Origin of the sequence: Duganella sp. (genome assembly GCF_039595735.1) — a bacterium.
GTDB lineage: Bacteria > Pseudomonadota > Gammaproteobacteria > Burkholderiales > Burkholderiaceae_D > Rugamonas.
On the sequence record NZ_JBCNLB010000001.1, the window covers coordinates 448,869 to 560,363 of the forward strand.

General features: G+C 66.4%; 106 protein-coding genes (2 of these 106 running past the window's edge). 64 read left to right on the plus strand and 42 right to left on the minus strand.

What is annotated here, in order from left to right; translation table 11 throughout:
• The 3 genes from hutI to ABDW57_RS02135 form a co-directional block, all read left to right on the plus strand.
• Positions 1–860: the 3' portion of an imidazolonepropionase gene (hutI, locus tag ABDW57_RS02125; RefSeq protein ID WP_343728557.1), read on the plus strand. The gene continues 349 nt to the left of window position 1, outside the view; the window shows 860 of its 1,209 coding nt (coding positions 350–1,209); the start codon falls outside the window, past its left edge; its stop codon occupies positions 858–860.
• Positions 861–927: 67 nt separating this feature from the next.
• Positions 928–3,588 carry a zinc-dependent metalloprotease gene (locus ABDW57_RS02130; RefSeq protein WP_343728558.1) on the plus strand — a complete coding sequence of 887 codons (2,661 nt, stop codon included), beginning with the start codon at positions 928–930 and terminating at the stop codon, positions 3,586–3,588.
• Positions 3,589–3,626: 38 nt separating this feature from the next.
• Entirely contained in the window at positions 3,627–5,225 is a 1,599-nt protein-coding gene (locus tag ABDW57_RS02135; RefSeq protein WP_343729102.1) for a glycine betaine ABC transporter substrate-binding protein, read from the plus strand.
• Positions 5,226–5,346: 121 nt separating this feature from the next.
• Here ABDW57_RS02135 and ABDW57_RS02140 read toward each other — a convergent pair whose 3' ends face one another.
• Both ABDW57_RS02140 and ABDW57_RS02145 read right to left on the minus strand, forming a co-directional pair.
• Entirely contained in the window at positions 5,347–5,838 is a 492-nt protein-coding gene (locus ABDW57_RS02140) for a GNAT family N-acetyltransferase (protein WP_176645652.1), read from the minus strand.
• Positions 5,838–6,746, minus strand: a complete 909-nt coding sequence (locus ABDW57_RS02145; protein ID WP_343728559.1) for an EamA family transporter — start codon at positions 6,744–6,746, stop codon at positions 5,838–5,840. The genes ABDW57_RS02140 and ABDW57_RS02145 overlap by 1 nt, the downstream gene beginning before the upstream one ends.
• Positions 6,747–6,908: 162 nt before the next feature.
• Here ABDW57_RS02145 and ABDW57_RS02150 point away from each other — a divergent pair, with 162 nt between their 5' ends.
• Entirely contained in the window at positions 6,909–7,046 is a 138-nt protein-coding gene (locus tag ABDW57_RS02150) for a hypothetical protein (protein WP_343728560.1), read from the plus strand.
• Here ABDW57_RS02150 and ABDW57_RS02155 read toward each other — a convergent pair.
• Complete coding sequence (locus ABDW57_RS02155; RefSeq protein ID WP_343728561.1) at positions 7,043–7,480, minus strand: Mpo1-like protein; 438 nt, start codon at positions 7,478–7,480, stop codon at positions 7,043–7,045. The two genes, ABDW57_RS02150 and ABDW57_RS02155, sit on opposite strands and share 4 nt — an antisense overlap.
• A gap of 56 nt (positions 7,481–7,536) precedes the next feature.
• Between ABDW57_RS02155 and ABDW57_RS02160 the strand changes: the two genes are divergently transcribed.
• Positions 7,537–8,034, plus strand: a complete 498-nt coding sequence (locus ABDW57_RS02160) for a DNA-deoxyinosine glycosylase (RefSeq protein WP_343728562.1) — start codon at positions 7,537–7,539, stop codon at positions 8,032–8,034.
• Positions 8,035–8,053: 19 nt separating this feature from the next.
• On the opposite strand, the gene ABDW57_RS02165 is transcribed toward ABDW57_RS02160, so the two are convergent.
• The 7 genes from ABDW57_RS02165 to ABDW57_RS02195 form a co-directional block, all read right to left on the minus strand.
• Positions 8,054–8,344 carry a type II toxin-antitoxin system RelE/ParE family toxin gene (locus ABDW57_RS02165; RefSeq protein ID WP_343728563.1) on the minus strand — a complete coding sequence of 97 codons (291 nt, stop codon included), beginning with the start codon at positions 8,342–8,344 and terminating at the stop codon, positions 8,054–8,056.
• The gene (locus ABDW57_RS02170; RefSeq protein ID WP_343728564.1) at positions 8,332–8,616 is read right to left on the minus strand and encodes a CopG family transcriptional regulator; all 285 of its coding nucleotides are present in this window, start codon (positions 8,614–8,616) and stop codon (positions 8,332–8,334) included. Before ABDW57_RS02170 ends, ABDW57_RS02165 begins: the two co-directional genes overlap by 13 nt.
• Positions 8,617–8,749: 133 nt before the next feature.
• Positions 8,750–9,430, minus strand: a complete 681-nt coding sequence (locus ABDW57_RS02175) for a GNAT family N-acetyltransferase (protein WP_343728565.1) — start codon at positions 9,428–9,430, stop codon at positions 8,750–8,752.
• 2 nt (positions 9,431–9,432) lie between these two features.
• Positions 9,433–12,036, minus strand: a complete 2,604-nt coding sequence (locus ABDW57_RS02180) for a quinoprotein amine dehydrogenase (protein WP_343728566.1) — start codon at positions 12,034–12,036, stop codon at positions 9,433–9,435.
• 114 nt (positions 12,037–12,150) lie between these two features.
• Positions 12,151–13,335, minus strand: coding sequence for a tetratricopeptide repeat protein (locus tag ABDW57_RS02185; RefSeq protein WP_343728567.1), 1,185 nt, complete (start codon positions 13,333–13,335; stop codon positions 12,151–12,153).
• An 87-nt stretch (positions 13,336–13,422) separates the two neighbouring features.
• Positions 13,423–14,610 (minus strand): hypothetical protein, encoded by a 1,188-nt coding sequence (locus ABDW57_RS02190; protein WP_343728568.1) that lies wholly within the window; start codon positions 14,608–14,610, stop codon positions 13,423–13,425.
• Positions 14,611–14,624: 14 nt separating this feature from the next.
• On the minus strand, positions 14,625–15,491 hold the full coding sequence (locus ABDW57_RS02195; protein WP_343728569.1) for an HDOD domain-containing protein: 867 nt from the start codon (positions 15,489–15,491) through the stop codon (positions 14,625–14,627).
• 184 nt (positions 15,492–15,675) lie between these two features.
• On the opposite strand from ABDW57_RS02195, the gene ABDW57_RS02200 reads away from it, so the two are divergent.
• Positions 15,676–16,257 (plus strand): DNA-3-methyladenine glycosylase, encoded by a 582-nt coding sequence (locus tag ABDW57_RS02200; protein WP_343728570.1) that lies wholly within the window; start codon positions 15,676–15,678, stop codon positions 16,255–16,257.
• On the opposite strand, the gene ABDW57_RS02205 is transcribed toward ABDW57_RS02200, so the two are convergent.
• Positions 16,153–17,808, minus strand: coding sequence for a methyl-accepting chemotaxis protein (locus tag ABDW57_RS02205; protein ID WP_343728571.1), 1,656 nt, complete (start codon positions 17,806–17,808; stop codon positions 16,153–16,155). The genes ABDW57_RS02200 and ABDW57_RS02205 overlap by 105 nt on opposite strands.
• A 12-nt stretch (positions 17,809–17,820) precedes the next feature.
• Positions 17,821–18,267 carry a cache domain-containing protein gene (locus ABDW57_RS02210; RefSeq protein WP_343728572.1) on the minus strand — a complete coding sequence of 149 codons (447 nt, stop codon included), beginning with the start codon at positions 18,265–18,267 and terminating at the stop codon, positions 17,821–17,823.
• A gap of 171 nt (positions 18,268–18,438) precedes the next feature.
• On the opposite strand from ABDW57_RS02210, the gene ABDW57_RS02215 reads away from it, so the two are divergent.
• From ABDW57_RS02215 to ABDW57_RS02230, 4 genes are read left to right on the plus strand one after another with little or no spacing between them, the layout of a single operon-like run.
• Complete coding sequence (locus ABDW57_RS02215) at positions 18,439–19,860, plus strand: lysine 2,3-aminomutase (RefSeq protein ID WP_343728573.1); 1,422 nt, start codon at positions 18,439–18,441, stop codon at positions 19,858–19,860.
• A 9-nt stretch (positions 19,861–19,869) separates the two neighbouring features.
• Entirely contained in the window at positions 19,870–21,291 is a 1,422-nt protein-coding gene (locus tag ABDW57_RS02220) for an MFS transporter (RefSeq protein WP_343728574.1), read from the plus strand.
• 7 nt (positions 21,292–21,298) lie between these two features.
• Positions 21,299–22,180: a 2OG-Fe(II) oxygenase gene (locus ABDW57_RS02225; RefSeq protein ID WP_343728575.1), complete on the plus strand. Its 882-nt coding sequence runs from the start codon at positions 21,299–21,301 to the stop codon at positions 22,178–22,180.
• Positions 22,181–22,211: 31 nt separating this feature from the next.
• Positions 22,212–23,066 carry a fumarylacetoacetate hydrolase family protein gene (locus tag ABDW57_RS02230; protein ID WP_343728576.1) on the plus strand — a complete coding sequence of 285 codons (855 nt, stop codon included), beginning with the start codon at positions 22,212–22,214 and terminating at the stop codon, positions 23,064–23,066.
• Here the strand turns inward: ABDW57_RS02230 and ABDW57_RS02235 are convergent.
• Complete coding sequence (locus ABDW57_RS02235) at positions 23,041–24,408, minus strand: aspartate aminotransferase family protein (RefSeq protein ID WP_343728577.1); 1,368 nt, start codon at positions 24,406–24,408, stop codon at positions 23,041–23,043. The two genes, ABDW57_RS02230 and ABDW57_RS02235, sit on opposite strands and share 26 nt — an antisense overlap.
• A 106-nt stretch (positions 24,409–24,514) precedes the next feature.
• On the opposite strand from ABDW57_RS02235, the gene ABDW57_RS02240 reads away from it, so the two are divergent.
• Together ABDW57_RS02240 and ABDW57_RS02245 are read left to right on the plus strand one after the other, a co-directional pair.
• A complete protein-coding gene (locus ABDW57_RS02240) occupies positions 24,515–25,075 on the plus strand; it encodes a carboxymuconolactone decarboxylase family protein (protein WP_343728578.1) in 561 nt (186 codons plus the stop codon).
• 87 nt (positions 25,076–25,162) lie between these two features.
• Positions 25,163–25,357, plus strand: coding sequence for a hypothetical protein (locus ABDW57_RS02245; protein WP_343728579.1), 195 nt, complete (start codon positions 25,163–25,165; stop codon positions 25,355–25,357).
• On the opposite strand, the gene ABDW57_RS02250 is transcribed toward ABDW57_RS02245, so the two are convergent.
• The 4 genes from ABDW57_RS02250 to yjgA form a co-directional block, all read right to left on the minus strand.
• Positions 25,354–25,845 carry an FxDxF family PEP-CTERM protein gene (locus tag ABDW57_RS02250; RefSeq protein WP_343728580.1) on the minus strand — a complete coding sequence of 164 codons (492 nt, stop codon included), beginning with the start codon at positions 25,843–25,845 and terminating at the stop codon, positions 25,354–25,356. The two genes, ABDW57_RS02245 and ABDW57_RS02250, sit on opposite strands and share 4 nt — an antisense overlap.
• A gap of 124 nt (positions 25,846–25,969) precedes the next feature.
• On the minus strand, positions 25,970–26,635 hold the full coding sequence (locus ABDW57_RS02255; protein WP_343728581.1) for an alpha/beta hydrolase: 666 nt from the start codon (positions 26,633–26,635) through the stop codon (positions 25,970–25,972).
• Positions 26,632–27,270, minus strand: coding sequence for a molybdopterin adenylyltransferase (mog, locus tag ABDW57_RS02260; protein ID WP_343728582.1), 639 nt, complete (start codon positions 27,268–27,270; stop codon positions 26,632–26,634). Before mog ends, ABDW57_RS02255 begins: the two co-directional genes overlap by 4 nt.
• Positions 27,260–27,865, minus strand: coding sequence for a ribosome biogenesis factor YjgA (gene yjgA, locus ABDW57_RS02265; RefSeq protein WP_343728583.1), 606 nt, complete (start codon positions 27,863–27,865; stop codon positions 27,260–27,262). Before yjgA ends, mog begins: the two co-directional genes overlap by 11 nt.
• Before the next feature lie 94 nt (positions 27,866–27,959).
• Here yjgA and pmbA point away from each other — a divergent pair, with 94 nt between their 5' ends.
• Positions 27,960–29,312 carry a metalloprotease PmbA gene (pmbA, locus tag ABDW57_RS02270; RefSeq protein ID WP_343728584.1) on the plus strand — a complete coding sequence of 451 codons (1,353 nt, stop codon included), beginning with the start codon at positions 27,960–27,962 and terminating at the stop codon, positions 29,310–29,312.
• Here pmbA and ABDW57_RS02275 read toward each other — a convergent pair.
• The 3 genes from ABDW57_RS02275 to ABDW57_RS02285 all read right to left on the minus strand — a co-directional run bounded on the left by ABDW57_RS02275 (position 29,309) and on the right by ABDW57_RS02285 (position 32,254).
• Positions 29,309–29,749 carry a hypothetical protein gene (locus tag ABDW57_RS02275; RefSeq protein WP_343728585.1) on the minus strand — a complete coding sequence of 147 codons (441 nt, stop codon included), beginning with the start codon at positions 29,747–29,749 and terminating at the stop codon, positions 29,309–29,311. The two genes, pmbA and ABDW57_RS02275, sit on opposite strands and share 4 nt — an antisense overlap.
• 174 nt (positions 29,750–29,923) lie before the next feature.
• Positions 29,924–31,030: an alpha/beta hydrolase gene (locus ABDW57_RS02280; RefSeq protein WP_343728586.1), complete on the minus strand. Its 1,107-nt coding sequence runs from the start codon at positions 31,028–31,030 to the stop codon at positions 29,924–29,926.
• Between the two features lie 93 nt (positions 31,031–31,123).
• A complete protein-coding gene (locus ABDW57_RS02285) occupies positions 31,124–32,254 on the minus strand; it encodes a M14-type cytosolic carboxypeptidase (RefSeq protein WP_343728587.1) in 1,131 nt (376 codons plus the stop codon).
• A 174-nt stretch (positions 32,255–32,428) separates the two neighbouring features.
• On the opposite strand from ABDW57_RS02285, the gene ABDW57_RS02290 reads away from it, so the two are divergent.
• Both ABDW57_RS02290 and ABDW57_RS02295 read left to right on the plus strand, forming a co-directional pair.
• Positions 32,429–32,680 carry a DUF4160 domain-containing protein gene (locus ABDW57_RS02290; RefSeq protein ID WP_343728588.1) on the plus strand — a complete coding sequence of 84 codons (252 nt, stop codon included), beginning with the start codon at positions 32,429–32,431 and terminating at the stop codon, positions 32,678–32,680.
• Entirely contained in the window at positions 32,640–32,894 is a 255-nt protein-coding gene (locus ABDW57_RS02295; RefSeq protein WP_343728589.1) for a DUF2442 domain-containing protein, read from the plus strand. Before ABDW57_RS02290 ends, ABDW57_RS02295 begins: the two co-directional genes overlap by 41 nt.
• Here ABDW57_RS02295 and paaX read toward each other — a convergent pair.
• The gene (paaX, locus tag ABDW57_RS02300; RefSeq protein ID WP_343728590.1) at positions 32,891–33,802 is read right to left on the minus strand and encodes a phenylacetic acid degradation operon negative regulatory protein PaaX; all 912 of its coding nucleotides are present in this window, start codon (positions 33,800–33,802) and stop codon (positions 32,891–32,893) included. The genes ABDW57_RS02295 and paaX overlap by 4 nt on opposite strands.
• A 155-nt stretch (positions 33,803–33,957) precedes the next feature.
• Between paaX and paaA the strand changes: the two genes are divergently transcribed.
• The 12 genes from paaA to ABDW57_RS02360 all read left to right on the plus strand — a co-directional run bounded on the left by paaA (position 33,958) and on the right by ABDW57_RS02360 (position 45,426).
• Positions 33,958–34,941, plus strand: coding sequence for a 1,2-phenylacetyl-CoA epoxidase subunit PaaA (gene paaA, locus ABDW57_RS02305; protein ID WP_343728591.1), 984 nt, complete (start codon positions 33,958–33,960; stop codon positions 34,939–34,941).
• Between the two features lie 70 nt (positions 34,942–35,011).
• Complete coding sequence (gene paaB / locus ABDW57_RS02310; RefSeq protein WP_343728592.1) at positions 35,012–35,296, plus strand: 1,2-phenylacetyl-CoA epoxidase subunit PaaB; 285 nt, start codon at positions 35,012–35,014, stop codon at positions 35,294–35,296.
• An 8-nt stretch (positions 35,297–35,304) separates the two neighbouring features.
• Positions 35,305–36,057: a 1,2-phenylacetyl-CoA epoxidase subunit PaaC gene (gene paaC, locus ABDW57_RS02315; protein ID WP_343728593.1), complete on the plus strand. Its 753-nt coding sequence runs from the start codon at positions 35,305–35,307 to the stop codon at positions 36,055–36,057.
• Positions 36,058–36,070: 13 nt separating this feature from the next.
• Positions 36,071–36,715, plus strand: a complete 645-nt coding sequence (gene paaD, locus ABDW57_RS02320; protein ID WP_343728594.1) for a 1,2-phenylacetyl-CoA epoxidase subunit PaaD — start codon at positions 36,071–36,073, stop codon at positions 36,713–36,715.
• A 7-nt stretch (positions 36,716–36,722) separates the two neighbouring features.
• Positions 36,723–37,799: a 1,2-phenylacetyl-CoA epoxidase subunit PaaE gene (paaE, locus tag ABDW57_RS02325; RefSeq protein ID WP_343728595.1), complete on the plus strand. Its 1,077-nt coding sequence runs from the start codon at positions 36,723–36,725 to the stop codon at positions 37,797–37,799.
• A 13-nt stretch (positions 37,800–37,812) separates the two neighbouring features.
• Positions 37,813–38,613 (plus strand): 2-(1,2-epoxy-1,2-dihydrophenyl)acetyl-CoA isomerase PaaG, encoded by an 801-nt coding sequence (paaG, locus tag ABDW57_RS02330; protein ID WP_343728596.1) that lies wholly within the window; start codon positions 37,813–37,815, stop codon positions 38,611–38,613.
• Position 38,614: 1 nt separating this feature from the next.
• Entirely contained in the window at positions 38,615–40,246 is a 1,632-nt protein-coding gene (locus ABDW57_RS02335; protein ID WP_343728597.1) for a 3-hydroxyacyl-CoA dehydrogenase, read from the plus strand.
• A gap of 169 nt (positions 40,247–40,415) precedes the next feature.
• The gene (gene paaI / locus ABDW57_RS02340; RefSeq protein WP_343729103.1) at positions 40,416–40,850 is read left to right on the plus strand and encodes a hydroxyphenylacetyl-CoA thioesterase PaaI; all 435 of its coding nucleotides are present in this window, start codon (positions 40,416–40,418) and stop codon (positions 40,848–40,850) included.
• A gap of 11 nt (positions 40,851–40,861) precedes the next feature.
• Positions 40,862–42,184 (plus strand): phenylacetate--CoA ligase PaaK, encoded by a 1,323-nt coding sequence (gene paaK / locus ABDW57_RS02345; protein WP_343728598.1) that lies wholly within the window; start codon positions 40,862–40,864, stop codon positions 42,182–42,184.
• 1 nt (position 42,185) lies between these two features.
• Entirely contained in the window at positions 42,186–42,797 is a 612-nt protein-coding gene (locus ABDW57_RS02350) for a phenylacetic acid degradation protein PaaY (RefSeq protein ID WP_343728599.1), read from the plus strand.
• 146 nt (positions 42,798–42,943) lie between these two features.
• Entirely contained in the window at positions 42,944–44,998 is a 2,055-nt protein-coding gene (gene paaZ / locus ABDW57_RS02355; RefSeq protein ID WP_343728600.1) for a phenylacetic acid degradation bifunctional protein PaaZ, read from the plus strand.
• The gene (locus tag ABDW57_RS02360) at positions 44,995–45,426 is read left to right on the plus strand and encodes a hypothetical protein (protein WP_343728601.1); all 432 of its coding nucleotides are present in this window, start codon (positions 44,995–44,997) and stop codon (positions 45,424–45,426) included. The genes paaZ and ABDW57_RS02360 overlap by 4 nt, the downstream gene beginning before the upstream one ends.
• Before the next feature lies 1 nt (position 45,427).
• Here ABDW57_RS02360 and ABDW57_RS02365 read toward each other — a convergent pair whose 3' ends face one another.
• Complete coding sequence (locus ABDW57_RS02365; protein WP_343728602.1) at positions 45,428–45,814, minus strand: VOC family protein; 387 nt, start codon at positions 45,812–45,814, stop codon at positions 45,428–45,430.
• 19 nt (positions 45,815–45,833) lie between these two features.
• Positions 45,834–47,057, minus strand: coding sequence for a Xaa-Pro peptidase family protein (locus tag ABDW57_RS02370; RefSeq protein WP_343729104.1), 1,224 nt, complete (start codon positions 47,055–47,057; stop codon positions 45,834–45,836).
• 131 nt (positions 47,058–47,188) lie between these two features.
• Between ABDW57_RS02370 and ABDW57_RS02375 the strand changes: the two genes are divergently transcribed.
• Positions 47,189–48,790, plus strand: a complete 1,602-nt coding sequence (locus tag ABDW57_RS02375; protein ID WP_343728603.1) for an S-layer protein — start codon at positions 47,189–47,191, stop codon at positions 48,788–48,790.
• Here the strand turns inward: ABDW57_RS02375 and ABDW57_RS02380 are convergent, their stop codons facing one another.
• The 4 genes from ABDW57_RS02380 to ABDW57_RS02395 all read right to left on the minus strand — a co-directional run bounded on the left by ABDW57_RS02380 (position 48,791) and on the right by ABDW57_RS02395 (position 55,458).
• A complete protein-coding gene (locus tag ABDW57_RS02380) occupies positions 48,791–51,115 on the minus strand; it encodes a M4 family metallopeptidase (protein WP_343728604.1) in 2,325 nt (774 codons plus the stop codon).
• A gap of 111 nt (positions 51,116–51,226) precedes the next feature.
• On the minus strand, positions 51,227–52,621 hold the full coding sequence (gene argH, locus ABDW57_RS02385; RefSeq protein ID WP_343728605.1) for an argininosuccinate lyase: 1,395 nt from the start codon (positions 52,619–52,621) through the stop codon (positions 51,227–51,229).
• A 309-nt stretch (positions 52,622–52,930) separates the two neighbouring features.
• Positions 52,931–54,328, minus strand: a complete 1,398-nt coding sequence (locus tag ABDW57_RS02390; protein ID WP_343728606.1) for a YfcC family protein — start codon at positions 54,326–54,328, stop codon at positions 52,931–52,933.
• Positions 54,325–55,458 (minus strand): succinylglutamate desuccinylase/aspartoacylase family protein, encoded by a 1,134-nt coding sequence (locus ABDW57_RS02395; protein ID WP_343728607.1) that lies wholly within the window; start codon positions 55,456–55,458, stop codon positions 54,325–54,327. Before ABDW57_RS02395 ends, ABDW57_RS02390 begins: the two co-directional genes overlap by 4 nt.
• A gap of 150 nt (positions 55,459–55,608) precedes the next feature.
• On the opposite strand from ABDW57_RS02395, the gene ABDW57_RS02400 reads away from it, so the two are divergent.
• The 12 genes from ABDW57_RS02400 to ABDW57_RS02455 all read left to right on the plus strand — a co-directional run bounded on the left by ABDW57_RS02400 (position 55,609) and on the right by ABDW57_RS02455 (position 68,265).
• Positions 55,609–58,347: a TonB-dependent receptor gene (locus ABDW57_RS02400; protein ID WP_343728608.1), complete on the plus strand. Its 2,739-nt coding sequence runs from the start codon at positions 55,609–55,611 to the stop codon at positions 58,345–58,347.
• A 90-nt stretch (positions 58,348–58,437) separates the two neighbouring features.
• Positions 58,438–59,769: a cyanophycinase gene (locus tag ABDW57_RS02405; RefSeq protein WP_343728609.1), complete on the plus strand. Its 1,332-nt coding sequence runs from the start codon at positions 58,438–58,440 to the stop codon at positions 59,767–59,769.
• A gap of 71 nt (positions 59,770–59,840) precedes the next feature.
• Complete coding sequence (locus ABDW57_RS02410; RefSeq protein ID WP_343728610.1) at positions 59,841–61,097, plus strand: cyanophycinase; 1,257 nt, start codon at positions 59,841–59,843, stop codon at positions 61,095–61,097.
• 112 nt (positions 61,098–61,209) lie between these two features.
• On the plus strand, positions 61,210–61,644 hold the full coding sequence (locus ABDW57_RS02415) for a DoxX family protein (protein WP_343728611.1): 435 nt from the start codon (positions 61,210–61,212) through the stop codon (positions 61,642–61,644).
• A 56-nt stretch (positions 61,645–61,700) separates the two neighbouring features.
• On the plus strand, positions 61,701–61,985 hold the full coding sequence (locus ABDW57_RS02420; RefSeq protein WP_343728612.1) for a DUF2282 domain-containing protein: 285 nt from the start codon (positions 61,701–61,703) through the stop codon (positions 61,983–61,985).
• Positions 61,985–62,878, plus strand: coding sequence for an alpha/beta hydrolase (locus ABDW57_RS02425; protein ID WP_343728613.1), 894 nt, complete (start codon positions 61,985–61,987; stop codon positions 62,876–62,878). The genes ABDW57_RS02420 and ABDW57_RS02425 overlap by 1 nt, the downstream gene beginning before the upstream one ends.
• A gap of 18 nt (positions 62,879–62,896) precedes the next feature.
• Positions 62,897–63,181: a hypothetical protein gene (locus ABDW57_RS02430; RefSeq protein ID WP_343728614.1), complete on the plus strand. Its 285-nt coding sequence runs from the start codon at positions 62,897–62,899 to the stop codon at positions 63,179–63,181.
• 58 nt (positions 63,182–63,239) lie between these two features.
• On the plus strand, positions 63,240–64,097 hold the full coding sequence (locus ABDW57_RS02435) for a DUF692 domain-containing protein (protein WP_343728615.1): 858 nt from the start codon (positions 63,240–63,242) through the stop codon (positions 64,095–64,097).
• A complete protein-coding gene (locus ABDW57_RS02440; protein WP_343728616.1) occupies positions 64,094–64,888 on the plus strand; it encodes a DNA-binding domain-containing protein in 795 nt (264 codons plus the stop codon). Before ABDW57_RS02435 ends, ABDW57_RS02440 begins: the two co-directional genes overlap by 4 nt.
• Positions 64,881–66,011 carry an alpha/beta hydrolase gene (locus ABDW57_RS02445; protein WP_343728617.1) on the plus strand — a complete coding sequence of 377 codons (1,131 nt, stop codon included), beginning with the start codon at positions 64,881–64,883 and terminating at the stop codon, positions 66,009–66,011. The genes ABDW57_RS02440 and ABDW57_RS02445 overlap by 8 nt, the downstream gene beginning before the upstream one ends.
• A 306-nt stretch (positions 66,012–66,317) precedes the next feature.
• Positions 66,318–67,715 (plus strand): IgA Peptidase M64, encoded by a 1,398-nt coding sequence (locus ABDW57_RS02450; protein WP_343728618.1) that lies wholly within the window; start codon positions 66,318–66,320, stop codon positions 67,713–67,715.
• A 79-nt stretch (positions 67,716–67,794) separates the two neighbouring features.
• The gene (locus tag ABDW57_RS02455) at positions 67,795–68,265 is read left to right on the plus strand and encodes a hypothetical protein (RefSeq protein ID WP_343728619.1); all 471 of its coding nucleotides are present in this window, start codon (positions 67,795–67,797) and stop codon (positions 68,263–68,265) included.
• A 100-nt stretch (positions 68,266–68,365) separates the two neighbouring features.
• On the opposite strand, the gene parC is transcribed toward ABDW57_RS02455, so the two are convergent.
• Both parC and ABDW57_RS02465 read right to left on the minus strand, forming a co-directional pair.
• Positions 68,366–70,675 carry a DNA topoisomerase IV subunit A gene (gene parC / locus ABDW57_RS02460; protein WP_343729105.1) on the minus strand — a complete coding sequence of 770 codons (2,310 nt, stop codon included), beginning with the start codon at positions 70,673–70,675 and terminating at the stop codon, positions 68,366–68,368.
• Positions 70,676–71,055: 380 nt separating this feature from the next.
• Positions 71,056–73,053: a DNA topoisomerase IV subunit B gene (locus ABDW57_RS02465; RefSeq protein WP_343728620.1), complete on the minus strand. Its 1,998-nt coding sequence runs from the start codon at positions 73,051–73,053 to the stop codon at positions 71,056–71,058.
• 210 nt (positions 73,054–73,263) lie between these two features.
• Here ABDW57_RS02465 and ABDW57_RS02470 point away from each other — a divergent pair, with 210 nt between their 5' ends.
• Both ABDW57_RS02470 and ABDW57_RS02475 read left to right on the plus strand, forming a co-directional pair.
• Positions 73,264–73,779, plus strand: coding sequence for a hypothetical protein (locus ABDW57_RS02470; RefSeq protein WP_343728621.1), 516 nt, complete (start codon positions 73,264–73,266; stop codon positions 73,777–73,779).
• A 10-nt stretch (positions 73,780–73,789) separates the two neighbouring features.
• Positions 73,790–74,527 (plus strand): TorF family putative porin, encoded by a 738-nt coding sequence (locus tag ABDW57_RS02475; RefSeq protein WP_343728622.1) that lies wholly within the window; start codon positions 73,790–73,792, stop codon positions 74,525–74,527.
• On the opposite strand, the gene ABDW57_RS02480 is transcribed toward ABDW57_RS02475, so the two are convergent.
• The 3 genes from ABDW57_RS02480 to dapA all read right to left on the minus strand — a co-directional run bounded on the left by ABDW57_RS02480 (position 74,524) and on the right by dapA (position 76,903).
• Entirely contained in the window at positions 74,524–75,168 is a 645-nt protein-coding gene (locus ABDW57_RS02480) for a hypothetical protein (protein ID WP_343728623.1), read from the minus strand. The two genes, ABDW57_RS02475 and ABDW57_RS02480, sit on opposite strands and share 4 nt — an antisense overlap.
• A gap of 227 nt (positions 75,169–75,395) precedes the next feature.
• Entirely contained in the window at positions 75,396–75,959 is a 564-nt protein-coding gene (locus ABDW57_RS02485; RefSeq protein WP_343728624.1) for a hypothetical protein, read from the minus strand.
• Positions 75,956–76,903, minus strand: a complete 948-nt coding sequence (gene dapA / locus ABDW57_RS02490; protein WP_343728625.1) for a 4-hydroxy-tetrahydrodipicolinate synthase — start codon at positions 76,901–76,903, stop codon at positions 75,956–75,958. Before dapA ends, ABDW57_RS02485 begins: the two co-directional genes overlap by 4 nt.
• Positions 76,904–77,096: 193 nt before the next feature.
• On the opposite strand from dapA, the gene ABDW57_RS02495 reads away from it, so the two are divergent.
• The 7 genes from ABDW57_RS02495 to kdpE are packed head-to-tail and all read left to right on the plus strand — an operon-like array spanning position 77,097 to position 85,668.
• Positions 77,097–77,189 carry a potassium ABC transporter ATPase gene (locus ABDW57_RS02495; RefSeq protein WP_211923326.1) on the plus strand — a complete coding sequence of 31 codons (93 nt, stop codon included), beginning with the start codon at positions 77,097–77,099 and terminating at the stop codon, positions 77,187–77,189.
• Entirely contained in the window at positions 77,186–77,275 is a 90-nt protein-coding gene (gene kdpF, locus ABDW57_RS02500) for a K(+)-transporting ATPase subunit F (protein ID WP_343728626.1), read from the plus strand. Before ABDW57_RS02495 ends, kdpF begins: the two co-directional genes overlap by 4 nt.
• 1 nt (position 77,276) lies before the next feature.
• Positions 77,277–79,088: a potassium-transporting ATPase subunit KdpA gene (kdpA, locus tag ABDW57_RS02505; RefSeq protein ID WP_343728627.1), complete on the plus strand. Its 1,812-nt coding sequence runs from the start codon at positions 77,277–77,279 to the stop codon at positions 79,086–79,088.
• A 9-nt stretch (positions 79,089–79,097) separates the two neighbouring features.
• A complete protein-coding gene (gene kdpB, locus ABDW57_RS02510) occupies positions 79,098–81,281 on the plus strand; it encodes a potassium-transporting ATPase subunit KdpB (protein ID WP_343728628.1) in 2,184 nt (727 codons plus the stop codon).
• A gap of 47 nt (positions 81,282–81,328) precedes the next feature.
• Complete coding sequence (kdpC, locus tag ABDW57_RS02515) at positions 81,329–81,910, plus strand: potassium-transporting ATPase subunit KdpC (protein ID WP_343728629.1); 582 nt, start codon at positions 81,329–81,331, stop codon at positions 81,908–81,910.
• Between the two features lie 15 nt (positions 81,911–81,925).
• Positions 81,926–84,964, plus strand: a complete 3,039-nt coding sequence (locus ABDW57_RS02520) for a DUF4118 domain-containing protein (protein ID WP_343728630.1) — start codon at positions 81,926–81,928, stop codon at positions 84,962–84,964.
• 5 nt (positions 84,965–84,969) lie between these two features.
• The gene (gene kdpE, locus ABDW57_RS02525) at positions 84,970–85,668 is read left to right on the plus strand and encodes a two-component system response regulator KdpE (RefSeq protein WP_343728631.1); all 699 of its coding nucleotides are present in this window, start codon (positions 84,970–84,972) and stop codon (positions 85,666–85,668) included.
• Between the two features lie 26 nt (positions 85,669–85,694).
• On the opposite strand, the gene ABDW57_RS02530 is transcribed toward kdpE, so the two are convergent.
• From ABDW57_RS02530 to ABDW57_RS02540, 3 genes are read right to left on the minus strand one after another with little or no spacing between them, the layout of a single operon-like run.
• A complete protein-coding gene (locus tag ABDW57_RS02530; protein WP_343728632.1) occupies positions 85,695–86,864 on the minus strand; it encodes a hypothetical protein in 1,170 nt (389 codons plus the stop codon).
• Position 86,865: 1 nt separating this feature from the next.
• Positions 86,866–87,459 (minus strand): GNAT family protein, encoded by a 594-nt coding sequence (locus ABDW57_RS02535; RefSeq protein ID WP_343728633.1) that lies wholly within the window; start codon positions 87,457–87,459, stop codon positions 86,866–86,868.
• Positions 87,456–88,304, minus strand: coding sequence for a MoxR family ATPase (locus ABDW57_RS02540; protein ID WP_343728634.1), 849 nt, complete (start codon positions 88,302–88,304; stop codon positions 87,456–87,458). Before ABDW57_RS02540 ends, ABDW57_RS02535 begins: the two co-directional genes overlap by 4 nt.
• 192 nt (positions 88,305–88,496) lie before the next feature.
• On the opposite strand from ABDW57_RS02540, the gene ABDW57_RS02545 reads away from it, so the two are divergent.
• Together ABDW57_RS02545 and ABDW57_RS02550 are read left to right on the plus strand one after the other, a co-directional pair.
• A complete protein-coding gene (locus ABDW57_RS02545) occupies positions 88,497–88,835 on the plus strand; it encodes a cytochrome c (RefSeq protein WP_343728635.1) in 339 nt (112 codons plus the stop codon).
• Positions 88,836–88,846: 11 nt separating this feature from the next.
• Positions 88,847–89,191 (plus strand): cytochrome c, encoded by a 345-nt coding sequence (locus ABDW57_RS02550; RefSeq protein WP_343728636.1) that lies wholly within the window; start codon positions 88,847–88,849, stop codon positions 89,189–89,191.
• A 72-nt stretch (positions 89,192–89,263) separates the two neighbouring features.
• Here the strand turns inward: ABDW57_RS02550 and ABDW57_RS02555 are convergent, their stop codons facing one another.
• Positions 89,264–89,689: a DUF1841 family protein gene (locus ABDW57_RS02555; protein ID WP_343728637.1), complete on the minus strand. Its 426-nt coding sequence runs from the start codon at positions 89,687–89,689 to the stop codon at positions 89,264–89,266.
• An 81-nt stretch (positions 89,690–89,770) separates the two neighbouring features.
• On the opposite strand from ABDW57_RS02555, the gene ABDW57_RS02560 reads away from it, so the two are divergent.
• The gene (locus ABDW57_RS02560; protein ID WP_343728638.1) at positions 89,771–90,352 is read left to right on the plus strand and encodes a malonic semialdehyde reductase; all 582 of its coding nucleotides are present in this window, start codon (positions 89,771–89,773) and stop codon (positions 90,350–90,352) included.
• A gap of 40 nt (positions 90,353–90,392) precedes the next feature.
• On the opposite strand, the gene ABDW57_RS02565 is transcribed toward ABDW57_RS02560, so the two are convergent.
• Complete coding sequence (locus ABDW57_RS02565) at positions 90,393–91,019, minus strand: RNA pyrophosphohydrolase (protein WP_343728639.1); 627 nt, start codon at positions 91,017–91,019, stop codon at positions 90,393–90,395.
• Between the two features lie 202 nt (positions 91,020–91,221).
• Between ABDW57_RS02565 and ABDW57_RS02570 the strand changes: the two genes are divergently transcribed.
• Both ABDW57_RS02570 and ABDW57_RS02575 read left to right on the plus strand, forming a co-directional pair.
• Positions 91,222–92,958 (plus strand): proline--tRNA ligase, encoded by a 1,737-nt coding sequence (locus ABDW57_RS02570; RefSeq protein ID WP_343728640.1) that lies wholly within the window; start codon positions 91,222–91,224, stop codon positions 92,956–92,958.
• Complete coding sequence (locus ABDW57_RS02575; RefSeq protein ID WP_343728641.1) at positions 92,958–93,551, plus strand: lytic transglycosylase domain-containing protein; 594 nt, start codon at positions 92,958–92,960, stop codon at positions 93,549–93,551. The genes ABDW57_RS02570 and ABDW57_RS02575 overlap by 1 nt, the downstream gene beginning before the upstream one ends.
• 133 nt (positions 93,552–93,684) lie before the next feature.
• Here the strand turns inward: ABDW57_RS02575 and ABDW57_RS02580 are convergent, their stop codons facing one another.
• The 3 genes from ABDW57_RS02580 to ABDW57_RS02590 form a co-directional block, all read right to left on the minus strand.
• A complete protein-coding gene (locus tag ABDW57_RS02580) occupies positions 93,685–94,056 on the minus strand; it encodes an SWIB/MDM2 domain-containing protein (protein ID WP_176644995.1) in 372 nt (123 codons plus the stop codon).
• A gap of 180 nt (positions 94,057–94,236) precedes the next feature.
• On the minus strand, positions 94,237–95,604 hold the full coding sequence (gene ffh / locus ABDW57_RS02585; protein ID WP_343728642.1) for a signal recognition particle protein: 1,368 nt from the start codon (positions 95,602–95,604) through the stop codon (positions 94,237–94,239).
• A gap of 133 nt (positions 95,605–95,737) precedes the next feature.
• Positions 95,738–97,837, minus strand: a complete 2,100-nt coding sequence (locus ABDW57_RS02590; RefSeq protein WP_343728643.1) for a hypothetical protein — start codon at positions 97,835–97,837, stop codon at positions 95,738–95,740.
• 427 nt (positions 97,838–98,264) lie between these two features.
• Here ABDW57_RS02590 and ABDW57_RS02595 point away from each other — a divergent pair, with 427 nt between their 5' ends.
• From ABDW57_RS02595 to ABDW57_RS02640, 10 genes are all read left to right on the plus strand, one after another.
• On the plus strand, positions 98,265–99,233 hold the full coding sequence (locus ABDW57_RS02595; protein ID WP_343728644.1) for an ABC transporter substrate-binding protein: 969 nt from the start codon (positions 98,265–98,267) through the stop codon (positions 99,231–99,233).
• Positions 99,233–100,054: an ABC transporter permease gene (locus ABDW57_RS02600; RefSeq protein WP_343728645.1), complete on the plus strand. Its 822-nt coding sequence runs from the start codon at positions 99,233–99,235 to the stop codon at positions 100,052–100,054. The genes ABDW57_RS02595 and ABDW57_RS02600 overlap by 1 nt, the downstream gene beginning before the upstream one ends.
• A complete protein-coding gene (locus tag ABDW57_RS02605; RefSeq protein WP_343728646.1) occupies positions 100,054–100,845 on the plus strand; it encodes an ABC transporter ATP-binding protein in 792 nt (263 codons plus the stop codon). Before ABDW57_RS02600 ends, ABDW57_RS02605 begins: the two co-directional genes overlap by 1 nt.
• 21 nt (positions 100,846–100,866) lie before the next feature.
• The gene (gene ccsA, locus ABDW57_RS02610) at positions 100,867–101,670 is read left to right on the plus strand and encodes a cytochrome c biogenesis protein CcsA (protein ID WP_343728647.1); all 804 of its coding nucleotides are present in this window, start codon (positions 100,867–100,869) and stop codon (positions 101,668–101,670) included.
• Positions 101,667–101,963: a PP0621 family protein gene (locus ABDW57_RS02615; RefSeq protein WP_343728648.1), complete on the plus strand. Its 297-nt coding sequence runs from the start codon at positions 101,667–101,669 to the stop codon at positions 101,961–101,963. Before ccsA ends, ABDW57_RS02615 begins: the two co-directional genes overlap by 4 nt.
• A gap of 12 nt (positions 101,964–101,975) precedes the next feature.
• Entirely contained in the window at positions 101,976–103,661 is a 1,686-nt protein-coding gene (locus ABDW57_RS02620) for an ATP-binding protein (protein WP_343728649.1), read from the plus strand.
• A complete protein-coding gene (locus tag ABDW57_RS02625; protein ID WP_343728650.1) occupies positions 103,661–105,076 on the plus strand; it encodes a sigma-54 dependent transcriptional regulator in 1,416 nt (471 codons plus the stop codon). Before ABDW57_RS02620 ends, ABDW57_RS02625 begins: the two co-directional genes overlap by 1 nt.
• Entirely contained in the window at positions 105,073–105,690 is a 618-nt protein-coding gene (ampD, locus tag ABDW57_RS02630) for a 1,6-anhydro-N-acetylmuramyl-L-alanine amidase AmpD (RefSeq protein WP_343728651.1), read from the plus strand. The genes ABDW57_RS02625 and ampD overlap by 4 nt, the downstream gene beginning before the upstream one ends.
• Before the next feature lie 172 nt (positions 105,691–105,862).
• Positions 105,863–108,778: a ribonucleoside-diphosphate reductase subunit alpha gene (locus ABDW57_RS02635; protein ID WP_343728652.1), complete on the plus strand. Its 2,916-nt coding sequence runs from the start codon at positions 105,863–105,865 to the stop codon at positions 108,776–108,778.
• A 109-nt stretch (positions 108,779–108,887) separates the two neighbouring features.
• Complete coding sequence (locus ABDW57_RS02640; RefSeq protein ID WP_343728653.1) at positions 108,888–110,000, plus strand: ribonucleotide-diphosphate reductase subunit beta; 1,113 nt, start codon at positions 108,888–108,890, stop codon at positions 109,998–110,000.
• A gap of 56 nt (positions 110,001–110,056) precedes the next feature.
• Here ABDW57_RS02640 and ABDW57_RS02645 read toward each other — a convergent pair whose 3' ends face one another.
• Positions 110,057–111,283, minus strand: a complete 1,227-nt coding sequence (locus tag ABDW57_RS02645; protein ID WP_343728654.1) for a type II toxin-antitoxin system HipA family toxin — start codon at positions 111,281–111,283, stop codon at positions 110,057–110,059.
• A protein-coding gene (locus tag ABDW57_RS02650; protein WP_343728655.1) for a helix-turn-helix domain-containing protein crosses the window boundary here: on the minus strand, positions 111,280–111,495 show its 3' portion. It continues 96 nt past the right edge of the window; the window shows 216 of its 312 coding nt (coding positions 97–312); its start codon lies off the right edge, out of view; its stop codon occupies positions 111,280–111,282. The genes ABDW57_RS02645 and ABDW57_RS02650 overlap by 4 nt, the downstream gene beginning before the upstream one ends.

Below are 111,495 nucleotides of genomic sequence, written 5' to 3' on the forward strand. Positions count from 1 at the left end.
GCCTGCCGCGCGTTTTATCGTTGCTGGCGGAAGGCGTGACCACCATTGAAATCAAATCCGGCTACGGGCTGACGCTGGAATCGGAAGCCGCCATGCTGCGGGCGGCGCGCCGCATCGGACGCGAGCTGCCGGTACGCGTGGCGGCCACCTTCCTTGGCGCGCATGCGCTGCCGCCGGAATTCGCCGGCCGCGCGGACGACTACGTCGATGAGGTCTGCAAGATGATCGCACCGCTGGCCGCCGAAGGGCTGGTGGATGCGGTGGATGCGTTCTGCGAACGCATCGGTTTTTCGCATGAACAGACGGAACGCGTGTTCAAGGCGGCGCAGGCGGCTGGCCTGCCGGTCAAGCTGCACGCGGAACAGCTTTCCGATCAGCGCGGCGCGGCACTGACGGCGCGCTACAAGGGCTTGTCGGCAGATCATCTGGAGCATCTGAGCGCGGACGGTATCGCGGCGATGGCCGCTGCCGGCACGGTGGCGGTGCTGCTGCCCGGTGCTTACTACTTCCTGCGCGATACCACGCCGCCGCCGGTGGCCGCGCTGCGCGCAGCCGGCGTAAAGATGGCAGTGGCCACCGACTGCAATCCGGGCACCTCGCCGCTGACGTCCCTGCTGCTGGCGATGAATATGGCCTGCACCCTTTGGCGACTGACGCCGCAGGAAGCGCTGGCCGGCTGCACGCTGCATGCGGCCCGTGCGCTCGGCCTGCACGACGAAATCGGCAGCCTGGAGGTGGGCAAGCGCGCCGATTTCGCGCTGTGGCGCATCGCGCGGCCGGCCGACCTGTCTTACGCCATCGGCCTGAATCCGTGCCGTGGCGTCGTCAACGCAGGCAAATTGCGCTCCCCGGCCATGTAAAAATCCGCTCCTTGTGTTGTGCTTTCGGTTACATTATCCGGATGCCACACAACGAAGCAGGATATCCATGTTTGTCTTGAACTCCGTGCGCGCCGCCGTGCTGGCGGCGCTGAGCGCCCACGTCCTGGCGCAAGAACCGGTGCCGACGCCGCCCGTCCCGCATGCGCCGGAGGCGCCGGCCGCTGCGCCAACGACGCCGCAGCCGGCTGCGGCCAGCCCCACGCCAGTCGCCGCCGCACCAGTTGCGGCGCCGCGGCCTTTTGTCGACATCGTGCGCGGCGCCTCGCATTTGCCCGGTTTTCTAAGTCTGTACCAGAAAGAGGAAAAGGTCTGGATCGAGCTGCGTCCCGACCAGTTCGACCGTCCGCTGTTTATGTCAGTGAATATGCCGAACGGGATCGGCGAGCGCGGGATCTACGGCAGTCAGATGGGCCTGAGCCAGGTGGTGGTGTTCCACCGCGTGGGGAACATCGTGCAAATCATCGCCAAGAATACGGACTTCGGCGCCAAGGGCGGCACGCCGCAGGCGCTGGCGGTGCAGCAGGCGTTCTCGGACAGCCTGCTGGCGATTGCACCGGTGGCCAGCAGCCCGCATCCGCAGTCGAAGTCGAAGTCGATTCTGGTGGAAGCTAACGTGCTGCTGTTTGGCGATATTCCGTCTATGACCACGCGGCTGGAAGCAGCGTTCCGCATGACGTATGCCATGGATGCGCGCAACAGCAGCTTCCTTACCATCCGCTCGGATGAGAACATGACCGGTTTCCAGGTTAATGCCCATTACTTCACGCCGCGCATTCCTGCGCCGCCAGCGGTGATGCCACCCATCCCGGCGGCGATACCGAATCCGCCATCGACGCTGCCGGACCCGCGCAGCATGTTCCTCGGCTTTTACTACAGCTTCATGCCGCTGCCGGCGCAGGCCATGCACGGCCGCCGCGCGGATGACCGTATCGGCCATTTCGTCAGCACCAGCCAGGATTATTCGGACGACGTGACGCCGACGACGGCGGTGCATCTGGTGGAGCGCTGGCGTCTTGAGAAGCAGGACCCGGCCGCTGAATTGTCGGAGCCGAAGCAGCCCATCGTCTACTGGATCGACGCCAATGTGCCGGAGAAGTATCGCGAGTCGGTGCGGCAGGGCGTACTGGCCTGGAACGCGGCGTTTGAGCGCATCGGCTTCAAGGATGCGATCGTGGTCAGGCAGCAGACGGCTGCCGATAAATTCGACACCATGGATGCGCGTCACGCGTCGATCCGCTGGTTTGTCGGCAGCGATGTGGGCTTTGCCATCGGCCCTAGCCAGGTCGATCCGCGCAGCGGCGAGATTCTGGATGCCGACATCGGCATGTCGGACGTGTTTGCGCGCGGCGCGCGGCGCATGGTGGGCGAGGACAGCATGCCGCTGCCGCCGCCGCCATCGTCCGAGGCGCGCTGCGATTATATGCAGGAGTCGGCGCAGGAGATGGGCTTTGCCATGGATGTGCTGGAGGCACGCGGCCTGCTCGATATGAGCGGGCCGGAGGCGGATGCGGTGGCGCAGGCTTATGTGAAGTCGGTCATCATGCATGAAGTGGGGCACACGCTGGGCCTGCGCCACAATTTCCGCGCATCGACCATCTATTCGCTGCAGCAGTTGCAGGACCCGGAGTTCACCAGAAAGAACAGCCTGACCGGTTCGGTAATGGATTACACGCCGTTCAATCTGTCGCTGAAAGGCGAGAAGCAGGGCGAGTATGTGGCGTCCGCGCTGGGGCCTTACGATTACTGGGCGATCGAGTATGCCTACAAGCCGATCGAGCCGGCGCAGGAGAAAGAGGAATTGGCAAAGATCGCCTCGCGTTCAAATGAGCCGCAACTGGCGTTCGGCACCGATCAGGATGCGAACGGCTTCAATCTCGATCCGGACGTGAATGTGTATGACCTGGGCAGCGATCCGCTGGCGTACTTCCAGCGCCGCCTGACGATTTCGCGCGAGCTGTGGGACCGGGTGCAGAACCGCACGCTCAAGCCGGGCGAAAGCTACGAGGTGCTGCGCCGCAGTTTCGATTACGGCTTCCAGCAGTTTGTGCGCACGTTGCCGGTGGTGGTGAAGTATGTGGGCGGTGTGACGTATCTGCGCGACCATGCGGGCACGGGGCGGGCGACGTTTACGCCGGTGCCTTTGCCGCGTCAGCGGGCGGCGCTGCGCATGCTGACCGACAGCTTGTTCAAGGCGGACAGCTTCCAGTTTTCGCCGGCGACGATCAGCCGTCTGGGGCCGGACCATTTCGCCTCGCGCGGGCGGCCGGATGTGTCGGTGGGCGGGCGCGTGCTGTCGTTGCAGGCGGCAGCGCTGGATCAGTTGATGTCGGATGGCGTGGCGATCCGCTTGCTGGACTCGCAGGAAAAGCTGGAGGACCGCAAGCAGGCTTTGAGTCTGGCCGAGCTGTATTCGACAGTGCAGAACGCGGTGTGGAGCGAGCTTAAGTCGGGCAAGGATATCAACGGCATGCGGCGCAATCTGCAGCGCGAGCATCTGAAGCGGCTGGTGGCGGCGCTGTTGCGCGTGTCGGTGAATACGCCGGCCGACGTGCGCAGTCTGCAGCGTGAGAATGCCCTGGAATTGCAGCGCGAGCTGCGCAATGCGATGGCGAAGCCGATCAGCCGCGAGGCCAGGGCGCATCTGTCGGAGACGGCCGAGACGCTGGGGCAGGCGCTGAAGGCGTCGATGCTGCGGGCGGGTGCTTGATGATGGCAGTGCGACGATGGCTGGCCGGCGTGCTGCTGATGTGCGCCGGCGCGGCGGTAGCGGCCGATACACTGCATATCGGGTCAAAGCGGTTTCCGGAATCTTACATACTGGGCGAGATGCTGGCGCAGGTGGCGGCGCCGCATGCGCAGGTCGAGCATCTGCAGGGGCTGGGCAATACGGCGATCGTGCTGGCTGCTTTGCAGGCGGGACGGATCGATGTCTATCCGGAGTATCTCGGCACGATTGATCTGGAGATCCTGAAGCATAAGCAGCCGTCCTCGATGGCGCAGATGCGCAAGGAGCTGGCGGCCATGGGGCTGGGGGTGGCGGTGCCGCTCGGCTTCAACAATACTTATGCGCTGGCGATGCGCGGCGGGCCGGATGCGCCGCACAAGTTGAGCGAGCTGGCTTCGCGCGGGCAGTTGCGCTTTGGCTTGTCGCACGAGTTTATCGGGCGCGCGGATGGCTGGCAGGGGCTGGCGGCGCGCTATGGCCTGACGCAGCGGCCGCAAGGGCTGGATCATGGTCTGGCCTATGAGGCGTTGAAGTCGCGGCAGGTGGATGTCATTGATATCTATTCGACCGAGGCGCGCATCGGGCCATATGGCTTGCGGGTGCTGGAGGATGATCGCGGCTACTTCCCGCGCTACGATGCGGTGCTGTTGTACCGGCTGGAGGCGGCGCAGCGTTTTCCAGCGGCGTGGAAGGCCATCAGCCAGCTGGAAGGGCGCATCAGCGAGGCGGATATGATTGCGATGAATGCCGCCGCGGAAATCGACGGCAAGAGCTTCGCGCGCGTGGCCAGCGACTGGCTGGCGGCGCATCCTGTGCATTCAGAGCCGGCCACGGCCGCTGCCGGCGCGCCGCTGACCGGGGCCGCAGTCGGTGCCGCGCTGCCCGGCCCGGCGCCGGCTGCCGGGGCACCGCAGTCCGCGACCGGGGCCGCGTCACCGCCGCTTGCCGCCGGCGGCGCGGGCGCTGCTGCGGGACGTGGGCTGATGGCGAAAGTCTTCGACGAAAATCTGTGGCGTCTGACGCAGCAGCATCTGACGCTGGTCCTGCTGGCGGTGGGTTTTGCCTGCGTGATCGGCGTCCCGCTTGGCATTCTGGCCGCCGCCCTGCCGCGCTTGCGGCAACTGGTGCTGGGCCTGACCGGGATGCTGCAGACCGTGCCGTCGCTGGCGCTGCTGGCGCTGTTGATCCCGTTGCTGGGCAGCATCGGCACCGCGCCGGCGCTGGTGGCGCTGGTGGTGTACGCATTGCTGCCCATCGTGCGCAACACCTGCACCGGCCTGCTGCAAGTGCGCAAGGGCCTGAAGCTGGCGGCGCAAGCCCTCGGCCTGCGGCCGCTGCAACGGTTGCTGCATATTGATCTGCCGCTGGCGCTGCCGGTGATACTGGCCGGCGTGAAAACCGCCGCCGTGATGAGCGTGGGCACCGCCACCATCGCCGCCTTCATCGGCGCCGGCGGCTACGGCGAGCGCATCACCATCGGTCTGGCCCTCAACGATAACGACATGCTGCTTGCCGGTGCTATCCCTGCGGCAATCCTGGCATTGCTGACACAGGGCCTGTTCGAACTGCTGGAGCGTACAGTCGCTAACAGGTATCACCTTTATGTAAAGTCGCCGTAATGATTTGTAAGGTCTGCGGCGCGGACCGGCGCGGAGGGATATAGTGAACCCGTTGATTCAATCTCCCTCCCACTGACAACGGGTTCTGCCCATCCGGCACTTGCTGCCGGATGGGATTTTTTTATGCCTGCGACGACAGCTGCGCCAGCGCCTCGCCGGTGACGCGGCAGATGCGCCAGTCCGGCATCACCGTCGCGCCCATGCCTTCGTAGAATTTGATGGCGTTGGCGTTCCAGTCCAGCACCGACCACTCGAAGCGGCCGCAATCGCGCTCCACCGCCAGCTGCGCCAGCGCCACCAGCATCTGCTTGCCGTAGCCCTTGCCGCGATGCGCCTGCTGCACGTACAGGTCTTCCAGGTACAAGCCTTTCTTGCACAAGAAGGTGGAGAAGTTGTGGAAGAACAGGGCAAAGGTGACCACCTCGCCGCCGGTTTCTCCGACCAGCGCCTCGCATACCGGCTTGTCGCAGAACAGGCTGTCGTGCAGGGCGGCTTCGTTGGCGACCACCATGTGCTCCAGCTTTTCAAACACGGCCAGCTCGAAAATCATGCCAAAGATGGCGGGGATGTCGGCCGGCGTGGCCGGGCGGATGGTCAGTTCGGAAGTACTCATCAGGTTTTTGCAGTAGTAGAAGAATTCGGTTTCAACACCCAGGCCACGCTGGACAGGCATAACGCCATGCCCAGCCATTCCAGCGCACCGGGACGGTAGTGCTCCAGCTGGATCGACAGCAGCACGGAAATCACCGGCGTCACCACGCCAATGTACACCGCTTTGTCGGAACCGATGCGGTGAATCAGGGTGAAGTAGGCGGCAAACGCGATCACCGAGCCCAGCAGCGACAGGTAGAGCAGGCCGCCCAGGTATTTGACGGTGGACGGCATGACGAACGATTGGCCGCTGAGCACCACCCACAGCGCCACCAGCAGGCTGCCCCACAACATGGACCAGGCCATGGTCAGCAGCACGTTGTCGGATTGCTCGCGCACCTTGATCACCAGCACGTTGCCGACCGAGCTGGCGATGGTGGCGCACAGCGCCAGCACCAGGCCCAGCAGGAAGTGGCCGTTGCCGCCGGTCGATATCTCATTCCAGGCGTCATGGATGGAGTGATAGAACAGCAAGGTCACGCCGGTGATGGCGACGCCGCCAGCGGCCCAGGTGCGGGTGCTGAGCGCGGTGCCGAAGGTGAGGCGGTTCAGGATCGGGTTCCAGAACACCATTAGCGCAAACAACACGGCCACCAGCCCGGACACCAGGTATTGCTCGGAAGTGTAGGTGCAGATGTAGCTGGCGGCAAAAGTGGCGCTGCCTTGCAGGATCAGCCAGCGTTGCGCGCGCCACGGCAGCAGCAGTCTGTGGCCGCGGACGGCGCACCAGGCAAACAGCACGGCCGAGGCCAGCGCGAAGCGGTACACCACCGACACGGCCGGCGGCACTTCACCAAGTTGCAGGGTTATGGCAAAAAACGTCGAGCCCCAGATCAGGCAGGCGATGATGAATAGCAATGGAGAAGACATCAAACCAGTATAGCTGGCCGCGCCGTATCTTGCCTAGCAGCCAGTTTTTGTTGCGACGCAACAGATTGATGTTTAAGTTGTAACGGAAGTGTAAATTCAGCGGTGCTGGCCGAAAGACCAAGTATAGTGAAATCACACATCTTTTTATTTCGGGAGAGCGCCATGAATACCGCGCTGCAAATCAAAGTCGTCACGCTGTTGGGCTATGTGGCCCTGAGCACCGCGCTGGTGCTGCTGCTGGCCGACAATGAGATGCAGGGCGCGGCGCAGGCGCTGTTCGCCCATTCCTGGTTCCGTTAATAGGCCCAGTGCAGGCGGCGGTACAGGAAGCCCAGCACGAACAGCGGCCCGATCAGCAGGAAGCGCAGGTCGTCAAAGAAGGACGGTTTCTTGCCTTCGATCTTGTGGCCGATGAACTGGCCGATCCAGGCCAGCACGAAAATCGCGATCGACAGCGGCAGCACCGTGGCCGGCGGCAGCGCGGCCAGGATGGACAGCATCACGGCTGCCATCAGCAGCATTCCCAGCGCAAACGGTTTGGACAGCTTGAAGTAGTACCACATCGCGCCCGCCGTGAACGCCAGCGCCACCAGCGGGTGCAGCGCCCACAGCATGCCCAGCAAGGTGAACACGATGACCGGCACGCAGACGAAGTGGATCACTTCGTTGGTGGGATTGAGATGGCTTTCGCTGTACTTGGCCAGCAGGGTGTCGATGGTGCGGGTTTCCGGCATGGTGGTCTCCTGGGTGTTCTTGTTGTGGTCTGATTCTACACCTGTAGAATACGCCCATGACTGAGGATTTGCGCAAGCGTTGTTTCGACCCGGTGGTGGATGAATACACCCGGTTACTGGTGCTGGGCAGTTTGCCCGGTGAGAAATCGCTGGCCATTCAGCAATATTATGGCAATCCCCAGAACAAGTTCTGGGAGCTGGTCGGGGCCGTCCTCAATATTGACCTGAGATCGCTGAACTACGACACACGCCTTGCTGCGCTGCTGGCGCATGGCATTGGTCTTTGGGACGTAGTAGCCGAAGCACACCGTCCTGGCAGTTTGGACAGCCGCATCCGGGACCGTAACGACAACGATCTGCTCACATTACTTGCCAGCCTGCCTCATCTGACGACAATCGCTTTTAATGGTGGGACTGCGGCCCGGCTAGGTCTGAAGGTGCTGGGCCAATATGCGGCGCGTTATCGTGTGGTTCAATTGCCATCAAGCAGTCCAGCCTATACTGTTCCCTACGCCGAAAAAGCACGGCGATGGCAGGAGCTATGCGGTTATTGACGGGCGGTTCCGGTATTGCTTAACCATGAAACCCTGCTTCCCGCTGGTGTCGGATAGCGAGCACCAGAATCGCGTCGTATTGCGTTTCGTAAGTGTAGAGGGCGACATAGCCCGTTCGTCCTTGGGAAATCACAAGTTCACGTAGACCGGACTCGACTTGTCGTCCAATCAATGGATGACGGGCGAGCATGGTGACAGCTTCATCGATAAGGTCCAGCGCTTCCAACTGATTCAAACCGTTTGCTGAAAGAAAGTCGCTGATCCGTTCAAGGTCGGAAAGCGCTTGATTTGAATAGCTTATTCTCGCCATGGTTTGGTTACTGGCTTGACTGTCTGCTTATTGGCAATCCGCTGCCGCAGATAGGCGCGAGCGTCGTTCGCCTCGTAGCCTTGTCCGCTTTGCAGCATCTCTGCGCGCGCGCTCTGTGCTTGCGCGACGAATTGTGAGCGCAGTTCAACGTCATCAGCAGCCTGTCGGATCGCATCGACCATGAAAGCATGGGTGCTGATCCCTAATTCCTGAGCAGCAGAAGCTGCCCGCTGCTTGAGTTCATCAGGCAATTTGAGCGAAGTGGTCGACATGGTAGATAGAAGTACGTGAAGGTGCTACTAGGGTAACACCTTTTCGGCCGTGGCTTCAAGCGGCACACGGGCGATGTCCATCTCAAATGGTACGCTTGCGCGGATCAGGCTTTGGGCTTGAGTTCTGCGTGTGCTAGTCCTTCACCACGACCCGCACCGTGGATTCCAGGTAGTCCTTGAAGCCCATGGCCAGGTAGAGCTGGTGGGCCGGATTGTTGCGCATGACGTGCAGGAAGGAGCGCTCGCTGCGGGCGGCGTGGCGCAGCAGCAGTTTGCCGATCAGCTTGCGCGCCAGTCCGCGGCCCTGATGGGCGGGATGAACGCAGACGCCGCTGATTTCGCACAGCCCCGGCGCGCGCAGGCGTTCGCCGGCCATGGCCACCAGCTGGCCCTGTTCAACATAGCCGAAATAGTCGCCCAGCTCGATGGTGCGGATGCCGAATGGTCCCGGTTTGCACAGGCTGGCCAGGGTCAGCGCCTGCGCTGCGTGCGCGGCGGCCAGCGGCACGGCGTCCGGCGCCGGATCGGCCGCTGGCAGGGCGCCATCCCATACCATGCGGAACATGGTGCTTTCCGCGTCGATGCGCCAGCCGGCCGGCGCGGCGCCAGTCCAGCTGTCGCAGTAGAAGTGCTCACCGCTGGCGCACCACGGCGCCAGCGCGTCAAAGTCGGCCTGGGCCGGATCGGCAAAGGCGATGATGGGCGAGAAGCCCTGGGTGTAGCGGCGCGCCCGTTCGGTGCCGTCCGACCACTGGCGGTGGGCGCCGTTCAGCGCCTGCCAGAAGATGTGGTCGAGCACGGGATCGCGCTGCATGCTCACGGACCGATCGGCAGGAAGGTGACCACGTTGTCGTCGGTGATGGCGACCACCATCCAGCCATCGCCCGACAACGCCATCTGGCGCGGCAGCAGCTGGCGGCCGGTGGTGCTCAGCTTGTACTGCTGCAGGATCTTGGCGCCGGTGCTGTCGTACATATAGATGTCGTTGTTGCTGGACTTGGCCGTGCCGCCGCAGAAGATGCGGCCGTCCAGGGCCACTTCGATGTTGTTGGGGGCGGCGTCGCCGATGGTCATGTAGCCAAGAATGCCGAGGTCGCTGGCGTTCATGATGACGCAGGACTTGGGCGTGGCAGCGGCGCTGTAGACGCGGGTGGCATCGGCGCTGACCCACAGGTCGGCGCCTTGCGTACCCGGGCTGGCGTGGCTGGCCGGCGCCAGCTTGGCGGCAAACAGGGTGCCGTTGTTGAGGGCGGCGTAATCGACGCTGGCGCTGGTGTGCTGGATGGTGGCGTTGCCTTCGTCCTGTTGCACCACGCGCTTGCCGTCGCGGCTGGCCGAGAGGGTGCCGCCGCTCAGCGGCAAGGTGCCGATGCGGGTAAAGCTGGAGGTCAGGAACAGCTGGCCGTCGCCCAGCAGCAGCATTTCCACGCCATTCGGACGGATCACTTTCAGGCGTGTGGCAGCCGTGCCCGGCGCCGACAGCACCAGTTGCTTGCTGATGGCGCGCGCGCTCAGGCTGACGGCGGTCAGGCGCGCGTTGTCGACGTCGACCACGTACAGGGTGTCGCCGTTGGGCGTGACCGCCATGTCGCCCAGGTGGGCCGAGAAGCCGGTGATGCTGGTTTCCTTGGCGCCGGTGTAGACGTTGTAGACGTCGATCACGGCGCCGCCATTATGCACGTAGGCGTAAGGACGGGCCGGGTCGGTCACCACGTTGGCGTACGGCAGGGCGGCCTTGACGGCGGCCGAAGGCGCGGCCGCGCCTTTCCACAGCGCCACGCGGATCACTTCCGGCGCCACCGCGTCCGGATCGGACGGGGTGATGGTGATGGTGGCGGTGCTGAGGGTGTCGTTCAGCATCTGGGTCGGGTCGGCGGTCAGGATCAGCTTGTCGGCGCTGACGCCCACCACCAGCCACGAGGCGTCGCTGCTGGCGCTCATGCCGGCGAAGCTGTTGTAGTTGTCGCTGACGGTAATGGTGCGGGTCAGGCGGCTCCAGCCCGGCATGCTGACAAAGGCCACGGCGGTCTCGGCCGGCAGCAGCTTGTGGATGTCCTTGTTGAGCGACAGCAGCACCGAAGCCGGCACCGTGTCGCCGTTGACGCTGGCCACGGCGGTCAGCAGGGTGGGCGTGACACCGGCCAGCGCATTGGCCGGCTTGGCCTTGAAGGTGACGCTGGCGCCGGCCGCGTTGACGCTGCCGCCGGTGGTGGTGACGGTAGCCCAGTTCGGCATGCCGTTGAGCTGCCACGGCCAGTTGATGGTGCCGGTGTTCAGGCTCAGCTTGAGATCCTGGCCGGTACTGAAGTCGCGCCCGTAGGTGCCGCCCAGCGTGACGGTGGTGGCCGAAGCAGCCAGCGTGGCCTTGTTCAGGTTGAGCGTGACGGGTAGCGTGCGCACCGGCAAGCCCTGCGGCGTGATGGTGATGCTGGCGTTATAGCTGCCGCTGGCCAGCTTGCCCACGGTCGGGTCGACCGTCAGCACGGTGGAAGCCGGGGTGGCGCCGGCGGTGGGCGAGACGCCCAGCCAGCCGGCGCTGCTGCTGGCGCTCCAGCTGGTGGTGATCTTATTGTCGGTATCGAGGCTGACGATCTGGCTGGGGATGGCCGCGCCATTGATGGCGGTGAAGGTCACGCTATTGCTGCCCAGCACCAGCCCGGGCGGCAGCACGGTGAGCGCCACCGGCAGCACTACGCTCTGGTTGTCGTTGGAGGTGATGGTCAGGTTGGTGGTGTAGCTGCCCTGCGCCAGGCCGGTGGCGTCGTAGCTGACCGACAGGCTGCTGTCGCCGGTGCCGCTGGCGGCGCTCAGCTTGAGCCAGGCGGCGCCGCCGTTGCTGGCGGTCCAGCTGCGGCCCACCGCGCCGATTGCCACGGTGACGGCGGCCGGCGCCGGCGCGCCGCTCTGGGCGGTGGCGCTCAGCGGCATGGCCGGCACGGCGCTGAAGGTGGTGCTGCCGGCCGGCAGCACGGTGAGATCATACGGCAGCGCCACCGGCGAGCCGGGGAACTGGCTGGCGCAGCCGCTGTCGCGGCACAGGCGCACGCTGAAACTGCCCTTGTAGTTGCCGGCCGCCAGGGTGGGCGAGGACAGCAGCACGGCATGGTACTGGCTGTCGCTGTCGCGTACCACGCTGGACGTTGGCAGCAGCACGCCGTTGCTGTCGGTTACGCTGGCAAACACGGTGGCGCCGCTGAAGTCGGCCGGACGGGTGACGGCCGCCATCACGTTGACGGTCAGCGAGGTGCCGGCAATCACGCTGGCGCTGACGCTGGCCGGGGTGAAGCTCAGGGCCGGGCTGGCGTTGGGGGTGGTGGTGCCGCCGCCGCCGCCACCGCCGCCGCCGCCGCCGCCGCAGCCGGCGAGCAATGCAGCAACGAGGAAGGGAACGGCGGCGTAGGCGGGCCAGGGTCGGAGCATGACGGAATCCTTGTGGTATGCAGCTACAGGAGTGCAGCTTAATTTACTTGCAATTGTTGCGCGACCGCAACTAAGTGTCAAGTTCAAGCCGAGCCAGCATACCACCGCCATGTTTCACTTTGCGCGCAACTGGGCCTCGTGCGCGCGGATGCGGTCCAGTTTGGCCGCGTACAGGTCGTGGTCGCCGCGCGTGGTGCTGTTTTTCATGGCTTGCGCCATGTGCAGGTCGGCCGCGCGCAGGTTGCCCAGCTGGTAGTTGGCCACCGCCAGCCAGAAGTGGAATTCGTGGTAGTCCGGAACCCGCTCCAGCTCCTGTTCAAACAGCTTGCGGGCGCGCGCGTAGTCGCCCAGCTTCATGGCTTCCTGCCCCTGGTGGAAGAAGTGGAAGGGCGGATAGGGTTCCAGCCGGGCCAGCCGGGCGCGCAGCACGGCCGCCTCGTCCAGCTTGTTGACGCTTTCCAGCGTTTGCGCCAGGTTGGCCAGGAAGATGGTGTTGTCGGGCGACTGCGAGTGGGCATAGCGCAGCGCCAGTTCGGCGGCTTCCTGGTTGCCGTGGTGCTGGTAGATCACCCCCAGGGTGTTGTAGGCGTTGAGGAATTGCGGGTCGACCTCGGCGGCCTTGCGCGCGGCCCAGTAGGCATCGTCGATCTGGCCGGCGGCCAGCAGTTCGGCGGCGCGGTTGTTGAGGTACATGGCGATGATGGTGTCCTCGCTCAGCGGCCGTGCCTCCTCGCGCGCCTTGGCCGGCACCGGGATGAAGTCCACCGTCAGCGCGTTGGCGGTGTCCATGCTGAAGGTGGCGTAGGGGTTGCGTTCGGCGCGCGGCCGGCCCAGCGACAGGTTGACGTGGTTGCTGGCGAAGTACAGGTTGCCGGCGCGGCTCCAGACTTCATCGACCTGGACTTGCTGGAATTGCACCGGCAGGTTGAGCTCGCGCGCCAGGGCGGCGGTCATGATCGCCAGCGACAGGCAGTTGCCGGCGCGCGCCTCGAAGGTTTGCGCGGCGTTGCGGGTGATGGCGGAGTCGTATTCCAGCTGCAGCTTGTCACGCCGGTAGAGCGCGTCAAACAGCTGGCGCCGCACGTCCTTGCCCGCGCCCTGGTTGCCCAGCTCGTTATGGACGTAGTCGCGCATGGCCGGGCTGAGGGCAAACACGCGGCTGGTGTCCACCGGCGTGCCGGGCGGCTGGAATAGCTGGTCGTGGAATAGTTGCTGCTGGGGCGCTTGGTACGCCACCGGCTGGCTGGCGCAGCCGCTGAGGATGGCGGCGGCGCACAGGATCAGGGCCCATGCTTTCATGACTGTCTCCCTTCGCCGCGGAATCTCCGTTCCGCGTATCGGAAAGTATCCTCGGCTCCAGGGCGACTGTCAAACAGGAAATCGCTTTCAGTCCAGCGGGTCGGCCGAGACGGAAATATCGTTCAGGCCCAGGCTGGACAGGGCGTCGGCCAGGTCGTCCAGCGCCAGGCCGAGGTCGGCCGCCGGGTCGTGCGGTCTGGCGGCGCTGGCCAGCGTGGCGCCGCCCAGCGACAGCCGCACCTGCAGCAGCGGCTCGTCCTCGTCCTCGGAGGGCGCGATCACGGCCTGTACCTGGGCCGGATCATGGCCGGCCAGTGCCTGGTTCAGTGCGGACAGCAGCTGCAGCATGGCGTATTCCGACTGGCCCTGGGCGCGGGCGCCGAAGAACAGGTCCTGGTAGAGGAAATTCAGGGTCAGGGCGGGATCGGCGCCGCGCGCGCGGCCGAGGCAGCGCGCCACCAGCGGTGCGTATTGCCCGGTCCACTTCTGGTAGGCCTCGGCGCGCCGGGCGAAGTAGGCATCGGCGGCTTTTTCGCCGGCCGGGACCTGGTAGAAGGCGTCGTCGGCGCGCTTGAGGGCAAAGCCGAGCAGGAAGCGCAGCTCGACTGCGCTGTCGTCGGCGCCGAAGGCGGTGGGCGACCAGCCATGTTTGAGGCTGCGCTCCAGCGCCGGCGCGGCGGCGATTTTTTTTTCGGTCAGCGAGTGCGCAGCTTCGCGCACCATGGCGTGCAGCTGGCCGTAGCTGATGCGCTCGATCTCGGCGGCGTCGTAGGCGTGGCTGACCAGCACCACCCTGGCCTGCGGGCTTTCCAGGCCGGCCGCGGTGAAGCTGGCCAGCAAGGCGGCGTAGGCGTCGCCGTCCTGGAAATCGTGGGCCGGGTCAAGGCCGCCCTGGCTGTGCACGAACACGGGAATGGCAAAGGCATCGATTTCCAGTTCGGGCGCGTCGTCGCGGCGCAGCAGCAGGTTGGCGGCGCCTTCCTCGATGGCGCTGCGCAGGTAGCGGTAGCCGTCCAGCGATTCGTCGCGCGCCAGCTCGATGGCGCCGTACAGCACTTCATCCTTGCCCTGGGCCAGCAGGCGGCGCAGCAGGCGCTGGAAGTCGACATGTTTTTGCGCCAGCTCGGCGCGGGTGGCGGCGGCCACGATGTCGGCGCCGGCCGATTCATCGGCCAGGTCAAGCGCCAGGGCGCACAGCTCGGTGGTGTGTTGTTCGTCTTTGGCTTCGGGGGAATTGGCGGATTTGCGCGGGACGGGGCGCTTGTTTTTCGGCATGGTCTTGCGGGTTCTTATCGTTCGGTGTGGAAGGTTTCGTTCAGCTCTTCAAGCAGGTCTTCGGTTTCATCCTCGGTCAGGCCGAGGTGGCGGCAGGCGCTGTCGCCGCCTTTTTCCCATTCATGGGAAGTGCTGCGCCCGTGCAGGCGCTGGATGCCTTTTTCCGCCAGCAGCGACAGCGCCACCAGCGAGCGGATGGCGTCGTCGGTGGACGGGTCTTCCAGCACGCGGTAGTCGTGGTGCAGCAGGATGGCCCACGAGACGTCCGGCGACAAGCCCCAGTTGCGCGCCAGCAGGCAGCCGATGGCGGCGTGGTTGGTGCTGTAGCGGGCGTCCTCGATGGCGGTGAACACGCCGTGCGGGTCATTGCAGGCCTGGTCGTAGGTGGCGGCGTAGTCGCTGAAGCGGTTCATCAGCAGCGGCACGCCGATGTCGCAGAACAGACCGAAGGTGTGGGCGATGTCGGGCGGGGCGATGCGCAGCTTGCGCGAAGTAAACACCAGCGCCTGGGCACGGCGCGCCGACACTTCCCAGAAGGCGCTGAGGTCGCTCTCCCTGCCTTCGATGGCCTGGCGCGCCAGCAGCCCGGTCAGCAGGGCCGCGCACTGGTTGATGCCGAGGAAGTTGATGGCTTGCTCGACCGACTTGGCCTTGCGCGCGGCGCCGAAAAACGGCGAGTTGGCCAGCTTGAGCAGGGCGCCCGACATGCCGACATCGTTGCCGATGATGCGGGCGATCTGGCGCGGCGACGGATCTTCCCTGGCCAGCTCGCGCTGCAGGTCGACGAGCAGGCTGGGCCGGGGCGGAATCCGGATGGAGCGCATCAGCGCGTCTTCCACCGCGTTTTCTGTTGGCATAGCAGGGGCAGCAACTGTCGTCATGGTGTTATTCAGGGGTAAAGGCAATCGTACCCTCGATTATCGCCGCAAGCGGCGGCCTGTTGCGCGAATTTGTGGCGATTTTCTGTGCGCCACGCCATATTTTGTCCTTTATTGCCGCGATTCGATGTCCATTTTGCACGACTTTTGTAATCGTGCCGTCCAGATTGGCATTTAGAATAGACGCATGATTACCAAACTGGCAGGCATCAATTTCAGCGCCCCCTCGCACGAGGTGGCGCGGCAGCTGATCGGCGTCACGCTGCTGGTCGGCGGCGTCGGCGGGCGCATCGTCGAGACCGAGGCGTACGACCGCAGCGAGCCGGCGTCGCATTGCTATATCGGCCAGACGCCGCGCAATTTTTCCATGTTCGGGCCGCCGGGGCGCAGCTATGTGTACCGCTCGCACGGCTTGCACTGGTGTCTGAATTTCGTCTGTCGCGAGGAGGGCCACGGCGCCGGGGTGCTGATCCGGGCGCTGGAGCCGACCCATGGGCTGGAACTGATGCGCGCACGGCGCGGGCTGGACGATGCGCGCCTGCTGTGTTCGGGGCCGGGCCGGCTGTGCCAGGCGCTCGGCGTGACGCGCGATTTCAACAACCTGCCGCTGGCGGCGCCGCCGTTCCAGCTGATCGCGCGTGAGCGCGGGCGCGAGCTGGCGGTGCTAGCCGGCATGCGCATCGGCATCTCGAAGGCGGTGGAGCTGCCGTGGCGTTTCGTCGAGGCCGGTTCGCGCTTTCTCAGCAAGCCCCACCGCGGCGTCGACTGAGGGTTCCAGCTTGAACACCGAGACCGCCTGCGACAGCTGCCCGGCCTGGGCCTGCAGGCTGGCGGCGGCCGCGGCGGCCTGCTCGACCAGCGCGGCGTTCTGCTGCGTCACATCATCCATCTGCCCCACCGCCTGATTGACTTCGGCGATGCCCTGCGCCTGCTCGGCGCTGGCGCTGCTGATGCCGGCGATGATGTCGTTCACCTGCTGCACGGCGGCGACGATGCCGGTCATGCGCTCGCCGGCCTGCTGCACGGTGGCGCTGCCGCTGTCGATGGTGGCCACCGAGGCGGCGATCAGGGTCTTGATTTCGCGGGCGGCGGCGGCCGAGCGCTGCGCCAGGGTGCGCACTTCGGCCGCCACCACGGCAAAGCCGCGCCCCTGTTCGCCGGCGCGCGCCGCTTCGACGGCGGCGTTCAGCGCCAGGATGTTGGTCTGGAACGAGATGCCGTCGATGACGGCGATGATGTCGACGATCTGGCGCGAGCTGGCGCGGATCGAGGCCATGGTGTGCACCGCGTCTTCCATGGCGGCGCCGCCATGCTGCGCCAGTTCGCTGGCGCCGGCGGCCAGCTGGCAGGCCTGGCGCGCGCTGGCGGCGTTGGCCTGCACGGCCTGGGTCAGGCTGTTCATGGCGCTGGCGGTTTGCTCCAGCGAGCTGGCCTGCACTTCGGTGCGGGTGGAGAGGTCGAGATTGCCGCTGGCGATTTCGCGCGCGGCCAGGTCGATCGCGTGCACCGCGCCAAGGATGGTGGTGAGGGTGCGGGTGAGGTTGGCCATGGTCTGGTCCAGCATGCGCGCGGTGTCGGCGATTTCGTCGCGGCCGTGGTTGCCGCCGCTGGCGGCCAGGCGGCCGGCGGCCAGCGCCACCACCACGTCGGCAATTGCGCGGATGTCGCGCAGCATGGCGCCGCGCACCGCCATGGTGACGCCGAGCGACAGCCCGATCGACAGCAGCACCATGACCGTCATGCTGGTGTTGAGGGTGCGGAAGTCGGCCTTGGCCTGGGCGTGGGCTTGTTCGCTCAGCCGCTGTTCCAGCGCGGACAGCTGCGCCAGCTGCCCGTTCAGCAGCAGGAACTGCTTTTCCGCGATGGCCATGGCGTTGGTGGCGATGCTCTGGTCCATCTGCGCCATGTCCATGGTTTGCAGCACGGCCTTGCGGTAGGCGGCCAGCGCCTGCAGCGATAGCGCGATGATCTGGCGTTCGGCGGCGCCGTCGGCGGCTGCGGCGTCCAGCTGGTGCAGCTGGTCGGCGATGGCGGCATGGCGCGTCCGGATGTCGCGTGACAGGGCGTCCAGGCGGTTCTGGGCGAAGCTGCCGTTGACCCAGGCCAGCAACTGGTAGATGTGGGCGTGGGCGTAGCGCGCCTCGCCGCTGACGTCGGCGGCGGCCTTGAGGCGGGCGGCGCGCACCTGCACCAGATTTTCCATGGAGGCGTTCTGGCGCACCATGCCGAGGTAGGCCGCGCCGGCGGTGGCGATCAGCAGCAGCAGCACCAGCAGCGGCGCCAGCAGCAATTTGGGACCGATACGCAGTTGGTTCAGCATGGCGCGCTCCGGCTATTTTTTGTAGATGCCCGCTTCCAGCACGACGTCGCCCACGCGCAGGATGTAGGTGGTCTTGGGTTCGATCTTGCCGGTGGTGGGGTTTTTGTACTGGTAGTCGACCCAGCCGTGGCCTTTGCGCGCGGCCAGTTCAATGATCTCGCGCCGGTATTTCTTGCCGTTGGCGTCCGGGATGTCGGTCAGGTCCTTGCCGACGATGGAAGGGTTGACCGGGTGCGCCAGCACGATGCCGGTCTTGAGGTCGCGGATGTCGACGTACAGCGAGCCTTGCAGGTATTCCGGGTCTTTGGCGGCGATCCTTTTGATGAAGGCGTCCTGGCCGTTGGCCTTGATGAAGGCGGCGCCTTTTTCGGCCATGGCGATGGCGTCTTTTTCGGTGGGTTCGCTGGCGCTGGCCGGCAGGGCGGCCAGCAGCAGTGCAGCGGCGATCAGGGATTTCATGAGCGGCTCCTGGGAGAGTGGATGGCGCTATGAACTGTACGTGGCTGCCGGGCGCGCGAATTGCGCTGGCGCAAGCCGTGCAACATTTCCGTAGGTCAGTTGATGCGTGGCAATTTGGGCGGCGGCGTGCGGCCTAGCATGGAGCTTTCTGACCCACTCAAGGAACCCGTGATGGATACGCCCAAATTCAAGCCGTTTATACGACAGACCATTGCGCATGCGCGCCAATGGGAGTGGATACCGCCGGATTTGCAGGAGGCGGTGCAGGTGGTGTCGCATGTGCTGCCGTTTCGCACCAATGCCTATGTGCTCGATCATCTGATCGACTGGAACAATATCCCGGACGATCCGATTTACCGTCTGACCTTTCCGCACCGGGACATGCTGGCGCCGGACGATTATGCGCGGCTGAAGCAGCTGGTGCTGGGCAAGGCCGACCAGCCGGCGCTGGTGGAGCTGGTGCGGCGCATCCGCCTGCGCATGAATCCCCATCCGGCCGGGCAGATGACGCACAATGTGCCGCGCGTGAATGATGCGCCGCTGAAGGGCCTGCAGCACAAGTACAAGGAGACGGTGTTGTTCTTCCCCAGCGCCGGCCAGACCTGCCACGCGTATTGCACCTTCTGCTTCCGCTGGCCGCAGTTTGTCGGCATGGACGAGATGAAGTTCGATGCCAAAGAGTCGCACGAGCTGGCGTCGTATCTGCGCCTGCATCCGGAGGTGACGGATGTGCTGATTACCGGCGGCGATCCGCTGATCATGAATACGCGTTCGCTGGAGGCGTATATCGCGCCGCTGCTGGCGCCGGAGCTGGCGCATATCCAGAATATCCGCATCGGCACCAAGTCGGTGGCGTACTGGCCGCAGCGTTTTGTGACGGACCGCGATGCCGATGATCTGCTGCGCTTGTTCGAGCGCGTGGTGAAGGCGGGGAAGAATATGGCCATCATGGGCCACTACAACCACGCGGTGGAGCTGCGCCAGGAGATGGCGCAGCAGGCGGTCAAGCGCATCGTCGGCACCGGCGCGACCCTGCGCATGCAGGGGCCGCTGATCCGGCATATCAACGAGGACCCGGCATCGTGGGCGGAGCTGTGGCAGACCGGGGTGCGGCTGGGGGCGATTCCGTACTATATGTTTGTCGAGCGCGACACCGGGCCGCGCGAGTATTTCCAGCTGCCGCTGGCGCGGGCGCATGCGATTTTCCAGGCTGCGTATCAGATGGTGTCCGGCTTGTCGCGCACGGTGCGCGGGCCGTCGATGAGCGCTTTCCCGGGCAAGGTGGTGATCGACGGGATCGCCACGGTGGGCGGGGAGAAGGTGTTTGCGCTGCAGTTCCTGCAGGCGCGCAATGCGGATTGGGTGCGCAAGCCGTTTTATGCGAAGTTCGATCCGCAGGCGACCTGGATGGATGAGCTGAAGCCGGCGTTTGGCAAGGACAAGTTTTTCTTCGAGGAGGAGGGCGGGGCGCGCAGCGAGTTCGGCGCCGCGCCGCCCGGGCTGCGCAAGGTGATTCCGCTGCTGGCGGCGCGTCAGGAGGGCTGCGCCGCGGCGCCCGCGGCGCCGGGCTGCGATTCGCACAGTGCGGCGTAGGCGGCCATCATGCGCGATCGCGCCGCGCCGACGCCGTGCCTGCGGCCCAGCGCGCCTGCCGCCCGCGCCGACAGGCTGCCCGATGCCGCGGCGGCGGCGGACCAGGACGGCGGGACGGCCGGCGGCATGGGCGGCGCGGCGCCGCCGGCGGCCGCGGGCATCGTTCCGGCGGCGCTGGCTGGCCCGGCGCCGCTTTCGGGGCGGGCGATGTTTGTGCTGGTGTTTTTGCCGTTCGCGCTCGGGCATTTTTTATCGAGCCTGATGCGGACGGTGAATGCGACGCTGGCGCCGCAGCTGGTGGCGGCGCTGGCGCTGACGCCGGGCCAACTGGGGCTGCTGACCAGCGCGTTTTTCCTCGCTTTCGCGCTGGCGCAGCTGCCGGTGGGGATCGCGCTCGATCACTGGGGGCCGGCCAAGGTGCAGTTGCCGATGCTGCTGCTGGCCGGTGTCGGCGCGCTGGCGTTTGCCGGCGGCGACAGCTTCGCCCAGCTGCTGGTGGCGCGCGCGCTGATCGGGCTGGGACTGGGCGGCTGTTTCATGTCGGCGGTGAAGGCGATCTCCACCTGGATCGCGCCGGCGCGGCTGCCGTCGGTGCAGGGCTATCTGATCGCGGTGGGCGGCCTGGGGGCGGCGTCGGCCACGCTGCCGGTGCGCCTGGCGCTGCATTACATGGATTGGCGCGGGCTGTTTCTGTGGCTGGCGGCGGCGGCGGCGCTGATCGGCATTCTGACCCGCGCACTGCCGCCGCCGCAGCCGCCGGGCGCGCGCAAGATGGCGCTGCTGGAAGCCATGCGCGCGGTGTACCGGCACCCGGCGTTCCGCGAGACGGCGGCACTGGTGCTGGTGCCGCACACGGTGTTTTTCGGCATCCAGGGGCTGTGGATCAGCCGCTGGCTGAGCGACGTGGCGCGCTATTCGGAGGAGGCGGTGGGCTATCTGCTGTACCTCGGGATGGCGGCGGTGATCTTTGGCGCCATCGCGGTCGGCATGGTGACCGAGTGGGCCGGACGGCGCGGCGTGCGGCCGATCAGCGTGGCGGCGTGCGGGGTGGCGCTGTTCATTGCGGTGCAACTGGGCTTTGTGCTGGACTGGCGGCCCAGCTATCAGCTGCTGTCGGTGCTGTTTACGCTGGTGGGCACGGTGACCGGCATCGAGTACACCATTGTGGCGCAAAGCCTGCCCGGCGCACTGACGGGGCGCGCGGCCACTTGCCTGAACCTGTTGATTTTTCTCGGTGCGTTTGCGGTGCAGGCGGGTTTCGGTTTGGTAGTCGGCTGCTGGCGGCCGGATTTGCTGGGGCATTATCCGGCGCCGGCCTATCAGGCGGCGTTTGCCGCCCTGGTGTTGCTGCAGTTGCCAGGATTGCTGTGGTTCGTGCGGCGGCGCGGGCGCAATCCGGTAGAATGGGTTTCCCCTCAGCCCGGCCCCTGATGACGCGATGACTGACCCTGACAACGCCTTTGCTTCCCTGCCGCAGACCTGGCGCGCCTGGATCACGGACAACCTGGACCGCGGATGCAGTCCGCTCGACATGGCCAACAGCATGGCGCGCTCCGGGCAGCACAGCATGGCCGTGGCGCGCGCGGCGATCGACGCGGCGCTGCGCCAGCGCGCCGGCGCCAGCGTTCCTGCGCCGGCGGCCGCCAGCGCGTTCTCGGCGCCGCGCGCGATGCCGTATATCGATGTCTCCAGCAACCGCATCGCCGCGCCGGACCGCGAGGTGGAGGTGTTGTTCGTGCTGAAAAAGCCGCAGGTGATCCTGCTGGGGAATGTGCTGAGCGACGAGGAGTGCGATGCCATCATCGCCCACTGCGGGGCGCGCTATACCCGGTCCACGGTGACGGCGGAAGCCGACGGCGCCAGCGTGGTGCATGAAGGCCGCACCAGCGAGATGGCCTTCATCCAGCGCGGCGAGACCGAGGTGGCCGAGCGGGTGGACCGGCGGCTGGCGGCGCTGGCGCACTGGTCGCCCGAGTGCAGCGAGCCGTTCCAGCTGCAAAAATATGGCGTGACGCAGGAGTACCGGCCGCACTACGACTGGCTCGATCCGGACAGCGCCGGCCATCAGGCCCACCTGGCGCGCGGCGGCCAGCGGCTGGCGACGTTTGTGCTGTATCTGTGCGATGTGGCGCAGGGCGGCGGTACGGTGTTCCCTGGCCTGGGACTGGAGGTGTTCCCGAAGAAGGGCAATGCGCTGTGGTTCCTGAATACCGATGACAATCACCAGCCGGACCCGCAGACGCTGCACGGCGGCGCGCCGGTGGTCAGCGGCACCAAGATCATCGCCAACAAGTGGCTGCGGCAGGAGCGCTACGGTTAGAATGTCGCTGACTTGTTAACTGAGGATAAAGATGCGACTCGTACGTTATGGCCGTCCCGGCAAAGAGAAACCAGGCTTGATCGATGAGGAGGGCAAGCTGCGCGACCTGTCCGGCGTGATCGACGATATCGACGCGGCCGCGCTGGCGCCGAAATCGCTGCGCAAGCTGGAGAAGATTGCGCACGCCTCGCTGCCGCTGGTGCGCGGCAATCCGCGCTTTGGCGTGCCGCTGGCGCGCGTGGGCAAGTTCATTTGCATCGGCCTCAATTACTCCGACCACGCGGCGGAAGCCGGCATGGCGGCGCCCAAGGAGCCGATCGTGTTCATGAAGGCGATCAGCGCGCTGAATGGCCCGGATGATCCGATCATGCTGCCGCCCGGCTCGAAGAAAACCGACTGGGAGGTGGAGCTGGGGATTGTGATCGGCGCCCGCGCGCAGTTTGTCAGCGAGGCCGAGGCGCACAAATACATCGCCGGCTACACGGTGGTCAACGATGTGTCGGAGCGCGCCTATCAGCTGGAGCGCGGCGGCACCTGGGACAAGGGCAAGGGCTGCGATACCTTCGGCCCGGTCGGCCCGTGGCTGGTGACGCCGGAGGATATCTACGATGTGCAGGATCTGGACCTGTACCTGGAGCTGAACGGCAAGCGCATGCAGAGCGGGAATACGTCGACCATGATTTTCACGGTGGCGCAGATTGTCAGCTATCTGTCGCGCTTCATGACGCTGGAGCCGGGCGATGTGATTGCCACCGGCACGCCGCCGGGCGTGGGCATGGGCCGCAAGCCGCAGCGCTTCCTGAAGCAGGGCGACACGCTGCGGCTGGGAATCGCCGGCCTGGGCGAGCAGCAGGCCGAGGTCATTGCCTGGCAGGCGAGCAAGTAAGCGCCGCGCAGGCAGGCACGCCAGTCAGCGCGGCGGCCAGCGCGTCCGCCAGGCGGCCGGTGATGTCGGCCAGCTGGGCGTCGCTGACGATGAAGGGCGGCGCCAGCAGCACGTGGTCGCCGCGCTGGCCGTCGATGGTGCCGCCCATGGGGTAGACCATCAGGCCGCGCGCCATGGCTTCCTGCTTGATGCGGGCGTGCAGGCGCAGGGCCGGATCGAACGGCGCCTTGGTGTCGCGGTCGGCCACCAGTTCCAGACCGATTAATAATCCGCGGCCGCGGATGTCGCCCACGTGCGGGTGGTTGCCGAAGGCGTCGCGCAGCAGGCGGCGCAGGGCGGCGCCGCGCACGGTGACGGCGCCCAGCAGGTTGTCGCGCTGGATGACTTGCTGCACCGCCAGCGCGGCGGCGGCGGCCACCGGGTGGCCCATGTAGGTGTGGCCGTGCTGGAAGGCGCCGCTGCCATCGCGCAGGCGCTGCACGACGGGGGCGCGCGCCAGCACGGCGCCGATCGGCTGGTAGCCGGCGCCCAGTCCCTTGCCCAGCACCACCAGGTCGGGCAGCACGCCCTCCTGTTCAAACGCGTACAGCGTGCCGCAGCGGCCCATGCCGCACATGACCTCGTCCAGGATCAGCAGCAGGCCGTACTGGTCGCACAGCCGGCGCACGCCGCGGAAGTAGCCGGGCGTGGGCGGCACGGCGCCGGCGGTGGCGCCGACCACGGTTTCGGCCACGAAGCCGATCACCCGCTCCGGGCCGGCGGCCAGGATGGCGGCTTCCAGTTCCTGCAGCAGGGCGGCGGTGTAGTCGGCGGTGCTCTGGCCGGCGGCGCGCTCGCGGTATTCGTAGCAGGGCGCGACGCGCGGGATGTCGAGCAGCAGCGGCGCGAACGGCGCGCGCCGCCATTCGTTGCCGCCGACCGCCAGCGCGCCGAGGGTGTTGCCGTGGTAGCTCTGGCGGCGGGCGATGAAGGTGGCACGCTGCGGCTGGCCGGCCTCCAGCCAGTACTGGCGCGCCAGCTTGAGTGCGGTTTCCATGGCTTCCGAGCCGCCCGAGACCAGGTAGACGTGATCGAGGTCGCCGGGGGCGTCGGCGGCCAGGCGGGCGGCCAGTTCCTCGGCGGCGGCGCTGGTGAAGAAGGCGGTGTGGGCGTAGGCGTTGCGGTCGATCTGGGCGTGCATGGCGGCCAGCACGGCGGGATGGGCGTGGCCGAGCGAGGAGACGGCGGCGCCGCCGCTGGCGTCCAGGTAGCTGCGGCCGGCGCTGTCGGTGACGGTGAGGCCGGCCGCGTGCACGGCGACGGGCGGCGGGCGCTGCAGGTTGCGATGGATGAGGTGGCTCATGGCGCGTCCTTTCAGGTGGGGGCAGACTGCCGACGATAGCCTGGTTCGGCTTGCGCGCTGTTGATTTATGCCGGAAGATGGCTGAATATTTTTGCCGGGAGGCTGCATGGAAGACCGTTTGGGACCGATCGCGTTTGCCGACATGAGCGCGGCGCAGCAGGTGGCGGCGCAGGCTGTGATCGACGGGCCGCGCGGGGCGCTGTATGGGCCGTTCGTGCCGCTGATCCGCTCGCCGGAGCTGATGGCGGCGGCGCAGCGCATGGGCGAGTACCTGCGCTACCGCTCGGCGATCGGCACGCGGCTGACCGAGCTGGCGATTCTGGTGACGGCGCGCCACTGGAGCCAGCAGGTGGAGTGGGCGATCCATGCGCCGATCGCGCGCGACTATGGCATCGCGGAGGCGGCCATCGCGGCGATCGCGGCGCGTCAGCGGCCGCCGGCGACGGCGCTCCTGGCCGACGAGGCGCTGGTGTACGAGTTCTGCGTGCAGCTGCACCAGCGCCAGCGGGTCGACGATGCCACGTACGCGGCCGCGCTGGCGGCGTTTGGCGAGCACGGGGTGGTGGACCTGATGGGCATCAACGGTTACTACACCTTGCTGGCGATGGTGATGAATGCGGCGCAGACCGCGGTGCCGGCGACGGCGGCGGCGCCGCTGCCGGCATGATGCGCGATTATTTCGCCGGCCTGCAGGCGGCGCTGCCGGCCGGGTTATCTGCAGCATCTGGGCAACGCCAACACGGTGGCCGACGGGGTGGCGCCGAGTTACCGTTTCGGGCTGGAGTGGACGCAGCGCGCTGGCCACGAGGTGGTCTTCCATGGCGGTTGCCTGTGGGGCTTCCACACCCGGATCCTGCGCCTGCCGCAGCAGGCGCTGTCGGTGATCCAGCTGTCCAATAGCGAGCGGGTGGTGCCGGACTGGGAACAGCTGGTGGCGCTGCTGGCTTAGGCGCGGCGGCGGCGCAGGGCCACGCCGACCAGGCCCAGGCCGCCCAGCAGCATGCCGTAGGTGGCTGGTTCAGGGACGGCGCTGATGGTCAGGGTGTAGCTGTCGCTGCCCTGGAACTGGTTGAGGGTGAAGGTGCCCAGCTTGAACACGGGCGCGCTTTCGCTGCCGGTGTACAGCTGCGGGCCGTCGCTGGACAGCAGGATGGTGTCGCCGTAGAAGTCCTCGATCTGCAGGCCGCCGCCGCCGCTGCTGTGGAAGAACACCAGGTCCACCACGTCCAGGGCGGCGCCGGGGAAGTTGCCGCTGACGTCCCACAGGATGAAGCCGTCGCCGGCGCTGTAGATGTCCGGCGCCGGGCTGGCATCGAGCTGCCAGCTGGCGCTGTAGTCGCCGCTCAGGGAGAAGTTGTACAGCGCGGCGTTGGCGGCGCTGGTCCACAGCAGCACGGCGCCGACTGCGATACTGCTCAAGATCTGTTTCAGTTTCATTGGAATATTCCTCTCAATTATCGTCTTGGCAACGCCGCAAGCCAGTCTTGCGGCGTTATCAATATTACACGAACTGAAAAGATATATTCTATTTAATTAGCATATTTTTATTAAAAATATGGCATTAGGCCAGCACGCGCCGGAGCCAGGCGCTGATGTGCTGCACTTCCTCCGGGCAGACCGCGTGTTGCATCGGGTAGTCGTGCCACTCGACCTGGTAGCCCCACTGCAGCAGCAGGTCGCGCGCGGCGGTGGCGCGGGCCAGCGGGATCACCGGGTCCATGCGGCCGTGCGCCATGAACACCGGGGTCTGCCGGCTTTCCGGCGTGTGCTCGGTGGCGGCCTGGGCGGCGATCGGCACATAGCCGGACAGGCACATCAGGCCGGCCAGCGGCTGGCGCTGGCGCAGGCCGGTTTGCAGGGTCATGGCGCAGCCCTGCGAGAAGCCGGCCAGGATGATGCGCTGGTGGGGGATGCCGCGCGCGTTTTCGCGGGCGATCAGGGCTTCCACCCTGAGCTGCGAGGCGCGCAGGCCGGCTTCGTCTTCCTGGCGGCCGAGGTCGGTGGCGACGATGTCGTACCAGGCGCGCATGACGTAGCCGCCGTTGATGGTGACCGGCATGGTGTCGGCGTTGGGGAAGATGAAGCGGATGGGCGGCAGGCCGGCCAGGTCGAGCTCGGGGATCAGGGGCACGAAGTCGTTGGCGTCGGCGCCCAGGCCGTGCATCCAGATCACCGCGACCGTCGGGTTGGCGCCGGTTTCTTTTTCTATCGTGTGCAGCAGGGTCATGCTGGTCCTCGCAGGGCGGATTTGGGGCGGAAGGCCCGGCAGACGGCCGGGTCGGTTTCGATATAGGGGCCGCCGATCAGGTCGATGCAGTAGGGCACGGCGGCAAAGATGCCGCCCACCAGCTGGCGGCCGTCGGCGTCGCGCAGGCCGCCCAGGGTTTCGGCAATGGCTTTGGGCTGGCCGGGCAGGTTGAGGATCAGGGCGGCGTGGCCGGCGCTTTCGCGGATGACGGCGGTCTGGCGCGACAGGATGGCGGTCGGCACGAAGTGCAGGCTGATCTGGCGCATCTGCTCGCCAAAGCCCGGCATTTCCTTGGTGCCAACCGCCAGCGTGGCTTCGGGCGTGACGTCGCGCCGGGCCGGGCCGGTGCCGCCGGTGGTCAGGATCAGGTGGCAGCGGGCGTCGTCGGCCAGCGCGGTCAGGGTGGCTTCGATCTGCGGACGCTCGTCGGCGATCAGGCGGGTTTCGACGTGGAACGGGGTGGTCAGGGCGGCGGCCAGCCAGGCTTGCAGCGCCGGGATGCCCTGGTCGGCGTAGACGCCGCCGCTGGCGCGGTCGGAGATGGAGACCAGGCCGACCCGCAGCGGCGGGTCGGCGGCCGGCGGGGCGGCGGTGGGGACGGTATTACTCGTCATCGGCGTCGCTGTCGTCTTGGTCCGCGCCGGCCTTGGCGGCTTTCTGCCTGTCGGCGTCCAGCTGTTTCAGGATCTGGAAGATTTCGCGGTAGGCCTTGGGCGGCTTGTTCTCGGCCTGTTCCTTGCGGGCGTTGCGGATCAGGGTGCGCAGGTGCTGCACGTCCAGGTGCGGCGCCTCGCTCAGCAGGGCGGTCAGGGCCTGGTCGTCGGCCAGCAGTTTTTCGCGGCGGCGTTCCAGCGCGTGCATGGCGGCGGTTTCGGCCTTGGACGAGCCTTTCCAGCTGTCGATGGCTTTCTGGATCACGGCCACTTCGTCGGCGTCCAGGGTGCGCATTTTCTTGCCGATGAATTGCAGCTGGCGGCGGCGGCCTTCGTGGTTGGTGATGCCCTGGCATTCCAGGATGGCGTCCAGCACGTCTTCCGGCATCGGCACTTTTTTCACGCGGTCGCGCGGGGCGTCGACCAGGGTCTGGCCCATTTTCTGCAGCGCGTCGGACTGGCGCTTCATTTCGGACTTGGAAGGGCGCTCGTATTCATCTTCGAATTCGGCCGAGCTGAAGCCGACGCCGCCACCGCTGCGATTGGGATTTACCATAATATTAACTTTCCTGCGGGCGCAGGGCCGCGCCCTTAAACTTTAAACGACTGCTATGATAACTGTTTTAGCGGCCATCCGAAGAAAACAGCCCATGAGCGATACCCATTTTACCCACACCCAAGACCAGTTAAAGCAGCTCGCACGCGATGTGCTGGGCTATGCGAAAGCCCAGGGCGGCACCGATTGTGCCGTCGAGATCAGCGAGGGCAGCGGCCTGTCGGTGTCGGTGCGCAAGAGCCAGATCGAGACCATCGAACAGAACAAGGACAAGGGCATGGGCGTGACCGTGTTCATCGGCCAGCGGCGCGGCAATGCCTCGACTTCCGATTTTTCGCCGGCGGCCCTGAAGGCCACGGTGGAGGCGGCGTACAACATCGCGCGCTTCACCGCCGATGACGATTGCGCCGGTCTGGCGGACGAGGATCAGCTGGAGATGAACCCGCGCGACCTGCAGCTGTTCTACCCGTGGGACATCTCCACCGAGGAGGCGGTGACGCTGGCCCAGCGTGCCGAGGCGGCCGCGTTTGCGGTCGATCCGCGCGTGACCAATTCGGAAGGCGCGGGCGTGCATGTGCAGCAGTCGCATTTCGTGGCGGCCAATTCGCGCGGCTTCATCGGCGGTTATCCATATTCGCGCCATACGCTGTCGGTGGCGCCGATTGCCGGCAAGGGCAAGCATATGCAGCGCGACGACTGGTATTCGTCGGTGCGCGATGCGGCCAAAATGGCGTCGCCGGAGGCGATCGGGCGCTATGCGGCCGAGCGCGCGCTGGCGCGCCTGAACGCGCGCAGCATCGATACGCGCAGCTGCCCGGTGCTGTTCGAGGCGCCGCTGGCGGCCGGGCTGCTGGGGGCGTTTGTGCAGGCGACGTCCGGCGGGGCGTTGTACCGCAAGTCGACTTTCCTGCTGGATTCGCTGGGCAAGCAGGTGCTGGCCAAGCATGTGCAGATCCATGAAGATCCGCATATCGTCGGCGCGGTCGGGTCGGCGCCGTTTGATGAGGAGGGCGTGCGCACCGTCAAGCGCGATGTGGTCAAGGATGGCGTGGTGCAGGGATATTTCCTGTCGACTTATTCGGCACGCAAGCTGGGCCTGAAGACCACCGGCAATGCGGGCGGTTCGCATAATCTGTCGCTGACGTCGTCGCTGACCAGCGCCGCCGATGATTTTGCGGGGATGTTGCGCAAGATGGGCACCGGTTTGCTGGTCACCGAGCTGATGGGCCAGGGCACCAATTATGTCACCGGCGATTATTCGCGCGGCGCGGCCGGCTACTGGGTGGAGAATGGGGTGATTCAGTATCCGGTGGAGGAGATCACGATTGCCGGCAATATGAAGGACATGCTGGCGCAGATCGTGGCGGTCGGCAATGATGTGCTGGTGCGCGGCACCAAGTCCACCGGCTCGATCCTGATCGAGAATATGGTGGTGGCCGGCGCTTAATCGGTGAGGCGGCGCGCGCGCCGGCGGCGGTTGATGCCGGGGCGCTTGGGCTGCTCGCCGGCAGCGGCGCGCCAGGCGCTGGCTGGCGTCCAGCCTTCGCGGAAGGTGCGGCGGATGCAGATGTCACGCCAGGCGTTGCGCACGCTGCCGCAGACGTCCCGCGCCCATGCGCTGGGCGTGACGATTTTCCCCTCTGCGATCAGCAGGTCGCCTTCCACCTGCGCGAAATAACACATGCCGCGATGGCTGATGCGCAGACTGCTGCCGTGCGGCAGGAACAGGTCTTTCCATTGGTAGCCGTGGTTGGTCGGTTGGCCGTAGTTGCGCGCCATCCACTCCAGCAACGCGATGAGCGTGATTTCTTCTACCGAACGCCGGTCTTCGCGCTTGCGCATCTGGTAATCCAGTTCTGCATAGATACGGTGGGTCTTCTTCATGGTGGTTGCCTATTTTCGCCTATTTATGCCTATCGAATGCCTGCAGTTGTAACAGTTAGACCGCTGCGCTCAGAGGGAAGTTCTGCGAAATGGCCAAAAAAAATAGGCATTCGATAGGCGAAAATAGGCAGAAATAGGCGAGTAGGTGGGGAGAGATACCGTATGCCTGTCGCCTCACTTGCAGAGCTTGCTGGTTGGCTGGCCGCAGGCAATGAGGCGGCCGAGGTCCGGGTTGCTCAGGTAGTCGAGGTGGGCGCGGTCGGGGCGTTCCAGCAGGCCGAGGTAGGTGGGCGCGTTGGAGACCACGATGTTGTAGACCGTGACGCCCAGCCCGGCATAGCGTTCGGGCGGCAGCGTGTAGGACAGCAGATCGTTGGGATCGGTGAACGCCACCACGGTGAGCGGCGCCGGGGCGGCCAGCGTGCGGCGCTGCAGCAGCAGCTGTTGCAGGCTGTCCGGCGCAGCGGTTGCCGCCGCGTGGGCGGGCTGCTGTTCGGCCAGCGACAGCAGGGGAATCTGGTTGGCCGCCATCACCAGCAGGCGCATGCGCTGCACCGCTTGCCGGGCCAGCACGGCCGCCGCCGAACCGGCGGATTCCTGCGTCATGCGCAACAGCGTATCGAACAGGATCTTGCTGCCCATGCTGTGCGCAATTACCACCAGCGGCGCCGCGGGCCGCGCCGCGGCTAACACCTGCAAGACCGCCTCGCGCATGCGCAGCTGCATGGTGTCGCGCGCGGCGCCCTGGTAAATCAAGGCATCCGGCAAACAATCATCAATCAAGCCATCCTTGAAGCGGGCGTTGAGCCGGGCGCGCGTGTACGGATAGGGCGCGGTGCCGGTGCACAGCGGCGATTTGCCGCTCTGGTCGTAGCACAGCTGGCGCTTGAGGTCACTGGTCAGCGGCGACCAGATCAGGGCGTCGAAGCGCAGCCGGCCGGCGGACGTGTCCACCAGCGTGGACACGATCTGCACGGCCGTGCCGGCGAGCGGACTGGGCGCAGTCGCCTCCCGGGCGGTGGCGTCGCGCAAGGCCTGCGTCAGTTGCGGCACCACCACGCCGGCCCAGCTGGCGTCGTGCGTGCAGATGCCGTGCACCAGCAGCACATCGGCCGCCTGCGCACCGGACTGCGCGGCCAGATCAATTAGGCCGGGAAACTGCGCCGGCGGCGCGGCGGGCAGCAGCGGCGGGCGGTAGGGCAGGCTGCACGCGGGCAGCAGCAACAGCAGGGGAAACGTGAGGCGCCGCAGGACGCAGCGCAGAGGAGTACAGGCTGACATGATGGACCTCCAGACGCGGCGCGCCGATGCGCCGCCTGAGGTCCAGTGTATTTTTCCCGGCGGCGCCCGCCTTGTGGCGCCGCAGAGTCCCGCTTATTGCTGCGCCAGCAGCGACTGCAGCACCGGCTGCAGGATCGCCTTGCCCAGCTCGGCCGAGCGGGCGCCGTTCCAGCCGGTGTCCGGGTCCGGATCGTTGGCGTTGTCCTTGAACGGCATCTCCAGCGTCAGCGACAGGCAGCCGAAGGCGTGGGTGATGTGCGGCGAGCCCATGGTCAGCGTCTCTTCCGTGTACGGCGTTTCGCCGTAGCCGAATTCATCCTGGAAGTCCGGGCTGGCGATCAGGAAATTATCGATGAAGTATTGCTGCGCTTCGGCCTGATCGGGCGTGAAGTCGGGCAGCGATTCGCTGCCGGCCACGAACACATACGGCAAGCCCTCGTCGCCGTGGATGTCCAGGCACAGGTCGACGCCCACTTCGTGCATCTTCTGCTTGACCAGGAACACTTCCGGGCTGCGCTCCATGGTCGGGTTCAGCCATTCGCGGTTGAGGTTGGCGCCGGCGGCGTTGGTGCGCAGGTTGCCGCGCACCGAGCCGTCCGGGTTCATGTTCGGCACCACGTAGAACACGGCTTCCTTCAGGCACTGGCGGCCGAACGGGTTGGCCGGGTCGAGCAGGGCTTCCACCATGCCTTCCACAAACCATTCCGCCATGGTCTCGCCGGGGTGCTGGCGGGCGATGACCCACACCTTCTGTGCCGCTTCGGGATCGCCGATCACCAGCAGGTTGAGGTCGCGGCCATCCACGGTGTTGCCCAGATCGACCAGCTGGACCAGCGGCGACAGCTGGGCGTTGTCCAGCAGCTGCAGGTGGCGCTCCCACGAATACGGCTCGAAGTAGGCGTAGTACACGCTGTCGTACTCGGGCGTGTGCTGGATGGTCATGGTCTGGCCGTCATAGGTGGTCGGCACGCGGAACCAGCTGTCGCGGTCGTAGCTGGCCACGGCCTGATAGTCTTTCCAGCCGTCCGGGTAGGCGGCGCTGCCGGCGTTGAGGAAGTTCATGGTCAGCGGCGTGCCCTGCGCGCCCTGCACGCGGTAGTAAAACCACTGGACGATGTCGGCGTGGGAATCCTTGCGGATGTTCAGGTCGATGGCGGCCGGGTCGTCGGCGCGTACCACCTCGATGGCGCCGGCGTCGAACTGCTGGCTGATTTTGATAGGCATGGCGGAATCCTGGTGAATTCTATGGGGAAAGTGGGTCGCGCTTGTGGCGCGGAGCCGACATGATACAGGCTGGCGCGCCGGTCCGCGCGGATTTCCGATTTGCCTGCGCCAGCGCAAGGCGTGGTTTGCGCTCGCCGTCAGACTGATGCTTCCGTTAATGGGAGTAGAATCGCCATGGCGCCGACCGTGCACCGCGTGGGCAGCTTCCGCTACTTTTTTTATTCGCGCGAGGAAACTCGCATGCATATTCACGTGTCTCACCCAGACAGCGAGGCCAGATTCTGGCTGCAGCCGGAGGTCAGCCTTGCCGAAAACCGCGGCTTGTCGCCGCGCCAGTTGCGCACCGCCGAGCGCTTTGTAAAGGATCCTCATTTGGAGTTGCAAAATGCATGGCGCGCGTTTTTCGCATCCGGTCGGACTCCTTGAGGTGACGGCGCACGGCTTCTGGATCGACCTTGGCAACGAGCGGCTGTATGCTGCCTACACGGACTTTCCCTGGTTTGCCGGCGCCAACGCTGAGCAGCTTGGCGACGTGCAACGTCCCAGCGCCGGCCACCTGTACTGGCCGGCGCTGGACATCGACTTGTCGGTGGCGTCGTTGCGCGATCCAGCGGCATATCCCCTGATCGCGAACACTTAGCTGAGGCCGCCGAAGCGGTCGAAGAAGGCCGCTTCGGCGGCCGGGGCGGCGGCGTCCTCGCGGCGCAGGGCGGCCTCGATGTGCTGCTCGGCGGCGGCGTACACGCGCAGATAGATGGCGCGCGCCAGCTCATAGGCCAGCGCCCCCGGCCACGGCGTCGGCAGCAGCTCGACCGGCAGCTGCGGGTCGTGCAGCTGCACCCGGCGGTAGGCGTGGATCAGCAGGGTGCGCACCACAAACGCCGGTTCCGGCGGCAGCGGCTGGGCGCAGGCCGCCAGCAGCGGCTGGCACTGGGCCAGGAACTGGTTGTAGCCGGCCGCCACGCCCGCCACATCCCAGCCCTCGGCCACCAGATCACTGAGCGGGCGGGCGCTGACCTGGCGCATCGACTTGCCTTGCACCACAAACAGTTTGCCGGCCACGCCCAGCCGCTTCAGCAGCTCGTCCAGCGCCGGGCCGTCGGCGGCCGGATGGCCCATGATGCCGGGCGCGATCACGCTATAGCCTTCCCACAGCAATTCCTTGCGCACCGCCGCGCGCTCGGCGGCGTTGAGCGCGCCGTCGCCGTTCAGCACCAGGGTCCAGCTGCCGTCCCAGTGCACATTCGGCGGCGCGTAGATGCGGCGGTAGGCGTGCACGAAGCGCGCCATGGCCTCCGGCGTGATGGCGTACGACGCGCGGCGGCCGTCGCGCTGGGCGCCCAGCCAGCCCTCCTGCGCCAGCCGGAACACCGAGGTGCGCAGCAGGCGGTCGTTGACGCCGAACGGCGCCAGCAGTTCGATCAGGCTGCCCAGCCACACCATGCCGCCGTGCGGCACGATGGCATCGCCAAAAATGGTCACCACCAGCGACTTCGAGCGCGGCGGGTCAGTGGCCAGGAAGCCGGCGATCCAATCGTTGCAATTCATAGACAGTTGATTAAGCTGGACAAGAAACGCTAGTTTACTTGCCCCGCGCGCCGGGCAGCAAAAAATTAACATGATGCATGATTTTAATATGACACAAAATAATCGTAGCTAAAATAAAATCCGTATCGTATGATGTGCCGAAGGAGGAGACAGCCATGTACGCACAACTGGTGGAGACCGGCCTCAAGCAAGTCCGCACGGCCGCCGACATGGGCCCGGACGAGCAGGCCTTCCAGGCCCGCATCGACGCCGGCGTCCGCATCGAGGCCAAGGACTGGATGCCGGAGGCTTACCGCAAGACGCTGATACGCCAGATCTCGCAGCACGCGCACTCGGAAATCGTCGGCCAGCTGCCGGAGGGCAACTGGGTGACGCGCGCGCCGACCCTGCAGCGCAAGGCCATCCTGCTGGCCAAGATCCAGGACGAGGCCGGCCATGGCCTGTACCTGTACAGCGCCGCCGAGACGCTGGGGGTGTCGCGCGACGAGCTGCTGGCCGCCCTGCACAGCGGCAAGGCCAAGTACTCCAGCATCTTCAACTACCCGACCCTGAGCTGGGCCGACATCGGCGCGATCGGCTGGCTGGTGGACGGCGCGGCCATCATCAACCAGATCCCGTTGTGCCGCTGCTCCTACGGCCCGTACGCGCGCGCCATGATCCGGGTGTGCAAGGAAGAGTCGTTCCACGCGCGCCAGGGCTATGACATCATGCTGGCGCTGTGCCGCGGCACGCCGGCGCAAAAAGCCATGGCGCAGGATGCGCTGAACCGCTGGTGGTGGCCGTCGCTGATGATGTTCGGCCCCTCGGACGCCGAGTCGGTCAACAGCGCCCAGTCGAGTCAGTGGCGCATCAAGCTGTTCTCCAACGACGAGCTGCGCCAGCGCATGGTCGACCAGACCGTGCCGCAGGCGGAATACCTCGGCCTGACCATCCCCGACCCCGCTCTGCGCTGGAACGCGGAGACCGGCCACTATGACTTCGGCGCTATTGACTGGGCCGAGTTCCACAACGTCCTCAAGGGCAACGGCCCGTGCAACCGCGAGCGCCTGCAGACGCGCGTCCAGGCCTGGGAAGACGGCGCCTGGTTCCGCGACGCGCTGGTGGCGCATGCCGACAAACACCAGGAGCGCGCCGCCTGAGGTCAGACGGCGCAGGCGCGCCACATTCAGCATGGCTTCCCGCCTGCGCGGGAATGACGAGGAGACAGCAATGAGCAAGGAATGGCCCCTGTGGGAAATCTTCATCCGCAGCCAGCACGGGCTGGCGCACAAGCATGTCGGCAGCCTGCATGCGCCGGATGCCGGGATGGCGCTCAACAACGCGCGCGACGTCTACACCCGGCGCAACGAGGGCGTCAGCATCTGGGTGGTGCGGGCCGCCGACATTGTCGCCAGCAGCCCGTCCGACAAGGGCGCGCTGTTCGAGCCGGCCAACAGCAAGGTATACCGCCACCCGACCTTCTTCCCGATGCCGGAAGAAGTCAAGAACCTGTAAGGCGCGCCATGGACAACAAGGTCAATTACCTGCTGCGGCTGGGCGACAACACCCTGATCCTGAGCCAGCAGTTGTCGCAGTGGTGCGGCAAGGGGCCGGCGCTGGAGGAAGACATGGCGCTGACCAATGTCGCGCTCGACCTGCTGGGGCAGACGCGCATGTGGTACGAGTATGCGGCCGAGCTGGAAGGCGCGGGGCGCGACGAGGATGCGCTGGCCTATCTGCGCGACGCGCACGAGTTCAGGAACTGCCTGCTGCTGGAGCAGCCGAACGGCAATTATGCCGACACGCTGGTGCGGCAGTTCTACTTCGATGCCTGGCACTACTTCCTGATCGACGGCCTGACGCGCAGCAGCGACGCGCGCATCGGCGCGATTGCCGGGAAGTCGCTCAAGGAAGTGACCTACCACCTGCGCCGCAGCGGCGACCTGATCGTGCGGCTGGGCGACGGCACGGACGTCAGCCACGCCAGGACCCAGGCCGCGGTGGATGCGCTGTGGATGTACAGCGGCGAAGTGTTCGCCTACGACGCGGTCGATGAGGCCATGGTGGCGGCCGGCGTGGCGCCGGCCGCCGGGACGCTGCGCGCGCAATGGCTGGCGCACGTGAGCGAAGTGCTGGCCGAGGCCACGCTGAGCATGCCGCCGGCCGACGCCTGGATGCAGGGCGGCGGCAAGCAGGGGCGCCACACCGAGCATCTGGGCTACCTGCTGGCCGAGATGCAGTTCCTCCAGCGCGCCTACCCGGGCGCGACGTGGTAACGGCGCGCCAGCCATGAACGCCGCCACCGTCGCCCCGGCGCAGGCCGGGGCCCATGCCGAGCAAATCCGGGCCTGGCTGCGCGCAGTGCCCGACCCCGAAATCCCGGTTCTCAGCATCGTCGACCTCGGCATCGTGCGCGAGGTGCGCGTGGCCGCCGACGGCGCCTGCGACGTCACCATCACCCCGACCTACTCCGGCTGCCCGGCCATGCAAGTGATTGCCGCCGCCATCACCGACGCCCTGCACGCGCACGGCGTGGCCACAGTCCGCCTGCACAAGCAGCTGTCGCCGGCCTGGACCACCGACTGGATGAGCGACGCCGGCAAGGCCGCCCTGCGCGACTACGGCATCGCCCCGCCGGCGCAGCAGGTGATCGACATCAGCGGCTTGCGCAGGGGCACCGCACAGCACGACGCGCCGGCCGACGCCGCAACCAGCGGCGCGGCCGCGCGCGGCGGGCCGGCGACGGCAGACGCGCCCCAAACCGCACTGGCCGCGGTTTCGCGCCGCGCCGCGCCGGCCGCGCCGCGCGTCGCCTGCCCGCATTGCGGCTCCACGCACACCGCCATCACCAGCCAGTTCGGCTCCACGCCCTGCAAAGCGCTCTACAAATGCCTGGACTGCCGCGAGCCGTTCGACTACTTCAAGTGCCACTAAACCGATCATGAGCAAATTCCACCCGCTGACCATCGCCAACGTGCGCAACGAAACCCGCGACACCATCGCCGTCACCTTTGCCGTACCGCCGGCGCTGCGCGACAGCTTCCGCTTCCAGCAAGGCCAGCACCTCACCCTGCGCGCCCAGATTGGCGACCAGGACGTGCGCCGCTCCTACTCGATCTGCTCGGCCGTGCAGGATGGCGCGCTGCGCGTGGCCATCAAGCGCGCGCCGGGCGGGCTGTTCTCCAGCTGGGCCAACGACACCCTGCAGGCCGGCCAGACGCTGGAGGTGATGCCGCCCATGGGCCACTTCAACGTGCCGCTGGACGCCGCCCACCGCAAACACTACCTGGCCTTCGCCGCCGGCAGCGGCATCACGCCCATCCTGTCGATCATCAAGACCACGCTGGCGGCCGAGCCGCACAGCCGCTTCACACTGTTTTACGGCAACCGCGCCTCGTCCTCGGTGATCTTCAAGGAAGAACTGTCGGACCTGAAGGACAGCTACCTCGACCGCCTGAAAATCGCCTACGTCATGAGCCGCGAGCAGCAGGACATTGAACTGTTCAACGGCCGCATCACCAAGGACAAGGCCGCGCAGTTCCTGCGCCACTGGGTGCGCGCGGACGACATCGACGTCGCCTTCATCTGCGGGCCGGAAGACATGATGCTGGGCGTGTCCGAGGCGCTGCAGGAAGCCGGCATGCCGAAGGCGAACATCAAGATCGAACTGTTCGCCGCCAGCATCCCCAGGCAGGCGCACCAGCCGCGGCCAGCCGCCAGCGCCGCCCACCAGCACACCGAAGTCACCGTCATCATGGACGGCAACGCCGCCAGCTTCAGCATGGAGCAGGACAAGGAATCGCTGCTGGACGCCGGCCTGCGCGCGGGCCTCGACATGCGCTACTCGTGCAAGGGGGGCGTATGCTCGACCTGCCGCTGCAAAGTCATCGAGGGCAAGGTCGATATGGACGTCAACTACGCCCTGGAAGACTACGAAATCGCGCGCGGCTACGTGTTGAGCTGCCAGAGCTTCCCCACCACCGCCAAAGTCGTCATCGACTTCGATCAGGCGGAATAAAACGGAGACCCCCATGGACTACCAGAACATCCTGTTCGACCTGCGCGACGGCGTCGCCACGCTGACCCTCAACCGCCCGGACAAATTGAACAGCTTCACGCAAGCCATGCACGACGAAGTGCGCCACGCGCTGCGCCGCACGGCCGCCGCGGCCGGCGACGGCAGCGCGCGCGTGCTGGTGCTCACCGGCGCCGGCCGCGGCTTCTGCGCCGGCCAGGATTTGTCGGACCGCGCGGTGGAGCCGGGCGCGCGCGCCCCCGACCTGGGCGATTCGGTGGAAAAGAACTACGCGCCGCTGGTGCAGGCGCTGCGCGCGCTGCCGCTGCCGGTGATCGGCGCCGTCAACGGCGTGGCGGCCGGCGCCGGCGCCAACATCGCGCTGGCATGCGATATCGTGCTGGCCGCGCACTCGGCCAGCTTTGTCGAAGTGTTCTGCAAACTGGGCCTGATCCCCGACACCGGCGGCACCTACTTCCTGCCGCGCCTGATCGGCAGCGCGCGCGCCATGGGACTGGCCATGACCGGCGAAAAACTCAGCGCCGAAAAGGCCGAAGCCTGGGGCCTGATCTGGCGCGCGATACCCGACGCCGATTTCGCCGCCGAGGTGCAGGCCATGGCGCGCCACTTCGCCAGCGCGCCGACCAAAGGTCTGGCCTTCACCAAGCAGGCCATGCACGCCAGCAGCCACAATAGCCTGCAACAGCAGCTGGCGCTGGAATGCGGCATGATGAGCGAACTGGGCCGCAGCGACGATTACCGCGAGGGCGTGGCAGCCTTCATGGAAAAGCGCGCACCACAGTTCAAGGGGCGCTGAGATGGCGGCCCTGGATGCGGGACGCACCGTCGCCGTGATCGGCAGCGGCGCCATGGGCGCGGGCATCGCGCAGGTGGCGGCGGTGGCCGGCTACACGGTGCGCTTGTACGACACGCGGCCGGAGGCGGTGGATAAGGCGATTGCCGGCATCGCGGCCGCGCTGGACAAGCTGGTCGCCAAAGAGCGCATGCGTGCCGCCGACTGCACGGCCGCCATCGCGCGCCTGCATGCGGCGGCCACGCTGGCGGACGTGGCGGATGCCGGCATGGTGGTGGAGGCCATCGTGGAAGACCTCGCGGCCAAGCGCACCCTGTTCGCGCAGCTTGAGGACATCGTCGCCGGCGACTGCATCCTGGCGACCAACACCTCGTCGATTTCCGTCACCGCGATCGCGGCCGGTCTGCGGCTGCCGGGGCGGGTGGCGGGCATGCACTTCTTCAATCCGGTGCCGCTGATGGCGCTGTGCGAAGTGGTCAGCGGGCTGGCCACCGAGGCCGGCGTGGCGCAGGCGGTGTTCGACACGGCGGCGGCGTGGGGCAAGAGCCCGGTGCATGCGCGCTCGACGCCGGGCTTCATCGTCAACCGTCTGGCGCGGCCGTTCTATGCCGAGGGCTGGCGCCTGCTGAGCGAGCAGGCCGCCGATGCGGCCACCATCGACGCGGTGATGCGCGAGGCCGGCGGCTTCCGCATGGGGCCTTTCGAGTTGATGGACCTGATCGGGCATGACGTCAACTTCGCGGTCACGCAATCAGTGTTCAACGCCTATTTTGGCGATCCGCGCTTCACGCCGTCGGTGCTGCAGCAGGAGATGGTCAACGCCGGCTTCCTCGGTCGCAAGGCGGGGCGTGGCTGCTACCAGTACGGCGACAATGGCACCGCGATGGCAGCCGCGCCAGCCGCGGTCGCGGACGGGGCGGGGGGGCGGCATGCCGCTGCCTGGGTCGCGGCGGAGGCGCCGCAGCCGAAGCCGGAATATGTGAGCTACACCATCGAGCGGGGCGCGGCCCATGCGGTGGGCGGCGCGGTGGTCGATGCGCTGGCGAACCGTCTGCGCGCGGCGGGCATCGAGATCGCGCAGCGCAAGATGCCGGAGACGATACGTCACACTGGCGCGCATGACGATGCGCCGGCCTTCCACTGCAATGGCGCCGCCATCTACCTCACCGACGGCCGCAGCGCCACGCAGCGCGCGCGCGACAACCAGCATCCGGATACGGTGTTGTTCGATCTCGCGCTGGATTACGGCAGCGCCAGGCGCGTGGCCGTCGCGTGCGCCGACCAGTGCGCGCCGTCGGCCTACAACGCGGTGGTGGGGCTGCTGCAGGCGGCCGGCTTCATTGTCACGCGGCTGGATGACGTGCCTGGCATGGCGGTGATGCGCACGGTTGCCATGCTGGCCAACGAGGCGGCCGATGCGGTGAATCAGGGCGTGTGCAGCGCGGCCGCTGCCGACACCGCGATGCAGAAAGGCGTCAACTACCCGCGCGGCCCGCTGGCGTGGGCGGACGCCATCGGCATCGGGCAGATCGTGCGCGTGCTGGCCAATCTGGCCGCCAGCTACGGCGAGGACCGTTACCGCCTGTCGCCGCTGCTGCGCCGCAGGCACGCCAGCGGAGGGCGCTTCCATGACTAAGCTGAACGACACCAGCGTCGCCGCCCCGCCGCCCGCTGCGGCCACCGCGCGGGCATTGCCCGCGACTGCGCCGGCCCACGCCTCCGATGTGGCCCGCGCCGACGCAGCCCGCGCCGATGCGTCTGCGCTGCCGTTCCACCGCGCCGCGCCGCCGGGCGGGACGGGCGCTGTGGCGGCGGGCGGCGAGGACGCGCAAGCGCTGGCTGAGGCGGTGGCGGCGGCGATGTTTGCGCGCGATCCTGCTTCGCAGGCGCTGGGCATGACCATCGACGCCATCGCTCCCGGTTACGCGCGTATGTCGATGCCGATCCGCGCCGACATGCTGAACGGCCACCAGACCTGCCACGGCGGCTTTATCTTCACACTGGCCGACAGCGCCTTCGCCTTCGCCTGTAACAGCTACAACCTCACCACCGTGGGCGCCGGCTGCACCATCGACTACCTGGCGCCGGTCCGCGAGGGCGATCTGCTGACCGCCACCGCCAGCGAACAGGCGCTGGCCGGCAAGAGCGGCATTTACGACGTCAAAGTTACCAATCAGGACGGCCGCACCATCGCCCTGTTCCGCGGCAAATCGCACCGCGTCAACGGCGTAGTCATTTAAAGGAGACACCGATGGTCCAACGCATCCCCGTGCCATCCGAGCTGGAACCGATCGAGCGCGCCAGCCGCGACGAGCTGCAAGCGCTGCAACTGCAACGCATGCAGTGGTCGCTGCGCCACGCCTACGACAATGTGCCGCACTACCGCGCCGCCTTCGACGCCGCCGGTGTTCACCCAGACGATTTGCGCGCGCTGGCCGACATCGCCCGCTTCCCGTTCACCACCAAGAAGGAATTGCGCGACAACTATCCCTTCGGCCTGTTCGCCGTGCCGCGCGAGCGCGTGGTGCGCGTGCACGCGTCCAGCGGCACCACCGGCAAGCCGACCGTGGTGGGTTACACGCAGAACGACATCGACACCTGGGCCAACGTCGTCGTGCGCTCGATCCGCGCGGCGGGCGGCCGGCGCGGTGACATGGTGCATATCGCCTATGGCTACGGCCTGTTCACCGGCGGTCTGGGCGCGCACTATGGCGCCGAGCGGCTGGGCTGCACAGTGGTGCCGATGTCCGGCGGCCAGACCGAGAAGCAGGTGCAGCTGATCCAGGACTTCCAGCCGGCAGTGATCATGGTGACGCCGTCGTATATGCTCAACCTCATCGAGGAGTTCCAGCGCCAGGGGCTGGACCCTGCGGCCAGCTCGCTCAAGGTCGGCATCTTTGGCGCCGAGCCGTGGACCGACGCCATGCGCGCCGAGATCGAGCAGCGCGCCGGCATCGACGCGGTCGACATCTACGGCCTGTCGGAGGTGATGGGGCCGGGCGTGGCCAGCGAGTGCATCGAGAGCAAGGACGGCCCGGTGATCTGGGAGGATCACTTCTACCCGGAGATCATCGATCCGGAAACCGGCGCGGTGCTGCCGGACGGCGAGGAAGGCGAGCTGGTATTCACTTCGCTCAGCAAGGAAGCGCTGCCGATCATCCGTTACCGCACGCGCGACCTCACGCGCCTGCTGCCGCCGACCTCGCGCAGCATGCGCCGCATCGGCAAGATCACCGGCCGCTCGGATGACATGCTGATCATCCGCGGCGTCAACGTGTTCCCATCGCAGATTGAGGAGTTGATCTGCAAGATGCCGAAACTGGCGCCGCAATATCAGCTGGTGGTCAGCCGCGAGGGGCATCTGGACCAGCTGGCGGTGCTGGCCGAGCTGCGGCCGGAGGTGGCGGCCGGGGCGGACGCCGGCGAAGCCGAGGCGCTGGCGCGCGAGCTGGAGCAGCGCATCAAGACCAACGTCGGCGTCAGCACGCAGGTCAGGCTGCTGCCGCCGAACGGCATCGAGCGCACGCTGACCGGCAAGGCGCGGCGCGTGGTCGATTTGCGCAAGCGGGGCTGACATGGTCAAAGTCTATGAAATCAATGGCGTGACGCCGGTGGTGCATCCGACCGCCTATGTGCATCCGAGCGCGGTGCTGATCGGCGACGTGATCGTCGGGCCGCGCTGCTACGTCGGCCCGCTGGCGGCGCTGCGCGGCGACTTCGGGCGGCTGGTGCTGGAGGAGGGCGCCAATCTGCAGGACACCTGCGTGATGCACGGCTTCCCTGGCTGCGACACGGTGGTGGAGCAGGACGGGCATATCGGCCATGGCGCGGTGCTGCACGGCTGCCGCATCGGCCGCAATGCGCTGGTCGGCATGAACAGCGTCATCATGGACAACGCCGTGGTCGGCGCGGACAGCATCGTGGCGGCCATGAGTTTTGTGCGCGCCGGGATGGAGATTCCGCCGCGCAGCCTGGCGGTCGGTGCGCCGGCCAAGGTGATGCGCGCACTGCGCGACGATGAAATTCAATGGAAGACCAGCGGCACCGCGCAGTACCAGGAGCTGGCGGTGCGCTCGATGCAGACGATGCGAGAGCGGGAAGCGCTGACCGCGCCGGAACCGGACCGCAAGCGCATCGAGTGGGACAGCGCGCTGCCGCTCCATCTGCACAAGAACACCAGCGCCTAGGCGCGCCGCATACGCTGGCGCGCAGCCGCAGCCGCAGCCGCAGCCGCAGCCGCAGCGCCGCGCCGCGCCGCGCGAATGCCGCGCGAATGCGGCGCGGGGGCAGCGCGCCAGGCACCGCATCAGATCAACTTAACGGAGACCGCACCATGCCACAAACACTGCAAAGCTTTATCGCCGGCCGCTGGATCGGCGGCGAGGCGGCCACGCCGCTGCACAGCGCCCTGACCAATGCCGTCATCTACCACACGCACGCCGACCGCATCGACTTCGACGAAGCCGTCAGCTACGCCCGCAAGACCGGCGTGCCGGCGCTGATGCAGATGAACTTCCAGCAGCGCGCGGCCCGGCTCAAGGCGCTGGCGCTGTATCTGCTCAGCCGCAAGGAGGAGCTGTACGCCATCTCGCACCAGACCGGCGCCACCCGTGCCGACAGCTGGGTCGATATCGAGGGCGGCACCGGCACGCTGTTCGCCTACGCCAGCATGGGCAGCCGCGAGCTGCCGTCGTCCAACGTGCTGCACGAAGGCCCGGCCATGGCGCTGGGGAAGAACGGCGGCTTTGCCGGCACCCACATCCTGGTGCCGCGCGGCGGGCTGGCGGTGCACATCAACGCCTTCAATTTCCCGATCTGGGGGCTGCTGGAGAAGTTCGCGCCAAGCTTCCTGGCGGCCATGCCGTGCATCGGCAAGCCGGCCAGCGCCACCAGCTACCTGACCGAGGCGCTGGTGCGCATGATGCACGAATCCGGCCTGCTGCCGGACGGCGCGCTGCAGCTGGTGATCGGCAGCACCGGCGATCTGCTGGACCGGCTGGGCGGCAGCGACGTGGTGACCTTCACCGGCTCGGCCGATACGGCCGCCAGATTGCGCGCCAACCGCAACCTGATCGCCAGCTCGGTGCCCTTCACCGCGGAAGCGGATTCGCTCAACTGCGCCATTCTGGCGCCGGACGTGACGCCGGACGATCCGGAGTTCGATCTGTTCGTCAAGGAGGTGGCGCGCGAGATGACCGGCAAGGCGGGGCAGAAGTGCACCGCGGTCCGCCGCATCATCGTGCCGGAGCACCTGGTCGACGCGGTGGGCACGCGCCTGCGCGAGCGGCTGGCCAAGGTCAGCGTCGGCGATCCGTCGGTGGCGGGCGTGCGCATGGGCGCGCTGGCGTCGCGTGACCAGCAGCGCGACGTGGCGCAGCGGGTCGAGCAGCTGGCGCGCGGCAACCAGGTGCTGTTCAGCGCGCGCGACGGCTTTGCGCCGCTCGGCGAGGGCGTGAGCGAGGGCGCGTTCTTTGCGCCGACCCTGCTGCTGTGCCGCGACCAGCGCAATGAGGCGGTGCACGAGGTGGAGGCGTTCGGTCCGGTCAGCACCATCATCAGCTACCACGGCATCGACGAGGCGCTGGCGCTGGCCGCGCGCGGCAAGGGTTCGCTGGTGTCGACGCTGGTGACCAAGGAGCCGGCGATTGCGGCCTACGCGGTGCCGGTGGCGGCGGCGTCGCACGGCCGGGTGCTGGTGCTGGAGCGCGAGGCGGCGGTCGATTCGACCGGCCACGGCTCGCCGCTGCCGCAGCTCAAGCACGGCGGGCCGGGACGCGCCGGCGGCGGCGAGGAGCTGGGCGGCATGCGCGCGGTGCGCCACTTCCTGCAGCGGGCGGCGCTGCAAGGCTCGCCCACCATGCTGGCGGCGGTGACCGGCGAATACCTGCGCGGCGCGGCGGTGCAGGAGAGCGACGTCCATCCGTTCCGCAAGCATTTTGAGGATCTGGCGATTGGCGACTCGCTGCTGACGCACCGGCGCACGGTCAGCGAGGCCGACATCGTCAACTTCGGCGGCGTCTCCGGCGACTACTTCTACATGCACTTCGACGAGGTGGCGGCGCGCGACACGCAGTTCGGCCGGCGCATCGCGCACGGCTACTTCGTGCTGTCGGCGGCGGCCGGCCTGTTCGTGTCGCCGGCGCCGGGGCCGGTGCTGGCCAACTATGGGCTGGACAACCTGCGCTTCGTGGCGCCGGTGGCGATCGGCGACACCATCCGCGCGCGCCTGACCTGCAAGCGCAAGGTTGACCGCAACCGCACCGACGACCAGGGCGTGGGGCAGGGCGTGGTGGCGTGGGACGTGCAGGTCACCAACCAGCGCGACGAGCTGGTGGCCAGCTACGATATTCTCACGCTGGTGATGAAGCGGCGTATGATGGCGGCATGAGATCAACCTTCATCAAACAATCCATGGGGGCCAGCCCGCTGCTCACCGCGCGCGACTGGCTGGTTTTCGGCGGCATCTTCGGCGTCATTGTGGTGGTCTGGCTGCTGCTGGCGCCGCAAGCGGCGGCGCCGTTCTGGCGCGGCGCGCTGTGCGGCGCCATTGGCGGCAGCCTGCCGTCGCTGCTGGCCTGCCTGCCGGTGCATGGCAGCGTGGCGGCGCAGCACAGCGGCAGCTTTGTCGGCCGCGTCGAGCAGGCCGGCTTCGTGGCGGCCGGCGAGGGCGCCGAGGGCAGCGTGTACGTGCGGCGCGGTCCGCGCTGGCTGCGCTGGGATGCCAACCGGGTGGTGATCCGGCGCGCCGCCGATGGCGCGCTGCAGGTGACCGCGCCGTACTATTTCTACTTCCGCCTGAAGCGCGTGCAGGGCTGAGTCACTGGCCCGGCGGCGGCTGCCACAGCTCGACCTTGTTGCCTTCGGGGTCGATCACCCAGCCGAATTTGCCGTATTCCGAGTCGTCGGTTTTATCGAGCACGTTGCAGCCCTCGTCGCGCAGCGCTTGCAGCAGCGCCGCCAGGTCGTGCACGCGGTAGTTGACCACGAACGGCTTGGTGCCGGGCGCGAAGGCGTCGCTGTCGGCGGCGCTGATGCACCAGGCGGTGCTGCCGCCCACTGGCTGGCCGTCATCGCCGCGCCAGTCGAACGCCGCCCCGCCCCAGGGCTGGACGTCGATGCCGAGGTGGCGCCGGTACCATGCCCCCAGCGTCTTGGGATCTTTCGCATAAAAGAAAATACCGCCGATACCAGTCACGCGCTTCATGCTGAGCCTCCGGGTGAGTTTAGCGGTTCAGGCCAAACGGGTCGTCGATGCTGTGGGCCGGTTCGGTGAACCATTTCGGGCCGGCCGCGGTCATGTAGAAGTGGTCTTCGTGGCGCACGCCGAATTCGCCGGGGATGCAGATCATCGGTTCATTCGAGAAGCACATGCCGACGTCCAGCGGGGTCTGGTCGCCGCCCACCAGGTAGGGCCATTCGTGGATGTCGAGGCCGATGCCGTGGCCGGTGCGGTGCGGCAGGCCGGGCAGCTTGTAGCCGGGGCCGAAGCCGTCCGCTTCCAGCGAACGGCGCGCGGCGGCGTCGACTTCCTCGCACGGCACGCCTAGCTGGGCGGCGGCAAAGGCCGCGGCCTGCGCTTTCTTTTCGCTGTTCCATACCGAACGCTGGCGCGCGCTGATCGGGCCATAGACGTAGGTGCGGGTGATGTCGGAGATGTAGTTGTGCAGCTTGCAGCCGGTGTCGATCAGGACCGTGTCGCCGGGCTTCAGGGTCTGCACGTAGCTGACGCCGTGCGGGTAGGCGGTGGCTTCGCCGAACAGCACGATCACGAAGTAGGAGCCGGCCGCGCCGACCTTGCGGTGCGCGCGGTCGATGAACTCTTCCACTTCTCTGGTGGTGATGCCCTCGCGCAGGATGCTGGCGGCGGCGATGTGCACCGCCAGCGTCATGTCCTTGGCGCGCTGCATGAGGGCGATTTCGGCCGCCGATTTGCGGGTGCGGCAGTGGGCGGTGACGGCGCGCGCGTTTTCCAGCGCGTAGCCGTCGGCCAGCGGGCGGATGCCGTCGTAGATGAAGAAGGCGGCGCTTTCGCAGATGCCCACGCGCGGCGCTTGTGCCGGATTCGGCGTGATGCCCATGCGTTTCAGCACAGCGACGAACAGGGCGTACGGGCTTTCGTGCTCGTGCCAGCAGTTGACGGCGCCGTCCACCAGCATGAAGTCCTTCAGCGTGCTTTCTTCAAACGCGGGCGCGATGTATTCGATGGCGCCGCGCGCCGGCAGGATGGCGCCGACCATGCGTTCGCTGGCGTGCCATTTGGTGCCGGTGAAGTAGGTCAGGTTGGCGCCGGCGTTGATGTAGATGGCGGCGATGCCCTGCGCCTGCATGTACGCTTGCGCGCGCGCGATGCGCTGCAGGTGTTCGTCTTTGCCGATGGGGACTGCGCCCGCAGTCATGTCCGACAGCGAGGCCAGCGCCTCGTCGATGGTTTTTCCGCCGATACCGATAGTCATTTTTATATCCCGATGTTGTACGCGAGGATCGCCCGCTTCAGCCCTCGATGATAGCAGGTCATGCGGCCGTCACACACGAATGCTAACGTTGCGCGCTGGTTTGTTGCCCACTTCAGGATAGCCTCATGTCGCACAAAAAACTGCTGCTCCCTTCCGCCATCGCCATCGCGGCGGTGATTGCCGCCTGCGGCGGCGATAACACGCCGCCGGACACGGTGCCGCCGCTGCCGGCCGGCCGCTGGCTGGCCGGCGATCTGCACACCCACACCACGCAGTCGGCCGACGCCGATGTCAGCCAGACGCTGGACAAGATTCTGGCCAAGGCCTTCACCAGCTATGGCCTGGACTGGATGGCGGTGTCGAATCACCTGCGCGTCTCCACCCGCGATGAGAAGGGCGCGGCGCTGGCGGCCCCGATTCCCATGTCGCTCGGCGCCGAGCGCTATGAGATCCCGCACGTGAAGGCGCTGCAGGCGGCCGGCACCTATGCCGACAAGCTGATTTTCTCCGGCTTTGAGTGGGACATGCCGACCCACGATCACATCGGCATCGGTCTGTTTGACGGCGCGGCCGCCAGCGTCAAGGGCATGAAGGAATTCGAGTATCTGTTCACCACGCGCGATCCGGCCATGTTCGATGCCGCCGATGTGGCGGCGTGGAAGGCGAAGTATGGCGAGACGCGCTACAACAAGACCGCCGCCGATGCGCTGCAGGCGATCAACTGGCTAAAGCAGAATTATCCGGACAGCAGCTACGCGGTGATCAATCACCCGTCGCGCAACAAGGGCAGTTATACCATTGCCGATTTCCGCGCGTTCAATGACGCCGCGCCCAACATCATGTTTGCCATCGAGGGCATGGTGGGCAATCAGATGGAGCCGGACCGCGGCGGCTACACCGCGGCCTATACCGACGACAATGCGCTGCTGCGCGTGTACGGCGGTGTCGATTATGTGGTGGCCAAGCTGGGCGGCCCATGGGATGCGCTGCTGGGCGAGGGCCGCCGCATCTGGAATCTGACCGATTCCGATACCCACTTCAAGATCGTCGGCGGCAACAGCAGCGGTTATTTCCCCGGCGAGTATGCCAGGAATTATGTGTTCAACGGCGGCAGCGGCACGCCGGCGCTGAAGGACCTGCTGGCCGGTCTGCGCTCGGGCAAGATGTTTTCGGTGTACGGTGATTTGATCAATGCGCTGGACTTCAACCTGGCCAGCAAGGATGACCGCAAGGAGATGGGCGGCGAGCTGAAAGTGGCCAGCGGCGACAAGGTCACCATCACCATCCGCTTCAAGTCGCCGGCCAAAAATAATTACGAGAAGCCGGTCGACAGCGGCACGCCGGCCAACGTCAGGCCGGTGGTCGATCACGTCGATCTGATTGCCGGCGATGTCGGCGCCAGGGCCGCGCCGGGCAGCGCGGCCTACAATCTGGCCACCAATGCCAGCACGCGCGTGGTGAAGCGCTTCACGGCGGCCGACTGGAAGCTGGATGCGGACGGCTATTACAGCGTGACCTATGAGACCACGGCGTCGAAGAGTCAGTACTTCCGCCTGCGCGGCACCAATCTGGGCGTGGATGTTGCCGGCCTGACGCAGGGCGGCGAGCCGCTGGCCGATCAGCGCACCGGCACCGCCGACAACACCCAGCGCTTCAACGACATCAATGACCGTAACTACCGCAGTCTGTGGTTCTATTCGAATCCGGTGTTCGTGGCGCTGCGCTGATCATCTGGTCAGCAGGCTGACCTTGTCGAGCACGAAGGAGGTTTGCTTGGAGCGGTCTTCGCGCATGGCAAACGACAGGGTCACGCTTTGCCCTTTGAACGGCAGCAGGTCGAAGCTGCGCAGCTGGTAGCCGGCGGCCGGCGTCAGGTTGGTGTAGGTGGCCAGGGTGGCCAGCTGCGCGCCGCCGGCCGCGCGCAGCGTGACGGTCAGGGTGTCGTACACGGTGTTGCTGGTTTCGGCGGTGTCGATGTGCAGCGCGAAGCTCAGTTGCGCGCTGCTGGCGTCGGCGGGGATGTGCAGCGGCTGGGTCAGGGTTTCGCTGGTGCGGCGGCCGTTGCCGCCCAGCCAGGCGTAGCGCGTGCCCTCGTAAGGCGGCTGGGCGCTGTGCGCGCCGATCACGCGGGTGGTGCCGCTCCAGCCGCTGGCGCCGTCCTCGAAGCCGCCGTTGACCACGCGCTCGACCGCCTCGCCGCCCCCGCCGCCCCCGCCGCCACCACCGCCACCACCGCCACCACCGCCACCGCCGCCACCGCCGCCGTCGTCGGCTTCATCGATGTCGGCGCCGACATTGATGGCGGCGTAGGCGCGCTGCACGGCTATCGTTTCGCGCGAGCCGGCGCCGTACAGTTCCTGCGCCGCCTGCAGCACCTTGCTGCGGGCGTCGGCGTAGTTGGTGGCGGCGGTGAATTTGGTGGTCAGGGCCTTGAACCAGATGCGGTAGGCCTTGTCGGCGCCGATGCCGCGCATGGCGGCCGGGCGGCGCGTCAGGTAGGGGCTGTGGTAGTCGCTGGCGGCGTCGGCGCTGGAGCCCTGCGCCAGAAAGTAGAACATGCGGTTGTTGGGGCCGCTGGAATAGTGGACGTCCAGGTGTTTCAGGCTGGTGCTCCAGGCGTCCGGGCTGCTGCCGTCCTTGCTGGGCTTGTACATCCAGCGCAGCGGCTGGCCGCTGCGGCTGATTTCCCGGCCCATCATCCAGTCGTTGCCGCTGGCCGGCAGGGTGGCGCCGCTGCCGCCGGCGCGCGCGTAGGCTTCCACCATTTCGCCGCCGATGTCGGAGTGCGATTCATTCAGGCCGCCCGATTCGCCGGCGTACACCAGGTCGGCGGTGGCGGCGGTCACGCCGTGCGACATTTCATGGCCGATGACGTCAATCGCGCCCAGGCTGAGGAAGCTGTTGCCGTCGCCGATGTACATGCACTTGCAGCTGTCGTCGTAGAAGGCGTTGTCGTAGGCGGTGCCGACGTGGGCGGCAATGTAGGTGGCGGTGTTGTTGCCGTCCAGCGACTGCCAGCCCAGCACGTTCTTGTGGGCGTCGTAGGTGTTCATCAGGCCCCACAGGGCGTTGACGGCGGCGGTCTGGCCGTTGGCGTCGGTGGTGCTGCCGCCGCTGTACTGCTGGCCGTCGCCCCAGGTGTTGCTGGCGTTGCTGTAGATGGCGCCGGGATCGGGGTTGTTGGGCGAGCTGTGGTTGGCGTTGGTGATGGCCATGGCGCCGAACTTGCCGCCGCTGCCGCGCGTGCTGTCGAGCATCTGGAAGCCGTTGGCGGTGGCCGAGGTGCTGAGCGCCACCTGGCCGTTGTACTGGCTGTGGCCGATGCCGGTGACGGTTTGCAGCGCCGGCCACTGGGCCAGCACGGCGCCGCTGCGGGCGTCCACCACCACGTCGTAGTACACCAGCTTGCCGTCCTGCGCCATGCGCAGCTGCACCAGATAGGCCAGGGCGTAGCGCGCCACCACTTCCTCCAGGTCCAGCGCGTTCAGCTGCGCCTCCGGCTTGTTGGCGGCGGCCGCGGTGCGGCGGGTCTGCATCAGCGGGTAGATCAGCAGCTCGGCGCTGGGCGTCCAGCGGTGGCTGGCGTTGGGGGCGATGGCGCGCATGGCGGCGCCGATGGCGTCGTCGGCGCTGAGGGCGGGGGTGAGGTCGGCCGGCGGCGGCGCCGGCGGCACGGCGCTGCCGCCGGGCGTGGTGGCCTGCGGCGTCAGGCCGGGGCGGCGGTCGGCGGCCGAGACGCTGACGATGTCGCCGCTGGCGTTGGTGACCACCACCGATTCCGAGCCGAACACGCGCAAGCCCTTGTAGGTGTGCTGGGCGCGGGTGATTTTCTGGCCGACCACGCCGGGGTGCTGGCTGCTGATGCGGAAGCTGTAGTCGTGGCTGAGGCCGGGGCGGGCGTCCAGCGCGGTCAGGCGCGCCACCAGGCCGGCGTTTTCCTGCGGGGTGGCGGCGGCCACCGGGGCGGCCATCAGTTGGACCGGCTGCGCCTGCAGCGGCAGCGGCAGCGGCAGGGTGAGGCAGGCGGCAAGCAAGAGTGTGCGTGGTTTCATGTCATCCTCCGTGGTAGATGACTTCACGCTAGAGCGATGGCGGGCGCGGGTACTGCGCCAGATCAAACGGCCGCCAAATGCTGGCGGCGCCGGCCGCCGCCGCCGCGGGGATTACGCCAGCTGGCTGCGCACGCGGGCGATGGCGGCGCGCACCTGGTTCGGGGCGGTGCCGCCGACGTGGTCGCGCGCGGCCACCGAGCCTTCCAGCGTCAGCACGGCAAACACGTCGTCCGCGATCAGCGGCGAGAAGGCGCGCAGCTGCTCCAGCGACATCTCGGCCAGATCGATCCGCAGGTCGTCGCAGGCGCGCACGGCGTGCGCCACCGCTTCGTGGGCGTCGCGGAACGGCAGGCCCTTCTTGACCAGATAGTCGGCCAGGTCGGTGGCGGTGGCATAGCCCTGCAGGGCGGCCGCGCGCATATTGTCCGGCTTGACGCTGATGCCGCCGGCCATGTCGGCAAAGATGCGCAGGGTGTCGACCAGGGTGTCGACCGTGTCGAACAGCGGTTCCTTGTCTTCCTGATTGTCCTTGTTGTAGGCCAGCGGCTGGCCTTTCATCAGGGTCAGCAGGCCCATCAGGTGGCCGACCACGCGGCCGGTCTTGCCGCGCGCCAGTTCCGGCACGTCCGGGTTTTTCTTTTGCGGCATGATCGACGAGCCGGTGCAGAAACGGTCGGCAATGTCGATGAAGCCCACGCGCGGGCTCATCCAGATGATCAGCTCTTCCGACATGCGCGAGATGTGGGTCATGATCAGGGCCGCGGCGGCGGTGAATTCGATCGCGAAGTCGCGGTCGGAGACGGCGTCCAGCGAGTTGTGGCAGACGTCGTCAAAGCCCAGGGTTTTGGCCACGCGCACGCGGTCGATCGGGAAGGTGGTGCCGGCCAGCGCGGCCGCGCCCAGCGGCAGGCGGTTGACGCGCTTGCGGGCGTCGGCCATGCGCTCGGCATCGCGGCCGAACATTTCCACGTAGGCCAGCATGTGGTGGCCGAAGGTGATCGGCTGCGCCACCTGCATGTGGGTGAAGCCGGGCAGGATGGTGTCGGCGTGCTTTTCGGCCAGGTCGGTCAGGGCGCTGCGCAGCGCGTTCAGCAGGGCCAGCACGTCGTCGATGGCCGAGCGCACGTACAGGCGGATGTCGGTGGCCACCTGGTCGTTGCGCGAGCGGCCGGTGTGCAGGCGCTTGCCGGCATCGCCCACCAGCTCGGTCAGGCGCTTTTCGATGTTCAGGTGCACGTCTTCCAGGTCGAGCAGCCATTCGAACTGGCCGGCCTCGATTTCGGCGCTGATCTGCGCCATGCCGCGCTCGATCTCGGCGCGGTCCTGGGCGCTGATGATGCCCTGGGCGGCCAGCATTTCAGCGTGGGCCAGCGAACCCTGGATGTCGGCCTTGGCCAGGCGTTTGTCGAAAAACACCGAGGCGGTGTAGCGTTTGACGAGGTCCGAAACCGGTTCGCTGAAGCGGGCCGACCAGGCTTCGGCCTTTTTGGAAAATTGTGAGGTCATAGTCAAATAGAGGAAGTGCGCGAAGGATCAACCAGCGATTATAAACCGTAAAACGCGCCGCTCTTGTCTATACAAGGGCGAAAACGCCGGAGCCGCAGCATTTTGTGCCGGCGATATACATACCGTTCTTCCCTCCCACAGCTTGCCTATTTTCGCCTATTTTTGCCTATGATTTGCCTATTTCTCAGGTGGCTTTTGCCCGGTTTCCCCTCTGGGGAGGCGCTGCCGGAATAGGCATTCAATAGGCGAAAATAGGCAGAAATAGGCAAGCTACCGGACTGACAAACCATGCGTATATGCCCGGCAAATTTACTGCCAGTTCATCAGGCAGGGCGGCACCAGCAGGGCCAGCGCCAGCACGGCGTAGATCAGTTGCAGCGGGATCATCCACTTGGCCCAGGTGATCCATGGAATGCGCGCCAGCGCCAGCACGCCGACCGTGATGCCGGAAGTCGGGATCATCGGCGTGGTGAATTCGCCAAACTGGAACGCCAGAATCGCGGTCTGGCGCGTCACGCCCACCAGATCGGCCAGCGGCGCCATGATCGGCATGGTCAGCGCGGCCTGTCCGCTGCCGGAGTGGATGAAGAAATTGATCACCGTCTGGATGCCAAACATCTTCCACGCCGCAAACACCGGATGGGCCGACTGCACCAGCGGCATCAGGCCGTGCAGCATGGTATCGATGATGTGGGCGTCGCGCGCCAGCACCAGCGTGCCGCGCGCCAGCGCGATCACCAGCGCCGTGCCGACCAGATCGCGCGCGCCCTGCATGAAGCCCTCCACGATCTGGGTCGAATCGAGCTTGCCGACCAGCCCGATGACGATGGCCATCGACAGGAACAGCGCCGCGATTTCATCGATATACCACGCGTAATGCACCACGCCAAACACCATCACCGCCAGCGCGCCGGCAAAGATCCACAGCACCAGCTTGTGGCGCGCGGTCATGCCGTGGAACTCGCCCACGCCGCCGACCGGCAAGTCCTTGCGCTTCTCCAGATCCAGCGCATAGGTCGGGCTCAAGGTCGGATCGCGCTTGACGCGCGCCGCGTACCACATCATGAAGACGATGGTGACCGTGGTGGCAATTGCCCACACGATCAGGCGATAGCCCCAGCCGGAAAACACCGGCACCCCGGCGATGCCCTGCGCAATCCCGACATTGAACGGGTTCAGAAACGCCGCCGAAAAGCCCACCTGCGAGCCCAGAAACGGAATCGACACGCCGACCACCGTGTCGTAGCCCAGCGCCAGCGCCAGCGGCACGAAAATCAGGATGAACGGAATCGCCTCCTCGTTCATGCCAAAGGTGGCGCCGCCGATCGAGAACAGGGTGATGAACACCGGGATCAAGGCCTTCTGGATGAACGCCGAACTGGCGTGCGCCTTGGCCAGCGACTTGATCATGGCGTCGATCGCCTCGGTCTTTTGCAGCACGGCAAAGGCGCCGCCGACGATCAGCACAAAGCCGATGATCTGCGCCGCCTCGACAAAGCCCTTGATCGGCGCCTTCATCAGCGCCACCAGCCCCTGCGGGTTGCTGTCGATGTAATGGAAGCTGTCCGGATTGATCAGCTGCTTGCCGTTGACCAGATGGGTGTCGTACTTGCCGCCCGGCACCAGCCAGGTGGCCGCCGCGATCAGCGCCAGAATGATGAACAGCAGCACGAAGGTATGCGGGAGTTTCAGTTTTTTGTTCATCATGCGCTCAGCAGGTCGCCTTCACGATAAGCCCGGGCGCCGGCCACCTTGCCGACGTTCATGCCGCGGATCACATGGCGGTGCGCGCTGCGCGCAAAGAACACGCCATCGACCGTGGCGCGCAGCACCGTGGTCTCGCCGCTGACCGGATCGATCAGATCGGCCAGCGCCTCGCCGGCCGCCACCCTGGCGCCCAGCGCGCGCGTGTAGATCAGGATGCCGGCATGCGGCGCATACACCGGCTCCACCCCCTCCAGCGGCGTCGGCGCACACAGCGGAGGGGGCAGCGTGGCCGCCGCCGCTTGCGCGTTGGCGTCGCCCAGCACGCCGTTCAGGGCCAGGAATTGCAGCAGGCCGGCCGCGTCCTTGCGCGCCAGCTCGTAGCTGACTTCCTGCTCGCCGCGCAGCTCCACCGTGGTGGACAGGCAGGCGGCCGGTATCGGGTACCGGTGCTGGAAATGCCGGTCCAGATCCCACCACAGCCGGCTGCAGGCCTCGTCAAACGGTTCGCCGCCGGCCTCGTAGGCCAGCAGCGTGGCGTGCGCGCCGAGGATCGCCGACAGCGGCGCGATGCCCGCGGCCAGCGGGGTGCCGGCGTACATGTGCAGCACCGCCTCGTTGTCGCAATGCAGGTCCAGCACGATGTCGGCATCAATCGCCAGGCTCATCAGGGTTTTTTTCAGCGTCTCGGCATCGGTGGCCGGCTGCCAGTCGGCAATCGCGGCGCGCGCGTGCTCGCGGATCAGCGCCACATTGGCGGCCGCATCCTGCCCCAGCTTGCCGTCCAGCGAGCGCTTCAGATCGTTGGCCACATGCTTGTAGGCGCGGTTGAAATTGACGCCGGTGGTCAGGTCGAAACGCCCGAAGGCGGCGCCATGGATGGCCTGCGCCAGCCCGATCGGATTGGCGGCCGGCACCAGGATGATTTCGCCGTGGATCTGCCCGGCCGCCTCCAGCGCCAGCAATTCCTTGCGCAGGAATTGCGCCACCAGCATGCCCGGCACCTCGTCGGCGTGCAGCGAGCCCTGGATATACACTTTCTTGCCGCGTCCCGGCGTGCCGAAGTGGAAACTGGTCAGCGCATACGCGGCATTGGCGTGCGCGGCGGACAATGGATGAGTGATTGCTTGCATGGCCTGCCCTGCATGGTGGTAAAGCATTGAGTATGTAGCACTATTTTCACAAAGTAAATCGCGCGCGCGCGGCCGCCTTGAGTTTTTGGCTACATGTGCGTACAGTTAGTTTAAATGAATTATTTACATATCGAATAACAGGGAGAGTATATGAAGCCAACCCGCACCACCAGGATGGCGCGCGCCGTACGCCTGGCCCTGGGCATGGGCGCCGTCACCGGCCTGCTGGGGCCGGCCATGGCGCAGGACGCGCCGGCCGCCGCCGCGCCGCTGCCGAAGGTGGAAATCACCGGCTCGGCCATCAAGCGCATCGAGACCGAAACCGCGTTGCCGGTGCAGGTCATCACGCGCGCGGAAATCGACAAGGTCGGCGTCACCACCGCCAGCGAAATCCTGGCCCGGCTGTCGGCCAACGTCGGCGGCCTGACCGACGGCGTCTCGATCACCGACGGCAAGGACCAGCGCGGCTTCAACAGCGCCAATCTGCGCGGCATCGGCACCTCGTCCACCCTGGTGCTGCTGAACGGCCGCCGCATGGCCAACTTCGCCTCGCCCGGCGACGACACCGGCGTCGACCTCAACAACATCCCGGCGGCCGCCATCGCCCGCGTCGAAGTGCTGCTGGACGGCGCCTCGGCGCTGTACGGCACCGACGCCATCGGCGGCGTGATCAACTTCATCACGCGCAAGGATTTCCAGGGCCTGGAACTGAACGCCTACGGCCTGAAAACCGAGGAGGGCGGCGCCGGCAAGCGCACCGCCACCGTCACCGCCGGCCATGGCGACCTCGCCAAGGACGGCTTCAATGTGTTCGCGGTGGCCGACTTCCAGCGCACCGGCGCCCTGTCGACCGCGCAGCGCGGCTTCATCGACGACCTGCGCATCCCCGAGCGGCTGCCGCATCTGCTGTCCGGCTACACGGCGCCGGCCAATATCCGCCTCAGCGCCGACCAGCGCGATTACCTGGCCGCCAACGGCTTCAAGCTCAACGGCCAGCCCATCAGCAGCCGTTTGATCAACCCCTCGGTGCCGACCTGCTCGGCGCCGGCCAACCTCTACCTGCCGACCGGCACCGGCGGCCCCGAGGGCTGCACCTACAATTACATGGGCGACACCGAGCTGTACCCGAAATCGGAAAAGACCAATATCCTGAGCCGCGGCGTGCTGCAGCTCAACCCCGACCACCAGCTGTACGCCGAGATCGCCCTGAGCCGCGCCAAGACCTGGTACGCGGCCTCGTCGGCGCGGGTGCGCGCCTATGTCGACGCCAGCGTGATTCCGGCCTTCAAGGGCTACGACCTCGGCTCGGACGAAGCCGGCGGCGACCCGGAAGTCGAGCTGCGCATCCGCCTGAACGAGGCCGGCCGCCGCACCAGCGAGCTGACCAGCGAAAGCCAGCGCTATGTGGTCGGCCTGAGCGGCTCGCGCAACGGCTTTGACTATGACATCGGCCTCAACCACAGCATCAATGTGGTGCGCGACCGCGACACCCATGGCTACCTGCTGTACAACGAATTGGTGCAGGGCATCGCGGACGGCCTGATCAACCCGTTCGGCCCGTCCAGCCCGGCCGGCCGCGACCTGATCAACAGCCTCCAGGTCAATGACGAGGTGCGCCACGCGCGCGGCACCACCGACTCGCTCGACTTCAAGGTCTCGCACGCGGTCGGCACCCTGGCCGGCGGCGAGGCCGCGCTGGCCATCGGCGGCGAAATCCGCCGCGAGAAAACCGCTTACCACCCCTCGGCCCTGCTGCTGAGCGACAACATCAACAACGACCCGGCGCCCGAGGGCGGCCAGGCCACCAGCTATGCGCGCAACATCCAGGCGGTGTACGGCGAACTGCTGCTGCCGCTGAGCAAGCAGTGGGAAGCCCAGCTCTCGGCCCGCTACGACCACTACCAGGTGGTCGGCGGCGCCGCCAGCCCCAAGCTCGGCCTGACCTATATGCCCAGCAACACCATGCTGTTCCGCGCCTCGGCCGGGCGCGGCTTCCGGGCGCCGTCCATGACCGATCTGTACCGGCCGATGCAGGTGGGCGGCACCGCCGTGCTGCCGGACCCGGTCTACTGCGCCGTGGTCGACAACGATTACGCCACCTGCGCCGAAGCGTGGGAAACCCACCGCCACTCGAACCCGAATCTGAAGCCGGAAAAGAGCCGCCAGTTCTCGCTCGGCATGGTGCTGCAGCCGTCCAGGCAGGTGATGCTGACGCTCGATTACTGGAACATCAAGCGCACCGACCTGATTGCCGAGGTCGGCGACGACCTGATCCTGGCCAACCCGGTCAAGTACGCCAGCCTGGTGCACCGCGACCCGGACGACGACAACTACATCCTGTGGATCGACCAGTTCAAGGAAAACCGCGGCGCCCAGAAGGCCGCCGGGCTCGACCTGACCATCGACTTCAAGGGCGTGCAGACCTGGGCCGGGCGCTTTGGCGGCCGCCTGTCCGGCACCTATGTGACCGATTCCAAGATCCAGAACGACAAGGGCGACGTCTATGTGTCCAACCTGGGCCGCTTTGTCACCGACGGCGTGGTGCAGCGCTGGCGCCATACCATCAGCCTGGACTGGGATCAGGGCCCGTGGGCGGCCACCCTGTCCAACACCTTCTCCAGCGGCTATCAGGACCAGAACTCGGCCATCAACCTGGACGACGGCTCGGTGGTCCAGCCCAACCACGTCAAGTCCTACTCGCTGTGGGACCTGACCGGCAGCTGGCAGGCCAGCAAGGCGCTGAAACTGCGCGCCGGCATCCAGAACCTGTTTGACACCGCGCCGCCGTTCTCCAACCAGGCCTATCACTTCATCTCCGGCTATGATCCGACCTACACCGACGTGCGCGGCCGCCGCTTCTACGCCAGTGTAAATTACGCGTTCAAGTAATGCGTTTTTAAGCAATTGCTTGGTATCATCTGGCAGGTACGCAACGGCGCCCGGCGACAGCCCGGCGCCGGTTTTCATCGGAAGGGGAACATGAAAGTAATGGGTTTGACGCTGCAGCATCTGTGCATGCGCCTGTGCATGCTCTGGCTGCTGGCGCTGGCGGGCGCCGCCCAGGCGGCCTCGACGCCGGTGCCAGGCGCGCCGGTGCCCAAGGTCCAGGTGCCGGGCAAGAGCAGCAAGCCGGCCAAGGCGGTGCCGCCGCCCAAGCCGGTGCTGGCGCCGCCGGCGGGCAACCTGGTCATCATTGGCGGCGGCCTGCGCACCGAAAACGCCGAAGTCTGGCAGCGCATCGTGCAGCTGGCCGGCGGCAAGGGCGCGCGCATCGGCGTGTTCGGCTCGGCCTCGATCAACCCGGAGGCGGCGGCCCAGGCCACCGTCAACAAGCTGAACCAGTACGGCGCCCAGGCGTTTGCCATCCCGCTCGGCGTCACCTGGCCGAATAGCGACTACCGCAAGGCCGCCGAAGACCCGGAAACCGTGGCCATGATCCACTCGGCCACCGGGATTTACTTCACCGGCGGCGACCAGGCCCGCATCACGCGCGCGCTGGTGCGCCCGGACGGCAGCCACACCGCCGCGCTGGACGCGGTGTGGGACGTCTACCGCGACGGCGGCGTGGTGGCCGGCTCCTCGGCCGGCGCCGCCATCATGAGCACCACCATGTTCTACGACGCCAAGTCGACCCTGGACATGCTGAAGCAGGGCGTCAACGATGGCCACGAAATCGCCCCCGGCCTCGGCTTCATCGGCGAGGACGTGTTTGTCGACCAGCACCTGCTGGTGCGCGGCCGCTTTGCGCGCATGATCCCGGTGATGCTGAAGAAGGGCTACCAGATCGGCCTTGGCATCGATGAAAACACCGCCATGGTGGTCAACGCCCGGCGCGACGTCGAGATCATCGGCTACAGCGGCGCGCTGCTGCTGGACCTGTCGGCCGCCATCACCGACCGCGGCATCAAGGGCTTCAATATTTCCAACGCCACCATCAGCTATCTCGACCGCGGCGACAAGTTCAACCTGGTGTCGCGCGAGTTCACGCCCTCGCCGGACAAGGCCGACAACAAGCTCGACCCCAACCAGCCGGACACGCGCGAGCCGGTCTACACCAACGACATCCTTGGCAACAACGCGGTGCTGGACCTGATGGTCAATCTGATCGACAACGCCCAGCAGGAAGCCATCGGCATCGCCTTTGGCAACCCGCGCGACTTCAACCCCGAGCTGGGCTTCGAATTCCGTTTCAGCAAGACCATCAACAGCGTCGGCTACAGCTCGACCGAGGTCGAGGCCTATTCCGTGCTCAAGCTGCGCATGGACATCCGCCCGATCCAGCTGGCGCAGCCGCTGTACCGTTACCGCTAGCGCGGCTTCCGGTATAGTAAGGGCAGCCCCGCAACCGGCACCCCGCCGGTCGGGGTCAGCCCGGAGTTCCCATGCGCATGCTGATCCACTTCCTGTTCCACGCCGTGCTGCTGCTGGCCGTGCCGGCCGGCGCCGGCGCCGGCGCCGCCCCGGCCGGCGCCGCGGACGCCGCGGATGCCGCGGCCGATCCGCCGCGCGGCTCGCTGGTCATCATCGGCGGCGGCCTGCGCCCCGACAACGACGCCGTCTGGCAGCGCATTGTGGCGCTGGCGGGCGGGCCGGGCGCGCGCATCGCCGTGTTCGCCTCGGCGGCGGCCGACCCCGCCCCGGTGGCGGCCGCCATCGTCGACTACCTGAAACGCTATGGCGCCGACGCCTTCCAGGTGCCGCTGGCGGTCAAGCTGGCCGACAGCGACTACCGCCGGGCCGCCGACGACCCGCTGCTGGCCGACGCCGTGCGCGGCGCCGCCGGCGTGTTCTTTTCCGGCGGCGACCAGGCCCGCATCACCCAGGCGCTGGTGCGCCCGGACGGCAGCCGCAGCGCCGTGCTGGACGCGGTGTGGGACCTCTACCGGCGCGGCGGCGTGGTGGCCGGCAACAGCGCCGGCGCGGCCGTCATGAGCAGCACCATGTTTTACGCCCCCAAGACCGTGTTTGCCACCCTGCGCGGCGGCGTGCGCGAGGGCGAGGAAATCGCTCCCGGCCTCGGCTTCATCGGCAACGACGTGTTTGTCGACCAGCACTTCCTGGTGCGCGGCCGCTTTGCCCGCATGATCCCGGCCATGCTGGCCAAGGGCTATAAATACGGCCTCGGCATCGATGAAAACACCGCCATGGTGGTCGATCCGCAGCGCCGCGTGGAAATCGTCGGCAGCAAAGGCGCGCTGCTGGTCGACCTGACGCGCGCCAGCACCGACCACGCGCGGCCCGGCTTCAATGTCAGCAACGCCGTGATCAGCTACCTCGACCGCGGCGACCTGTACGACCTGGCCAGCCACACCTTCACCCCGTCCGCGGCCAAGGCCGGCGGCAAGCTGGGCGCGCGCGCCGACCTCGGCGCCGAACCCGTGTTCTCGCCCGACATCCTGGGCCGCAACGCCCTGGTGCCGTTGATGGAAAACCTGATGAACAACCGCCGCAGCGAGGCCATCGGCATTGCCACCAGCGGGCGCAACGGCACGCTGCCCGAGCTGGGCTTCCAGTTCACCCTCAGCAAGACGCGCGACAGCGTGGCCTACGCCGCGGCCGCGCCGTACAGCTATTCCATCCTGCGCATGCGGCTTGACATCCGGGCGCTGGACCTCGGCCAGTCGCTGTCCACGCAATAAGCAAAAAATAATTCGCATCCGATTCAATCAAATGCGATTGACTTCAGCGGCATGCGTGGGTATGATTCATCTCATCCGATGCAAACGGATGCGATTAATAACCGGAGTCCCCATGAATGCACTGAGTTTCGCCGCGCCGCTGCGCGCCCGCCTGCCGGCCCTGCTGCCGCCCGCCCTGCAATTGCTGCTGGCGCGGGTGGGCATCGCGGCCGTGTTCTTCCTGTCCGGCCGCACCAAGGTGCAGGACTGGCTGACCATCAAGCCCTTGACCTATGAACTGTTCCGCACGGAATACGCCCTGCCGCTGATCCCGGCCGAGCTGGCCGCGCCCATGGCCGCCTACGCCGAGCACCTGTTCCCGCTGCTGCTGGTGCTGGGCCTGGGCACCCGGGTCGCGGCGCTGGCGCTGCTGGGCATGACGGCCGTGATTGAAGTGTTCGTCTATCCGGGCGCCTGGCCGACCCATTTGCTGTGGAGCGCCGTGCTGCTGCCGCTGATCGCCCAGGGCGGCGGCGCCTGGTCGCTCGACCGTCTTTTGTTCAAGTAATTACTCGTATCCGATGTTATCGAATGCGCTTTTAACCCTGTGAGAAAGGAAACACCATGACCATCCCCCGCACCGCGCTGGCCGCCTCGCTGGCCCTGACCGTGGCCACCCTGGCCGCCGGCGCCCACGCTGCCGAGGCCGCCAAGCCGGCCACCGAAAAATGCTACGGCGTGGCCAAGGCCGGCCACAACGACTGCGCCGCCGGCGCCGGCACCACCTGCGCCGGCACCTCCTCGGTCGACTACCAGGGCGACGCCTGGACCCTGGTCGAGAAGGGCACGTGCACCCGGATCAAGACGCCGAAAGGCTACGGCTCGCTGACGCCGAAGGAGAAAAAATAATGCGCGCCATCCTGGCCCTGAAAGCGGCCGCCATCGCCGCCGCGCTGCTGGCCGCCGCCGGCGGCCTGACCCCGGCCCAGGCCCAGGCCGCGCCGGTGGCGCCGTCGGCCGCTGGCCCAGCCGCCGCCCCTGCCTTCGCCGCGTCAGTCGCCGCTGCCGCACCGGCCGCCGCTGCCCCCGCTGCCGCTGGCAGCGCTACCGCGGCCGCCGCCGCCGGCGCACGCAACGTCGTCATCGTGCCGGGCTCCTTTGTCGACGGTTCCGGCTGGCGCGTGGTGTTCGACATCCTGTACCACGCCGGCTACCACGTCACCATCGCCAACCAGCCGCACACCAGCTTTGACGACGACATCGCCGCCGCCCGCGAAGTGCTGGACCAGCAGGTCGGTCCGGTGGTGCTGGTCGGCCACAGCTCCGGCGGTGCCATCATCTCCGCCGCCGGCGCCCGCGACAAGGTCAAGGCCCTGGTCTACGTCTCCGCGCTGCTGCCGGACGTCGGCGAAAGCCTGGCGCAGGTGCTGGGTTCCATGCCCGCGCCGAGCAACTCGGTGGTGGCCACGCAGGACGGCCACCTGTTCTTCGACCGCGCCAGATTCCACGCCGACTTCGGCGCCGACCTGGCCGAAAACCGCACCAACTTCATGGCCGCCGCCCAGGTGCCGGCCACCACGGCCGCCTTCACCACCCAGATCTGGTCGGCGGCGTGGCGCAGCAAACCGAGTTACGCCATCGTCTCCACCGACGACCGCGCGCTCAGCCCCGACCTGCAGCGCTGGATGTACCAGCGCGCCGGCGCCCGGGTGACCGAGATCAAGGCCAGCCACCTGGTCTACATCTCCCAGCCGGAGAAAGTCGCCGACGTTATTTTGACCGCCGCGCACAACGCGCACTAACCTGAAGGAGTACCACCCATGAGCACTACCACCCGTCTGAGCATCGCCGCCGCTTCCGCCATGCTGGCACTGGCCTCGCTGGCCATCGGCACCAACGTCCACGCCGCCGAGCAGACCCAGAAGGCCGACAAGAGCGACCCGCTCGGCCGCTGCTACGGCATCAACACCTGCAAGGGCACCAGCCTGTGCGCCACCGCCAAGAACGACTGCAAAGGCCTGAATAACTGCAAGGGCGAGGGCGTGCTGGTGAAAACCAAAAGCGCCTGCCTGGCCGCCGGCGGCACCCTGACCGAACCGAAGTAACCTTCACGCGGCCCGGCCATTGTCAGCGCCGGGCCATTCACCGATGAGCGAGCCAGCGATGCCCCTACAACCCTACTCAGGCTATGGACTGGGCCTGCGCAAAGAGCACTACCGCGAATTCCTGGACACCCGGGTGGCAGTGGATTTTGTCGAGGTCATTTCCGAAAACTTCATGGTGGACGGCGGCCAGCCGCGCCACATCCTGCGCCAGGTGCGCGAACGGCACCCGGTGGTGCTGCACGGCGTGTCGATGTCGATCGGCTCGGCCGACGGCCTGCGCGCCGATTACCTCAGGCGCCTGAAGGCGCTGGTGGACGAGATCGAGCCGCTGTTTGTATCCGACCATCTGAGCTGGTCGCGCATCGGCGGCTTCAACTCGCACGACCTGCTGCCGCTGCCCTACACCGAGGAAGCGCTGGAGCTGGTGTGCGCCAACATCCATCAGGCGCAGGATGCGCTGGGGCGCGCCATGCTGTTCGAGAATCCGTCCAGCTATCTGGCCTTCAACGGCGCCGCCATGAGCGAGTGGGCGTTCCTGCGCGAGATGAGCCGGCGCACCGGCTGCGGCCTGCTGCTGGACGTCAACAACATCTACGTCAGCGCGACGAACAACGGCTTCAGCACCGCCGACTTCCTGGCCGGCCTGCCGTACGACGCCGTGCGCCAGATCCATCTGGCCGGCCATAGCCAGGGCGCCGATCTGCTGATCGACACCCACGACAGCCCGGTGTGCGAGGCGGTATGGCAGCTGTACGCACAGGTGATGGCGCGCGTCGGCCCGGTTGCCACCATGATCGAGCGCGACGACCATATCCCGCCGCTGGACGATCTGCTGCACGAACTGGCGATCGCGCGCCAGCTGGGCGCGGTGCGGGCGTGGGACCGTGAACGCATGGCGCAGCGGGAGGCCGCATGATGCTGGCCGACCTGCAGCGCGACTTCCAGCAGTGGCTGGTGACGGCCACCCCGGGCGCCGCCATGCGCGCCGCCGCCGGCCACGGCCCGCGCGCCGACGCCGGGCTGGCGGTCTATCAGAACAACTACCGCGCGCAGCTGGTGGGCGCGCTGCAGGCCTGCTATCCCAAACTGCAGGCGTGGCTGGGCGAGGACGCGTTCCGCCGGGCCGCCATCACCCATATCGACGCCCATCCGCCGCACGCGTGGACGCTGGACGCCTATGCCGACGGCTTCGCGCCAACGCTGGCGGCGCTGTATCCGGACAATCCGGACCTGCACGAGCTGGCGTGGATCGAGCACGCGCTGGGCGCGGCCTTTGTCGCTGCCGATGCCACGCCGCTGGCGCTGGACGGTCTGGCCGGCGTCGACTGGGACAGCGCGCGGCTGCGGCTGACGCCATCGCTGCGCACCGCGCCGGCGCAGACCAATGCGGAGCAGGTGTGGTCGGCGTTGTGGGAGGAGCGCGCGGTGCCGGAGAGCGCAATGCTGGCCGAGCAGGGCGGTTTGCTGGTCTGGCGGCGCGGCTATCGCGCCTACCTGAAGCAGGTCGACGCGCAGGAATACGAGGCGCTGCTGCAACTGCAAAGCGACGGCAGCTTCGCCGCACTGTGCGCGTGGCTGGCCGCGCGCCACGGCGAGGCGGCCGGCGTGGCGCAAGCCGGCCAACTGCTGGCAGGCTGGCTTGCCAGCGAACTGATTACTGACATTGACGGCGCCAGCGCCGCTACGAAAGGAGCATCCTATGACTGACGCTATTCAACACCGCCGCCGCTTCCTGCTGGCCGCTGCCGGCACCGCAGGCGCGCTGCTGACGACGCAGGCCGCCGCCAACACTGGAGCCGCCAGTGCCGCCAGCGCTGGCGCCGCCGGCGTCACTGGCGCGACCAGCGCGCACGCTGCCGCGGCGCGCACAGGGCGCAACAAGCCGCTGGCGCCGCCGACGCGCCCGACCGCGCCGCTGCCCTTGCTGCCGGTACAGCAGGTACAGACCGACACCCTGGACATCGGCTACCACGAAGCCGGCCCGGCCGACGGCCGCCCGCTGATCCTGCTGCACGGCTTCCCCTACGACATCCACAGCTACGCCGAGGTCGCGCCGATGCTGGCGAAGCAGGGCTACCGCGTGCTGGTGCCCTACCTGCGCGGCCACGGCACCACGCGCTTCCTCGACGACGCCACACCGCGCGCCGGCCAGCAAGCCGCCATCGGCCAGGATCTGATCGACTTCATGGATGCGCTGCACATCCCCGAAGCCGTGCTGGCGGGCTACGACTGGGGCGGCCGCGCGGCTTGCGTGATGGCCGCGCTCAAGCCCTCGCGCGTGGTGGGGCTGGTTTCGGTCAACAGCTACCTGATCCAGGATATCGCCAAAGCCGCGTTGCCGGCGCCGGCCAAGGTGGAAGCGGGCTTCTGGTACCAGTTCTACTTCCTGACCGAGCGTGGCCGCGCGGGGCTGACCGCCAACCGCGACGACATCGCCCGCATCATGTGGGAAGGGAACTCGCCCAGCTGGCACTTTGACGGCCCGACCTTCCTGCGCACCGCGCAAGCGTTCCAGAATCCGGACTATGTCGACGTGGTGATCCACTCCTACCGCCACCGCCTCGGCCACGCCGATGGCTTCCCCGACTACGCAGCCCAGGAAGCCAAACTGGCCGCGTTGCCGGCGATCCGGGTGCCGACCATTACCATGGACGGCATCGACGACGGCGTCATCGCCGCCACCGACGGCAGCGCGTCGGCGGCCAGATTCAGCGGCACGCGCAAGCACCTGCGCATTCCCGGCGCCGGCCACAACCTGCCGCAGGAAGCACCGCAAGCCTTTGCCGACGCCGTGGCCGAACTGGCCCGCACTGGCAAGTGGCGCACCTGAGCCGCGCGCGCCGGGCGCCACCGCGGTCGCGCCGCTACCGCAGTCCGCCATATGCCGCCGCGCACCACCGCGGTCGCGCCGCTACCGCAGTCGGCCATGCGCCGCCGCGCACCACCGCAGTCGCGCCGCTACCGCAGTCCGCCATGCGCCGCCGCGCACCACCGCAGTCGCGCCGCTACCGCAGTCCGCCATGCGCCGCCGCGTCGCTGCGGGCGGGCCGGCAGCGGCCGTGCCCGGCGCCGCTTGGTGGCGGCGAGCGGCGGGACTACAATGTCGGTCACGTTTTCAACTGACCGCAGGATCTCCATGCTCCGCTACCTCATCTCCCTGCTGGCGCTGTGGGCCGCCACCAGCGCGCTGGCCGCGCAACCGGCCACCATGCGCCTCGACTACCTCCACAGCGGCAACGCCAGCGAAGAACACTATGCGGTCGAACGCGTGGTGATCGAGCCGCTGCCGTGGCCCGGCAACCTGGCCCAGACCATCGACCGCACCAATCGCGGCAACAACCTGGTGGAAGTGGTGGACGCCAAAACCGGCAAGCTGCTCTACTCGCGCGGCTTCTCCACCGTGTTTGCCGAATGGCGCAGCACCGAGGAAGCGACGCACGCCGAGCGCGGCTTCCAGGAGTCGGTGCGTTTCCCGCGCCCCGAGCAGCCGGTCAAGGTGCGCATCCTCAAGCGCGACGACAGCAACCGCTTCGTGCCGGTATGGAGCACCGACGTCGACCCCAACGCCATGGACGTGATCCGCAAGCAGCCGCCGGCGCCGGTCAAGCCGATCGGCATCCGCGTCAACGGCCCGTCGCCCGACAAGGTCGACCTGCTGATCGTCGGCGATGGCTACACCCAGGCCGAGATGAAAAAATTTGAGGCTGCCGCGCGCCGCCTGGCCGACCACCTGTTTGCCACCTCGCCGTTCAAGGAGCGCGCCCGCGACTTCAATGTCTGGGCCATGGCCCTGCCGACCAGCGAGTCGGGCGTGTCGCGCCCCTCGACCGGCGTGCACAAGGAATCGCCGCTGGGCACCCGCTACGACATCTTTGGCAGCGAGCGCTACGTGCTGACCACTGACAACCGCGCCCTGCGCGAGCTGGCGCAGTACGCGCCGTATGAGTTCATCGAGATTTTGGTCAACAACGAGACCTACGGCGGCGGCGGCATCTTCGGCCAGTTCAGCACCGCGGCCGCCGGCAACGACTGGGCCAACTACCTGTTCGTGCACGAATTCGGCCACCACTTCGCCGGCCTGGCCGACGAGTACTACACCTCGCCGGTCGCTTACGCCACCGGCGGCGCGCGCCGCGAACCATGGGAACCCAACGCCACCGCGCTGCACGACCCGGCCCGACTGAAATGGCAAAAATTCGTCCAGGCCGGCACGCCGCTGCCGACGCCGTGGCCGAAAGCCGCCTACGAAACCGCCTCGCGCGCCTACCAGCAAGAGCGCGCCGCACTGCGCGCCGCCGACCGGCCGGAATCGGAAATGAGCGCGCTGTTCAAGCGCGACCTGCAGGAGAGCACGGCGCTGTTCTCGGCCGATCCGCAGCGCCACACAGTGGGTGCGTTCGAGGGCGCCAATTACGAGGCCAGCGGCTACTACCGGCCGCAAATGCAGTGCATCATGTTCGACCGCAGTGAACAGTTCTGTGCGGTGTGCGCGGACGCCATCCTGACCATCATCGACCTGTATTCGCGTCCTTAGTACGCTAGCGTACAGTGTGTGGCGGGGCGGCGGCCTAAGATGTGTCTCACGTACTCAACAACACCGAAAGGGATACACCATGAACAAGCTGATTGCCACCCTGATCGCCGGCCTGATGGCCACCGCCGCTTACGCCCAGACGTCGGACGTGGCCAAGGCGCAAGCCGATGCCAACAAAGACATCGCCAAGGCCGAACAGAAGGAACTGAAAGCCGACGCCAAGGCCGACAAGAAAGCCAACAAGGCCATCGCCAAGGCCGACAAGGTGCACGAAGAGCAACAGGCCAAAGTCGCCGTGGAGCAGGCCAAGGCCAACGAGAAAGTGGCCAAGGCCGACCCTGAAGACAAGGCCAAGGCCGCTGCCAAGGGCGACAAGGCGGTGGCCAAGGCTGAAGAGAAGGCCGAGAAGAAAACCGTGAAAGCCGACGCCAAGGCGATCAAGGAAACCGTGGACGCCACCGCCGACAAAGCCCTGGCCGCCAACAAGACCGCCGCCGTCAAAGCCAAGGCCGACGCCGAAGTCAAAGAAGCCGCCGCCAAGCAGCACTAAAAAAATCCGGGGTCAGGTCCGCCATTTCTACACGGCCTCAACCGTAGCGGTCGCTACGGTTGAGGCCGTGTAGAAATGGCGGACCTGACCCCGGAGTGGGTTAGACGATGGGCTGGAGGCCGGTCGGCTTGATTTTGGTCGCCAGTTCCTTGCCTTTGCGCGCGCGCTTGCCGAAGTGGACCGCCAGCGCCGAGGCCGACAGTTTTTCTTCCTGCGCCTTGCCGCCGCGCCCGCTGCCGTACACGGTCACGCCTTTCTGGCTGATCGGCTTGGCCGCCAGCAGTGTTTCCTTGTCCGCCAGCTCCATCAGGATCACGCCGCGGCCGCCGTTGGTCAGCACCTTCATTTCATCCATGCCAAACACCAGCACCCGCGCGCCCGAGGACAGCACCGCCACCGCGCTGGCCGTGTCCGGAATCACGGTCGGCGGCAGCGGCACGTCGCCGTCGTCCAGCGTGATGAACGATTTGCCGCCCTTGATGCGGCTGACCATGTCGCCGGCCTTGGTCTCGAAGCCGAAACCGGCGCTGGTGGCCAGCAGCAGGCGCGTCGCGGCAGCGCCGGCAAAGTAGTGCAGGATGCGCGCGCCCGGCGCCAGGTCGATCAGGGTGGTGACCGGCACGCCGTCGCCGCGCGCGTTCGGCAGCGCCGCCACCGGCACCGAGTACACTTTGCCGTTGCTGCCAAAGGCCAGCAGGTGGTCGACCGTGCGGCATTCGAAGGCGCCGTACAGGCTGTCGCCGGCCTTGAAGGTGAACTGGCTGGCGTCGTGGCCGATGCCGCTGCGGGCGCGGATCCAGCCTTTCTCGGAAATGATGACGGTGACCGGTTCGTCCACCACCTTCTGCTCGATCACGGCTTTCTGCGCTTCTTCGATCAGGGTGCGGCGGGCGTCGCCGTAGACCTTGGCGTCGCTCTCGATTTCCTTGATGATGGCGCGCTTCATCGACGCCGGGTTGTCCAGCAGGTCTTGCAGCAGCTGCTTTTCCTTGCGCAGCTCGGCCAGTTCCTGTTCGATCTTGATCGCTTCCAGCCGCGCCAGCTGGCGCAGGCGGATTTCCAGGATGTCTTCGGCCTGGATCTCGCTCAGGTGGAAGCGCGCGATCAGCGCCGCCTTCGGCTCGTCGGCGTTGCGGATGATGTGGATCACTTCATCGATGTTGAGCAGGATGGTCTGCCGCCCTTCGAGGATGTGGATGCGGGCGTCCACCTTGCCCAGCTTGAACTGCGAGCGGCGCGTGACGGTGGCAAAGCGGAAGGTGATCCATTCGCTCAGGATGTCGCTCAGGCCTTTCTGGCGCGGCCGGCCGTCGCCGCCGATCATCACCAGGTTGATCGAGGCCGACGATTCGAGCGAGGTGTGCGCCAGCAGCAGCAGCATGAATTCGGTCTGGTCCTGGTTTTTCGATTTCGGCTCGAACACCAGGCGCACCGGCGCGTTGCGGCCCGATTCGTCGCGGATGGTGTCAAGCGAATTGAGGATCAGCGATTTCAGCGCCAGCTGTTCCGGCGACAGCGCTTTCTTGCCGAGCTTGATCTTCGGGTTGGTCAGCTCTTCGATTTCTTCCAGCACTTTTTGCGCCGAGGTGCCCGGCGGCAGTTCGGTCACCACCGCCTGCCACTGGCCGCGCGCCAGTTCCTCGATCTTCCAGCGCGCCCGCACTTTCATCGAGCCGCGGCCGCTGGCGTACATGTCGGCAATCTGCGCTGGCGGCGTGATGATCTGGCCGCCGCCGGGGAAGTCCGGGCCCGGCAGCAGCGCCATCAGCTCGGCGTGGCTGATCTTGGGGTGCTTGATCATGGCCACCGTGGCCTGCGCCACTTCGCCCAGGTGGTGCGACGGGATTTCGGTGGCCAGGCCGACCGCGATGCCGGAGGCGCCGTTCAGCAGCACCATCGGCAGGCGCGCCGGCAGCAGGGTCGGTTCCTCGGTCGAGCCGTCGTAGTTGGCCTGGAAGTCGACCGTGCCAAGGTTGATTTCGTCCAGCAGGACTTTGGCGATCGGCGTCAGGCGCGCTTCGGTGTAGCGCATGGCCGCCGCGCCGTCGCCGTCGCGCGAGCCGAAGTTGCCCTGGCCGTCGATCAGCGGGTAGCGCAGCGAGAAGTCCTGCGCCATGCGCACCATGGCGTCGTACACCGACTGGTCGCCGTGCGGGTGCAGCTTGCCCAGCACGTCGCCCACCACGGTGGCCGATTTGCGCGGCTTGGCGCTGCTGTTCAGGCCCATTTCGTTCATGGCGTACAGGATGCGGCGCTGCACCGGCTTCTGGCCGTCGCACACGTCGGGCAGGGCGCGCCCTTTCACCACCGAGATGGCGTAGTCGAGGTAGGCGCGTTCGGCAAAGGTGGACAGGGTCAGGGCGTCGCCGCCATCGCCATCGCCGCCGCCGCCCAGCGGGCCGCCGAACATGCCGCCGCCGCCATCGCCGCCGCTGCCGCCATCGCTGCCGCCGGCCGCGTGGGCGCTATCGGTGGCGGCGCTGCCGTCCGTGTCGGCGGGCGCGGGCTGGCCGTGGGCGTGCGCTTCGGCGGCGGCGTGGGCCGCCGCTTGCGCCGCGCTGTGGACCGGGTCGGCGGCGGCGCCGGGGCGGGCGGCGTTGGGCGCCGAGGCTGGCGCGGGCGCGGGTTTGCTGTCTTCCGGCAGCGCTTCGTCAAAGAGATTTGCTTGCGTCATGGTGTGTATGCTTGTGTAGTCAGTCCGGCGTCGTTGCGGCGCCGGCCGGAATCCATGCGGCGCGTTCCGGCCGGCTCAGCATGGATTCCGGCCTGCGCCGGAATGACGATGGTGCGTCAGATATCTGCTTCGGCTTCGTTGCCGTGTTCCTCGATCCAGGCGCGGCGCGCGGCCGCTTCGCCTTTGCCCATCAACATATTGAAGCGGGCCGCCGATTCGTGCAGGCCGTAGCCGCCCAGCGCCACCGGCAGCAGGCGGCGGGTGTCCGGGTTCATGGTGGTTTCCCACAGCTGCTCGGCGTTCATCTCGCCCAGGCCCTTGAAGCGCGAGATCGACCACGCGCCTTCCTTCAGGCCATCCTTGCGCAGCTTGTCCTCGATGGCCACCAGTTCGCCGTCGTCCAGCGCGTACAGCTTCTGGATCGGCTTCTTGCCGCGCGCCGGCGCGTCCACCCGGTACAGCGGCGGGCGGGCGATGCAGATGTGGCCGTTGGCGATCAGCGCCGGGAAGTGGCGGAAGAACAGGGTCAGCAGCAAGACCTGGATGTGCGAGCCGTCGACGTCGGCATCAGACAGGATGCAGATTTTGCCGTAGCGCAGCCCCGACAGGTCGGGGGTGTCGTGCGGCGTGTGCGGATCGACGCCGATCGCCACCGAGATGTCGTGGATTTCGTTGTTGGCAAACAGGCGGTCCTTGTCGGTTTCCCAGGAATTGAGCACCTTGCCGCGCAGCGGCAGGATGGCCTGGAATTCCTTGTCGCGGCCCATCTTGGCCGAGCCGCCGGCCGAGTCGCCCTCGACCAGGAACAGTTCGGTGCGGGCGGCATCGGTCGATTCGCAGTCGGTCAGCTTGCCCGGCAGCACCGCCACGCCCGAGGATTTTTTCTTTTCGACTTTTTGCGCCGAGCGCAGGCGCGACTGCGCCTGCTTGATCACCAGCTCGGCCAGCTTTTTGCCGTAGTCGACGTGGTGGTTCAGCCACAGCTCCAGCGCCGGCTTGGCGAAGGTCGACACCAGGCGCACGGCGTCGCGCGAATTCAGGCGCTCCTTGATCTGGCCCTGGAATTGCGGGTCCAGCACCTTGGCCGACAGCACGAACGAGACGCGCGCGAACACGTCTTCCGGCAGCAGCTTGACGCCTTTCGGCAGCAGCGAGTGCATTTCCACGAAGTTTTTCACCGCGCCGTACAGGCCGTCGCGCAGGCCCGATTCGTGGGTGCCGCCGTTGGGGGTGGGGATCAGGTTGACGTAGGATTCGCGCACCACCGCGCCCTGTTCGGTCCAGGCCACCACCCACGAGGCGCCTTCGCCCTCGGCAAAGCCCTCGGCGTCGGGGCCGGCGAACTGCTCGCCCTCGAACAGCGGGATCAGGGTGTCGCCGTCGGTGGCTTGCGCCAGCGCCTCGGTCAGGTAGCCGCGCAGGCCGTCGTTGTACTGCCAGGTCTGCGCTTCGCCGGTCTTGGCATTGGCCAGCGTGACCGACACGCCCGGCAGCAGCACGGCCTTGGAGCGCAGCAGGCGTTGCAGCTCGACGGGCGAGATGGCGGCGCTGTCGAAGTATTTGGGGTCCGGCCAGACGGTAACCCGGGTGCCGGACTTTTTGGCGTCGCGCGGGGCCACGGCGGAGCTGAGCGGCTCGACCACATCGCCGTTTTCAAACACCAGGTGGTGCAGGCCGGTGCCGTTCGGCTCCTTGCGCCAGACCGTGATTTCCAGGCGCTTGGCCAGCGCGTTGGTGACCGACACGCCGACGCCGTGCAGGCCGCCCGAGAAGGCGTAGGCGCCGCCCTTGCCCTTGTCGAACTTGCCGCCGGCGTGCAGGCGGGTGAACACGATTTCCACGGTGGGCACGCCTTCTTCCGGGTGCAGGCCGACCGGGATGCCGCGGCCGTCGTCTTCCACCGTGACGCTGCCGTCAGCGTTCTGGGTCACGATGATGTTCTTGCAATTGCCGCCCAGCGCCTCGTCGGCGGCGTTGTCGATCACTTCCTGGATGATGTGCAGCGGGTTCTCGGTGCGGGTGTACATGCCCGGGCGTTGCTTGACGGGCTCCAGGCCCTTGAGGACGCGGATGGAGGATTCGCTGTAGTCGGAAACGGGTTTTTTAGTGGCCATACGAGCAAGCTTGTTTTCTTGATACTGGGTTTATGTACAGTTCATGCATAGATTGCGTATTCTATCCTCAACTGCGCAGGCTGCGCGGCAAAAATTGCGCGCCGCGCAATTTATACACGATGTTTACCACGCCAGCCGGCCTTTTTAGACCGTTTTTACGCCGCGGCCGATAAGCTTTCCGGTATCGCAACGCTGAATCGGAGGTCTGTCATGCATGCCTATTTCCACACCCAAGCTGCCCAGCGCCGCGCCAGACCGGCGCCGCGCGCCTGCCTGATGCTGCTGACCGTGGACGCGGCCGCGCTGAGCGAGCTGCGGGCGCTGGTGATGCGCACCTGCGGCGACGCCATGCAGTTCATGCGGGTCGAGGCCTGCGACCACGGCGCGCGCGCCAAGGTCTGGCTGTGCCTGTCCCGCGCGCTGGCCGGGCAGGTGATGGTGGCGGTGATGCGCGCCTTGCCGGGCGCGGAGTTCGGCCGCATGACGCCGCTGGCCGCCTCGGCGCGCGCCATCCGCGGCCGCGCGCTGCTCGACGAGCTGGAACTGCTGCGCAGCCGCTACAACGACATCGTGATCGACACCGAGGGGCGCGACACCGCCGACTCGCGCGCCGCGGTGCGCGCTTTTGCGGCGCGGGTGATGTCGGCCACGCTGGCCAGCACCATTATTCGCGGCACCGCGCCGGCCGACATGGACGCGCTATACCGCGAAGTTTTCAACCACTGATAGGACTATTATGAAAAAGTTTGTATTCGTCGCAGCGCTGGCTGCTGTGTTTTCCGCTCACGCCGAGGAGGCAGCGCCGGCCGCTACGCCGGACAACGCGGTCAGCTTCAACGTGGCGGTGGTCAGCGATTACCGTTATCGCGGCATCTCGCAGACGCGCTTGCAGCCGGCCTTGCAGGGCGGCGCGGATTACGTCAACAATCCGACCGGCCTGTATGCCGGCGCGTGGGCCTCGACCATCACCTGGATCAAGGATGCGGGCGGCGACGGCAACGTGGAGCTGGACCTGTATGCCGGCAAGCGCGGGCAGGTGAGCGAGGCCGTCTCGTACGATGTCGGCGTGCTGACTTACGTGTATGCGTCCAACAGCCTGCCGGTCAGCGCCAATACCACCGAGATTTACGGTCAGCTCGGTTATGGCCCGGCCTACGTCAAATACTCGCACGCGGTGACCAACCTGTTTGGTTTCGCCGACAGCAAAAACAGCGGCTATCTTGATGTGGGCGCCAACATCGATGCGGGCGATGGCTGGACCGTCAACCTGCACGGCGGCCGCCAGAATGTGAAGCACAACGATGCGGCGTCCTACACGGACTGGAAGCTGGGCGTGACCAAGGACTTCGGCGCGGTGTCCGGCGCGCTGGCCGTGATCGGCACCAACGCGCAGGAAGCGGCGTATACCTCGGCCGCCAATGGTAAATTCCTTGGCAAGACCGCGCTGCAGCTGACCATCAGCAAGGTGTTCTAAGAGGCTGGGCGCGGCAGGGCGGCGTGCTGCCCGTTCTGCTTATGGCGCTTGCCGTGCTTGCGGCCTTTGCCTCCCCGGCGGCGCTTGCCTGTTTTGCCGGAAGTGCCGGCGTCCGCCCGGCCAGGCAGTTTTGCTGGCGTGGCGGGTACGGCTGGCATTGCGGGGCTGGTGGCGGCGGTCTGCTGCGCTTCGGCGGCGCCGAACAGGCGCGCGATCAGTGCTTTCTGCTGCGCGCGGCAGGTGTCGGCCAATATCCATTGTTCGTTGCCCGGAAATCGCAGCCAGACGACTTTCCAGGCGTTGCGGTTGCCGCTGCCCTTCAGGTTGGCAAAGGCGGACGGCGACAGCGATTGTTCGCCGCAGCGAATGTCGCTGCCCTGCACCACGGCGAAATACGGCGCGCGCCCAAAGCTGGCGCGCAGCCGCGTGCCCTCGGGCAGGAAAACTTGCTTCCACTGGTAGCCGGCGTCGGCCACGGCGTCCGGTTGGGCTTTGGCCGCAGGCTGCGGCTTCATGTAGGCGCGGATGGCATCGCAAATGGCCGGTTCGATCTCCCAACCCGCCCAAGGCTTGTCGGCGAAAACACCAAACTCCTGCATCAGTTCGTTCGGCAGACGGTAGGGAAAGGTGAAGGTACCCATGGTGGGGGGCTCCGAAAAAGGCGTTTTACTAAGCGCTACTAGTTCCGACTAAGCGTTACTAAAGCGCGCTATGGCTTACTAAAATATCTGTGCTGATATGTATTAGAGCGGCCATGCGCGCTTTTAGTTCCGTTTATTTTTTCGCTAGAGCGAAATATCAGCGTTTATTAGTGGGTAGTACGGATTAGGCGATTTTAGTAAAACGCCGAAAAAAAAAGACCCACACCCTATATCGTCCCGGAAGGGCGGAAGATTTCGCGGTAGAGATGGCGCACTTCCGCAGCACACAGTTTGTGGTCTTGCTTATAGGCCTGAAGTTCCAGTTCGCTGTGGCGCGAGTGGTAGGTGGTGGCGCTGTCGTCCAGGACCAGCGTGTCGGCCAGCCGGGCGTGCGGCAACTGGGCAACGAACACCAGCAGGCAGCCTGTCTGGTGCGCCGTCAGTGGGCGCCGGCCGTGCGCCACCGTCACCAGCAGGCGGGCCGCAGGATTGGCGCGCTGCGCCAGCCGCAGGCGCGCCAGCAAGGCAGCGTATTGGTCCGGCTGCTCCAGCGTTGCCGGCTGCAGCAGCGCCAGAATCACGCCGGCGCGCGCCAGTGTGGCATCCGCCTTGGGCGCGCCTTGCGGCGAGGCGTTGACCACCAGATCGTCATAGAGCTGCGCATCGTAAGCGCCGGGATTGGGCGCCACCAGCAGCACGCGCTTGCCGGCGGCCACGCGCAGCATGGCCAAGTCTTCGGCCAGATCGGCGACGGTGCCGTCGCCGTCCACACCGGTCAGGGCGACGATCATAAGGCCCCCACCGCGTGAGCCAGCGAATAGCGCGCCGATGCCGGCGCCGCTGCAGTGCTGTGGCAGCGCGGCAGGCGGTCCAATGCCTCCAGCGCGGCGGCCAGTTGCTGCTTGCAGGCCGTGGTGGCGGGCACCATCGGCAGGCGCAGTTCGTCGCGCAGCAGGCCTTGCATCGACAGCGCGGCCTTGAGCGGGGCCGGATTCGGTTCGGAGAACAGCAGCTGCATCATCGGCAGCAGCACGGCCGCCAGCGTACGCGCCTGATCGAGCCGCTGCGCGCGCACCAGATCAAACAGCTGCACATACAAATCGGTGCGGATATGCGCCGACGCCGAAATCGCGCCATGCGCGCCGCCGCACAACGCGGCAAACAGCAGCACATCGTCGCCGCACAGCACCGACAAAGGCGTGTGCTGCATGAGGGAGCTCATCTGCCGCAGGCTGCCGCCGGCCTCCTTGATGGCGGCGAACTGCGGGCGCTCGGCCAGCCGGCGCGCCGTGGCCAGCTCCAGGTGCACGCCGGTGCGGGCCGGCACGTTGTACAGCACGATAGGGCGGCTGGTGGCGTCGGCGATGGTCTCGAAATGGCGCAGCAAGCCTTCCTGCGACGGCCGCACATAGGCCGGCGTGGAGACCAGATAGCCGGCCAACTCCGCGTCGTCAAACTCCAGCACCCGGCTGGCGGCAGCAAAGGTGTCGCTGCCGCCTATGCCCATCAGCACCGGGCAGCGCTTGCGCGCCACCTCCAGCACCGCGGCCAGCGCCGCGCTCTGTTCAGACAAATCCAGCTGCGGCGCCTCGCCGGTGGTGCCGCACACCACCAGCCCGTGGGCGCCGTCGGCGATCACGCGCTCGGCCAGCCGCTGCAAGCGCGACAGATCGAGTTCGCCGTGCAGCATCGGCGTGACCAGCGGCACCCAGATGCCGTATAAACAAGTGTCCATGATGTCCATCGGTAGTTGCCATGGTTCCAGGGTAGCGGCAGGCCCGTAAAAACGTTCTAAATAACGCCGCGCCGCCCGCAAACGCGGCGTAAATTTTTACGCTTTGTTTACACCCCGCCGCCAAGTCTTTACACAGTTTTTAGACCCTTTTGGCTAACCTTCACCCTATCAAAACGAGACCTGTGAGGGTGTGATGGACTTTGTATTTATCGGCGCCACGGCGCTGTTTTTCCTGCTGACGGTGGCGATGGCCGCCGGCTGCGACAAATTGGGAGGCCAGCCATGAACACGTTTTATGTGATCGGCGCCATCGCCTCGGCCGGCCTGCTGGTGTATCTGGTGGCGGCCCTGCTGAAAGCGGAGGACCTGTAACATGACCACCCAATCTATCGTGCTGCTGATCGTGTTCCTGGCCGTGCTGCTGGCACTGGCCTGGCCGCTCGGCATGGTGCTGGCGCGCATCGGCGACGGCAGCGCTGCGCCGGTGCCCGGCATGGGCTGGATGGCGCGCATCGAGCACCTGATCTACCGCGCCGCCGGTGTCGACCCGAAACAGGGGCAGGGCTGGAAGGCCTACGCCATCTCGCTGCTGCTGTTCAGCGTGATCGGCGCGCTGGTCACCTACGGCCTGCAACGGGTGCAGGCGTGGCTGCCGCTCAATCCGCAGGCGATGGCCAACGTCAGCCCGGATTCGGCGTTTGACACCGCCGTCAGCTTTGTGGCCAACACCAACTGGCAGGGCTACAGCGGCGAGCAGACCATGGGCTACCTGACCCAGATGCTGGTGCTGGCGGCGCAGAACTTCTTCTCGGCCGCCACCGGCATCGCCGTCGCCTATGCGCTGATTCGCGGCTTTGCCGCGCGCTCGGCCCAATCGATCGGCAACTTCTGGGTCGATATCACGCGCGCCACGCTGTACCTGCTGCTGCCGCTGTCGCTGCTGTTCGCGGTGTTCCTGATGGGGCAGGGCGTGATCCAGAATTTCTCGCCCTACAAAGAGGTCCAGCTGCTGGACGCGGTCACCTACACCCAGCCGAAGGTGGGCGCCGACGGCCAGCCGCTGAAGGACGCGCAAGGCCAGCCGGTGACCGAAACGCTGACCACCCGCACCCAGACCATTGCCATGGGCCCGGTGGCCTCGCAGGAAGCGATCAAGATGCTGGGCACCAATGGCGGCGGCTTCTTCAACGCCAACTCGGCGCATCCGTATGAAAACCCCACCGCGCTGAGCAACTTCGCCCAGATGCTGGCCATCTTCCTGATCCCGGCCGGCCTGTGCTTCGCCTTCGGCCGCATGGTGGGCGACCCGCGCCAGGGCTGGGCGGTGCTGGGCGCGATGACCATCCTGTTCGTGGCCTGCACCGTGTGCGTGCTGGGCGCCGAGCAGGCCGTGCATCCGGGGCTGCAGGCGCTCAACGTCGACCAGACGGCCAGCGCGCTGCAGGCCGGCGGCAATATGGAAGGCAAGGAGACGCGCTTTGGCATCAGCGCTTCGGCCCTGTTCGCGGCCGTCACCACGGCCGCCTCGTGCGGCGCGGTCAACGCCATGCATGACTCCTTCATGCCGGCCGGCGGCCTGATCCCGATGCTCTTGATCCAGTTCGGCGAAGTGATTTTCGGCGGCGTCGGTTCGGGCCTGTACGGCATGCTGATCTTTGCCATCCTGGCGGTGTTCATCGCCGGCCTGATGATCGGCCGCACGCCCGAATACCTGGGCAAGAAAATCCAGGCGTATGAGATGAAGATGACCGCGATCGCCATCCTGGTCACGCCGACGCTGGTGCTGGCCGGCACCGCGATTGCGGTCATGTGCGAGGCCGGCACGGCCGGTGTGGCCAACCCGGGCGCGCACGGCTTCTCGGAAATCCTGTACGCCTTCAGCTCGGCCGCCAACAACAACGGCAGCGCGTTTGCCGGGCTGTCGGCCAACACGCCGTTCTACAACACCATGCTGGCGATCGCCATGTGGTTCGGCCGCTTCGCCATGATCGTGCCGATTCTGGCAATTGCCGGTTCGCTGGCCGGCAAGCAGCGCCTGGCGGCCAACGCCGGCACCATGCCGACCCACGGCGCCATGTTCATCGGCCTGCTGTGCGGCGTGGTGGCGCTGGTCGGCGTATTGAATTACGTGCCGGCGCTGGCGCTTGGTCCGGTCGTCGACCACCTGCAGCTGTTTGCCCAATAAGGAGTCACCATGTCACAAGCTAGTACATTGTTTACCAATCCGCCGGCCAGGAAGCTGCGCATGTTCGAATCGACGCTGGTGCTGCCGGCCATGGCCGACGCCTTGCGCAAGCTGCATCCGCGCACCCAGCTGCGCAGTCCCGTGATGTTCGTGGTCTACGTCGGCAGCATCATCACCACCTTGCTGGCGGCGCAGGCGCTGGGTGGCAAGGGCGAGGCGCCGTTCGGCTTCATCGCCGCCAGCGCCGTGTGGCTGTGGTTCACGGTGCTGTTCGCGAATTTCGCCGAAGCGCTGGCCGAGGGCCGCAGCAAGGCGCAGGCGGCCTCGCTGCGCAGCCTGAAACAGCGCGTGACGGCCAAGAAGCTGGCCACGCCCAAGCATGGCACCACCTGGCTGCCGGCACCGGCGCTGGAGCTGCGCAAGGGCCACTATATCCTGGTCGAAGCCGGCGACGTGATCCCGATCGACGGCGAAGTGATCGAAGGCGTGGCTTCGGTTGACGAAAGCGCCATCACCGGCGAATCGGCGCCGGTGATCCGCGAATCGGGCGGCGATTTCTCGTCGGTCACCGGCGGCACGCGCGTGCTGTCGGACTGGCTGGTGGTGCGCGTCAGCGCCAACCCGGGCGAGACCTTCCTCGACCGTATGATCACCATGGTGGAAGGCGCCAAGCGCCAGAAGACCCCCAACGAAATCGCCCTGACCATCCTGCTGGTGGCGCTGACCATCGTGTTCCTTGTGGTGACCGTGACCCTGCTGCCGTTCTCGCTGTTCTCGGTCAGCGCCGCCGGCGCCGCAGGTGTGGCAAGTAAGCCGGTCACCATCACCGTGCTGATCGCGCTCCTGGTGTGCCTGATCCCGACCACCATCGGCGGCCTGCTGTCGGCGATCGGCGTGGCCGGCATGAGCCGCATGATGCAGGCCAACGTGATTGCCACCTCGGGCCGCGCGGTGGAAGCGGCCGGCGACGTCGACGTGCTGCTGCTCGATAAAACCGGCACCATCACGCTCGGCAACCGCCAGGCCGCGGCCTTCGTGCCGGCGCCCGGCGTGAGCGAGCAGCAGCTGGCCGAGGTGGCGCAACTGGCCTCGCTGGCCGACGACACGCCGGAAGGGCGCTCCATCGTGGTGCTGGCCAAGCAGAAGTTCAACATCCGCGAACGCAAGATGGCGGCGCTGAACGCGACGTTCGTGCCGTTCAGCGCGCAGACCCGCATGAGCGGCATCGACCTGCCGGCCGGCGCGGGCGGCGGCGCCGATGGCCTGGCGCATGGCGCCGTGACCACGGGCGGCGCGGTGCGCAGCATCCGCAAGGGCGCGGCGGAGACGGTGCGCCAGTACCTGGCCTCGCTCGGCCAGCCGTATCCGGCCGCAGTGGCGCGCGCGGTGGACGACATCGCGCGCCGCGGCAGCACGCCGCTGGTGGTGGTCGATAGCGCCGGCGCCGGCACGCCGGCCGTGATGGGCGTGGTCGAGCTGAAGGACATCGTCAAGGGCGGCATCAGGGAGCGTTTCGCCGAGCTGCGTCGCATGGGCATCAAGACCGTGATGATCACCGGCGACAACAAGCTGACCGCCGCCGCCATCGCCGCCGAGGCGGGCGTGGACGACTTCCTGGCCGAAGCCACGCCGGAAGACAAATTAAAACTGATCCGCAGCTACCAGGCCGAAGGCCGGCTGGTGGCCATGACCGGCGACGGCACCAACGACGCGCCGGCGCTGGCGCAGGCCGACGTCGCGGTGGCGATGAACTCGGGCACGCAGGCAGCCAAGGAAGCGGGCAACATGGTCGACCTGGACTCGAACCCGACCAAGCTGCTGGAAATCGTCGAAATCGGCAAGCAGATGCTGATGACGCGCGGCGCGCTGACCACCTTCTCGATCGCCAACGACATCGCCAAGTACTTCGCCATCATCCCGGCGGCGTTTGTCGGCACCTTCCCGCAACTGCAGGCGCTCGACATCATGCACCTGGCCAGCCCGGCGTCGGCCATCATGTCGGCGGTGATCTTCAACGCCTTGATCATCGTGGTGCTGATCCCGCTGGCGCTCAAGGGGGTGCGCTACCGCGCGATCGGCGCCGTGGCCCTGCTGCGCCGCAACCTGCTGCTGTACGGCGTGGGCGGCATTGTCCTGCCGTTCATCGGCATCAAGGCCATCGACCTGCTGCTGGCCGCATTCAACCTCGTCTAACCCGTCGCTCCCGCGCAGGCGGGAATGACGGCTGAACTGGAGCTAACATGACTTCCCAATTACGTCCTGCCCTCACCATCTTTGCCGTGCTGACCCTGATCTGCGGCGTGCTGTACCCGCTGGCCGTGACCGGCATCGGCGCGGCCGCCTTCCCGCAGCAGGCGGCCGGCAGCATCATTGAAGTGAACGGCCAGGCGGTCGGCTCGGCGCTGATCGGCCAGGCCTTCAGCGCGCCGCAATACTTCTGGGGCCGTCCCTCGGCCACCGGCCCGATGCCGAACAACGCGGCCGGCTCGGGCGGTTCCAACCTCGGCCCCAACAACCCGGCCCTGCTGGACGCCGTCAAGGGCCGCATCGCAGCGCTGCGCGCGGCCGATCCGGGCAACACGGCGGCCATCCCGGTCGACCTGGTGACCGCTTCGGCCAGCGGCCTCGATCCCGAGATCAGCGTGGCGGCCGCGCGCTACCAGGCCGGCCGCATCGCCGCCGCGCGCCACATCAGCCGCGAGCAGGTGCTGGCGCTGATCGCGCGCGCCACGCAGCCGCAGTGGCTGGGATTCCTGGGTGAGGCGCGCGTCAACGTGCTGGCGCTGAATCTGGCGCTGGAGCGCGCGCAAACGCGTAGCTGAGAGTAAAATCCGCGCATGGCCTTCCCCTCCGACCCCGTCCGCTCGCTGCCCGCACGCCCCGACCCTGACGCGCTGCTGGCGCAGGTGCAGGCGCAGGAGCGCCGCGCCGCGCGCGGCAAGCTGCGCATCTACTTCGGCGCCTCGGCCGGCGTCGGCAAGACCTACGCCATGCTGGCCGCCGCGCGCAAGCTGCAGGCCGAGGGCCAGCCGGTGCTGGTCGGCGTGGTCGAAACCCACGGCCGCGCCGACACCGCCGCCATGCTGGCCGGCCTGCCGCAGCTGGCGCCGCGCAGCGTGGCCTACCGCGGCAGGCAGTTGGCCGAATTCGACCTCGACGCCGCGCTGGCGCTGCAGCCGCCCCTGATCCTGATGGACGAACTGGCGCACACCAACGCGCCCGGCTCGCGCCACCCGAAGCGCTGGCAGGACGTCGACGAGCTGCTGGACGCCGGCATCGACGTGCTCACCACCGTCAACGTCCAGCACCTGGAAAGTCTGAACGACGTGGTGGGCGGCATCACCGGCATCCGCGTGGCCGAGACGGTGCCGGACACGGTGTTCGACCATGCCGACGAAGTGGTGCTGGTCGACCTGCCGGCCGACGAGCTGCTGGCGCGCCTGCAGGGCGGCAAGGTGTACCAGGCGGCGCAGGCCGAGCGCGCATCGAAGCACTTCTTCCGCAAAGGGAACCTGATCGCGCTGCGCGAGCTCGCGCTGCGGCGCACCGCCGACCGTATCGAGGGCGACGTGCGCGCCTACCGCGTGGAGCAATCGATTGCCGACATCTGGCAGACCGGCGCCGCGTTGCTGGCCTGCGTCGGCCCGCGCGCCGACGGCGAGCACACGGTGCGCAGCACGGCGCGCCTGGCCAGCCAGCTTGGCGCCGGCTGGCATGCGGTGTACGTCGAGACGCCGGCGCTGCAACGGCTGCCGGCCGCGCAGCGCGAGCAGATTCTGAAACACCTCAAGCTGGCCGAAGACCTGGGCGCCAGCACCGCGGTGCTGGCGGGGCAGGACATTGCCGCCACCGCGCTTGAGTACGCGCGCAGCCACAACCTGTCCAAGCTGGTGCTGGGGCGCGCCCACCGCAGCGCGTGGCAACCGTGGCGCGCGTCGCACCGCGCGCGGCTGGCGCAGTACGCGCCCGACCTCGACCTGATTGAAATCGGCGCCCCGCGCACCCCGCCGCGCGCCGCCAGCAGCAGCTCTGCCGCCGCGCACCACGCCGACGGCGCGGGGCAGGGCACGTGGCCCGGCGCATGGGGCGGGGCATGGGGCGCCGTCGCCGGTGACGTCGGTGGCGCTGGCGAGCGCGTGGCCGGCGACGGCGCGGCGCAGGCGGCACACGGCGCATCTGGCAGCGTCACTGAAGACGATGCCGTACGCGCTGCACGCGGCGCAGCGAACGGCGCCGACGCCATCGCCGGCGAGGCGGCCGTGCCGGCACGGCGCCGGCGCAAGGTCGGCTACCCCGTCGCGGCGGCGGCCAGCGTGGCGACCGCGCTGGCGGCCACGCCCTTGCTGGCCTACCTCGACCTGGCCAACATCGCCATGCTGTTTCTGCTGGTGGTGGTGCTGGTGGCGGTGCGTTACGGGCGCGGGCCGTCGGTGCTGGCCACCTGCGTCAGCGTGGCCTGCTTCGACTTCTTCTTCGTGCCGCCGCGCTTCACCTTTGCCGTCAGCGACTTCCAGTACCTGATCACCTTTGTGGTGATGCTGGCGGTCGGCCTGATCACCGGCCACCTGACAGCCGGCCTGCGCTTCCAGGCGCGCGTGGCGGCGCAGCGCGAACAGCGCGCCCGCGCGCTGTACGAATTCGCGCGCGAACTGTCCGGCGTGCTGCAGACCGAACAAATCTTCGACGCTACCCGCAGCGTGATCCAGCGCGCCTTCCGCGCGCGCGCCACGCTGCTGCTGCCGGACGCCGACGGCCGCTTGCAGCTGCCGCCGCAGGCCGCCGCCGAGCTGGCCGGCAGCGCGCCGCTGTCGGTGCTTGACATTGGCATCGCCCAGTGGGCCTACGACCGCGCCGAGCCGGCCGGGCTCGGCACCGGCACCCTGCCGGCCAGCCGCCTGTTCTACCTGCCGCTGGTGGCGCCGATGCGCACGCGCGGCGTGCTGGCGATCGAGCCGCAGCAGCGGCGCTGGATACTGATCCCGGAACAGCGCCAGCAACTGGACACCTTTGCCGCGCTGGCCGCCATCGCGCTCGAACGCGTGCACTACATCGACGTGGCGCAGGCAGCGCTGGTCAGCATGGAGTCCGAACGGCTGCGCAACTCGCTGCTGGCGGCGCTGTCGCACGACCTGCGCACGCCTTTGACCTCGCTGGTCGGCCTGTCCGAAGCGCTGGCGGGCTCGAAGCCGGCGCTGAGCGCAGCTCAGCTGGACAGCGCGCGCGCGCTGCACGACGAGGCGCTGCGCATGAGCACATTGGTGGCCAATCTGCTGGACATGGCGCGCATCCAGAGTGGCGAGGTCAAACTCCATCTGGAGTGGCAGCCGCTGGAGGAAGTGGTGGGCAGCGCCTTGCGCGCCAGTGCCACCCAGCTGCAGGGGCACCGCGTCAGTACCAAACTGCCGCCGGACCTGCCGCTGGTGCGCTACGATGCGGTGCTGATCGAGCGCGTGCTGGCCAACCTGCTGGAAAACGCCGCCAAATACACGCCGGCCAGCGCCCACATCGTCATCAGCGCGGCGCTGCACGGCGCCTGGCTGCAGGTGACCGTGGCCGACGACGGCCCGGGCCTGCCGCCGGGGCGCGCCGACATCCTGTTTGAAAAATTCACGCGCGGCGCGCGCGAATCGGCCAAGCCGGGCGTGGGGCTGGGGCTGGCGATCTGCCGCGCCATCGTCGAGGCGCACGGCGGCACGATCACGGCCGCCAGCGGCCAAGGCGCCGCCAGCGGCCAAGGCGCCGCCAACGACCAAGGCGCCGCCAGTGCGCCCGGTCGCGCAGGCGCCGGCCCGTCGGCGCTGGGCGGCGCGGCCTTCACCTTCACACTGCCGCTGGGCACACCACCGGCCATGCCGGACGAGGAACCTCATGAGTGATCAATATGACTGACACCGCGCCGACCGCTCTGCTGGTCGAAGACGAACCGCAAATCCGCCGCTTTGTGCGCGCCGCACTGGAAGAAGCGGGCTGGCAGGTGCACGAAGCGCCCGGTCTGCAGCGCGGCCTGATCGACGCCGGCACGCGCCAGCCCGACCTGATCGTGCTTGATCTGGGCCTGCCGGACGGCGACGGCGTCGACTTCGTGACCGACCTGCGCAAATGGTCGACGGTGCCGGTGATCGTGCTGTCGGCGCGCGTCAGCGAGACCGAGAAAATCCGCGCGCTGGACGCCGGCGCCGACGACTATCTGACCAAGCCATTCGGCACCGGCGAACTGCTGGCGCGGGTGCGCGCCACCCTGCGCCGCCAGCGCCAGCCGGCCGCCGCCAGCGATGGCCTGATCCGCTTCGGCGAGATTGCGCTCGACCTGCAGCAGCGGCGCGTCACCCGCAACGGCGAACAGGTGCACCTGACGCCGACCGAATACCGGCTGCTGGCGGTGCTGGCCGGGAATGCCAACCGCGTGATGACCAACCCGCAGCTGCTGCGCGCCGTATGGGGCCCGTCGCAGGCCGAGAACGGCCACTATCTGCGCATCTACATGGGCCACCTGCGCCACAAGCTGGAAGCCGATCCCACTCAGCCGCGCTACCTGCTGACCGAAACGGCGGTCGGCTACCGCCTGCAGCTGCCGGATTGAGCTACCCTGCTGGCCGCAGTGGGGGATTACTTGCTGAGCGTGCGCATGGCGCGTTCCAGGCCGTCCATGGTCAGCGGGAACATGCGGTGGTTCATCAACTGGCGGATAATGCCGACCGACTGGCGGTATTGCCAGATATGCTCCGGCTCCGGGTTGAGCCAGACGAATTTCGGGAAGGCCGCCGTGAAGCGCGCCAGCCAGGCGCTGCCCGCCTCCTCGTTGTTGTACTCCACCGAGCCGCCCGGCTGCAAAATCTCGTAGGGGCTCATGGTGGCGTCGCCGACAAAAATCAGCTTGGTGTCGGGCGGGTACTTGCGCAGCACGTCCCAGGTCGGGAAGCGCTCCGAATGGCGGCGCCGGTTGTTCTTCCACAGATGGTCGTACACGCAGTTGTGGAAGTAGAAGAACTCCATGTTCTTGAACTCCGACTTTGAGGCCGAGAACAGCTCCTCGGTGCGCTCGATATGGTCGTCCATGGTGCCGCCGACATCAAACAGCATCAGCACCTTGATATTGTTCTTGCGCTCCGGCTGCATCTTGATATCGAGGTATCCGGCGTTGCTGGCGGTGGCGCGGATGGTATCGTCCAGCGCCAGTTCCTCGGCCGCGCCCTGGCGCGCGAACTTGCGCAGGCGGCGCAACGCCACCTTGATATTGCGCGTGCCGATTTCGCGCTCGCCGTCATAGTCCTTGTAAGTACGGGCCTCCCACACCTTGACCGCGCTGCGGTTGCCGCCCTTGCCGCCGATGCGGATGCCTTCCGGATTGGTGCCGCCATGGCCGAAGGGCGAGGTGCCGCCGGTGCCGATCCACTTGCTGCCGCCCTCGTGGCGCTCCTTCTGCTCCTTGAGCAACTTGCGCAGCCGGTCTATCAGCTGGTCGTAGCCGAACTTTTCCAGCGCGTCGATCTGCTCGGGCGTCAGCTCGCGCTTCATGCGCTGCACCAGCCAGTCCAGCGGCACCGCGCCGTTTTCCTCAAAAGCCGCGCTGACGCCCTTGAAATACAGGCCGAAGGCGCGGTCGAACTTGTCGAAGTGGGCCTCGTCCTTGACCAGCGTCAGGCGCGCGAGATAGTAAAAGTCGTCCAGCGAGCCGCTGATGACCTGTTTTTGCATGGCTTCCAGCAGCGTCAGAAACTCCTTGATGGTGACCGGAATCCTGGCGTCCTTCAGCGTGAAGAAAAAATCGATCAGCATCTCAGCTCATCCCGTGCCGCGCCAGCTGGTAGCGCAGATGCGCCTTGATTTCCGGCCATTCGCCGGCGGCGATGCTGTACATGACGGTGTCGCGCACGGTGCCGTCGCGGCGCACGGCGTGGTGGCGCAGCACGCCATCCTTTTTGGCGCCGAGGCGCTCGATGGCCGCCTGCGAGGCGTGGTTGAAATTGTCAGTGCGCAGCCCCACCAGCGCCGCGCCCAGCGTTTCAAACGCATGCGTCATCAACAGCAGCTTGCAGGTGGTGTTGACGTGGGTGCGCTGCCAGCGCTTGGCGTACCAGGTGTAGCCGATCTCCAGCCGGCCGATGGCCGGCACGATATCGTGGTAGCTGGTGGTGCCGACCAGCGCGCCGCTGGCAACGTCGATCACGGCAAACGCCAGCCGGGTGGGGCGCTGCTCGCTGGCCTTGTAGATGTAGGCGTCGACCTCGTGCGGCTCGGGCACCGAGGTGACGCGCAGCTGCCACAGCTGGCCATCGCTGGCGGCCGCGCGCAGGCCATCGGCGTGGTGGGCGCCCAGCGGTTCCAGGCGCACGCCGTGCAGCTCCAGGGTGGTGGGCAGGATGGTGTTCATCGGTTGCTGCGCGACATGAAGACCAGACGCTCGAACAGATGGACATCCTGCTCGTTCTTCAGCAGCGCGCCGTGCAGCGGCGGCACGATGGCCTTGCTGTCCTGGCTGCGCAGCGCCGCCGGCGGAATGTCTTCCGCCATCAGGAGCTTGAGCCAGTCGAGGAATTCCGAGGTCGATGGCTTCTTCTTCAGACCCTGGACCTCGCGCAACTCGTAAAACGTCTGCAGCGCCTGTGCCAGCAACTCCTGCTTCAGGTGCGGGTAATGCACCTGAACGATCTGCGCCATGGTGTCGCGGTCGGGGAATTTGATGTAGTGGAAGAAGCAGCGGCGCAGGAAGGCGTCCGGCAGCTCCTTTTCATTGTTGGACGTGATGATCACCAGCGGCCGGTGGAGCGCGCGCACCATCTCGCGCGTCTCGTAGACATAGAACTCCATGCGATCCAGTTCGCGCAGCAGGTCGTTGGGGAACTCGATGTCGGCCTTGTCGATTTCATCGATCAGCAGCACCACCGGCGCCGGCGCGGTAAACGCCTGCCACAGCACCCCCTTGACGATGTAATTGTGGATATCGCGCACGCGCTCGTCGCCCAGCTGGGAGTCGCGCAGGCGCGAGACGGCGTCGTACTCGTACAGGCCCTGCTGCGCCTTGGTGGTCGACTTGACGTGCCACTGCAGCAGCGGCATGCCGAGCGCGGCGGCCACCTCCTCGGCCAGCATGGTCTTGCCGGTGCCCGGTTCGCCCTTGATCAGCAGCGGGCGTTGCAGGGTGAGGGCGGCGTTGACGGCCAGTTTCAGGTCGGCGGTGGCGACGTACTGGTCGGAACCTTCAAAACGAGCGTGCATGGGAATGTCCGGATAAATGCAACAGTATAGGGGGAAACGCTAGAGCCGGTGCTCGATAGCGCACGGCCGCTGTGTTGTTTCTGTAAAGTACTTGGGTTAGAATCCCTGCACAAATAGTACAAAAGTCAATATAGTGACACCGTGGTAGAAGTATCCGAGATAGCAGTATCCGATTACTTACTTAGAGACACCATGAAAAAACTCACCGCACTCCTCGTGCTGGCAGGCCTGTCGCAAATCGCCGTGGCGGCGGACCTTGTGGGCAATGCCCAGAACGCCAAGGCCAAGATAGAAATGTGCATCGGTTGCCACGGCATCCCCGGCTACAAGGCCACCTTCCCCGAAGTGTACCAAGTGCCGATGATTGGCGGCCAGTCGGCCAAGTACATCGAGAGCGCGCTGCAGGCGTACAAAAAAGGGGACCGCAAGCATCCGTCGATGAAGGGCATCGCGGCCAGCCTGTCGGACCAGGACATGGCCGACGTGGCGGCGTTCTACGCGCAGCAGACCCGCACCGCCGACCCGAAATGAGGACCGAGTTCATGAACAAACTGATTGCGGCCATCGGCCTGACCTGGATCGCTGCCGGCACTGCGCAGGCGGGCGGCAATGTGGACGCCGGCAAGGCGCTGACCGAGAAATACGCGTGCTTCAGCTGCCACGGCAAGGACTACAACACCCCGATCGACCCCAGCTATCCGAAGCTGGCCGGTCAGCACCGCGACTACCTGGCGCATGCGCTGACAGCCTACCAGCGCGGCGACGGCGCCAACGGCCGCAACAACGCCATCATGACCGGCCAGGTCAAGCCGCTGAGCAAGCAGGACATCCAGGACATCGCCGCCTACCTGCACAGCCTGCCCACCACGCTGGCCACCCACCGCTGAAATTCGGGGTCAGCTCTGTCAAATGGACATTTCGCGCGCGAAATGTCCATTTGACAGAGCTGACCCCGACGTTTACAGCCGGCGCCGGATGGCCTCAAGGTAGGCGGCGCCGTCGGGCGGGGTGCCGTTGCGCTGGGCGTTCCAGATCATCTCGCCCAGACATTCCATGATTTCATGCTGCGCCGCGTGCGCATCGTCCAGCTTGAGCGTGAGCGCGGTGGCCAGCGCGCGGATGCCGGGCGGCTGGTCGATCGAAATCTGTTCGTCGATCGACAGGTGCATGGACAGGTGCAGGAACGGATTGGCCTGCGCGCCCTCGACCCGGTAATCACGCGTCAGCGCGGTGTCGACGTCGCCCAGCACGTCGTGGTATTCGGGATGGTGGCCGATCCAGTCGGCCGCCATGGTTTCCAGCGGCGTCAGGATCTGGTTGGCGCGCTGCTTGCGGAAGGTCTCGCAGAAAAAGCGGCGCACATCGTCGGAAGAGGGATTAAACATGGCGCCATTGTACCTCTAGCGGAGGACCGGCGCGGGGCGCGGCTGGTATGATGCCAGCTCACCAACTTTTTTGCCCCGACCATGTTGAACCAATCCGCCCTCGACACGCTGTTCTACAACGCCCACACCCACAACGGCTGGCAAGACCGCCCGCTCAGCGACGCCCAGCTGCGCCAGCTGTACGACGCCCTGCGCTGGGCCCCGACCGCCGCCAACGGCGCGCCGGCGCGGCTGGTGTTCGTGCGCTCGCCCGAGGCCAAGGCCAGGCTGGCGCCGGCCCTGTCGGAAGGCAACCTGGCCAAGACCCTGGCGGCGCCGGTGACGGTGATCGTCGGCATGGACATGGAATTCTACGAAAAGCTGCCGCAGCTGTCGCCGGCGGTGGACGCGCGTGCCTGGTTCGCCGGCAATGACGCGGCGATCCAGTCCACCGCCTTCCGCAACTCGTCGCTGCAGGGCGGCTACCTGATCCTGGCGGCCCGTGCGCTGGGGCTGGACGTCGGCCCGATGTCCGGCTTTGACCACGCCCAGGTGGACGCGGCCTTCTTTGCCGGCAGCGCCGTCAAATCCAACTTCCTCTGCAACATCGGCTACGGCGACCCGGCCAAGATCCGCCCGCGCGCGCCGCGCCTGGCCTTCGACGAGGCCTGCCAGATCCTGTAAGCAAAAAAAACGGGACGGCCCAAGGCCGTCCCGTTGCCGCTTACTTCTTCTCCTCGGTGGCGCAGGCGGTGGCCGCAGCCGAGGCCTCGGCCGTGACCAGCGCCGGCGCCGCGGCCGGGCTGCCGTTGGCGCGCGGCGCATGCGGCTGGCGCAGGTAGCGCGAGCCGTGATGGCGGCGCTCGTGGCCGTTCGGCGGCCAGGTCAGGAAGCGTGACAGCTCCTGCAAGGCGCGCTGATAGACCTCGCGCTTGAATTCAATCACGACATCGAGCGGCACCCAGTAGTCATGCCAGCGCCAGGCGTCAAATTCCGGATGGTCGGTCAGGCGCAGGTTGACGTCGTTGTCCCGGGCGCACATGCGCAACAGGAACCAGATCTGCTTCTGGCCACGGTAATGGCCGCGGATTTCCCGCTTGATGAAATGGTCCGGCACCTCATAGCGCAGCCAGTCGCGGGTGCGACCGACAATCTTGACGTGCTCGGCCCGCAGACCGATTTCCTCTTCCAGCTCCCGGTACATCGCCTGTTCCGGCGTCTCTCCGTATTTGATGCCGCCTTGCGGAAACTGCCATGAGTGCTCGCGCACCCGCTTGCCCCACCACACCTCGTTATGGGCGTTCAGCAGGATGATGCCGACGTTGGGGCGGAACCCTTCCCGATCGAGCATATTGCACCTCAAACTTTCTGCGGCTGCGCTCCCGTCTTATATTTTTGTCCACAAAACAGCCGTCCACCGGCCATTTCCGGGTAGGAAATCGGTGCCGCGGCCTATTATTGAACGCATTTGTATAAAGTATGGACGCATCAGCCAGCTAATCCTTTAAAATTAGGTTGATTATAACCCTCTCTTTTTAAAAAGAATTCACCGTATGCGCGCGTCACGTTTTTTTATTTCCACGCTTAAAGAAGCACCTTCCGATGCCGAGATCGTCAGCCATCAGTTAATGATGCGCGCCGGCATGATCAAACGCCTGGGCTCGGGCATTTACACCTACATGCCGATGGGCCTGAAAATCATCCGCAAGGTGGAAGCCATCGTGCGCGAAGAAATGAACCAGTCCGGCGCCATCGAGCTGCTGATGCCCCTGATCCAGCCGGCCGAGCTGTGGCAAGAGACCGGCCGCTGGGACAAGATGGGGGCCGAACTGCTGCGCATCAAGGACCGCCACGGCCGCGAATTCGCGTTCCAGCCGACCGCCGAGGAAGTCATCACCGATGTTGTGCGTTCGGAAATTAAATCGTACCGCCAACTTCCGTTGAATTTTTACCACATTCAAACCAAATTCCGCGACGAGCGCCGCCCACGGTTCGGCCTGATGCGCGGGCGCGAGTTCACCATGAAGGATGCGTACTCGTTTGACCGCGACCAGGCCGGCATGCAGGCGTCGTACCAAATCATGTATGACGCCTACGTGCGCATTTTCAACCGCTTCGGTTTGAAGTTCCGTGCGGTAGCAGCCGATAACGGCGCCATCGGCGGCACCGGCTCGCACGAATTCCACGTGATTGCCGCCACCGGCGAGGATGCGCTGGTGTACTGCCCGAGCTCGGACTACGCGGCCAATATGGAAGCGGCCGAAGCGCTGCCGATCAACCCCACCCGTCCGGCCGCCACCCAGGCGCTGGCCAAGACCGCCACCCCGGACGCCACCAAGTGCGAGGCCGTGGCCGAGCTGCTCAAGCTGCCGTTGGCGCAAACCGTCAAGACCATCGCCCTGACCGTCGAGAGCGAAAAAGACGGCAAACCGGCTAAACAGTATTTCATGTTGCTGTTGCGCGGCGACCACGAACTGAACGAGATCAAGGTCGGCAAGGTGCCGGGGCTGGCGGCGCACCGCTTCTCGACCGAAGCGGAAATCCTGGAAGTGTACGGCACCGTGCCGGGCTATCTGGGGCCGATCGGCACCCAGGCGCCGGTCACCGTGGTGGCCGACCGCACCGTGGCCAACATGGCCGACTTCGTGTGCGGCGCCAACGACGCCGGCTACCATTACACCGGCGCCAACTGGGGGCGCGACTGCGCCGAGCCGGCCATCGTGGCCGACCTGCGCAATGTGGTCGAGGGCGACGCCTCGCCGGACGGCCAGGGCGTGCTGGCGATCGAGCGCGGCATCGAAGTCGGCCACGTGTTCCAGCTCGGCACGGCCTACTCGGAAGCCATGAAAGCCACTTTCCTGGATGAAAACGGCAAGCCGGCGCCGCTGCAGATGGGCTGCTACGGCATCGGCATCACCCGCATCCTGGGCGCCGCCATCGAGCAGAACTACGACGACAAGGGCATCATCTGGCCGACGTCGCTGGCGCCGTTCGAGCTGGTGCTGTGCCCGATGGGCATGGACCGCAGCGAGGCAGTCAAGGAGGCAGCCGAAAAGCTGTACGCCGACGCGCTGGCGGCCGGCATCGACGTCATCATCGACGACCGCGGCCACCGTCCGGGCCAGATGTTCGCCGACTGGGAACTGATCGGCGTGCCGCACCGGGTGGTGATTGGCGAGCGTGGTCTGAAGGACGGCAATCTGGAATACCAGGGCCGCCGCGACAGCGAAGCGACCGCCGTGCCGGTGGCCGAGGCGCTGGCCCTCATCCAGGGCAAACTGGCGCAGTGATGTACGCGCGCTGGGCGGCGCTGCTGCTGGCGCTGGCCGCAGCGAGCGCGCCGGTGCTGGCCGGCAACCAGAAGGAAGAAGCGCTGGCCGACGCGGTGCGGCTGGCGCTGTCGAACGCCATCAAGGACGCCACGCCGCCGACGCCGACCTTCCGCAATCCGTCCGACCAGGCGCGCTACCGCAACTGGCTGGACACCATGTCCGCGCGCCTGAAGCGCAAACTGCCGGACGACCAGACCCGCAACGAATTGCTGGCCACCGTGTGGTACGAGGCGCGCCGCGCCGGGCTGGAGCCGGGGCTGGTGCTGGGGCTGATCCAGGTGGAATCGGCGTACCGCAAATATGCGGTGTCGATCGTGGGGGCGCGCGGCTACATGCAAGTGATGCCGTTCTGGACCAATGTGATCGGCGACCGCAACCGGCGCGCCCTGTTCGACATGCAGACCAATCTGCGTTACGGCTGCTCGATCCTGCGCATGTACCTGGACATGGAGGCGGGCAACCTGTATCTGGCGCTGGGCCGCTACAACGGCAGCCGCGGCAAGCCGGACTACCCGAACGCCGTGCTGGCGGCATGGAACAACTGGAAATAAACTCCGGGGTCAGGTCCGTCATTTCTACACGGCCTCTGCCGTAGCGGGACGCTACGGCAGAGGCCGTGTAGAAATGACGGACCTGACCCCGGAGTAAAAAAACCGGGGAGGCCCCGGTTTTTTTTTCGTCTGATTATTTCAGGTGGTCCGAAATCAGTTTGGTCATTTCGAACATGGAGACTTGGGCTTTGCCGCCGAATACGGCTTTCAGTTTGTCGTCGGCATTGATGTTGCGACGGTTGGTCGGGTCTTGCAGGTCGTGCTTTTTGATGTAGTCCCAGACTTTCTTGGTCACTTCGGTGCGCGGCAGGGCGGTGGCGCCGACGATGGCGGCCAGCGAAGCGGAGGGCGTCATCGCTTTCATGAAAGCGGCGTTCGGCTTGCGGGCGGCAGGTGCTTTTTTCGCGGCTGGTTTGGCTGCTGGTTTTACGGGTGCTGCTGCTTTCTTCGCGGCGGGCTTGGCCGCCGGTTTCTTAGCTGGTGCTGCTTTTTTGGCTGTTGCCATATTCGAGCCTCCTTAACGAACACATGGAAAATTGCGCAATTGATCGCACCGGCTAATATTGGTGGGGATTTAACCAGTACGCAACTGTTTTTTGCGTTTTTTCCCGGAAACACCACGTAAACCCGGGGCATCGCCCCGGTTTACCCGGTTTTCCCCGTGCGGCAGGCCGTTTGCAGCGCCTTAGCGCAGCCCCGGCATCATGCCCTTCATGGCGCGCATCATCTTCATCATGCCGCCGCCGGAGAGCTTTTTCATCATGGTCTGCATCTGCTCGAACTGGTTCAGCATGCGGTTGACTTCCTGCACCTGGACGCCAGCGCCGGCCGCGATGCGGCGCTTGCGGGTGGCTTTGATCAGCTCCGGCTTGGCGCGTTCGGCCGGGGTCATGGCGTCGATGATGCCGACCATGCGCCGCACCTGCTTGTCGGCCTGGTCCATGTTGGCGTTGCCGGCCGCCTGCTGGAACTGCGCCGGCAGCTTGTCCACCAGGCTGGCCATGCCGCCCATTTTCTTCATCTGGCCCAGCTGCGCCTTGAAGTCGTTCATGTCGAACTTGCCGCCCGACTTGACCTTGGCCGCCAGATCGGCGGCCGCCTTGGCGTCCACGCCCTTGCGGGCTTCTTCCACCAGCGCCAGGATGTCGCCCATGCCCAGCACGCGGTTGGCCATGCGCGCCGGGTCGAACGCTTCCAGGCCGTCCAGCTTTTCCGAGACGCCGGCAAACTTGATCGGCTTGCCGGTAATGTGGCGCACCGACAGCGCCGCGCCGCCGCGCGAGTCGCCGTCCAGCTTGGTCAGCACGATGCCGGTCAGCGGCAGGGCGTCGTTGAAGGCCTTGGCGGTGTTGATGGCGTCCTGGCCCAGCATGGCGTCGACCACGAACAGGGTTTCCACCGGCTTGACCGCGCCGTGCACGGCGGCGATCTCTTGCATCATCTGTTCATCGATGCCGAGACGGCCGGCGGTGTCGATGATCAGCACGTCGTGGTAGTGCTTTTTGGCCCAGTCCAGCGCGGCCAGCGCGATGTCGACCGGCTTGTCCTGCGCGGTGGACGGGAAGAAGTCGGCGCCGACCTGGGCGGTCACCGACTGCAGCTGGGCGATCGCGGCCGGCCGATACACGTCGGCCGACACCGTCAGCACTTTCTTTTTCTTTTCTTCTTTTAAATACTTGGCCAGCTTGCCGACGGTGGTGGTCTTACCCACGCCCTGCAGGCCGGCCATCAGGATGATGGCGGGCGGCTGCTGGGCAAAGCTCAGCTGCGCCGCTTCCGGGCCGAGGTCGGCGCCCATGATGGCGGCCAGCTCGCGCTGCACCACGCCGACCAGCGCCTGGCCCGGCGACAGCGAGGAAATCACTTCCTCGCCGAGGGCTTTTTCTTTGACGCGGGCGATGAATTCGCGCACGGCCGGCAGGGCAACGTCGGCCTCCAGCAGCGCCATGCGCACTTCGCGCAGCATTTCGGCGGTGTTGGCTTCGGTCAGGCGAGCCTCGCCGCGCATGGTTTTCACCACTTTGGCAAGGCGTTGGGTCAGATTGTCTAGCATGGTCGGCCTACTCATTAGAATGCATAAGCCGGCAAAGCGCCGGCGGAGTCCAGCATTTTACCTTATACCGTCGGCACCAGAAGGCCAGCCGGCGCCATTGCTGCGCCGGTCTGCCCAGTTGCGGGACGCCGCGTTATTTCGGTAACACGACCTTCAGGATGGCCGACTCGGTCGCCACCGCCAGGCTGTTGCTACCGAGCGGCACCACGCTGAGCAGGCGCGTGAGCTGCCCGGGCAGCGCGCCCAGCACCACGCTGGCCGCGCTGTCGCCGCCGACCACGAGGGTTTTCACGCCGGCTGGCGTGACGCGGAAGATGGCGCCGGGCGTGGCCGGATCGAGTTGGTAGACGTTGCCATCCGGCGCGGCGTTCAGGTTGGCGGGCAAGGCGTCGATCGTACTGACCACCGCTTGCGGCGTGATCTTGCGCACGGTGGTGCTGGCGTCGATGGCGCTCGCCCGGTCGCGCACATACAGGTTGCCGGCGCTGTCGACGCCGGCCAGGGACGGTCCGCCGAAGCGTGCGGCTGCGCCGCTGCCGTCCTTCTGCTGCGGCGTGCTGCTGACGACCACGGGCACACCGGCGATCAGTGTGAATTTGTTGCCCGCCTCCACCTGGTAAATTCCGCCGCCGAAGGCGTTACTGGTACCGGGCGGCGTCAGTGACACAAGCAGTTGGCCGGCCGGTGTCACCAGCATGCCGCTGATGTCCATGCCGAGGTTGAGGGTGGCGTAGGTGCTGACCTTGCCGGCAGCAGTGGTCTTGCGGATCACCGTCTTGCGCTGGTAGAAGTTGCTGACGTCTTCCACCGAATAGACGCTGCCGTCCGCGTCGGCGGCCAGCAGGCCCGGACGGACATAGCGGGCGGTGTCGCCGTCGCCGTCCTGCATCGTGTAAGCGGCGTCCTGCGTGCCAGCCAGCAGCCTGGTGGTGCCATCGGTGCCCAAGCGTGTCACACTGTCGGCGCGCGCCAGCAACAGCGTGCCGTCGCGCTGCACGGCCATGCTTGACGGCCGGATGTCATACGGCCCATGCGGCGTGCCGACCTGATACAGGGGCACGATGGCGTCGCCGCTCAGCTTGCGGATTTCGTAGTAGGATGTATCCTGACTGACATAGAGCAGCAGCACATTGCCGTCGCCATCCACGCCGATCCGGACCGGCGCCGCCGTGGCCGAGGTGGTCGGGCTGGCGACCACCGGGAAGCGGGCCAGCGTGGTGACAACCCCGGCAGGCGTGATCCGGCGCACGCTGCCCTGGTCCAACGCGAACAGGGTGCCGTTCTTGTCGACGGTCACGTCGTTCAACAACGTGAAGCTGGCCGCTGTGCCAGTACCGTCCAGGGCGCCGGTCTGGAACATCGCACCAGCGAACGGTTGATCATTTCCGTCCGCCCGCCATAAGACGATGTAGTTATCATGCAGGCGATAAATTTGGCCGTCGGGACTGGCGAGCACATCGCCGCCGTGACCGTTGAAGGTCGTGATCATGCTGCCCAACAGAGTCGCCGTGCCATCGCTGCCCAGCTTGTAAGTGGCGTAATAGTATTCGCGCGATGTGGCGTTGCCTACTTTGGTGAAATAGACTGTGCCGTCGGCGGCCACAGTGGGCGCTTCATATCGCGTGCCCAGGCCCAGTGCGGCGGTGGAGACAGTGGTGACGCTGCCATCCGCTGCGATCTTGCGCAGCAGGTTGGCCGAACCAGTGTTCTCCGTGACATAGCTGTTGCCGGCGCCATCTACCGTGATGCCTGAGATGCCAGCAAAGCGGGCGGCTGTGCCTACCCCGTCTACACTGATTGCCGCGTTGGCGACGCTGGTGGTGTTGCCGGCCAACAGAGACAGGCCGGGCTTGTTGGCGTCGGGCAGCAGGTTCAAGATGATGGTCTTGCTCAGGCTCCCTGAAGTGGCCGTGATCGACACTTTGGCGACTGCGTTGACGTCGCTGCTGGCCGGCGGCGTGTAGCTGAGGTTGTTGCCGCTTGCGGCCGACAGCGTGCCCGGGGTGCCCGCCGCGAGTTGCCAGGCGATAGTGCCGGCACCGTTCAAGGCTGCCGTCAAGGCCACCGCCGCGCCACCGACATAGGCGTCGTTGCCGGCTGCGCTCAGCGTCAATTCAGTGGCCGCTACCGGCTGCGCTGGCGCTGTCGATGGCGGCGCTGAGGAGCCGCCGCCGCAGCCCGCCAGCGCCAGGGCCAGCAGGGCAACCAGAGTGCTTGATCGAATTCGTAACATATAGTGACCTTTTAAAAAGATTAATAAGGGTATCAATGCGTGCTGCACTGCCTGAGAGTCGTGGAAGCGCACGCTGGCGGCCGGTCGGTAGGTCGCATCATCGTAAGGCTCTGCCGCCAATTGATGGCGTCGTCCGCCGCGGTCAGTGTGTTACTGAGGCCTCCGATACGGTAGGCGGCCGGTGTCAGCGCGCCATCACGCCGCCGGTGTGTTGAAAAGCTGCCTGTGTCGTCATCTCTGTTAAAGAGGAATCTTAATTATCAGTTAATGCTGGATTGTGTATCAAATCGGAGGCCAAGAAATGCACACAATGTCACAGAGGTGCATGCTAACTGACAATTTTTTGCGCCGTTTCAGATTGGTGCGCGTATTATCGATGCAAAATTGCGAAGGCCGTAGACCCTATATTTTTGAGGAGATAGATAGCATGAGATTGAAAGCGATCGGCGTAGCGTTGACCTCCATGGTGTTGTTCGGCTCAGCCCAGGCGCAGGACGTGGTCCGCCTGGGCAACCTGAAATTCGCCCACTACGGCGCCGTCTCGTATATCAAGGAGCTGGCGCCCAAATGCGGCATCAAGGTCGAGGAGCGCATCTTCGCCAAGGGCCTGGACGTGATGCAGGCCATCATCGCCGGCGAGCTCGATGTCGGCACCACCGCCTCCGAGGCCGCCATCTCGGGCCGCGCCGGCGGCGCGCCGATCTATGTGGTGGCCGGCTTCGCCAAGGGCGGCGCGCAGCTGGTCAGCCGCGCCGACCTGAAACTGAAAACCGTCAAGGACCTGAAAGGCAAGAAAGTCGGCGTCACCCGCGGCGGCATCCAGGAAGTGCTGCTGCTGGCCGAGCTGCAGCAAAACGGCCTGACCGTCTCCGACCAGCCGGGCAAGGATGTGCAACTGGTGTTCCTGGCCTACGCCGACCTGAATCAGGCCCTGCTGGGCAAGCAGATCGACGCCATGATGCAGTCCGAGCCGCAATCCTCGCAAGCCATCAACAAGGGCTTCGGCAGCGAGATGATCAAGCCCTACGACACCCCGATCGGGGAACCGGTGCGCACCATGGTGATGACCGAGAAGTTCTATAAAGAGAAGCGTCCGCTGGCGGAGAAGTTCATGAACTGTTTCGTGCAGTCGACCAAGCTGTTCATCGAGAACAAGGCGGTGGCCGAGAAGTATGTGCGCGAGGTGGTGTTCAAGGGCCAGATCACCAAGGACGACTTTGACGACGCCATCGGCAATTCGCCGTACAGCTACGACATCACGCCCGAACACATCCAGATCACCACCGACGTCATGGTCAAGACCGGCGTCGGCCGCATGAGCAAGCCGCCGGTGGCCAAGGACTGGGTCAAGACCGACCTGCTGGACGCCGCCAAGAAAAACCTGGGCGTCAAATAATGGCCACCGCGTCGTGGCGCCAGATCGGCGTCGGACTGGTGCTGCCGGCCGTGGTGGTGGGCGTGTGGCAGCTGGTGGCGCAGCTGGGCTGGGTCAATCCGCAAGTGCTGCCGTCGCCGCTGGCGGTGACGGAAAAGTGGATTGCCTACCTGCTGCCGCTGCAGCCCTATGATCCGGCCGCCGGCAGCTGGCTGCACTGGGCCGTCTCCGGCGAGCTGATTACCGATTCCCTGAGCAGCTTGTACCGCGTGGTGGTCGGCTTCCTGATCGGCGGCGGGCTGGCCCTGCCGCTCGGCCTGGCCATGGGCATGAGCAAGCACGTCTACGACTGGTTCAATGTGCTGGTGCAGATGGTGCGGCCGATTCCGCCGATCGCCTACATCCCGCTGTCGATGCTGTGGTTCGGGCTGGGCAATCCGCCGGCCGTGTTCCTGATCGCGCTGGGCGCCTTCTTCCCGGTGCTGATGAATACCATCGCCGGCGTGCGCCAGGTGGACGGCATTTACCTCCGCGCCGCCCGCAACCTGGGCGCTTCCGGCCTGACCCTGTTCACCCGCGTGATTTTGCCGGCGGCGGTGCCGTACATCCTGTCCGGCGTGCGGATCGGCATCGGCACCGCGTTTATCGTGGTGATCGTGGCCGAGATGGTGGCGGTGAATAACGGCCTCGGTTTCCGCATCCTGGAAGCGCGCGAGTACTTCTGGTCCGACAAAATCATCGCCGGCATGATCACCATCGGCCTGATCGGCCTGGCGATCGACGTCGGCATGAACAAGCTGAATAACTATCTGCTGCGCTGGCACCGCGGCCTGGAAAACTGATGACCCATATCTTAGTCTCGCAAGTGAACAAGGTGTTCCAGACCGCCGAACGCGAAGTGGTGGCGCTGAAGGACATCAACCTGGAGATCCCGCAGGGCCAGTTCGTCTGCCTGCTCGGCCCCTCCGGCTGCGGCAAATCGACCCTGCTGAACGCGGTGGCCGGCTTTGCGCCGCCGTCGTCCGGCAGCATCACGGTGGAAGGGCAGGCGGTGACCGCGCCCGGCCCGGAGCGCGGCATGGTGTTCCAGGAATACGCGCTGTTCCCGTGGATGACGGTGCAGGACAATGTCGCCTTCGGCCTGCAGATCAAGGGCCAGCCCAAGGCGCAGATCCAGGCCACGGTGGATCAGCTGCTCACCATGCTGTCGCTGCAGGACTTCCGCAGCCGCTATCCGAAAGACCTGTCGGGCGGCATGCGCCAGCGGGTGGCGATCGCGCGCGTGCTGGCGCTGGATTCGCCGATCATGCTGATGGACGAGCCGTTTGGCGCGCTGGACGCGCTCACCCGGCGCAACCTGCAGGACGAGCTGCTGCGCATCTGGGCCGAGCTGAAAAAGACCATCATCTTCGTCACCCACTCGATTGAAGAGGCGATCTACCTGGCCGACCGCATCGTGGTGATGACTTACCGCCCCGGCACCGTCAAGCGCGACCTGCTGATCGACCTGCCGCGCCTGCGCGACCCGGCCGCCGCCGGGTTCAATGCCCTCAAGCGTGAACTGGGCCAGCTGGTGATGGAGGAGCAGCAGCGCCACCATCACGACGAATTGCGCATGGCAGCCGGGGATTGAGCGATGGTGTAAACTGCCGGGATGCAGATCTATTCTTTTATCGCAGCCATTGCGCTGTACATCTTGTGCGCCGCCTTGCCCGCGCGCCGCGGCGGCCTGATTTCGGCTGTCACGCTGGCGGCCTGGCTGCTGCACGGCGCCGGTCTGTGGTCGGAAATCGCCGGCGGCGGTGAGCTGCGCTTCGGCTTTGCCGCCATGCTGTCGTCGGCGCTGTGGGTGTCGGTGGCGGCCTACTGGATAGAGAACCAGAATTTCAGCCTGGATGGCCTGCGCCGCCTGGTCATGCCGTTTGCCGCCGTCGCTGCCGCGCTGCAGGTGATCTTCCCCGGCAACCTGGTGCCGATGGAGGGCAAGTCGCCGCTGTTTGGCTGGCATATCGCGATCGCCACCATGGCCTATTCCACCCTGACCATCGCCGCCTTCCACGCCGTGCTGATGGCATTGCAGGAGTCGCGCCTGCACGCGCGCACCGACAAGAAGTCGTTTTTGTCCGGCGCACTGGACCAGCTGCCGGCGCTGCTGACCATGGAAAAACTGTTGTTCCGCATGATAGGCTTCGGTTTCGCGTTACTCAGCCTGACCGTGTTGTCGGGCATCGTGTTCTCGGAACAGCTGTTCGGCCAGGCGCTGAAATGGGATCACAAATCCGTCTTTACCCTGCTGTCGTGGGTGCTGTTTGCCGCGCTGCTGGCCGGCCGCCGCTTCCGCGGCTGGCGCGGCAAGACCGCGCTGAGCTTCACGCTGGCCGGCTTTGCGACTTTGCTGCTGGCCTATGTCGGCAGCCGTTTTGTGTTTGAAGTGGTGTTACATAAGGGTTGGGCATGATTACCAAGATTGTGATGTGGTTGGCGTTGATAATGCTGGTGATCTTCGCGATCCGCTCCAAGATCCGCGAGGCGAAAAAGCGCCATCAGCAGCAGTTCCGCCAGCCGCCGCAGCCGGCGCCGGCGCAGCCGTCGCAGACCTTCAAGGCGCGCGCCGCCGCCCAGGCGGCCAACGACGCCGAGGTGATGCTGCAATGCGCGCACTGCGGCGTCTTTTATCCTGCCTCGGAAACGGTGCAGGCCAACGGCCGTGACTATTGCAGCGCGGCCCACGCCGCCCTGCCGTCCGCATAACCGCCAGCGACCGTGATCGCGCGCCTGCAAGCCCTGTCGGCCGAAGCGCGCGCCACCTTCTGGCGTTCGCTGCAGACGCTCAACGCCACCCGCGTGGTGATCGCGCTGGTGCTGCTGGTCTACCTGAGTTTCGATAACCGCGGCCTGCGCGCCTCCGGCCAGTACCTCTACCTGCAAATCTGCCTGCTGTATCTGGGGCTGGCGATCGGCTTTGCGCTGTCGGCGGTGTATGTGCAGCGCCGCTTCGTGCTGCAGCTGCTGTCGCAGATCGCCTGCGACCTGGCCATCATCTCGCTGCTGTATCTGGCCGGCGGCGGCATGCGCAGCGGGCTGGCCATCCTGTACCTGTTCCCGCTGGCCGGGCTGGCGATCCTGGCGCCGCTGGTGGTGTCGCTGTTCTGCGCCTCGCTGGTGTCGCTGTTCCTGCTGGGCGACACCACTTGGCAAATCTTCCTCACCGAGAGCGACCGCGATGTGATGCAGGCCGGCTTGTACGGCGCTGCCTTCCTGGCCGCCGTGCTGGTGGTGAACCGCATGGCCGCCAAGTTGATCGGGCAGGAGGAACTGGCCATCCAGCGCGGCGTGGAAATCAATGTGCAGCAGGCGGTCAACCGGCTGGTGATGGCCAATATCGGCGACGGCATCCTGGTGGTCGATCCGGACGGGCAGGTGTTTGCCGGCAACCCGGCCGCGCAGCAGATGCTGGGCCTGGTGGGGCCGGAACTGAAGTTCAAGCTGTCGGCCGCCGTGGCGCTGGCGCCGCTGGCGCAGGCTTACCACGCGTGGCGCGAAGATGCCACGCGCGCCACCGCCTTCATCACCATCAAGCCGTTCAACGACGCCGCGCTGGAAGGCATGACCGCCGCCTGGGGCGCGCGCCGCGACCTGGCCGCGCATCTGAAGGTGCGCTTTGCCGCCGCCGAGACCCGCGGCCTGGGCGCCGAGCGCAGCGTGATCTTCCTGCAGGACGTGACCGGGATTGAAAATCAGGCGCAGCAGCTCAAGCTGGCGTCCATGGGGCGGCTCACCGCCAGCATCGCGCACGAGGTGCGCAACCCGCTGTCGGCCATCGGCCACGCCACCTCGCTGCTGGCTGAGGACCTGCACGATCCGGTGCACCAGCGCCTGTTGAAGATCGTCAGCGACAACGTCAGCCGCGTGAACCGCATGGTGGAAGACATCCTGCAGCTGTCGCGCAAGGCGCAGTCGCACCACGAACCGCTGGCGCTGGACGTGTTCCTGGCCGAGCTGCGGGCGGAGTTCATCGAAACCCACAATCTGGCGCCGGCGATCCTCGGGCTGTCGGTGGCGGCCGGCACCACGGTGCGCTTCGATGCGCTGCACCTGCGCGAGGTGATCCTCAATCTGTTGAACAACGCCGTACGCTATGCCAGCGGCGGCCCGGACTCGATCCGGCTGGACGTGGTGGGCAACAAGGCGCAGCGGCTGGAACTGCATGTGCAGGACGATGGTCCCGGCATTTCGCCGGAAGTGCGGGCACACCTGTTTGAACCGTTTTACACCACCTCCAGCAAGGGCACCGGGCTGGGGCTGTATCTGGCACGCGAATTGTGTTTGAATAATGAGGCGCGGCTGGACTATGAATACCGTTTTGACAACAGCGACAGCGCCGACGGCAGCCCTGCCTTGAGCGGGCGCTTTGTAATCACCTTTGCCCAGCAAGGAAAGGCTGCTTGATGAAAGGTTCCCAACGCACCCCGCGCGTCCTGGTGGTCGACGACGAAGCCGACCTGCGCGAACTGCTGGAACTGACCCTGCTGAAAATGGGCCTGGACGTCGACAGCGCCGCCACGCTGGCCGAGGCGCGCACGCTGCTGACCGGCACCGAATACCAGCTGGTGCTGACCGACATGCGCCTGCCCGACGGCCTGGGGCTGGAACTGGTGCGCGAAGTCACGGCCGCCTGCAAGAATACGCCGGTGGCGGTGGTCACCGCCTTCGGCAGCGCCGACAACGCGGTGGTGGCGCTCAAGGCCGGCGCCTTTGATTACATCTCCAAGCCGGTGGCGCTGGACCAGTTGCGGGTGATGGTGCAATCGGCGTTGCGCCTGAACGCCGAGCCGCCGGTAGCACCGGCGCCCAGCGCGGCGCCGGCGGTCAGCCGCCTGCGCGGCGAGTCGGCGGTGATCCAGGCCTTGCGTGCGCAGATCGCGCGGCTGGCGCGGTCGATGGCGCCGGTGGCCATCCACGGCGAATCGGGCAGCGGCAAGGAGCTGGCCGCGCGCGAGATTCACGCCCAAAGTTCGCGCGCCGGCAAGCCCTTCATCGCCGTCAACTGCGGCGCAATTCCGGAAGCGCTGATGGAAGCGGAGTTCTTCGGCTACCGCAAGGGCGCTTTCACCGGCGCCGCCGACGACCGCGAAGGCTTCTTCCAGGCCGCCAACGGCGGCACCCTGATGCTGGACGAAGTGGCCGACCTGCCGCTGGCCATGCAGGTCAAGCTGCTGCGCGCGATCCAGGAGCGGCGGGTGCGCAAGATCGGCGCCACCGCCGAGGAGCCGGTCGATGTGCGCATCATCAGCGCCACCCACAAGAACCTGGCGCAGTGCGTGGAGCAGGGCAGCTTCCGCCAGGATCTGTTCTATCGCCTGAACGTGATTGAACTGAGCCTGCCGCCGCTGCGCGAACGGCTGGACGATCTGGAGCTGCTGACCGCCGCCATTCTGGACCGGCTGGGCACCTTCGAGCACAAGGTGGTGCTCGGTCCCGGCGTGCTGGCGGCGCTGCGCGGCTACGCCTTCCCCGGCAATGTGCGCGAGCTGGAAAACATCCTGGAACGTGCGCTGGCCTTTGCCAACGATGGCGTGATCCAGGTCGACGACCTGTCGCTCAAGGGCGCGCGCATGGCGGAAGCGGCGCCGCTGCCGACGCCGGCGCCGCTGGCGGCCGCGCCGGCCATCGCGCCGCCCAACCCGGACAGCCTGCCCTCCAGCCTGCCCGAATACCTGAACCAGGTGGAGCGCGACATCATCCTGCGGGCGCTGGCGCAGACCCAGTTCAACCGCACCCAGGCCGCCCAGCTGCTGGGCATCAGCTTCCGCCAGCTGCGCTACCAGATGCAGAAATTGAATATCCAGGAGCCCGATTCGTGAGTGCTTTTGACGGCTGGCTGCCGCTGGCAGCGCGTTACGACAGCCCGTACTTCGATGCCCGCCCCGGCGCCACGCCGGACGACATCACCCTGCTGGTGATCCACAATATCTCGCTGCCGGCCGGGCAGTTTGGCGGCCCGCACGTGTCCGACCTGTTCACCGGCCGGATCGATTATAATGCTGACCCCTCGTTCGCCGACCTGCGTGGCCTGAAGGTTTCCAGCCACTTTTTTATCCGCCGGGACGGCCGCGTCATTCAATACGTTTCCGCCAACGAGCGCGCCTGGCATGCCGGCGTGTCGCAGTTTTGCGGGCGCGAGAAATGTAATGATTTTGCTATCGGGGTGGAGCTGGAGGGCAGCGATCTGGTGGCCTTCGAGCCGGCCCAGTATGCGGCGCTGGCGGCGCTGACCATCGCGCTGCGCCAGCACTATCCATTGACTGACGTGCAGGGGCACGAACACATTGCGCCGGGCCGGAAAACCGATCCCGGGCCGTGCTTCGACTGGGAATATTACCAGAAACTGCTGAATCAAAAGGCACTGGCTGAGCCCGCGTTAGTGGGCGCTATCGCGGGATTGCGCGTGGTAAAAGGCGTTCCGCAAAGTCAATAGAAAAATTGCCGTAAACGACAAAATTTCCCCTTGCATGGGTGTTTTGCGGCTACTACAATCAGTGGATCGGGTCGGGTCCGGCCACTAGATATAGTGGTTGCCGTGATATCGATTCTTATTAAACATATATGCGGCGCAGCAATGACTGCACGTTGTTATCCGGGGAGCTTAAATGCAATCTACTCAAGACATCACCATCAATCCAGCGCTGGTACCAGCCGCCGCTGCGAGTACCGCCAGCAGCCCGGCAACGGCAGCAAGCGATCTCGGTGACTACCGCATCATTCGCCGTAACGGCGCGGTTGTCGCGTTTGAACCGTCGAAAATTGCAGTCGCCATGACCAAGGCCTTCCTGGCCGTCAACGGCGGCCAGGGTGCGGCCTCGGCCCGCATCCGCGAACTGGTGGAACAGCTGACCAGCAGCGTGGTGGCTGCGCTGGTGCGCCGCCAGCCATCGGGCGGCACCTTCCACATCGAAGACGTGCAAGACCAGGTGGAACTGGCGCTGATGCGCTCGGGCGAACACGATGTGGCCCGCGCCTACGTGCTGTACCGCGCCAAGCAAATGGAAGAACGCCGTCTGGCCAAGGAAGCCGCCGGCGCCACCACCATTGCTGCACCGCAAATCCACGTGCTGGAAAACGGCGAGCGCAAGCCGCTGGAACTGAACCGCGTGACCAGCCTGATCGGCGCCGCCTGCCAGGGCCTGGAAAAACACGTGGACGCTGACGCCATCGTCGCGGAAACCCTGAAAAACCTGTACGACGGCGTGCCGGTCGAAGAACTGCACAAGTCCGCCATCCTGGCTGCCCGCGCGCTGATGGAGAAGGACCCGGCTTACTCGCAGGTGACCGCCCGCATCCTGCTGCACACCATCCGCAAGGAAGTGTTCGGCAAGGAAGTGGCGCAAGCTGCGGCCGCCGCCGAATACGTGACCTACTTCCCGCAATACATCGCCAAGGGCATCGCCGCCGAGCTGCTGGACACCAAGCTGGGCGAGTTCGACCTGGCCCGCCTGGCCAAAGCCATCGTCGCCGACCGCGACCTGCAGTTCGGCTACATCGGCCTGCAAACCCTGTACGACCGCTACTTCCTGCACGTGCGCGATGTGCGCATTGAAATGCCGCAGGCCTTCTACATGCGCGTCGCCATGGGCCTGGCCCTGAACGAAACCGACCGCGAAGCGCGCGCCATCGAGTTCTACAACCTGCTGTCGACCTTCGACTTCATGTCGTCGACCCCGACCCTGTTCAACTCGGGCACCCTGCGTTCGCAGCTGTCGTCGTGCTACCTGACCACCGTGTCGGACGACCTGGAAGGCATCTACGACGCCATCAAGGAAAACGCCCTGCTGGCCAAATTCGCCGGCGGCCTGGGTAACGACTGGACCCCGGTGCGCGCGCTGGGCGCCCACATCAAGGGCACCAACGGCAAATCGCAAGGCGTGGTGCCGTTCCTGAAAGTGGTCAACGACACCGCCGTGGCGGTCAACCAGGGCGGCAAGCGCAAGGGCGCGGTGTGCGCCTACCTGGAAACCTGGCACATGGACATCGAGGAATTCCTCGACCTGCGCAAGAACACCGGCGACGACCGCCGCCGCACCCACGACATGAACACCGCCAACTGGATTCCGGACCTGTTCATGAAGCGCGTGATGGAAAAAGGCGAGTGGACCCTGTTCTCGCCATCGGACACCCCGGACCTGCACGACCTGGTCGGCAAGGCCTTCGAAAAAGCCTACCTGGGCTACGAAGCCAAGGCCGCCGCCGGCGAAATCCGCGTGTTCAAGAAAATCCAGGCGCTGGACCTGTGGCGCAAGATGCTGTCGATGCTGTTTGAAACCGGCCACCCATGGATCACCTTCAAGGACCCATGCAACATCCGTTCGCCGCAGCAGCACGTGGGCATGGTCCACAGCTCCAACCTGTGCACCGAGATCACCCTGAACACCGGTCCGGACGAAATCGCCGTCTGCAACCTGGGTTCGGTCAACCTGCCGGCCCACATGAAAGAGGGCAAGCTGGATCACGTCAAGCTGCAGAAAACCATCCGCACCGCGATGCGCATGCTGGACAACGTGATCGACATTAACTACTACGCGGTCGACAAGGCGCGTAACGCCAATATGCGTCACCGTCCGGTGGGCTTGGGCGTGATGGGCTTCCAGGACTGCCTGCACATGATGCGCGTGCCGTTCTCGTCGATGGAATCGGTGCAGTTTGCCGACACCTCGATGGAAGCGGTCTGCTACTACGCCTACCTGGCCTCGACCGAGCTGGCCGAAGAACGCGGCCACTACGCTTCGTACAAAGGTTCGCTGTGGGATCGCGGCATCCTGCCACAGGACTCGATCAAGCTGCTGGCCGAAGAGCGCGGCGGCTACCTGGAGCAGGACCTGTCGTCCTCGATGGACTGGACCCCGGTGCGCGAGCGCATCGCCAAGTTCGGCATGCGTAACTCGAACTGCGTGGCGATCGCACCGACCGCGACCATCTCGAACATTATCGGCGTCTCGGCTTGCATCGAACCGACCTTCCAGAACCTGTACGTGAAGTCCAATCTGTCGGGCGAGTTCACCGAGATCAACGCCTACCTGGTGCGCGACCTGAAGGCGCGCGACCTGTGGGACGAGGTCATGATTGCCGACCTGAAGTACTTCGACGGTTCGCTGGCCAAGATCGACCGCATCCCGCAAGACCTGCGTGACATTTATGCAACCGCGTTTGAAGTGTCGCCAAGCTGGCTGGTGGAAGCCGCCTCGCGCCGCCAGAAGTGGATCGACCAGGCGCAGTCGCTGAACATTTACATGGCTGGCGCCTCGGGCAAGAAGCTGGACGAAACCTACAAGCTGGCATGGCTGCGTGGCCTGAAAACCACCTACTACCTGCGTACCATCGCCGCCACCCACATGGAGAAATCCACCACCAAGACCGGCGCCCTGAACGCCGTGCCGGTGGACGGCGGCCTGGCTGCGGCCAACGCCGCGCCGGCGCCAGCGCCGGTGGCCGCCGCCGCTGTGGAAGAAGGCGCCGCCTGCTACCTGCGTCCGGGCGACGACGGTTTCGAGGAATGCGAAGCCTGCCAGTAAGAGCCGTCATTCCGGCGCACGGCGGAATCCATACTGAGTCAGCATGGGTCCCGGCGTGCGCCGGGACGACATTGGTACTAATATAGATAGAATTCAGAAGGAACTCATTATGTCGCTGTCCTGGGACGACGAGGCCGCACCGGCCAAACAAGTAGTCAATCAAGCTGCGCTGGCCGCCTCCGAGGGCAGCGCCGAGCAAGTCGCGCTGCGCGTGAACGCGGACGACAAACGCATCATCAACGGCAAAACCGACGTCAACCAGCTGGTGCCGTTCAAGTACAAGTGGGCCTGGGACAAATACCTGGCCGGCTGCGCCAACCACTGGATGCCGCAGGAAGTGAACATGCAGCGCGATATCGAGCTGTGGAAGAACCCGAACGGCCTGACCGAAGACGAGCGCCGTCTGGTCAAGCGCAACCTCGGCTTCTTCGTCACCGCCGACTCGCTGGCCGCCAACAACATCGTGCTGGGCACCTACCGCCACATCACCGCGCCGGAGTGCCGCCAGTACCTGCTGCGCCAAGCGTTTGAAGAGGCGATCCACACCCACGCCTACCAGTACATCGTCGAGTCGCTGGGCCTGGACGAGCAGGAAATCTTCAACGCCTACAACGAGATCAAGTCGATCCGTGACAAGGACGAGTTCCTGATTCCGTTCATCAACACCCTGACCGACCCGGCGTTCACCACCGGCACTGTCGAGCAGGACCAGAAACTGCTCAAATCGCTGATCGTGTTTGCCTGCCTGATGGAAGGCCTGTTCTTCTATGTCGGCTTCACCCAGATCCTGGCGCTGGGCCGCCAGAACAAGATGATGGGCGCCGCCGAGCAGTACCAGTACATCCTGCGTGACGAATCGATGCACTGCAACTTCGGCATCGACCTGATCAACACCATCAAGATGGAAAACCCGCTGCTGTGGACCCCGGCCTTCAAGGAAGAGATCAAGCAGCTGTTCCTGAAAGCGGTGGAACTGGAGTACGCCTACGCCGAAGACACCATGCCGCGCGGCGTGCTGGGCCTGAACGCCACCATGTTCAAGGGCTACCTGCGCTTCATCGCCAACCGCCGCGCCACCCAGATCGGCCTGGAAGCGCTGTTCGAGCAGGAAGAGAACCCGTTCCCATGGATGAGCGAGATGATCGACCTGAAGAAAGAGCGCAACTTCTTCGAGACCCGCGTCATCGAATACCAGACCGGCGGCGCGCTGAACTGGGACTAATCCTCCCATCGCTCTTCAAAAAACCATGTGTGCCATAGCGGCCACATGGTTTTTTTTCATTTCAGCCGCGCGCGGCTGGCGAGGATGGCTTTATTGATGGACCTGACCGTCGCGCTGCGGATGGGTGCATCGCGAGCCAGCTGGGCAAACCGGCTAGCTCGCGTGGCCATGCTATCGATAATATCCCGCGCCCAACTGGTGGGCACGCCGCCATCGCTGGCGAGCCGTAACAGCTCATTCAGGCCAGGCGCCCGGCTTTCCCCCATGACTGACATCTGGTGTGCGCCGCCAGGGCCATGGCTGAAGCTAAGGTCGTAGCATGGGGCGAGTTGCCAGCGCCAGTCCTTGGTCATCCGGTATGAGAAATTCTTGGCATGGTCATCCCGATTATTGAACAATACATTGAAGACGCAGCGCTGGTAGGCTGTTTCGACCTGACGCTGGTCACGGGTGAGCAGGCGAGTGGCGCGCAGGAAGGTGCTGTAGTCGAGCGACGGCAGGCGGAAGTCGACATGTAGCAGGCCTGCCAGTGTCTGTACCGGCACGCGCATCCCATCGTCCCGGTCAAAACGCCGTGAGCCAAATGCCGCCATGCCGCGACCGAGATCGAAATGGTGGGTTGCAGGCGCCTCCAACCCGCAGCAGCGGGCTAACTCGGCGTAGACCTGCTCAATGGCGCAGACCTCATGATGCTCGCCTGACGCCGGGAACTTTATCAGCCAGGGTTGTCCCCAGCCGGGATTATCCAACGTGCTGATTTGACCGCTCACAGGATCGAACTGTACGAGGACCTTGGGACGAGAGCCGTGCGGCGAGCCGCCGAGCCGTGCCAATTGCTTCAGTATGGCGCTGTCTTTTCCCTGGATGAGTGTCTGAGCCGCCATCGCCAGATCCCGTAGCTGGATATCTTCTGCCGTCAGTTGGATAGGATCTGGGGGCACATAGCTGAGCGCGCCCATGCCTCGCTCACTGATGAAGGCCAGCCGGTCCAGTGGCGAAATGCCGCTTTGAGGCCGCCCCTGTTTGCGGAATAGCCGGTCCATGAGCAATATACCCCAGCCGTCCGGCAGAGAGTCGGCCAGCAGGCCGGGCAGGCGGTGTTGATGTGGCGGGAAGCCGCTGAATGCTCCAGCGCGCAGTGGCAGGTGGCGGGGTGAGAGTTCAAGATCGCGGCGCAGCGCCTCCGGTGCATACTCGAACAGAAGGTCTTTACCATTGTCTGCCAGCGTGCCCAGCGGCCATCGTTCGCCCCAACCGTTGAAGATCACGCTCAGGAGTTTCATTTGACTGTCCGGCGTGGTGCGCGTTGCCGGTCGGCGCGCGCGGCCTTTTCCATCGTGGCGATGGAAACGACCTTGAGGCGGAATAGCTCACCAAGATCGTCGGCCAGGCCTAGCGAGGCGACGATCTGAACAAAGGATTCCAGCGAGGCCTGGCCGCGGTTCTCCAGGTTCTTGACCGTGCCGCTAGACAGCCCGGCACGGTCAGCCAGCTC

Excerpts from the sequence above, each read along its gene's own strand:
- ABDW57_RS02130 (WP_343728558.1), top strand. The coding sequence starts at position 928 with ATGTTTGTCTTGAACTCCGTGCGCGCCGCCGTGCTGGCGGCGCTGAGC.
- ABDW57_RS02135 (WP_343729102.1), top strand. The coding sequence starts at position 3,627 with ATGTGCGCCGGCGCGGCGGTAGCGGCCGATACACTGCATATCGGGTCA.
- ABDW57_RS02140 (WP_176645652.1), bottom strand. The coding sequence starts at position 5,838 with ATGAGTACTTCCGAACTGACCATCCGCCCGGCCACGCCGGCCGACATC.
- ABDW57_RS02145 (WP_343728559.1), bottom strand. The coding sequence starts at position 6,746 with ATGTCTTCTCCATTGCTATTCATCATCGCCTGCCTGATCTGGGGCTCG.
- ABDW57_RS02150 (WP_343728560.1), top strand. The coding sequence starts at position 6,909 with ATGAATACCGCGCTGCAAATCAAAGTCGTCACGCTGTTGGGCTATGTG.
- ABDW57_RS02155 (WP_343728561.1), bottom strand. The coding sequence starts at position 7,480 with ATGCCGGAAACCCGCACCATCGACACCCTGCTGGCCAAGTACAGCGAA.
- ABDW57_RS02160 (WP_343728562.1), top strand. The coding sequence starts at position 7,537 with ATGACTGAGGATTTGCGCAAGCGTTGTTTCGACCCGGTGGTGGATGAA.
- ABDW57_RS02165 (WP_343728563.1), bottom strand. The coding sequence starts at position 8,344 with ATGGCGAGAATAAGCTATTCAAATCAAGCGCTTTCCGACCTTGAACGG.
- ABDW57_RS02170 (WP_343728564.1), bottom strand. The coding sequence starts at position 8,616 with ATGTCGACCACTTCGCTCAAATTGCCTGATGAACTCAAGCAGCGGGCA.
- ABDW57_RS02175 (WP_343728565.1), bottom strand. The coding sequence starts at position 9,430 with ATGCAGCGCGATCCCGTGCTCGACCACATCTTCTGGCAGGCGCTGAAC.
- ABDW57_RS02180 (WP_343728566.1), bottom strand. The coding sequence starts at position 12,036 with ATGCTCCGACCCTGGCCCGCCTACGCCGCCGTTCCCTTCCTCGTTGCT.
- ABDW57_RS02185 (WP_343728567.1), bottom strand. The coding sequence starts at position 13,335 with ATGAAAGCATGGGCCCTGATCCTGTGCGCCGCCGCCATCCTCAGCGGC.
- ABDW57_RS02190 (WP_343728568.1), bottom strand. The coding sequence starts at position 14,610 with ATGCCGAAAAACAAGCGCCCCGTCCCGCGCAAATCCGCCAATTCCCCC.
- ABDW57_RS02195 (WP_343728569.1), bottom strand. The coding sequence starts at position 15,491 with ATGACGACAGTTGCTGCCCCTGCTATGCCAACAGAAAACGCGGTGGAA.
- ABDW57_RS02200 (WP_343728570.1), top strand. The coding sequence starts at position 15,676 with ATGATTACCAAACTGGCAGGCATCAATTTCAGCGCCCCCTCGCACGAG.
- ABDW57_RS02205 (WP_343728571.1), bottom strand. The coding sequence starts at position 17,808 with ATGCTGAACCAACTGCGTATCGGTCCCAAATTGCTGCTGGCGCCGCTG.
- ABDW57_RS02210 (WP_343728572.1), bottom strand. The coding sequence starts at position 18,267 with ATGAAATCCCTGATCGCCGCTGCACTGCTGCTGGCCGCCCTGCCGGCC.
- ABDW57_RS02215 (WP_343728573.1), top strand. The coding sequence starts at position 18,439 with ATGGATACGCCCAAATTCAAGCCGTTTATACGACAGACCATTGCGCAT.
- ABDW57_RS02220 (WP_343728574.1), top strand. The coding sequence starts at position 19,870 with ATGCGCGATCGCGCCGCGCCGACGCCGTGCCTGCGGCCCAGCGCGCCT.
- ABDW57_RS02225 (WP_343728575.1), top strand. The coding sequence starts at position 21,299 with ATGACTGACCCTGACAACGCCTTTGCTTCCCTGCCGCAGACCTGGCGC.
- ABDW57_RS02230 (WP_343728576.1), top strand. The coding sequence starts at position 22,212 with ATGCGACTCGTACGTTATGGCCGTCCCGGCAAAGAGAAACCAGGCTTG.
- ABDW57_RS02235 (WP_343728577.1), bottom strand. The coding sequence starts at position 24,408 with ATGAGCCACCTCATCCATCGCAACCTGCAGCGCCCGCCGCCCGTCGCC.
- ABDW57_RS02240 (WP_343728578.1), top strand. The coding sequence starts at position 24,515 with ATGGAAGACCGTTTGGGACCGATCGCGTTTGCCGACATGAGCGCGGCG.
- ABDW57_RS02250 (WP_343728580.1), bottom strand. The coding sequence starts at position 25,845 with ATGAAACTGAAACAGATCTTGAGCAGTATCGCAGTCGGCGCCGTGCTG.
- ABDW57_RS02255 (WP_343728581.1), bottom strand. The coding sequence starts at position 26,635 with ATGACCCTGCTGCACACGATAGAAAAAGAAACCGGCGCCAACCCGACG.
- mog (WP_343728582.1), bottom strand. The coding sequence starts at position 27,270 with ATGACGAGTAATACCGTCCCCACCGCCGCCCCGCCGGCCGCCGACCCG.
- yjgA (WP_343728583.1), bottom strand. The coding sequence starts at position 27,865 with ATGGTAAATCCCAATCGCAGCGGTGGCGGCGTCGGCTTCAGCTCGGCC.
- pmbA (WP_343728584.1), top strand. The coding sequence starts at position 27,960 with ATGAGCGATACCCATTTTACCCACACCCAAGACCAGTTAAAGCAGCTC.
- ABDW57_RS02275 (WP_343728585.1), bottom strand. The coding sequence starts at position 29,749 with ATGAAGAAGACCCACCGTATCTATGCAGAACTGGATTACCAGATGCGC.
- ABDW57_RS02280 (WP_343728586.1), bottom strand. The coding sequence starts at position 31,030 with ATGTCAGCCTGTACTCCTCTGCGCTGCGTCCTGCGGCGCCTCACGTTT.
- ABDW57_RS02285 (WP_343728587.1), bottom strand. The coding sequence starts at position 32,254 with ATGCCTATCAAAATCAGCCAGCAGTTCGACGCCGGCGCCATCGAGGTG.
- ABDW57_RS02290 (WP_343728588.1), top strand. The coding sequence starts at position 32,429 with ATGGCGCCGACCGTGCACCGCGTGGGCAGCTTCCGCTACTTTTTTTAT.
- ABDW57_RS02295 (WP_343728589.1), top strand. The coding sequence starts at position 32,640 with ATGCATGGCGCGCGTTTTTCGCATCCGGTCGGACTCCTTGAGGTGACG.
- paaX (WP_343728590.1), bottom strand. The coding sequence starts at position 33,802 with ATGAATTGCAACGATTGGATCGCCGGCTTCCTGGCCACTGACCCGCCG.
- paaA (WP_343728591.1), top strand. The coding sequence starts at position 33,958 with ATGTACGCACAACTGGTGGAGACCGGCCTCAAGCAAGTCCGCACGGCC.
- paaB (WP_343728592.1), top strand. The coding sequence starts at position 35,012 with ATGAGCAAGGAATGGCCCCTGTGGGAAATCTTCATCCGCAGCCAGCAC.
- paaC (WP_343728593.1), top strand. The coding sequence starts at position 35,305 with ATGGACAACAAGGTCAATTACCTGCTGCGGCTGGGCGACAACACCCTG.
- paaD (WP_343728594.1), top strand. The coding sequence starts at position 36,071 with ATGAACGCCGCCACCGTCGCCCCGGCGCAGGCCGGGGCCCATGCCGAG.
- paaE (WP_343728595.1), top strand. The coding sequence starts at position 36,723 with ATGAGCAAATTCCACCCGCTGACCATCGCCAACGTGCGCAACGAAACC.
- paaG (WP_343728596.1), top strand. The coding sequence starts at position 37,813 with ATGGACTACCAGAACATCCTGTTCGACCTGCGCGACGGCGTCGCCACG.
- ABDW57_RS02335 (WP_343728597.1), top strand. The coding sequence starts at position 38,615 with ATGGCGGCCCTGGATGCGGGACGCACCGTCGCCGTGATCGGCAGCGGC.
- paaK (WP_343728598.1), top strand. The coding sequence starts at position 40,862 with ATGGTCCAACGCATCCCCGTGCCATCCGAGCTGGAACCGATCGAGCGC.
- ABDW57_RS02350 (WP_343728599.1), top strand. The coding sequence starts at position 42,186 with ATGGTCAAAGTCTATGAAATCAATGGCGTGACGCCGGTGGTGCATCCG.
- paaZ (WP_343728600.1), top strand. The coding sequence starts at position 42,944 with ATGCCACAAACACTGCAAAGCTTTATCGCCGGCCGCTGGATCGGCGGC.
- ABDW57_RS02360 (WP_343728601.1), top strand. The coding sequence starts at position 44,995 with ATGAGATCAACCTTCATCAAACAATCCATGGGGGCCAGCCCGCTGCTC.
- ABDW57_RS02365 (WP_343728602.1), bottom strand. The coding sequence starts at position 45,814 with ATGAAGCGCGTGACTGGTATCGGCGGTATTTTCTTTTATGCGAAAGAT.
- ABDW57_RS02375 (WP_343728603.1), top strand. The coding sequence starts at position 47,189 with ATGTCGCACAAAAAACTGCTGCTCCCTTCCGCCATCGCCATCGCGGCG.
- ABDW57_RS02380 (WP_343728604.1), bottom strand. The coding sequence starts at position 51,115 with ATGAAACCACGCACACTCTTGCTTGCCGCCTGCCTCACCCTGCCGCTG.
- argH (WP_343728605.1), bottom strand. The coding sequence starts at position 52,621 with ATGACCTCACAATTTTCCAAAAAGGCCGAAGCCTGGTCGGCCCGCTTC.
- ABDW57_RS02390 (WP_343728606.1), bottom strand. The coding sequence starts at position 54,328 with ATGATGAACAAAAAACTGAAACTCCCGCATACCTTCGTGCTGCTGTTC.
- ABDW57_RS02395 (WP_343728607.1), bottom strand. The coding sequence starts at position 55,458 with ATGCAAGCAATCACTCATCCATTGTCCGCCGCGCACGCCAATGCCGCG.
- ABDW57_RS02400 (WP_343728608.1), top strand. The coding sequence starts at position 55,609 with ATGAAGCCAACCCGCACCACCAGGATGGCGCGCGCCGTACGCCTGGCC.
- ABDW57_RS02405 (WP_343728609.1), top strand. The coding sequence starts at position 58,438 with ATGAAAGTAATGGGTTTGACGCTGCAGCATCTGTGCATGCGCCTGTGC.
- ABDW57_RS02410 (WP_343728610.1), top strand. The coding sequence starts at position 59,841 with ATGCGCATGCTGATCCACTTCCTGTTCCACGCCGTGCTGCTGCTGGCC.
- ABDW57_RS02415 (WP_343728611.1), top strand. The coding sequence starts at position 61,210 with ATGAATGCACTGAGTTTCGCCGCGCCGCTGCGCGCCCGCCTGCCGGCC.
- ABDW57_RS02420 (WP_343728612.1), top strand. The coding sequence starts at position 61,701 with ATGACCATCCCCCGCACCGCGCTGGCCGCCTCGCTGGCCCTGACCGTG.
- ABDW57_RS02425 (WP_343728613.1), top strand. The coding sequence starts at position 61,985 with ATGCGCGCCATCCTGGCCCTGAAAGCGGCCGCCATCGCCGCCGCGCTG.
- ABDW57_RS02430 (WP_343728614.1), top strand. The coding sequence starts at position 62,897 with ATGAGCACTACCACCCGTCTGAGCATCGCCGCCGCTTCCGCCATGCTG.
- ABDW57_RS02435 (WP_343728615.1), top strand. The coding sequence starts at position 63,240 with ATGCCCCTACAACCCTACTCAGGCTATGGACTGGGCCTGCGCAAAGAG.
- ABDW57_RS02440 (WP_343728616.1), top strand. The coding sequence starts at position 64,094 with ATGATGCTGGCCGACCTGCAGCGCGACTTCCAGCAGTGGCTGGTGACG.
- ABDW57_RS02445 (WP_343728617.1), top strand. The coding sequence starts at position 64,881 with ATGACTGACGCTATTCAACACCGCCGCCGCTTCCTGCTGGCCGCTGCC.
- ABDW57_RS02450 (WP_343728618.1), top strand. The coding sequence starts at position 66,318 with ATGCTCCGCTACCTCATCTCCCTGCTGGCGCTGTGGGCCGCCACCAGC.
- ABDW57_RS02455 (WP_343728619.1), top strand. The coding sequence starts at position 67,795 with ATGAACAAGCTGATTGCCACCCTGATCGCCGGCCTGATGGCCACCGCC.
- parC (WP_343729105.1), bottom strand. The coding sequence starts at position 70,675 with ATGTTCGGCGGCCCGCTGGGCGGCGGCGGCGATGGCGATGGCGGCGAC.
- ABDW57_RS02465 (WP_343728620.1), bottom strand. The coding sequence starts at position 73,053 with ATGGCCACTAAAAAACCCGTTTCCGACTACAGCGAATCCTCCATCCGC.
- ABDW57_RS02470 (WP_343728621.1), top strand. The coding sequence starts at position 73,264 with ATGCATGCCTATTTCCACACCCAAGCTGCCCAGCGCCGCGCCAGACCG.
- ABDW57_RS02475 (WP_343728622.1), top strand. The coding sequence starts at position 73,790 with ATGAAAAAGTTTGTATTCGTCGCAGCGCTGGCTGCTGTGTTTTCCGCT.
- ABDW57_RS02480 (WP_343728623.1), bottom strand. The coding sequence starts at position 75,168 with ATGGGTACCTTCACCTTTCCCTACCGTCTGCCGAACGAACTGATGCAG.
- ABDW57_RS02485 (WP_343728624.1), bottom strand. The coding sequence starts at position 75,959 with ATGATCGTCGCCCTGACCGGTGTGGACGGCGACGGCACCGTCGCCGAT.
- dapA (WP_343728625.1), bottom strand. The coding sequence starts at position 76,903 with ATGGACACTTGTTTATACGGCATCTGGGTGCCGCTGGTCACGCCGATG.
- ABDW57_RS02495 (WP_211923326.1), top strand. The coding sequence starts at position 77,097 with ATGGACTTTGTATTTATCGGCGCCACGGCGCTGTTTTTCCTGCTGACG.
- kdpF (WP_343728626.1), top strand. The coding sequence starts at position 77,186 with ATGAACACGTTTTATGTGATCGGCGCCATCGCCTCGGCCGGCCTGCTG.
- kdpA (WP_343728627.1), top strand. The coding sequence starts at position 77,277 with ATGACCACCCAATCTATCGTGCTGCTGATCGTGTTCCTGGCCGTGCTG.
- kdpB (WP_343728628.1), top strand. The coding sequence starts at position 79,098 with ATGTCACAAGCTAGTACATTGTTTACCAATCCGCCGGCCAGGAAGCTG.
- kdpC (WP_343728629.1), top strand. The coding sequence starts at position 81,329 with ATGACTTCCCAATTACGTCCTGCCCTCACCATCTTTGCCGTGCTGACC.
- ABDW57_RS02520 (WP_343728630.1), top strand. The coding sequence starts at position 81,926 with ATGGCCTTCCCCTCCGACCCCGTCCGCTCGCTGCCCGCACGCCCCGAC.
- kdpE (WP_343728631.1), top strand. The coding sequence starts at position 84,970 with ATGACTGACACCGCGCCGACCGCTCTGCTGGTCGAAGACGAACCGCAA.
- ABDW57_RS02530 (WP_343728632.1), bottom strand. The coding sequence starts at position 86,864 with ATGCTGATCGATTTTTTCTTCACGCTGAAGGACGCCAGGATTCCGGTC.
- ABDW57_RS02535 (WP_343728633.1), bottom strand. The coding sequence starts at position 87,459 with ATGAACACCATCCTGCCCACCACCCTGGAGCTGCACGGCGTGCGCCTG.
- ABDW57_RS02540 (WP_343728634.1), bottom strand. The coding sequence starts at position 88,304 with ATGCACGCTCGTTTTGAAGGTTCCGACCAGTACGTCGCCACCGCCGAC.
- ABDW57_RS02545 (WP_343728635.1), top strand. The coding sequence starts at position 88,497 with ATGAAAAAACTCACCGCACTCCTCGTGCTGGCAGGCCTGTCGCAAATC.
- ABDW57_RS02550 (WP_343728636.1), top strand. The coding sequence starts at position 88,847 with ATGAACAAACTGATTGCGGCCATCGGCCTGACCTGGATCGCTGCCGGC.
- ABDW57_RS02555 (WP_343728637.1), bottom strand. The coding sequence starts at position 89,689 with ATGTTTAATCCCTCTTCCGACGATGTGCGCCGCTTTTTCTGCGAGACC.
- ABDW57_RS02560 (WP_343728638.1), top strand. The coding sequence starts at position 89,771 with ATGTTGAACCAATCCGCCCTCGACACGCTGTTCTACAACGCCCACACC.
- ABDW57_RS02565 (WP_343728639.1), bottom strand. The coding sequence starts at position 91,019 with ATGCTCGATCGGGAAGGGTTCCGCCCCAACGTCGGCATCATCCTGCTG.
- ABDW57_RS02570 (WP_343728640.1), top strand. The coding sequence starts at position 91,222 with ATGCGCGCGTCACGTTTTTTTATTTCCACGCTTAAAGAAGCACCTTCC.
- ABDW57_RS02575 (WP_343728641.1), top strand. The coding sequence starts at position 92,958 with ATGTACGCGCGCTGGGCGGCGCTGCTGCTGGCGCTGGCCGCAGCGAGC.
- ABDW57_RS02580 (WP_176644995.1), bottom strand. The coding sequence starts at position 94,056 with ATGGCAACAGCCAAAAAAGCAGCACCAGCTAAGAAACCGGCGGCCAAG.
- ffh (WP_343728642.1), bottom strand. The coding sequence starts at position 95,604 with ATGCTAGACAATCTGACCCAACGCCTTGCCAAAGTGGTGAAAACCATG.
- ABDW57_RS02590 (WP_343728643.1), bottom strand. The coding sequence starts at position 97,837 with ATGTTACGAATTCGATCAAGCACTCTGGTTGCCCTGCTGGCCCTGGCG.
- ABDW57_RS02595 (WP_343728644.1), top strand. The coding sequence starts at position 98,265 with ATGAGATTGAAAGCGATCGGCGTAGCGTTGACCTCCATGGTGTTGTTC.
- ABDW57_RS02600 (WP_343728645.1), top strand. The coding sequence starts at position 99,233 with ATGGCCACCGCGTCGTGGCGCCAGATCGGCGTCGGACTGGTGCTGCCG.
- ABDW57_RS02605 (WP_343728646.1), top strand. The coding sequence starts at position 100,054 with ATGACCCATATCTTAGTCTCGCAAGTGAACAAGGTGTTCCAGACCGCC.
- ccsA (WP_343728647.1), top strand. The coding sequence starts at position 100,867 with ATGCAGATCTATTCTTTTATCGCAGCCATTGCGCTGTACATCTTGTGC.
- ABDW57_RS02615 (WP_343728648.1), top strand. The coding sequence starts at position 101,667 with ATGATTACCAAGATTGTGATGTGGTTGGCGTTGATAATGCTGGTGATC.
- ABDW57_RS02625 (WP_343728650.1), top strand. The coding sequence starts at position 103,661 with ATGAAAGGTTCCCAACGCACCCCGCGCGTCCTGGTGGTCGACGACGAA.
- ABDW57_RS02635 (WP_343728652.1), top strand. The coding sequence starts at position 105,863 with ATGCAATCTACTCAAGACATCACCATCAATCCAGCGCTGGTACCAGCC.
- ABDW57_RS02640 (WP_343728653.1), top strand. The coding sequence starts at position 108,888 with ATGTCGCTGTCCTGGGACGACGAGGCCGCACCGGCCAAACAAGTAGTC.
- ABDW57_RS02645 (WP_343728654.1), bottom strand. The coding sequence starts at position 111,283 with ATGAAACTCCTGAGCGTGATCTTCAACGGTTGGGGCGAACGATGGCCG.